This is a genomic window from Desulfosporosinus cupriresistens, from assembly GCF_001707885.1.
GTDB lineage: Bacteria > Bacillota > Desulfitobacteriia > Desulfitobacteriales > Desulfitobacteriaceae > Desulfosporosinus.
This window is the reverse complement of the sequence record NZ_MASS01000004.1, coordinates 1-115,343: the sequence shown is the minus strand read 5'-3', so window position 1 is coordinate 115,343 and position 115,343 is coordinate 1. Positions and strand designations below refer to the sequence as shown.

Here is a 115,343-nt window from a genome sequence, read left to right as displayed (position 1 = left end):
CCAACAACTTCAAAACCAATAGATCCTACTCCAACTACACCACCGGCTATCCCTGAGCCCGAAACTCCAAAACCGACAGTACCGGTGACAACCGTTCCCGAAAATATCCCCGATGAGTCTATTCTACAAACACCAATAGATGAAAAGAGTAAGACTGCCGTGACTACATCCACTAAACCTAAGCCTAGTAACGCAAGTGAGCGTTATGCGACTAGCCAAGCTGGAATCCAGAAGGGAAACCAAGTGAAAGGAACTATGAAAGATAATTCTCTGCTGAACATACCGACAAAAACTACGGAAATCGGGGTAGTCAAAGGTTATGTCAAAGACCGCCAAGGCAATCCTATTGCAGATGCCAGGATTGAGCTACACTCTACCCCTAGGGTCACCTACACTGATAAGAAAGGCTTCTTTCAGTTTGCTAATGTAGAAATGGGAGCCCACAGGATTTACCTTGCCGATGAGAGCATATCTAAAGATCTGGTTCTCTTGAATTCCATTACAGTTAGAGAAGGTGGCCAAGTCAAATCCATGACTGGAGATCAAGTAGCAAATGCTTTAGGGGAAAAAGGTATTGTCGAAACAGCCCAAGTTCAACTCTCGGCGAACGATTCACTCAAAGAGTTAGAGATTATTGTTGATATGAACTCAAAAGTCAAAGGGAAATGGTTCGGATTGGCAAGTCTATTTCCAGAAAACTTCTTTAGCACAGAAAATCTGTTAGCTGGAATTGGACTATCTGGGAGCTTGCTCATGGTCTTTGTACTTTTCCGATTCAGTCGAAATACATTGATCTATGTAAGATTAAAATGTATCCAGAAAAGAAGAGCAAAGCTTACTCAAGGCGAATTAACTCTAGACCTACAAAAAGAATTTTTAAAGGCCAACGGCGACAACTTAAAGATTGTTTTTTCAAAATCCCTATCTCGTAAACTCGCTGAAAAATCTATTACTATCACCGAAGCAAGCAATGTTGTAACCCGATTGATATCGCCAGAATTCGCTGGCAAACCCCTTGAAATCGAAGTCGAACCCCTTGGCGAATAAAAAATTAACACAAAGCGGCAAGTCTTAGTCTTGCCGCTTTGTGCTGATCGAAAGGAGCTCTAAATGGCAAAACGAACAGAGTCTATACCTGTTAATAATGCACTTTTGAACGTCATCACCCCTATGGGGCTTAACTTCACCCGGAACACGCTCACCATTGGAGAAAACAAAGGCAAAGCTTATGGCCTAATCAAATACCATCAAGATCCTGATTATGGGTGGTTATCCAAAATCACCAACATCCCATCCACCATCGTATCTATTACCTTTACCCCTACAGATACAGGGGCATTTATTGATACCCTGTCTTCAACCATCCGTCTCAATCGGGGCACCGCAGAAAGCACAAAAGATCCTTTAACCCGCCAAAGGGCAGTGAGAACAGCGGATAACGCAGAAAAGATACTAGCCCAAATAGACCAAGACGGAGAATCAGTAGGCCTCATGAGCGTCATTGTCATGCCTATTGCGAGAGATGACCAAACTTTCGTAAAGGTATGCCGTAGGGTGGAAAGCACTGTAGCCGGACTAAAATGCAAAGTTCGAGTTCTCGCTAATCTGCAAAGAGAAGGTTTAAAAATGCTTTCTCCTTTTTATGGCACAAATGAAAAAGTAGAAAACATTACCCAACGCCCAGTACCCCTTTCTAGCTTTATTGGAGGCTTTCCATTCGCTTCGTCAGGTTATAACGATGGAACGGGTTACTACTTCGCAAAGGATGCAGCAGGTGGGCTTATTATTCTGGACCCGTGGATCAGGGGAGGTGATAGAACAAATTCGAATTTTGTTATAACAGGAACCATAGGAGTGGGTAAATCTACAGATATAAAACACATTGGATTATCAGAATATATGAGGGGAACTAAGATCATCTTTATTGACCCCCATCGGGAATACAGAGACTTTACACTTAACCTGAATGGCGATTGGATTAATGCCGGTGGTGGATCTAAAGGCAAAGTTAACCCTCTACAAATTAGAACGGCGGCCAAAGATGATGAAAGTGAAGCTGATAACCTCTACGCTGATGATGGCCATGGAATGGGAGATATGGCTTTATATATCAAAAGCTTAGAAATCTTTTTTAGCCTGTATATTCCTTCGTTAAGTGATAGGCAAAAAGCAATTTTAAAAAGCGAAATCATTGAGATTTATAACAAGTTTAATATCTTTTGGGATACAGAAATTAAAAAGCTAAAGAATACCGATTTTCCTATTATGGAAGATCTTCATGTCCAAATTACTGAGAAAGCTAAGGAACAGAATAATCCTTATCAAAAAGACTACGATGATTTAGGTTTATTACTTAGGGATATCGCTATAGGCTCAGATAGTTTTCTTTGGAATGGGCATACAACGATTCAATCAGATTCCCAGTGTGTTTGTTTAGATACCAAGGATTTGCAAGCAACTTCAAATAATATTAAGTCCGCTCAATATTTTAATCTCTTGCAATGGGCATGGGACGAAATGGTCAAAGACCCAACCCAAAGAGTTATGCTTATTTGTGATGAAGCTTACTATATGATTGACCCAAATGTCCCCCAAAGTCTTATGTTCTTAAGAAATGTTTCAAAAGGTGTTCGGAAATATGAGGGGGCCCTTGGAGTTATATCTCACAGCGTAGTAGATTTTCTTGATCCTAAAATTAAGATGTATGGACAACCTTTACTCGAAATGGCCTGCTTCAAGATCCTCATGGGTACCGATGGAAGCAATTTAAAGGAAACTAAAGAACTCTACAATCTAACAGATGCAGAGGAGGAGCTGTTGGCCAGCAAACAACGTGGGCAAGCGCTTCTTATGGTTGGATCAAAACGTCTGAGAGCTAACTTTGAAATACCCGATTACAAATTTGAATACATGGGTAAAGCCGGAGGAAGATAGTGAGGTGAGCGCATGGCCGACCCCGTAACCAGTAAAGTCCTTTTTCGCCTGGTTGCTTTGGCCGCCGACGAAGATGGAAGAAGGAACCTTTTAATTCTTTTTTCAGTACCTATAGCCCTAGTTCTTCTAATCCTCATGATCTTTGCCTATATCCTTGCAAGCCCGCTATCTTTCATAGCGGGCTTTTTCACGAACCCAAACGAAATGGCAGCCCTCCAAGCCTTCCGTGCGGAGCATGGTGATAAAGTCCGCCTCCAAACGGGAGCCACTATCTTAAACGGAAAATATCCTATGCCAGTAGTAGGTGTAATCACCTCACCCTACGGTCAACGAGTCCATCCTGTAACGGGCAAATCGAGCTTCCACACGGGTATTGATATTGCTCCGGAATGGCATAGCGAAATCAAGAGTATTGCCGATGGTCAAGTTGTCAAAGTAGGGATCGACAAAAATTACGGAAATTACATCTTGATCAAACACGATGATCCGGATGAAACTTTCTACTCTTTTTATGCCCATCTATCCAAAATCTTCGCCCTTCCCGATCAAGAGATCTTCACCGGTGACATCATCGGTTTAGAAGGAGGAGATCCGGAGCTTGACCCAAATCCAGGTACCAGCACTGGCCACCATCTCCATTTTGAGATCAGAACCTCCAGATTGTCCTGGAGCCATACGGACCCGGTACCTTACCTATACGCCCCAAAAGGAAGCGAAGAGGAGGAAAATTCTAGTGAAGGGACGTAAAACAATCTTTGAATTATTTATCTATACTTTTATCCTAATTGTCGCCGTCATCCTGCTCATTCAGGATAAACGAGAACCCATGCCCATAGAAATTCATCCCGATTTCACCCTGCAAGGAGTTGATTATGATGTTACTTTACCTAACGAGTAATTTAAATCTTGGTCTATTCGACTTTATCCAAGATGAAACTATCCCGATAAAAAAACTTTCCGGGGAATTTAACCTTAAGAAGTTTGTCATCCGAGATATGCGTAGCTTCAGTCATATCAAGTATGTTGCAATTGATCATCAAGCCCTTAACGACACTGATGAAGAGTTAATTGAAGGTATTCTCGGCTTTCGGGCTATGTATGACGCAAGAATAGTCTATCTAGCCGAAGGAATGAAACCAGGTGATGAGTTGCTATCCAAACTCTATGATGCCGGAGTAAGAAACTTTGTCACGGCCGAAGATCCGGAGGAGATCAAGAAGGAAATCCTGGAGTGTATCAGTCCCGAAGGAATGAGCTATGAGAAAGCAGAACGATTCAAAATCCAACCGATCGAAGAGCCAGGGCCTAAAGTGAAACGGGCTAAGTCCCAAACTGAGTCTGTGAAAGCCAAAAAAGAGAAGGGGTCGGAACAGGAGCCAGTAGACTATGTGGTGGTCAATAAGACAACGAAATTAGGATTGGATACTGAAAAAGAAAGAAAAGGGATAGCCGTAGGAGTTGCAGGGATCACTGGAAAGACGGGAACAACCACAACTGCTTTGAATCTGGCCTATTTCCTATCAAGCCTGGGAGCAAAAGTAGCTTATGTAGAGTGCGATCCAACCAAGCAGCTTAATTGGCTGCCATATTACGATATCGCGGTTAATGACGAAAGTGCTGAGCATAAAGGGGTGCATTTTCACACCATGAAAGTCAACTTCAGTCTAGCAGACTATGACTTTAACATCTTCGATCTTGGTAAAATGCTTGACTATGAGCAAAACCTAAACGCTTTTATGGTGAGTCATATTCGGATAATTACAGCCGCATCAAAACCTTATGAACTAAGCGATTTGAATAAAACGCTTGAAGTGGTCAAAGATGCCTCTGTAAATCTTCTCTTTTCATTTACTCCAGATAATGACCGCCAAACTCTCCGGCAGATCGTAAGTAAACATCCAGAGCGACAAGTATACTTTACTGCTTACTCACCAGATCTATTTGACCCGAGTCCTAACCGCATGATCTGGACAAACATCATGAGCGATTACCTAATTGCCATACCACCGGAAGAAATTAAAAAGAAACGACTGAGAGTATCTTAATCATTCCTTTTCAATACCCCATAAAAAGAAAGATTCCCGGCACATGACCGGGAACAATACTAAAGATAATTAAATTCTTAACCTAATTATATCATGCCATGACTAATAAACCTAAGTAATTGCCTAAATCCCGAGCTTTCTTGCTCGGGATTTTGATTTGAAAGGTTGGTTCAATGCTATCTGAAGTTTATGCTTACGTACTGCCTGAAACCAGCCCATATAAACTCAACAACCTAAAGAAAGATCACGGTCTGGTTTTCGGCTCCAATATAAAATCCGACTCCCGTTTACTGTGGACGTTACCCGATCTCGAATCCAAAGATTACACCTATATCACTGCATCCACTTTCTTTGCCCGTCGCCGCCAACGCCGCTATGTAAGACACGTCCTGGCTTTTGTCTGCGATTTCGATACCCCCCAAGGCACTACCCCGGAAGAAATCCTCGATCTCTATCACGCTGCCGGTCTTCCCACGCCGGAGCTGATTATCACCACGGCTACCCCTGGCCACTATCAAGCCTGGAATATCTTATCTGAACCCCTCAGAATCCGCCATGATATCCTTCTGGCCAAAGTCTCGAAAATCCATGAAGCCATGGTAGAAGCCCTGGAAGCTGACCCCTGCGCCGTCGGTGTAGAACGTTGGGTACGCTGTCCAACCATGTCCAATATTGTTTACACAGACACCTATAGCAGAACTACCTGGGAAGAACTCTCTAAGTGGTATGAAGCTCGCCGACCGATTAAAGCATCCAAGGAAAAGAAGCATAAGGTTGTCTACATCGGCACTTTGTTGGCCACTCCTGCCGGGAAACGAATTCAAGAGTCGGCCGCTGAAAAAGGTGAAAGAAACCGCTGGGCTTATGGTCTTGGCCTGTGCCTATGGGATGCAGGTATCCCTACACAGGAAATCCACACTAAGCTGCATGCTTGGAATAAAGACCTCAAAGAACCCCTACCTATGGCTGAGATTGAGAAAATCTATCGCTCTGTCATTACCGGCCGCCACCATGCCTCCCCCCGTGTCCTTTCATCCATAACTGGCCTATCTGCACAGATAAAAGGCTGGTACAAATGGGCTAAGCCCCGCGATCGGAGAAGGGACCATATCCAGGAAGTCGAAGCTGATATCATTGCCGATCTCCAGCAACATAAAACCGTCACTGAAACTCAAAAAGCCTGGTCAGAACGTTTAGGTGTTGCCTACAGAAGCCTAAAAGAAGCCTTATCTCAACTCCGTCAAAAGGGCATCCTTGAAGCCCAAACTTCAAGGGGGAAGTATGCCCAATCCTCTTACAGCCTTTCTGAAGGATATTTGAACTCCCTAACCGATACTAATCTCCCAGCTGCAGCCGGAGCAGAAACCTTATTTTCTAATGGGATTTCAAAAGGGCATACTGCCATATCACCCTTAAAGGGTAGTTTGTCTTTCTCCGAAGAGCATTCTACAAGAAGTGATACTGAATATGGGTAATCGGAGAAAACCTGCTTAAAGAAGAAAGCTCAGGTTGTGGATAACCTTTAAAATGAAATAAGAATCATGAAACAGAGATACAGTTAAATAAATTCACACTATTAAAGGATTTTTTGCGAATATGTAGAAATATTGACAAAATATATGAATTGGAGTTTGTTGAAGCCAGAAATTGGATGAAGGTTAACAAGCTGTGGAATACCTTCAGATAGTAAAAAGGAACCAAGAGGTCTGCATTTAAGCTAACTACTTTAATTATTGTTAGATGAGGAGAGGCGTAAATATGAGTGAACTTACAAAAGTCGTTTCTGTAGAAATTGTAGACCCTCAGGCACAGCTGATTGTTGATTTTCTTCAACAAATTGGCTTGCCATTCGACAATATAATTGCTAATCAATCAGAACGCAATATTATTGCAAAGAACTTGCCCACATATATTGAATCGTTACCTTCTGCAATAAAAAGAGACGCAAGGTATCTATCTAAATTTGTTGTAGGTGCTGGCTTTGGTTTGTTCGATTACTCACTTAATGCTATCTGGAACGAAGTTGTTCTAGACCTTTGGAAAAAAGCAATCGCCTATGGAATAGACATCTTTTTTGATTCAGCCGTGGGAGGCAAAGCAAGAGATTTTTACCAGACTGAGGAAGACCTTGCATCTTTGAAAGATGCTGTTCTTCTTGACACATGCCGAAAGCTTGAACTTATATCCGACACCACATATAAAAAACTCAAACATATACTTGAAATGCGGAATGATATCGGCATTTCACATCCAACCAATTATACAATTAATGCCTTTGAACTTTTAGGATGGTTACAGACATGTATACAAGATGTTCTAAATGACCACCCTTCAGAAGCAGCACTTCAAGTACAAGCATTCATTCGGAATCTTAGAACTTACACCTCACCACTTGACCCAGCCAACCAAAAAACAATAGAGTCTAAAATTGCAGAGCTTGCCAGTCATCATTTAGCCAGCATTATCCGTACCACCTTTGGAATATATGTGTCTACTGATACTGACCCTCTGGTCAGGAAAAATATATCACTGATTGCTCCGGCTATCTGGGCTAATTGTCTGGATGATCCAAAATACAAAATCGGGATAATTCTTGAAGGATACAACACAAATTTACACAAAGAAAAGTATGAATTAGGTGAACAATTCTTACAGGTTGTTGGTGGTAATCCGTACAGAACTCCAAACGAGAGAGTAATAATAGTTGATACCTTGCTTGATGAACTTCTGGATAAACATAATAGCTGGGATAATTTCCACCACGAAGCTCCTGTTGCGGACCTTATTGCGTCATATGTTCAAGAACAAAAAGACATTTTACCAAACAATGCTGAGAAGTTAGTGACAGTTATATTAATGTGTTGTATTGGTCGTGATGTCTCTTATTGTAATGGTGTATCTCCAAGAGGAAAGGTTTATTATGAACATATCTTATCAATGATCGGAGATAAATACACTCCTCACGCAATGTCTGCATTAGCTAATTACGAAATCCAGCGAAAGTTAGAAGCTTCTTCATGTCGTACCAAAGCTAAATCTGCTTTGGAGATCATAAAGCAAAGTGTAGTTAACGCTAGGCTCATCGAGTGTCTGGATTTTTTGATCAGCAACATCGAAAGTACGGGAAAGTGTGTCCTTGATAGTCGTTTCAAGAAGCTTTCTGCAAATTATATTAACTGGTAGTCATATAACAATGTACTCCACCTGCCGCGACAATTTATTTTTCGAGGCAGGTGGAATAACGTCCTTGGGCGGCGAATGTTAATCCCAAAAGTTCTTATAGGTGTCTGGGTGAAAAACTTTAGCTAAAAAGGGCACTCGTTATCAATAAGCACGTTGGTGTTATAATTATTATCTAGAAAATCTATGTGTTATGTAACGTTTTGGGCCCCAGATGTTTACATCAATAGACTCTTTAGGATTGTTGTACCATAAACCTGTTGAATTATATCCTCAGGACACATGTCGTTAAAATAGTCCCAACATGCTTTATCATATAGAACAATATGAGGTAAACTCAGCTCGAACTCTATGTCTCCAGGAACTCTCCACTCCCTTTCATGAGTCCAGTCAATTATTTTGGAATTACCTGTTAAGACTTGATAATTTACAACTCTCCAATACTCATTTTCTGGTAGAATCTTTTTAGCCTTCTCTGTCTGTTCATAGAACACAGGCCTTCCACCCTTCCCAAATATGTAAAACTTCGAAAATACTAGCCCAACGCCACAATAACGTATTTTATGCGACTTGTCCGTCATTCTTAACTCTTTTTCATATTCAACATTCTGTATCAATCCATAAAATGGAACGTCTTGAAAGCAAACAGCAGGAGTATTACCTATGATAAAACCTGACTGGGTTGTACTCCCATAAATCTTTCTTTCTTTCAATATGTTAATTAAAGAATCAACTGCTCTAAAGTTAATCTCGTTTTCGTCCTTTGTAGTTAATGTAATATCTTTTGGCTTTGTAAGATGTGTAACCATACCAGTAATATCCGTACGGTTAGCAATTCGGTCTTTCCAGGCTTCATAATCAAATTGCGCCACATTTTTTACCTCCATATCGAGAAATATCACATTGCGTTTTAAACGAACTTCGTTATTATCTGTCAAAGAAATTTATGCGAACATGTTCGCATAAATTTCCGTTATTAACACCTTGAAATCATTTCGCCGCTTATGGTAAGTTTACCTTTATTTTACTCCTTCATCATACTAAGCAACACTATCTTACTTTGCTAAAAATATTATTTGGTTCGTTAAACTCCCATTTAGGGTATGGTTTAGAAACCCATTGGGGTACATTGGGGTTTACATTATCGTGTACAAAACTGAGCGAAAAACGTATATAATGGTAATTATGACAATATATCTTAGCAAGAAAGTATATATAGGAGGTAGATCATGTATATTGACGATAAAACAATAATGAGATATTTAAATGCCTTACATGAGCACAAAATGGCTAAAGATATATTTGTTCCTATTTTAAAAAAGATGGGTTCAAAAGGAGTTAAATTTACAGGGGGAACGGGTGAACAAGGAATTGATATAGAATATTATGAACTTTCTCACCCAGAAAAATTTAAACAATACGTTGGAATACAATTTAAAAAAGGTGACATTACCTATAGTGCTAAGGGAACAAATAATTCAATAAAAGAAATAAAAAATCAAGCAGAAGAAGCATTTCAGAAGGAAATTTGTTCAGTCGATTCAGGTGAGGTTAATTATATTAGCCGTTTGATTGTTGCAACTACAGGGGAAATTAATGAAAATGCAAGGAAATTAATTAATAAAGCAAAGGTTAAGGGCGAAAATACTAGAATCTCTTATTGGGATGAGCAACGTCTGGCGGAGTATATTAATGAATATTGGATTGATGAATTCATTGACTACTTTGAGATTAATTCAGAGAAAATTCTGTACGAAGAAAACAATGAGAACGAAGATGGATATATTGTCAATGAAAATTATCTCAATGAGAATTATGAAAAAGAAATAATAAAGTGCAGAAAAGTTAAAAAGACAATGAATACTTGGCAATGGGAGATAATAAAAGTTATGATACATAATTTGTTCGACAATGATTCTTCATCAATTAACATGTCAAATTTGTTAATGGAATTAGAGTCAACAGAAGATAATATTAGTAATGAATTGCGAAGCCTCATTCAGTTAAGCTATATTAATATAGATGAAGGTGAAATCTGCTTTTCGGGAAATGCTAGTGTTTTAAGCAAACTTGCTAAGATTCTTATTGAAGATATGATTGAAGCAGAAGAATTTATAGGGAATGAAGAGTACGCTAAAGACTTGTTTTTCGAGATAATTCAATGACAGCATAATAAGGGATTTATTACTGCATTAGTTAAAGGCTGATGGAGATATAATTGGATGCCACTTTAAATAACTGGGACGTGGTCTTGAAAGAGATGCGCGTCTGACATCTATCATTACCCCCACAGGGTAGGAAAATTAAATTTTGTAATCGTGATGTTGACGGTAAAGAGGTTCAATTGGATATTAGTTTTGCCTGAGAAAAAGGATCGTTGAAGATGCCGGATTTTAAATCCAGTTTAAACACGATTAGGCCAGTGATTAAGGGGGTAGTCAATAGGAGGAACCAAGGGTACTCCATCTGACGAAGAAGTCGTGGTACTTATTGATTCATTGGGCAAAGTTAGTTCAGGGTTAAGAAGTTTTAGCTAATCTTGGCGGAATATGACACGCTTGGTTTAATAGCGACTAATAGAGAATTGAGATTTTTTTTGGAATAAGCCGATGACTCCATATGACTCGGAATTCCGTAAGGTTGCAGTTAGGCGAGGTAAGCTTAATGGATAATTTATATGTTCAACAGTTTTATTCTCGCTTCGCATACTAAACGTTATTATAATAATGCGAATATGATTTGAGGCGTATTTATGGAATCAAGTATTAAATTAGAAATACCAAAGAAACAGTTATACGAAAAGAAAAATTACGAGCCTTTATTGTTGGAATGTCTAAATCGCATTCCCTTTTTCATTAAAAAGAGCGGTGGGGGCTTTTCTGCTCCAAAATCTGAGTCTAATGGTCAATGTGATGCAATTGGAAATAATGGTTGTTACAGCGTAGATTTTAAGCTCTTACTGAGCCAAGAAGGCGCACAAAATGTGAATGAAACGAGTCTCACTAAGGTAACTCTATGTAAAGGAGTGACGATGAGTGCTCCTTCAAAAGCATCCATGCGCAGGGAATCATCTTTGCCATTTCCAAATATTTGGGGATTTTTAGTCAGTCATAGTTTTTCTCTAAACGAAAATAGCGAGATCATATTAACAGATAAAGCAGATAAATATATGAAAGATACTATAAAAAGCCTCAATAAAATGGTTTGCACTAAAAAGAATTTGCTTTTTTTTCATCCGAGTAGACTAGTCATTCAAGACTCTCATGACAATCCAATAGAGGTTCTTCGTAATAGTGCTAAAGAAGCTTTACTAATTGTATCAAAAGCACGTAGAAAACTTTCACCTGGATATGAAACTTATTATGCTTTATTGATAAATAATGAGATGGTTTTACTTTCCGAGGACTTTACACATACAGGGTGTATTGAGCTCACTTCCCTAGACACTTGGCATAATTTGTACATTAAATTATAGCGATTGCCAATCAGTGACAATTAGGAAGTTTTTCGAAAGGGTGAGCCGTTTGTCAAAGCTGTACGCTGTTTATACAATAGCTAAAAAAGTTGAGCAGTTTTTGGGTCAAGCATATTTAACTGAAAAGGACCTACAGGTCATCGAACAAAGTTTTGAGGGTCAGCTTCTATCGGAATATCTTATTACGCTTACGGACGGAGACGTTGTTAACATCAATATTATTGATTCAATTGAAGAGCTTAAGGCAGACGAGGACTAAACAGAAAAATCTTTTTCGAAAATCTCTAACTTCCAGTTACCCATGCAACTAAATACTAGTTCTACTAAACCCCACGCAATTAAACGCTTTCCATTAACCGATTAAAACGAAGGCAGGCGTTGTGTCTATTAGGGGAAGCTGAGCTGAACATGCTACATGGCTATAATAATAAACTCCAACTTTAAATTAAGAGTAAAGGTGGCGGTTTTTGTGGAATTTAAGGCTACACAAATGAGTATTGATGATTGTTTAAGACTCAAAAGGAAGTATATAATTCCAAGATTCCAACGTGAATATTCTTGGGAAACAGAAGAATTATCAACAATTTGGGAAGATTTAATGGAGAATCTTTTGTTTAATGGAAAAACTCTAGTTGCTCAAGAGTATTTTCTCGGTTCACTTGTTTTAGTCGGCGACGAGGATGATTCCGTAAATATGAATCGATATATTGTCGATGGACAACAGCGATTGATGACATTTACTATAGGATTTTCGGCCTTGACGCAAACTTTTGCTAAAGATGGACAAAATAAACTTAGTAACGCAACTTTTGCGTATATCCTTGCTGAAGATAGTGATGGTAATGAATATTCAAAAGTTGTAGCAGAAAATCCTAAACCATTCTTCCAATACAGAATCCAACAAAAACAGCTAGATTACACACGTGTTCCCCAAAATCAGGAGGAAAAAAGAATTTTGAATGCATATACATTCTTTGAAAGGCATTTAGAAAAAACTGCTTTAATGAAAGATATTGGAAGCAAATTTCCGCAATCCTTAGAAAATATTTCTTATGCTGATGCATTAAAGGCAGTACGTGATCAAATACTTATTTGCAAAGTAGTATATGTTACCGTTAAGTCTTTTGAAGATGCATATACTATTTTTGAAGTATTAAATGCCAAAGGCAAGGATTTAACTGCAATTGATATAATCAAAAACTCTATTTTTAGTATTCTCACTAATGAAGAACCTATAGACTTTGCTGCACAAAAGTGGAAAGCTATAAGTAATAATATTTCAAAGTGCAATGAAGATATAATGACGTTTTATCGCCACTTTTGGTTATCGAAATATGGGTTCACTACTACTAAAAAACTAGTAAAAGATTTTCAAAAAATAATTTCGAAGGATATAGCGTCTTATACAAATTTTATCAATTATCTAGAAAAAGAATCAATTGAATATAATCGTATTGTAAATCCAAATGAAAATGAATGGACACAACCTGAGAATCTTGCAGTGTTTACTTCATTGGAAGCTTTAAGTGTTTTTAACACTTCTCAAGTGAGAACGTTTTTATTAGCGCTTTTTGCTTCAAAAGAATCTAACAAAATAAGTCACAAAAACTATATAAAAGTATTAAGATTTTTAGAACATTTTCATTTTGTTTTTACTGCAGTCTGCTCCTCACGAGCTTCTGGATTAGAAAGAAGATACTCTAGTTATGCCAGAAGGATGAGACAGTGCGCAAATAAACAAGAAACTGCTACTTGTGTTATCGAATTAATAAACGCATTAAAAGAAACATTACCCCCATACGAAATATTTGAAAGTAAATTTATGGAAATTGAGTATACATCTGATAAACAAAGAAGCAAAAAATTAGTTCAGTATATACTAAAGAAATTAGACAATCATTTTGCACAATCAGACGAATATAGACCACAATCATTTACTATCGAACACATTGTACCTGAATCCACAAAAGCACCTTTTGTGGGATTAATCGGTAATCTCCTTCCTTTGGGCGAAAAGTTGAATGGTGAATTAGCAGATAGACTTTTTAAATTTAAAATTAAAAGATATCCTGAGTCCAGATATGCAATGGTAAATGACTTTGTCGAGCATTATTCTAAAAATGAACGGTTTTCAGAAAAAGATGTTAATAATAGGACTAGGTTTTTATCAAAAGTAGTATATGAAGATATATGGCTAGATTAAAGAAATAATAATATTAAAGATAAGTTTATTTCAGTATGTGGTTTTTAGTTAATTTCCCATTATCCATTGCAAATTATACGAAGTTAGGCTTAAAAAAGCTCAAGCCTGAATAAAAGCTTGAGTGTCATATAGGCAGATAACTTGCCTAACTTTGGATATTACTATAGCACGAAACCGTGGGGATAAGGTAGATGTTATGGGGATTGAATAGTTCTGTACCTAGCTAATTTAACTGATCAGTAAGGAGTACATTTGAAGGAGTACATTTGAAGGAGTAGTAACAATTATCCTGAAATATCGTTAAATATGATAATTTAGATATAACTTCCCCCTCCCTATAAAAGAGCACATCGCAAATACTATGCAGCTTTGATCGTTGCAGGAGGAGATTTACCATAGGCCATAAATCGACTGAGTTTGTCGGAACCGCAGTAAGAGCATCTGGAGAAACCTTCACCTATGATTTTTTCGAGAAGCTGGAGAGTGGATACCTTTTCTTTAAGTGAAACAGTCATATCGGTAAGCTGTTTGCAAATTTTTAGTATGGTAGAGTTGTTACGGGTACCAGGTAAAGTGTCCGGATGCCTCCGGTTTCACTGTCCGGATACTCCGGAATACACATAAGGTTTCCTTAATACACGGAACCTATGGTTCATCGGATCAGAGATGCTATTATACCAGCCATAAATTTAATGACCTATAAAAGCAGCGAGCTTCGGCAGTCTATGTCGCGCCGAGCAAACTGTTGAAACAACGCTCTACAGGAAAGCCTGTTTTGGGCATATGAAGGACGCGATTGCTGTTGGAGGATGCGCGAAACACATGTGCAGATCTCCAACGTTATCGAAGACTAGGTAGACTTACTATAACGACGAGCGTTACCAGTGGGATTTGGCGTGACTTTCACCTAACGAATACTACGAGTACTTGAAAACGGGCGTTTATCCGCTGGCTGTTAAACCACCCTGAAAAGCCGACAGTTCATTATTGGGGGCTCTGCCCCAAAACCCCTGGAGTTAATCGCTTTAGATTTCAGAAAGGGGCAAAAAAACGGCGTATACACGCGCCGCCTTTCACAAAACCCAAGCGGTGCTCGGGTCGTTCTCCACGGTCGCCCTATCCTCTACATGGGTAAAGTATACCAACCTATAGCAAATCGAACGAGAAAAACAATTGCCCATTTTAAGTTGTGCTCGTCATAAGGTATACATCAAAGTTTATTGTCGTCGTCCGTTTTGTCTTTCTCCACTCTTGTTATTGTTTCTAATCGCGTTTCAGCTTATAGTACTCAAGAACTTCAAGAATTGCCAGGTCGTCGGTATTACAATCCTCCTCCGTGAAACGGTTTTTTGCAACTATTACTTTTAGCGTTGCGCTTTGTTCATCAGTGAGAGAATTAAATTTTTGCCACCATTCGTTGGTCTGGTCACACTCGTCTTCATAGTGTACCTCTTTTCCTTTGAGTTTGTAATACTGTTCTCTTTTGATTTTGTCATACTTATATCTATAAATTATCATTGACTCCGGCATCCATAGTATTTTCCTGAATTCGTCAACGTCACACCCAAATGCTTCATCAAAGAAAGTCTTTCCTCGACCAATCTTACCTTTAGTTGCATTTAAAACCGCTTGTATGGCACGAATGAATTTTCTATTCCATTGAACACCAATGTAATCGCGGTTGTTAAAGTAATCAGGGTCATCAATGGGGTGATATTTCATCGGGAAAGAATAAATTGTCACACTAAGTTCTTCACACAACTCAATGTTGAGTTTCATTCTTTCGTACAAATCCTCTGGTTTATCCTCATAATTATAGAGCAAATAATTTGATAAATTCTTGATGCTGTATTTTGCTGCTAATTTGACAGCATTAATATATGTGTCTTTCATTGAATAGTGGTCAAACGCTATTCTCAAGGGGCGAATGTTAATTTCAGATAATTTTCTCATCTTTTCATCTGTCACAAGTCGTGCGTCCACGCCTTGGTTGAAATCAATATACCTTGCCCGAGTACCCCGCTTGAAGTACTTTTCGTAGAGCGGTCGAGCGATTGCGTCAAACTCAAGGATTGATTCTCGCTTTGCGTAAATAGCGTATAATAAATTCGCATTTTCTCTTGCCAAGTAAAATTCAGCTTGCTCTTTCTCTGGAAGACGCTCTGAAATTCTGTCGTATAGTTCAATCATCTTTTTCGTATACGCTCGATCATTACGGCGTTCCTTTTTTTTGGCGCGTAGATTATTGATAGCAATTTCGTATTCGCTTGGTGGTGTGTAAGTTGCCTCCCGTCCAAAACCGCAGGCCTTGATCTCATCAATGATTTCGTCGAAACGCTCAGACGCAAACACGTTATTGTCCATAAGTAGCAAATCCTTCTGCGCTCCAAACATAGCGTCCGCTTTCTCAAGTTGAGGCTTGAGACTGATATAATTGCAATAGTGTGGTTCTAAGCGCGGGACAGCACAAAAAGCACAACGGTTTGTGCAGCCGCGAGTCATATAGGCAAAATAAGCATTGCTTGCGGGATACTTGTAGTCTATCTCTTCTAAAATAGAGTAGTCTAACGGCAACTCATCTATGATAACTTCACTATCACTGTCAAGGACACCCTGCTCGTTTAGCAACCCTATATTAGGCTTAACTCCCGTTTCTTCATAAATCTTATCCGGTATTAGGCTCGCAGCTATACCGCCAACCAATATTTTCCCTCTCTTCTTGAGGAACTTCTTTGCGTAATTTATCGTGTTAACAGTTTCTCCCCAATAAAACGTAAATAAAGTTGTAACGCATATTACATCAAATTGAGGGAATTGTTCGTCTGTGAACTTTTTCCTATACAGTTTTAGCAGGGATTCATTATCACTTTCTCTGAATCCTGGAATTGCATCGATAGGCGCATACTTCCCGGTTTTAATAAACTGAAACAATTGTGAAGAGTACTTCGCCTGTGTCGAATCACAAACTTCCAGAAGGTATTCTTCGCACAGAAGCGAAGCGGCAAACTCCTTAAGGTTTCCCTTGAAAAAGCGGACATCATTGCCCCGATCGCGATAGTAGGTTGCAAGTTTCATCAAACCCATCGGCGGGTATTTGTTTTTGTATTTTGGTTCAAGTAATAGAATTCTTCCCATTATGAAAGACCATCCTCAATTTTACTTATTATCATTTCGGCTGTTTTGCTGTCGGTTGTCAAAACGATTATATCGAATATTTTTGAAATGAGTTTGCGCTCATTTTTACTATAGGTTGAAAGCTTATCCGTTCTGCGTACCCGGCGAGCTGGTTTCGGTGGGTCTGCAGATGGCGTTGTTGAAACTGGTTCTTGAGGATGTTCTTTTTCAATGCGCTCAATAACTTTAGCAAAGATGCCGTCGGCATTTTCTTTTGTTTTAACAATTTTACTTTGTGCGTCTACTGCCTGCTTTTTAGCGTCTTGAACTTTTCCATATTCAGTAGTACGATGCTCTTCACTAACGAAGCTGCCTTTTTTGTCTTTTTCAAAAAACTCAGCTTCCTTTGCTTTAAAAGCATCGATTTTCTTATAGGCACTGTTGACTGATGAACCATCATAATAAATTTTGTGCAATTCTTCATTAAAGAAACGTCCAAGTAATTTCTCAAAATAGGCACGATAAGGATTCTCGTTAAAATAGTCTCGCTGAGAATTAGGTATCAAATCTTTGGCTACCGCGAAAACTTCACCAACAAAATAGCTGTTTCCTCTATCTTCTTTAAACAGCCTCTGCAACGCGTCCTCACTGCCGATTTGAATGTTATCTTTGCGTAGCCTAAGACCACGCATTTGATTCATCTTCGGGATAGCCTGCTTGAATTGGGTAAGACCTACCCACATCCACGCAAATATATTGCCATCTTCGGCACGGAAATCTTTAAAAACTACATCGAATATATCATCTATCTTACTGTTATCAGCCTTCTTTAAGATGGTAAAATACTTCTTGAATACTGGTTCACCATCAAGAGTGATAGAATACTCATCAATGTGATAGGCTATCTCCTTTGCATGCTTTTTTATTTTCTCCCGATAATGAAAAGTGTTTTGATAGGGGACAGGAGCAACAAATGACAGATACTCTCTTATTTTTTTTGTGTCGAGTAAATCCTCGTTTTCTTTGTTTATGCCGATCAGCTCTACTTTAAAGAAATGTGCATTAATATCTTTCGTTTTCTTACTTTCGAATTTGTTTATAGCGCGAAGAACCTCGCTCGCGGTACGCTTTTTGCCACGCGAATTATCGTCGATCAGTTTGCGCATCGTCTCTGCGTCGCAACGCATCATCGAAATAGTGCCTTCGCCCTTTACCGAGGACGTAAACACAAGTTCCTTGCAATAGGCAAGTCCACAAAGCCTACCTATTCCTCGAAATCCCTTGTCTTTACCGATTTGCTTGTCAGAATCTGCAATGTTACTGAGTGTTCGCTCAAACTCGGACGCAGGAATACCAGTGGCGTTATCTTCGATGCTTATGGTGCGCTGACCGAAATCAAGCCATATTTCGATTTTGCCTTCCCCTTCATGGAGAAGACCTTCGGCGACCGCTTTATCGATTTGGTCGCATGAATTCTGTATGTACTCTCGATAGATAACCTTAGAATCTTGGTACATACCGGTAGTCAGATTTTCAATGATGTTAGCGCCGAAGACATATTCTTCCATGACTTTTCTCCTCACTTAAACTGCTTGTAAATTGGTTTCGGGAAACGGATTTTCAATAACGAACGGAACACAGGGTTCTGAATTAGATAATCGCCTTGCTCGAGGCGGGTAAGCATATTTTTGTAGGTGTTGGGCAGGCTTCCGTAATTCTTTGTAGAAATTTCAATCGAGTTTGTCCGTCCGTAAGCATGTGTCGCACAGTTTCCTGTAACACGGTCATGGATTGCGGAGCGGAACTGCTCGGCTCCAAACAAAACAACACCCAAGGAACGACCGCGCTCTGTGACGTTCAACAACTCACTTAGAATGGGGGACGTCTTTGGGACGTCTTTCGAAGCATACTTATTTAACTCATCTATAAAAACAATTATCCTTGAAGGAGGTGCGACATCAGTTTCCGCATCATATTCGCCAAGTTTCAGATTGTATATCGTACGTACTGCATCGCCAAAAACAAAAGCTTGTTTATCTTCCGGCAATTTTGCAATATCAATAACAACTACGTTGTTTTTTCTAATCTTTTTAAGCTCGTCGGCTAAGCGGCACTCATTCTTTTCAGGGACAACCCTGTTGGCAAACATTTCATCTTGAATGGCTTTGCGAACAATGCGCTTAAACTTACGCCAGCTTAACACAGAAATATCGTTGCTACCTTTTTGACCAGATCCCTTTAGTGAATTCTCGGAGACTTTGTCAATAAAATCTGCCCATGTTGATAGTCCTTTGAAGTCCGGGTCGTCTTCATCAATGATTTTACTAATTATGGATTCCATTGTTTGCGCAGGGTCGTCAATATTTGAAAACATCATTTCGATGCTCTCTTTATCGCTTGAATATACATACTTGTATTTTTTTAACTGACCATCTTCCATATAACGGTCAACATCGCTTTTGGGGAGATATGTGCTTTTCTTAGCTGAGTTGCTGTCGTAATACGGAATGAAATATTTCACATTTTTAAACGGTTCGGGGGACAAACCTAAATTCTTATACTCAAGAAGGGTTTCTTCTTTAGCATTTGGCATATCTTGAGCAAAATCATTTTCTCTGTCAATGGCCATAAGGTCGCAGCCTTTGACGTTGAAAATGACGAAGGCAACACTGTCGCTAGAATCCGTCATACTGAGGTACTGGTCTTGAATCGCCTTCATCAAAAACATTGCGTATGATGTTTTTGATGCAAGGCCAGAAATTCCTGAAATGTTAAGGTGTGCTCCATCGGGACCCAGTATGAACTTTGAATTCAGCTTTACCGGTAATGTAACCTCGTCTTTTGTACCCTCATACATTTTCAGTGAACCGCATACAAGAGGGTTTTGAATCTTATCCAGTCCCAGAGCCATAGTGATTTCTTCGGCGGAGGCTAAGTAAACTTTAGCGTTGTTATGAACGGGAGTATAGAGATTCTTACTGTTGAACGAAACTTTGGCTTCAGCATAATTCATCCCTACGCGGAATGTCGGTTCGTCTAGCTCAACATCGCCGAAATCGCTGGAAATGAAATTGGTCAGGAAACTTTGCGCATCCGTAATGTGAGAGATGTTTTCAACAACGCCAAAAGTGAACGATTTGTCAATGTGTTCCACTTTAACGATGTCGAAAGCATGAAGTTGAAGATTCGTATCTGTCCAGAAATTGAACTTGTCCATGGTTGTTGGCGTTTTTTCAGTAGCCAAAACGCGTCCGATAAGCCTATTCATTTTTTGTCCTCCTCAGAATAGTTGTAAAAAGCTGTCTGCACTAAGATGTTTCGATTTGACAAACGACTCCGTCAAGTATATCGGGTAGATATGGTTTGCCCATCTTAAATCTGAGCCATAGCACACAGGATTTCGTTCATTGATTAGGTAAGCGCTCAAGGTATCAACCAATTCGCTGTTGATACCTTCGCTCACTTCCTCGTCTGTAACGAGTATTTTTTCAATTTTAAGGATACCATCAAAAGGCGACCGTGTTCTCTTTTGGTCACGTAGTCTTATATACCAAACGGCAAACTGTACGTCACCTAAGTAATCTGGGTTTTCATAACAAGCCACAGGTGTTCTGTGATAAAGAGGCAAATCAGCTATAAAGCCCGGATTCGGTTTTCCATTGACGTCTAGGCAGACCTCGGGGTTGAAATTCTTCGAAGCCCCTAAAACCCAGCTGTAATTATTTTTAAAAGTTTGGTATCTTTTCTTGTCCACTTTATCTTTCTGAGTAGGTCTATATTCCAATGAACCATCTTTAATAAGATAGTTATCTTGATTCAACTTGCCTTCTCGGACAAGTTCGGCGACAAGTTCTTTTTCACGTTCAATCATCTTATCCTGGACGCAAGCTGTCGCCCTATCTTCAAATTTCTTTTCCTCATTTTTCAAGGTTTTATAGGGAAGTATGGCAGTGAACTCTATACCAAGCTTCTTTAGTTCCTCGCACTCATTTAACTTTTTAGTGGTTGCTTGGAAAAATCCCGGTTTTCCTCCGGCGTTAGCAATATCCGGTATTGAGAGAACAATTTCTCGTTTAAACTTTTCAGGCACCATTCTTCTGTCTACACGGCGGCAACACCCAACGCCAATTTGGCCTGCGATTATTGGAAAGATTATGCTTCTACTTCCATCATAATAAGCTCTGTCATCTACTTTAAACACACGACGTGAACCGTCAAGGAAATAACTCAGAATCTGGTCGTTTTGCTGAGTGATTATCTTGCACAAGCGACTAAGGTCAATATATTTCGTATGCTTTGTGGTCTCGGCAGTCTTTTTCCATACAATTTGATTGTTTCCATAATCAATAGTCGGCCGCTCGGTCGCATCTAAACTGTATTTATGAGCCTTATAGCTCTTGCCGCCAGTTTCCTCTGTAAGGATGTCACGTATTTTTACATGAGGTTTGCTGCCGTCGTTTCGGCTTGCCATCTGTTTACCCCCTAAGATTTACTCAATGTACTTAGATTTGGTAATCGCTAGAGTTCTTTTAATAATTCATTAAAAAGTTAAAAACCTATTCATTCTCTGAATTGCCCTTCTCAGACGCACCACCGGAGCGAATCCATTCATCCACTTCGGAAATCTTGAATTTCCAAAGCCGACCGACTTTGTGAGCAGGCATTGTACGATTATTGATCCATTGCAACACTGTTTCGCGGCTTACATCGAGATAGTCGGTTATAGTATCCATTGACGACCACTTTTCAATCGTCTGATCTTTGTCCATTTGAAAGGCCTCCATATCGTATTAGCGTACGTCGTTTATGAATCTATATCGTCCCTGTGTTGTACCCTTTGTAGGGGATTACCGTTGCTTTACTGTAATCCACCTCCGGGTTATTGTTCTCAATTATAATAACTTGACCGTTGCTTCGATTATCCAGAAAATACTGGAACAAGCAACTTTCAGAATATTTTAAAATTTCTCGTCGCCACGTTCTTTTAACGAATGAATCGGGGAATCAATAATCAGGATTCCGGTGTACTTACCTTGAGCGCCTTTTGGAGCTTTAGTGTATGCACAAAAACAAACCTACCCACGAGGATCGCCCCCTTCTATACCAATCTAAGGACAAAAATAGGTCAAGAACGGGTCAAAGCGAGGGGAAATGCTTTTAGGGGGACGACTGCTAACCTTTTCTTGTAAGTATTACAGGAAAGGGATATTGTTTTGGCTTATTACTAACGGCTTTTTCCTGCAATGGATGTTTCGAAATGACTGGCGGATTTCACCAACCCAATTTGATAATCATTATAGCATTTTTTGACATAAAAACCGATGTTTTTGCTTGTAAAGCCATCTAAATAATCATAAATATCTATAAATAGGCATAAACATACGAAACACACGTGCCTGAACAATACGAAGAAAGGAGGGCGCGATAGACATGAACGAAGTCAGAAACCTTGATGACAAAACTTGTCTGCAGAATCTAGAAAGATACTGGAGTTGTAGAAATCGTCAAAAGGAACTGGTGCCTGCAGTGTGGATGTGCTAGGTCGTAAAATATAGTGGGTGGGAATCCCTCGAGTAAGGTAGACCAACCGCCCGTAGTTAGCCTTGGAGGAAGTGGGTAACTCACTTCTTTAAGCGTAGGCAGACTAGGTAATAGGCTGAAAGTCGAAAGGTTGAAGTGATTCAGCTTCGAAATACCGGAAACGGGAAGGCTGATGTAGTTGCATATGGGGAATAGAAGACACTATCTGCGTAACGAACCATGTAGGCGTCGCCACTGCAAAACGCCCAATAGTATCACTTACTATACATAGGCGTTCTCATTTGCACTGTACGGGGTGTATGCGCAGGTGTATTGTGAAGTGGTAGGCAAATGGGAATGTTGGACTAAATCGGAATGACGAGAATAATCCGAAGCAGGAAGAGATTCAAGAGAGCGAGATAATTGACCCGGGATAAGAATAATTAACATAACGAAATACCTCACACCAAATGGTGGGAGGTATTTTTGTCGTTTTATAAGGAATTTCATATTCACGAAGCTATCCCCTAGCCTCAATCCATGGCATTTCATCATGGGTAATAGCTCTCTCGTGACTCTCATCTGAATCGATGGGAGTATTTATTATATTTGTCGGACATGATTCTCCTAATTTAGCATGAAAGTTGCGAGATGATATAAACTGTCAAATGCCAGTGTTAGGATAGTTGACGTAGAGACCAACGGAAAGTTCCCTTGAAAGGGAACACGGGGGGACCACCCCGCAGGCCAGATACTCATGCACACGAAATCCACTACCTCATTAAAATATAACTGCAGCCGTTGCAACCGTCGTTGCAACCCGATCCAAAAAATGCAGTACGATTAAGTACATGGCTAAATCTAAAGACCACAGAGTCCGCCATATGACTGTATTCTGAGATTCGTCAGTATAGCTCAGGATATCTTTTAACTCACTCGTAATGAGCAAGTCGTCGGTTCGATTCCGACCATCGGTTCCATAGGAAACTTAGGCCCCGCAAGCAATTGTGAAGTTTTTCGTTTTATGGAATTGGCTCATTTTTACTTATCGTTGCAACTCAGGTTTTTTTTCGTTGTTGCAACGCCATTTTTCTTTGGTCTCAAGTTACTATCTATTTTCAAGGCCGCTTTTTCTTTTTGGTTTTCGAACCATAGAATTTAGTTATTCGAATGTCAGTGTGACTTAGTAGCTATTAAATGACTCTTAGATCCTCGCCTTCTTCCATGAGAATCGTAGCAAAAGTATGGCTAAAAAGTACAAAGTTTTAGATGAGGGATCCGGCATTTAATTAAGCATGCCTGATATGAGTGATAGAAGTTTCTGTACTCCAAGCTTCGTTTGTTGGAAGTTTAGCGAACCGGAAAAAGCAGAATTTACTGACCGAATACGTCTGCTATTTCCGGTCACGTCGCAAACCCTTTTGTTAGACGCTGTCCCCCTCTACTCTACCTGTACAATAAACAGTTCTGGCCTTTTCAAAAAAATTATTGTCTTTTTCATACTCGTCAATAATCCTATTTACAAATCTCTCACTGTATGTAGGAGTAGAAAACTTGGATTTATAAAAATACGCAGGGTTCGAGTCCACGTTGTGGGAAAATCTTACGCAAAGTAGATCGTAATTATTTATTGACCTTTCACGACGTATTTTATCATTGAGAATCTCTAGCACCTCTTTTAACCGGTATGGATGTGTTTCATCGGGATTCATCTTACGATAAGCTGGTGCATTAGGGTCGTCAACAATTCGGATTGGTGTTGCAGTAGGAAGAGCCGATTCGATTACTTCAGGTGGGAGAATTCTTACATTATGCCCTGCAGGCGCTTCAACCACCTTCCTAATGTTACCTAACCAGCTTTTTCGTACAGCGCAAAGTTCCCTCTCAATGACGTTTCTAAGATCATTTGAATTTCCAGGTTCACTCTTTGCGCCATGTCTAAAATAAATGACGCCTTTTCCAAATGCATTCTTTTGTTTTCCGTCAGGCAACGAATAACTTCCATGTTTCGAGAATACCATTGGAACCGGCGTCCCCCGGATAACCAATACCGCAACTTGTTTACCTTCACGGGTAACTTCTACCATTTCAAAATCGGAAAACTGTTCTCCAGTGTATTTGGCAATCTTATCTGTTATCGAAGCTGGGTCCACGCTCAAAATAGGCATAACGTCAATTTCAGAGTTGGAGCCATTGTCCTTTACACCAAATAAAATTAATCCACCACCACAATTCGCTATAGCTACTACATCTTTGAGAATCTCCAACCACTCAGCTGGGGAATTTACGTCAAACGATTGTTTGAACTCAATGCCTTTTGATTCACGTTTAGCGGTCCCTGCACTTTTAAGCAATTTACTTAATGCTTTCATGCTTATCACCCCAAAACAAAATCTTTAATGACCCCAGATAGGGATATTGCGTCTAACGTCCCGCGTATTCCCGAAGTCTGGTTACTACTTTTATATGCTCTCAGATTTTGGAAATGCGTTGTTTAGGTGAAGTCAGCACCTACTTATGAGGAAAGACCCTGTGAATGAATTGTGCTTTATAGAAAAAATCATGTTCATCAGGTTTTTTCACCGTTTTCCACAAAATTGGATTTTCTCCATTTTCATATATAATTAACAAAATTATTAATGAAGGAACATCTAATACTATTTCACTATATACAACATATTCATGATAGATATGAGCAGAAAAATAGCTTTTTGCATCGGGCAACCACTTCTCAATAAAAAGAGTCAAATCCTTAACAGTAACTATATTAACTACATTGCAATATAATAATAACACGGACAAAGAAGCATCCTCATAATCCTTAATAGTAAATCCTGCAGAGAGGGCACTATTATGAAGATTTGAAATTAATTCGTTTTCTACAAAAAATTTCTTGACAGTAATTATATTGAGGTCCTGTAAAAGTAAATCCTCTGGAGTCTTGATGTTAATTAACGACTCTAATTGTTCATGATCATACCTTAATGATACAAACTCTTCATCTGCTAATTCTACTAAGCTTGCCAATCTAAATAGTTTACGTTTCAAATTTTGAGGAATATCGTTTTCTCGTTTGTATTGTAGAGAATGTGATATCAAAGCCCAGGAATGTTGTAAAATAGTTCTAATTTGAATTTCGGCCTTAATATTAATATATTTTTTCCATTCGGTAAGCTCTTTCCTACTGTGAAGTAATGAAACAACATAGTGAACAGACCTATAACCAAATTCATTAGGATTTAATAATGCTCCTTTATCTACAGAATTATCTCTGTCTACTTCGAACTCTTTCTCAATTATTTCAACAACTTTATCTACCTCATCTTGGTAGCTTAGAATAATTCTTACACCACAAAAATCAGTTATTTCGTTTAACGGATCCAAGTAGTTCTTTCGTTGGAGTTTACTGGCAAAGCTTTCAACGTCCTTTGTTCTAGACTCAATTATCTTTGCTTTAAGATTATTGGATTTCATTAAATCTTGAATAAGCCTCTCCGTCTTATTTGTAAACTGTTCATACACATGAAAAAGATTCGAATATTCAGCAATAGCCGCTTCATGGCTTTTCAATTGCGCTCCCCCTATTCTTAGGTTACATACTCCGAAATGCTGATTTCACCTAACGATGGATTACCGACAGGTGTCGCAGATACCTCCAAATCCTTAGGGTGTATACGACACATGTCGGGAATACTCCCTTATCCGTGAATCTTGTTTGAAACACTAACTAGTGTAATTACTAATTACTGGCAACTGTACAATATTAATTCAACAAAATAACAAGTATTCCTTCATTTAGGACAAACAAAAGTGATCCAAATATTCGGATCACTTAAAATATGGAAGGGAATAAATGTAAAAATTACCTTCGCTAAAGACCCATTTAAAGAACCTCTTCTTTATAAACTGAACCAAGTAATATGGATAGTGAAAAAAAGCCCCATAATTGCAGAGTATATTTCCGATCAAATGATACGGAAGCAATCTATCCTCTATACTTGGAAGATTTCTAGGTGTAGGGATATTTTCTCATTGATATTCTAACAGAATGTGGATATAATAAGAACATAAGTTCTACTTAACCAAATGAATGTACTGAGAGGCGAGCGAGATGAACGATGTATGCGCTGATTGCAATCGAAAGACTTATTGCATGGAGCCATGTGAACAGTGGCTAATTGAGCACGACAAATGCCCAGTGTGCCAAAACAAACTCATCCGTGCTGGAGGATGTACCGAGTGCATCACTGGAGATTGGGCGAAGTGTGGTTAGTATGAAAGTACTAATGAAACCAATTGAGACCATTACGACACACTCGAAAGAAGGAGTCATACGCCCGGAGAAGTATAGGATTATCGAAGACGGGGAGACAATCGTCGTTCTAATAGATAAAATACTAACCCGGAGTGAGATAAAGTCCGCTGGTTGCCGCGAGCTTATCTTTGGTTGTCAGGGAGTAATTAATGGCTATTTAAAGAAATTTGAGTTGATATATAGAGTTCCAGTATGTCAGTGGTTTTTGTATAGAATGTAAAAGGAATTCCCCTTTTTTTAGAGAAGAAGTATACAATGCTTCTGGGGGGATGTAACATGATTGACGTAGGCAAAGAGCTTGCTCGTCTACGCAAAGAAAAGGGTTTTACACTAAAGACCTTGGCCATACGTGCTGGAACAAAACCGAATTATATCGGGATCTCGAGCATGGGAAACTAGCGGGTATTGAAGTTGCCAGTAAATTGGCCAGAGCACTCGATGTACCGCTTGATGTATTCTTTATAAAACCGGATAAACAAAAACAATACAACGATTTAAAAGCGACAGAAGAATGCGATGAAAATTGTCGTTGGTTCGCCGACTCCCCAGGACTTGAGATACTGAACCTTAGCCGAAGAACTTTTAATGCGCTGTATGGTGCCAAGATTGAAATGGTGGGTGAATTGTTGCTGCTCTCTAAAAAAGATTTGTCTAAAATTAGAGGATTAGGACCGGCGAGCCAGCGTGAGATAAAAGCAAAATTGGAACAATACAGTCCACCTTCGACGGACACGGATCTTAATATCGGTAATATTGAAGATTCGAACAGCATAAAGAATTGAAGGAATAACGAGTATTCGGCAGATGATAGTTTTTTTAACAAACACGCGAAACACTAAATATGAAAACGCCAAAATAGGCCCTCAAGCCTGATTTTGGCGTTTTTTGAGGTGTGGGTGTTCAGTTAAATTGTCATAGTTCTCGTTATAGGACTCAGGCCGTTTTTCGGCAAGTTTCGATTTCGTATTTTATAGGGGTTACTTTAAAAAAGCTAGACTTGCTAAATGGGAGTTAATCGAACTTGAATAAACTCAAAATTTATTGTACCTATCACAAAAAAGTGAATCGATGCGTCCCAACCGCTTGTATCTCGGGAGAATGTTGGGAACTTGAATTATGCGTAGTGGGGTGTTACTAATAATACTTGTGACATTCTTCTGGTTCAATTTTGAATGTAATAGCATTATACTGAGCAAACTTCACAAATCTTCTCATATCGGGGATGATATTAAACAAAGCCATTTTGTGCATTTCATCAATGGACACTATTTTAACTATATCGCACTGAACCTCTACGATAATTGCATAGCCTACGTCGTATCCTATATCCAAAATTCTTATTAGATCAGAACCGTTCGAGCTTTGATTAAGTTTTAGTATGTTTATTGCATTGTTAAAGTAATAACTACTTTTATCCATATTACCAACCCTTGCGTATAGTAATCCAAGGCTAAAGCAAGCATTTTCTTCCCCGGGTTTTAATTCCAATACATGTTGGTAATACTGAATAGATCTTTCATTATATCCTAAGTCCTTTAAAAGATAAGCACAATTTAAATATGCATAAGGATTAAACTTGTCTATTTGAATTGCTTGTTGAAAATAGTCTAATGCTTCATCTAATCGCCATAATATCTTCAAAAGAAGGGCCTTATTATTATATGCGTCATAAAAAAATGGATTAACTTTAATACATTCATTGTAATATTTTAAAGTGTCCGAATAGCTATAAATTGCTGAATAACAAAGAGCCAAATTAAATTTTGTAATTTCCGAATTATGGTCATAGGCTTCAGCTACTTGGAGTTCCTCTATTGCTTTTTTATACAAGCCGTTATGATAATTAAATAACCCCATATTATTCCAAGCGATTGAAGAAAATGGATCTGCCTTAAGTGCCTGCTTGAAGCTCTGTTCCGCCTCTGAATGCATCTTCTTATCAGCATAATATCCACCAAGTAGTGTATAAGTTTCTGCTTTTTCAGGAAACTCTCTTGACAAGTGACTAATTATTCTTTGTATATCGAATTGTTGATGGCCTTTTGTCTGGAGTAAAATTATTCCCCAATTATACCAGAGTAGATGATTTCTTTCGTATATTTGAGCTAGGGATCTATAGATTTCCATGGCCTCATTATAATTCTGAGATTGAAGAAGTTCCTCAGCTTGAATAAGCTTCTTTTCTATCGGATCTAATACGTCAGCAACTGTTGTCCCAAATCCATTTAATACTTGTGAGACATCCTTAGTTTTAATTTGCCGTATTATATTCGAATAATAATTAATAATAATTTGCTCTATCTCTTCATTACAAGATTCATTAAACCTTTGATTTATAGTGATTTTAATTGTCCTGGAATCCGAAGTATCTACTCTTGTCCAAAATACTTCTTCCCCATTAGTCTTATATGCCATTAGAAGAACTGGACGTCCGTAAGATTTCCAGTAATTCAAATTTTCTTCTGTGACAGTAATCGATATTTCCCCAGTGGATAATACTTTAAATTCTGATCTCGACTTAACTTGTAAACCAATGATTGGGCTTTGAACGTTTAAAGATTTAGTTAGTTCAATTTCAGCGTCTATCCCTTTATCATGCTCTTTTATTTGACGGAAAAGAAATCCTAACTTTGCGGCTAAGTAACCAATGTAATAAACCCCTTCTTGCTCAACCAGTCTGTTATGATCTTTTTCCTTCATTATATTCTTCCCCCATTCATTACCCACATCGCATTTTGCTGCATAACGTTGGATTACCGGATTTGTCGCAGGTCTTTTTTAATCCATGGTATATGCATCTTTCTTCGCTAATAATTAACAAGATGAATTATCTACGGGGCTTATGGTTAACACATTATTATTTCAACAAAATAACAATGATTCCTTCATTTGACACTGAATTAATCTGAACTACGGGACCTGTGGAGTAACATCTGCGGGTCTCACTTTTTTTGCAAAGGAGTGAGCACTATGACCTTATTTCAAAAGGACCAGGTACGACGTTTACGTAGTGAAGGTAAAAGCTACTTGAAAATTGCCGTGCCTTGGCATATCAGAAAATACCATAAAATCTTACTGCCAAAGAAATAACATCGGTGGTATGAACGCTACTTTAAAAGCGGAACAAGCAGATATCGGAAATAAGACCTTTAATTTTTGTAAAAACTGTGGCAAGTCTATCGAGCAGCAACCCGGTAGGAAGCCGCGAAAATTCTGCTCAGATGAATGCCGTATAGCTTGGTGGAATAGTCATATGAACTTGGTCTCTCAAAAGTCTATCTACCATTTAGAATGTGCGGGATGCAGAAAGCCATTTGACAGCTATGGAAACAAGAACCGGAAATACTGCACTCATGCATGTTATATAGAAGATCGGTTCATGAAACAGGCACAGTTGGAAGCGAGGAATCAATGATGACAACGGAGCAATTCGACCGTGAAAAAGTATATCGTGTTACATTGGCTATTGCTAAAACTATGCTTAAAAAAGGATTGATTACTGAACAAGAATATAAAAAAATAGATGGAATGATGCTCGAAAAATACCGCCCATTATTAGGTGTAGTATGGCGCTGATATAACTTGCTATAGATAGGTAGTAGAGGTAACATGTGACACTGAAAGGAGGGTTCTTATGGAACGAATCATCAAGAAAATGTCGCCGACAAAACCGATGCTGCCAAAGAAAAAGCGTGTGGCAGCATACGCCAGAGTATCCTGCGGCAATGAAGCCATGCTCCATTCGCTCTCGGCTCAGGTCAGCTATTACTGCGACTATATTCAGAAGCGTCGAGACTGGCAATATGTTGGCGTCTATGCCGATGAAGCATCGACCGGAACAAAAGACGACCGAGAACAATTCCAAAAACTTCTTGCGGATTGCCGTGTAGGTCTTATCAATATGGTTATTACAAAATCTATATCGCGATTTGCTCGAAACACTGTGACTTTGCTCGAAGTGATAAGAGAATTGAAAGGGATCAATGTGGATGTGTATTTCGAACGGGAGAATGTACATTCTATTAGCGGGGATGGCGAGTTGATGCTCACCATCCTCGCTTCTTTTGCTCAGGAGGAAAGCCGATCGGTCAGTGAAAACTGTAAATGGCGGATACGAAAGCAATTTGAGGATGGAGAGATTGTCAATTGGAGATTTATGTTCGGATACCGCAGTGCGAATGGGAAAATGGAAATTGACCCGAAGGAAGCGGAGGTTGTCCGCACGGTCTTCAGTGACTACATTAACGGCATAAGTACAGCATCGATCGCCCGCAGGCTTCAAGGTGAATGCATACCCACAAGGTTCGGAGGCCAATGGTCAGTCAGACGTATCATCGATATGATTCGGAATGAGAAATACATTGGGAACGCCCTCCTGCAAAAGAAATATGTATCGGATCACCTGACTAAACTTCTTAAACGGAATCAGGGTCAGCTCCCCATATTTTACGTCGAAGGAACCCATGAAGCTATTGTTAATGAAGAGATCTTTCGACAGGCACAGGTTATCTATGAAAGTAACAAGGAAAAAGCTGCTACCAAACGTCCGACAACTCAGCGCTACCCATTTTCGAGCGTACTTTATTGTCCGCACTGTGGCAAGAACTACAAACGCAAGATTTCTCAGGGCAGGGTGTCGTGGAACTGTGCGACCTTTCTTAAAGAGGGAAAAGCCGTCTGTCACACAAAGCAAATCCCCGAAGAAACCTTGTTCGAAATAACCACCGAGGTCTTAGGGCTTTTGCAGTTTGATGATACGGTTTTCAAAAAGGTCATACGAGAAATCATCGTTCCAGAGTTTAACACTCTGGTTTTCGTTTTTAATGACGGACAGCAAATAAAACGCGTTTGGCAAGACCGCCCTCGAAGCGAAAGGTGGACTGAAGATTTAAGACAGCAAGCACGGGAACGAGAATTTCAAAGAAGGAGGGAAAGCAAATGAGAGCAGTAAGAGCAGTAAGAGCAGTAAGAGCAGTTACTATCATTCCAGCAACAGTCTCCACATTTTCCTTTCTTCATGTTGGGGTACCGGCCAAGAAACGAGTTGCCGCTTATGCCCGAGTTTCGACGGATACCGAAGAACAGTTATCAAGCTATGAAGCCCAAGTTGACTATTATACACGCTTTATCAAGGAAAACGAAAACTGGGAGTTTATTGATGTTTATACTGATGAGGGTATTTCTGCCACCAACACCAAGAGACGGGGTGGCTTCAATCGGATGATTGCCGATGCTTTAAACGGCAAACTCGATATGATTATCACCAAGTCGGTTTCACGGTTTGCTCGCAATACCGTTGATACGCTAACAAACGTCCGACAGCTTAAGGAAAGAGGTGTTGAGGTCTATTTTGAAAAAGAAAACATCTATACTATGGACAGCAAGGGCGAACTGTTGATTACCATCATGTCGAGCCTTGCACAGGAGGAAAGCCGAAGCATCTCTGAAAATGTTACCTGGGGTCAAAGAAAACGTTTTGCTGACGGGAAGGTCAGCCTGCCATATGGGCAGTTCCTTGGTTACGAAAAGGGCAAGGATGGTTTGCCGAGTATTATTGAATCAGAAGCCGTCACCGTTCGGTTGATTTATCGGCTTTTCCTTGAAGGAAAGACACCATCAGGTATTGCAAAGCACCTCACTCAAAGTGGAGTGCCAACACCTTCCGGTAAACTAAAATGGCAGGTCAGCACGGTAGAGAGTATTCTGACTAACGAAAAATATAAGGGCGATGCGATGCTACAAAAGACATTCACGGTAGATTTTCTAACCAAAAAGAAAAAAGTTAATGAGGGCGAGATTCCTCAGTATTATGTGGAAAACAGTCATCCGGCTATTATTGAGCCGGATGTATTAGATATAGTTCAGTTTGAGATGAAAGGCCGAAAAGAAAAAGGTGGGCACCACAGTGGGGCGGGCTGCTTCTCCAGTAAAATTGTTTGCGGAGAGTGCGGTAATTTCTATGGTTCAAAGGTGTGGCATTCCACCAGCAAATACCGCCGTACGATTTGGCAATGCAATCACAAGTTCAAAGGCTCCGAAAAATGTGGAACACCACACTTCAACGAAGCCACCTTAAAGCAGTTATTTTTGAATACCTCTAACCAACTGATTACAAACAAAGATGAGATCATGGAAAACTGTGAAATGATCAAGCAGGTATTGACAGACACTGGCGACTTGAATTCCGAAGCGGTAAAACTGCAAGACGAAATTGTTATGGTTACAGAATTGATTCGTAAGTGTGTAGATGAAAATGCATGCTCGATCATCGATCAGGTTGAATACCAACAACGCTATAATGGGCTTGTTGCACGATATGAGAAAGCCAAGGGCATGCTTGGAAAAATCGAGGAACGGAGCCAAGCCCGTCGGGTAAAGCGAGAGCAGCTGGATGCCTTTATATCAACTTTGTTACGGCAGGATTCTGTTCTGACAGAGTTTGACGAGACTCTTTGGTTTGCAATTGCGGATAAAGTCACGGTTTACGCTTCCGATAATATAAAGTTTACATTTAGGGATGGTACGGTGATTGAAGCATAAGACTAACGAACCCGCAGGGATGGCTGGGATGCCGACCTTGCGGCTTTTTTTGATTTGTGGTTAGAAAGATATAATTGTATAATAATGGAAAATACTGTGAGATAATTTATTTAGGTCTGACATTCTGGACGTGGCAATTATTAGAAATGGTCAGGTAAATTGAGAAAAAGGCTTAACCGATGGAGGTGAAGATATGGCAAAATATACGGATGAACAAATAAGAAACTTCCCTAAAATAACCTGTAAAATCGCAGCGGATTATCTTGGAATTGCACCTATGGCCATAAGCATCGGTATGAGAAATGACTTGCTGCCAATAGGATTCGCAATCCACACTGAAGACAAGTACACCGATAGCTGGAGGTACCAGATTATTGATGAGCGGCTGATTGCATATAAGCATGGGAAGATGACTAATATTCAAATCCAAAATATTGAAAAAAACCTTAACACTATTATTTCACAGTTTGAAGAAATGAAAAAAGATCTGCTTTTTATATTAAGCGAAAGCGCAGAACAAGGGATATAAAATTATTTGAGTACGCGTTTTCGCTGGATGCAGATAATGCGCTGGAGAAAAATTAAACCTAATATAGTTCCAATCACCAGTGAAATAAGAAGAGAAAGGAGGAATGACTTTGAAGGAAGGGCAAACCACTAAGTTATCCAGAAAGCAACTGTATAATGAAATATGGGAGATCTCAGTGTCCGGTGTGGCAAAGAAATATAATGTCCCTTACCCTGAATTGATAAAACTATGTAGAGAAACTGAGATTCCGTACCCGCCTTCGGGATACTGGACCAAGCTCAATTATGGTAAAGCCGTAACAAAAACGCCGTTGCCGGAGTTTCCACTCATTGAAGTTACCCTGCCATCCAACGCAACTCCCAAACGATCCAAACTCACTAGTGGAGCTACTGTTGTTACAGAGATGAGCAAAGATGCCAAAGTTGTGGAAAACTCAGATTCAAAACTTAAAGCCGTGGAGGAAAACGAAGTACTTGAAAAGCCTCCAGTATCAGAAGTGAGTGATACACCTAGAGCGAATCAGCTTACTTATCGTACAGCGAAAGGAAGGTATAACACCTATAATCGAGAAAAACTATATGAAGAGGTATGGGCAAAACCAGTCGTTGATGTTGCAGTTCAATATGGTGTGTCCGACGTAGCAATACATAAAATCTGTAATTCACTCGATGTACCTGTCCCACCACGTGGCTACTGGTCAAAGATTCGAGCTGGGGGAAACCCGAAAAAGACCCCAATGCTAAAAACAAAGGGAATCACTGAGATTGCTGGAATAAGGACCTTCGAAGGGGCGAAACTAAGAAACTCAGCTTCACAACCGCTTGTATTTTTATCAGAAGACGAGCGACAAAAAGTTCTGCTTGCCGCGCAGCAAATCCAAATACCGATCGAAAATATGCCACTAAACAAAAAAATCAAAACCTATATGTCTGTGGTCAAAAAATGGAATAGTAACAATCCAAAATCCGAAGGTGCGCAGAGAAGCATGAAGAACTATTCCAAACGTCCCCCGTTCCTCGCTGGTGTTATATCAGATGAAACTCTCCCCCGTGTATATCAGATACTTGATGCGCTTTTTCACCAAGTCGGAAGTTTAGGCGGTTCCGTGAATGATGATCTTTCCCTCAAGGTTAGAAATGAACGTGTCTATCTTGAAGTGTTTGAGTCCCAAGATGAGGTCAAACATGTAATCACAAGGCAGGAAGCACAGGAAATGATAGTGTATGAAGACGCAAATCGCCGCAATCGTTGGGCTTCAAAACCCAATATTCGTAAATATGACTATGTTTTCAATGGACGGTTGAGAATTAACATTCGTAAAAGCAGATATTTCAGGGACACAGACAGCGTCAATATCGAATCCAGGCTCAGTGAAATGCTAATAGAACTGTATGAAGAATCTGAAGTAGTTCGCCTTGAGCGCGAAGCGAGTGAGGAAGCCGTACGAAGACAAGAAGAAGAGAAAAGATTGCGCGAAGAACGACGCATTCTTTATAACGACGAAGTTGAACGGACGCTTGCACTGACAAACTTAGCCCAGGACTATGAAGTAGCCGGTAAGATCAGAGCCTATATTTTAGCTTTGGAGTCAAACGGAAATATGAATGAGAAAACTGCTTCGTGGATCGATTGGGCGAAGAAAAAGGCTGACTGGTTTGACCCCACAATAGCAAGAACTGACGAATTTCTTGGGAAACGTGAGCACAAGAAAAACGAGGATCAGAAAGCTCTTAAAAGATCCGGAAACTTTTGGTGATGATTGGCTATGTCAGGCTTGCCTGAACTGTTGGTTCACTCTCCAATTGTAATTGAATTAATAATGCCGCCCAAAGCCCCCCTAATTAAGTGCACTTCCTAAAGGAAATACCCCCTTAAAATAGGGATTTACAAAATAATGCTCAAAACACTCAATAATGCAGAAGTAGAACGGGATGGCCTGGCTGAGGTGATTTTCCTAGCCGGGACAAGGGTTAAGTTTAATTGTATTTTATGGTTGATTCCGCTGCTTTAACCCTGAAATCATAAAAATGTATTTTGAACTATTAAAAATAGTTGTGCAGCTCTATACTCTGCAAAACGACATAAACCTTGAAACCGGCATGCAATAAGTACTCTAAAAATAATTTAAATATTCAATATATTAGCAATTATTTACAAAGTGTATTGAAGAGAATATAATAAGTCAGAGGATAAGCTATATTTTAGGAGCTGGACAAGAAATGGACGAATTAGAAAAAAGAAAAATAGAATTGCGAAATCATAAAGGAAAGATAGTCAGACACTTTAAAGGTAAAGACTATTTAATATTAGATTTTGCAATATACACTGAGACAGAAGAGGAATTAGTTATTTATAAAGCACTTTACAGTAATTGTGGTGTATTTGCTAGGCCAATAGATATGTTTGTTAGTGAAGTGGATCATAGAAAATATCCTCAAATAAATCAAAAATTGAGATTTGAATTAGTTGAGTCAATTTCATAACATTGGGTATAAGCCAAGAGGGAAAACCTTAAAGTCGACTTTAATTCCAATAACTGATCGACTATTTATCATATTAAGTGAAGGTGGGGATAAAATTGACATTATTAAGATTGTTAAAGTTATTAAAATTAACGGTTGTAAGAAAAAATTCTATTTTTGAAGTATATAAAATGAATAATAAAAATTCAATTAAGGATAAGAATAAAGAGAATATTCATTATTTTGAAGTATATAAATTAAATATCAAGGGAGCTAATGAATAAATTGAATGTTTTAAAAGAAAAATTAATTAGTATACATAAATGGAATCAAGAGAGGTGGTTGATAGTATCTGTAATAACATCAACTGTAAGTATATGGTTTTCTCTAATACTTACCTTTTGGGGAGAACCTTTAAACTTAATTTCAGTCTTTAACAATAAAAGAATATTTACTTGGTTAGGATTAATTTTAACTTGTATTGCTGTATTCTTTTCGTTATTATTTGCAGTAGCACAAAAATGTTATGAATATCAAGAATTAAATAATAATAAAGATAAAATGAAATTAAAAGTATTACAAACAATTGATAATACTACTAATGAAATATATGATAGAAAATATATAACACTATTAGAACAAATAGCTAGTATAACGAATAATATAATTAAAGCTCCAAAGATTATTACTAAACCTAAAGAACAATTAAAGCAAATTATAAAATGTTTAAATGAGTCTTTATGCAAGATATTAACTTATAATGATTACAAGATAAATAATAATGAAATGTATGTATGTTTGCATTATAATTTTCCAAGACAAAGTGAAGAGTGGTATCTTTCTGAGAGTTTATTTTCAGAAAGAAATATTTCAACTGATGAATTATTAAGTAATAGTTCAACATTTAAACAAATTATAAATTCTAGAGAAGACTTAATATTTTTTAATTCAAAAGAAGACGCAAGAAAACAGAATAAATATATTCAAGATGAAGAAGATCAATATGATGAAAATCACAATTTAAAAGGTTCTATAGCTTGCTATAAAATACAAATTATTTTCCATAGTATAGTGTATATAAATGCTATTATTTCATTCGTAACATATTCAAAAAAATTCGTGAATACAGATGATAGAAAATCTATAGATATAGTAAAATATAATATTAAAGAAAATATTCTTTCCGTATTTAAAAAGAGATTTAATATTGAATTATGTTTATTATATATAATGAAGCTAAATGAAATTGAGAATCAAAATTTGGAGATTAAAGGGCAAGCTTCAGCCTAGTAAAAATAAAATGGATAGAAATTTAATTGAACATATTGGAACGACATGTCGATGACCAAAAATAGTGTTAGGATGTTTCGGAAAGTATGGTCTAGGAAAATGGCGGAACATTAAAATAAGGTGTAGGGTGAAAACTGGTTGAAAAACACATGAACTAAACCTATCGTAATTACTATTTACTAATAGTTGTTAAAACATCAACATAATTATGGGCTTACCTGCTAAATCAATCCGCCAGGAGCGTTGGGGGAGTAATTATATAGAAACGCAAATTAAACATATATTCGCTAATACTTTTTGCATTTGTATTCGTATTTGGGCTCGTTCTAACGGGGGCTAACCATAAAGATTGTATAAGGGTTTTGTTCGTATAATTATTCGGATATCATTGTAAAATATCGAGAAAATTTATGTTGTGTGTGTATCCTTATATTTAATTGGATAAATGCGTTTTGTTTCAATTCGAGCTATCAAAAGCATTCAGGTTAATCTGAAATCAAAGGGAAAATGCACCCCCCAAAAAGCAAATGCACCCCCTAGAAAAACAAGGGAGTTTATAATTAAATTGTATCAATTATTGAGTTATTAGACAGTAGAGGCGAGGGGACTCGAACCCTTCGTCTAACCATTTTATTATGTTTTTTCTACCGAGTCCTACACAGCTAACGATGCACCTGGATATACTGATACTATAAGTGTTGCGGCCGTATTCTATTCCAGTGTACGGAGCTTATGGGTAGATATGGCTTGGGGTCAAGACCAGAAGAATGACCTATTGTTTACGACATTCTGAATGTATTCCCGTTATAGTTGACGACAATTTGACGACAACGAGCATGTAATTAGGCGAAAATAGAGAGGAAAGAAGGTTAATTAATTACTCGAATAATTAATTAGATAGGCTTAAACACTAATACCTAGGACTAGATAAGACTTACGACATCGAATTCCCAAGCCGAGGATCGCGAGTTCGAATCTCGTCGTCCGCTCCATATGAAATGTTAGGCGCTGCAAGGGATTGCGGTGCTTTTTGATTTACTGCAACAACGTCTTAACAATCCTTTTGCCTGCAATTTACTGCAACGGAGAAAAATACTGCAAAATAGAAAGATCGGATCTGGACCGATCTTTCTATTTTAGGCTTATGAACCTTGTTACATATCAGATATAATATTTCTATGTGCTACTTAAAAATGTCTCGCACACGTAAATACTCTAGAGGCTGTGGATTAGTTATTATCATATATGATAATACACGTAAAAATTCTAAGCGTTATTAAAAAATGTCCTCACGGATGTTAATAACCTATTATTACGAAATCGGTTATCATCGTACATCTTAATTCTGATAGTTATAGCAGGGTTTTCTCCATCGTCAAGGAGCAATTGTCGCCACCGTATGGCGCTTATGGAGAGATCCCCATAAGAGGCATACTTTTGCCACAAAGTTCTTACCTTCAGGCGTGGACATTGTGACGGTTGCTGATCTTTTAGGCCACTCTAGGATGATATACTACGGCTATCTATACACAGCCCTGTTGGAGGGACTCAGAAAGGGCAGTGAATGGACAAGAAGGAGAGAGTGAGGCATGACCGTACACCTGACCAAGATGGTCAGAATTTGGGGTGGTAGAATTGGATTTGTTCAAGACCGGATTAAGTCTTTAGGAGAAAAAGGGTTTAACGCAACCGGTGAAGATGTATAAGCAATTTTGAACATTCGACGGAGTAAAAGCGGTTTTAATTTCTATTGTAGATGGCTTGAAAGTTGAGTGAAATATGCTAAGGCTCTTATCTTTAAGGTAAGGGCTTTTTGTATTTGTGACAGGATTCACCTTACTTCGCAAGGGAATTATGCGATGATTAAACATATGTGCGGCCTAAAAAATATTATTTATATATCACGTATCACGAAATTCTGAGGGTTTTGTGCGAGAATATTAATTTTTAACAGCATAAATGTTTAAAAAGAGGAATATTATGAAAAATATATATATACTTTCGTGTATTCTGTTTATTGTTTTCCTGAAAATAGTAGTTAATTATAATAGTATATATTCAATTGGTAATAATAATATGGAATATAATATTAAAAAGTTTATAAATAGGCCGAAAGTAATTACGAATAATATCTATATTAAACAAACTATAGATATAGGGAACAGAAGGTATGTTTTATTCACATTTAATGATTATCTTGGGGATGCTGAATTAGTTATGGGCCTAAATGGTAAATATAAAATAGAATCGACAAACAGTGGAAGTAATCTTTTTCAGTATCGTGTTCGAGAAATCAATAAATCGAAATATTTTGTAGTAGCTGGTAAAAATTATGATTTAAAAATTGATTATGTAAAAGTAAATTTAGATAGCAATGAATATAAGATTATGATTCCTCGTCAGGAATACTTCATATCCTATTGTCCCGTTACAAACAATACACAAAGCATATTTCCTATAGATAGTGGTTTCAAATTATTTGATAAAAACAATATTGAAATCACCAACGATATATATATAAGATTTTCGCATTAGATATATGTTTTATGGTATGCAAGCCGAGGATTGCGAGTTCGAATCTCGTCGTTCGCTCCATATGAAATGTAGAGCCAGTAATGGCTTTAACGTAGGCTTTGAGGTATATTTACGAGTAATTCGTAGGTATACCTCTTTTATTTATCCCTACGCAAGCCGAGAGTTTCACTCAGGTTAACGGCTACTGCCTAATGGTCTAGATTAAGCTGAAAACACAATTTAGTGCTATACGATTCAACCTATTTACTCAATACAAATTACAAATTACAAAGTAGAGAATTCAGATGTATATTAATTTGAATAAAACGCCTCGTCCTTTTTTGATGTTGAAGGTTAGATACCTATAAATCAGAAGACAAGGGCCAACCATGTCTTCTCACACAGAACCCACAAGGGTTTACCTAAGGCTAGACATAATGCAGTTCCGAATCAAGAATATAACGGCTCGCGGATTTATCATTCAACGCTGTGAACATTGCGAACACTATGAGGCAGAATGACACAACACTAAAAAAATTCATATTCATCTACCGCCCTCTATACTCTTTCCTTGAAACTTTATATGCTAAACCCTGCAAAAATTTTAACAAATAATTATGGAAAATAAACCCATAAAAATTAAATTCCCAATGACTAATCGTTCCTAATTACTCTTTGGTGTCTATAAGTATTTCATCCTTTATCATGATTACTTTTATAAAGTTCGAGGAACCGATTTGTTTGTTCGATTCTTTGCTCATCTAGCGCAATCTTTTTTTTCATAAAACTTTTTACACTCCCAATAAAGGATACAATAAGGGCAATTACAACAAGAAAGAAAATTAATGGAATTAGTTGGTATAATATTAGTAAAAAGTTAAATTGTATGGGATTTCCTTTCATTTCAACACTCCTTCATATTAATATACTTAACCATTTCTATTAAGATTGCCGTAATCCTTCAATTCTTACTTTTCTATCCAAACAAACTCCAAACCGTACCTCGGAGTAGAAAAACACTAAATTGAGAAGTCCTCTCACTGAATGAGTGGGAAGTGAACCCTTAGCATTCGACTACTTTTTTAAAGGTAAATCATTTATTGTTGGCGAATGAGTCAGTCTTAGTAGGTATCTTAATTCAGTTCGATAAAAGGAGAGAAGTAGACATTGGTTAAATGGATAACAGTTTTGGTGGTGGAGCCAGGGAAAGCTCCTGATGTTCGTGAACTGCCTAATAACCTTAAGGCCTTTGAATTAACAATTCAGGGTTATATTGAAACGGCGGAAACCATCCGTCCTGGGTGCTTAATCGTCTGCGATGGAAACTATCCGCTAACCCAGAAACCAATCAAAAGGGCAGATATACAAGGAACATTTATTATTATTCGAGTAGACAATACGGAGCCTGTGTCACTCAACGAGGAGGATATTAATATTTTCTCAGAAGTCTTTAAATAGGGAGTAAATCTAACTTCTGACTAATAACTTTGCTATTGATGTCGAAATAGAACTTGATTTACGAATTAATAATTCGGATTAATCCAGAACCTTACAAACTCTATAAGTTGTTTCCCTTCGGCTGTAAGTATTTTTCCTTTTCCGTGACATTCTCTACAAATAAAGAATATGGGTTCAGTGGGTTGGCCTTGATCCGCATTTTCGACGCTGGTTTCTTGTGCTTGATCAGTTAGGGTTTGAAACCCGTCTTTAAGATCATTTTGCATGGTCCAGAACTGTAACCATGTGGGGTTCTCAATCCTGCCAAGTCCAAAACATTTTGGGCACTGTTTTTCAAGGGCATTAATGTTAATCATTAATACAACCTCCCGGATACTATAATATAGTTTATTTTCCATATTCATCCTTATAACTATTTATCCTGCTAATTTCAATCAGAGTGGGGACCTAAGGCCTACTATCTCACGACTAAAGTCCTATAAAAAAATACCGTCAATTCCTATAGTTTAGACCTGATGCTAAGAACATTCGTCGACGTATCGGAACACCCCTTGGATTTGGGGAATACATTTCCAAGCTCACTTCGCTCAATACTAACGATCTGATGGAAATTCGAGTCATAAGAGATAGCTAGCAAAAATGGTTATCTGTTATTTCATACCCGACTGGTCTAGAACCATAAACTAATGAGGACACTCAGTTACATTACTCTGAGCGTCCTCATTAGTTTTTATTTAACAATCATAACCGGACACGTTGCTTTGGTTAAAACACGTTGGCTAATACTTCCAAGCAAAGACCCGGTAATTGGTCCATACCCACGACTACCCATAATGACTAAGTCAAAGTCTCTGTTCTCGATTTCTTCTAGAATAGCAACAGCTGGATGCCCTGGTCTTTGTCTCATTTCAATGGACAGATTCCAGGTATCAATCCCATCCAGAGTTGCCGTTAGGGCCTCTTTCCCGTATATACTAATCTCTTCTTGAGGTACGGTAACCCCACTTGAAAGGGTATAGCCCAAAGCCTCCGGTGTAAAAACCACGTGCAGGAGAACAATTCGGGAGCCGTACGTCTTCGCCATTTCCAAGGCAATCATCAAAGCACGTTGTGCTGGTTCTGAAGCGTCGGTCGGAACCAAAATATTCTTAAACATTTGTTCTCACTCCCCTTATATTTAAGGTAGATCATATCTCTTGATATCAATTTAGTTATATTACTCGACTCTGGATCAAGAATCTAGATTTATAAGGTTCGATTCGATTGTTCTCTCAGTACCAATACCTAGGGTAGTGTCTATTTGGGGATAGGTTATTTACGAGAAGCCCGATTATTACAAGGATCACGGCACCCAAGGCAATCGGGGTCAAAATATAGCTAGGATGGGCCTTACTCAATACGGCAAATAGTGCAGTTGCTCCTCCCGGTGGATGTGTCGTCTTAGTGAGAATCATTATGATTAATGCTAGGGCAGTACCTAAGGCAGGTGACCACCAGGTCAACCCAAACATTATAAAGGTTGTGACGCCCGCAACGGCCGAAAGAGTATGACCCAGAATAACATTACGTGGTTGGGACAGAGGGGCATCGGGAACCCCATAAATTAATACCGCAGATGCGCCAAAGGAAGCCACAATCGGAAGGCTATAATTTTCAGCAAATAAGGCAATTGCGGTTATCCCTAAAAAAGCGCCCAGCCAGGTAATAATTATGTCTAGAGGTGGTGGAGTTACAAGGGGCGTTGTCCTTTTATAGCCTTTCATTTTAGACAGATACCTAATAAACAAGGTCGCCACCATCTGAATTAATGTTTTCGTATTTTCTGGCTTAGACGGACTTTCTACCCTCAATATCTCAACTTCCTGCATTTTGACTCACTCCTCCAGCTCAATTTTCATGACTGATTATAATCTGATTGGAGGCGGGGAAGTTGTGAATTGTGTCACACTTTTGGAGTTAGGGTCACTTTCATTGAGTGAACACATTTTGAGATTTACATTTAGTTTGAATAGTGTGACCTCTATCACACTATTCAATAACAAATCTAGATATAATTACCACAAAATTTCCAACTAATATAGACTCATATATCGTCTCAGCACATGCTCTAGGGTTGCTAAACTATTAAAGAGGAGGAGATCACATTTAGATGCCATCAATAACACGACGCATGATCGCCATCTTGGCGATCGGGACTATCTTTGTTGCCGGTTTATTGTTCTTGACCTACCATTTTCTCATTGGCCCCACAGGACTACAAACAAGTATGCCAACATTAAGTGTTGCGACCCTTGGAGAAAACAAGGCCTGCGTGGAGTGCCACCAAAAAGAGAACCCGGGAATTATTCAACAATATCATGACAGCAAGCATTCCGGCCACGGAGTTCAGTGTCTCGATTGTCATAAACCGGTCAAAGGTCAAGAAACCCTGACAAAGGATCATTATAATGTAGCTCTCATCGCCAAACCAACTCCCAACAACTGTGCCCAGTGTCACGCTACAGAAGTTCAGCAGTTTACGGACAGTAACCATGCCGCTAAATCGTGGTATGCAGTCCAAGGAGCAAAGAATTTTACGCCGGCGGAACTTGCTAAGTATCATTTGCTTGATGCTAATGGAAAACCTCTTAATGGCGGTAATGCTAATCCTGTTTTTAATTTGATTGGTCAAGATGCTAGCGCTCAATCCTGCGAAGTCTGTCACGCAATTGGTCAAAAGAACAGTGATGGAAGCTTTGGAGATTGCACAAAATGTCATTTACGACACACATTCGAAGTAGCACAAGCCCGCAAACCAGCAACTTGTGCCCAATGCCATTTAGGCCCTGATCATCCTCAAGCAGAAATCTATGACGAATCTGCACATGGCGCTTATTATCAAGCCAACGAATCAAAGTTTAACATGGATGCACCTACGGGAACCCTGACGGTCAAAGATTTCCCTGCCCCAACTTGCGCCACGTGTCATATGTCGGCTTTTGGCAGTGTTCAAGGAACCCACGATGTAGGCCAACGTCTTAAATGGACCCTGGCTCCCGAGATTGCTTCAGTACGCAAAAATGGAGATGTTCACCAGCAAACGATGAATGCTGTCTGTCTCAACTGTCACGCCCAACCGTTTATCGATGATGTGATGAGCAAGGCGGAGAAAAATATTGCCCTGACGAATCAAAACATTGCTAAGGGGAAATCAATTATCCAAGATCTTCGTGCTACAGGGTTGCTTGGAACCAAGCCGTTCGGAACTCCTATTGATTTCCTATATTTTGAATTATGGCACCACGAAGGCCGCAGGGCCCGGTTCGGAGCCGTGATGGGAGGGGCTGACTATGTGAACTGGAATGGAATTTACGAGCAAGAAAAAGCTCTCGTAGAACTGCAATCTCAAGCCGAGGCATTGAAAGTGAAGCACTAGGAGGATTCAGATATGATCGATCGGCTTAATCGACTAACCATCCCTTATAAGACTTCGCTTTTGTTAGGAATGATGGGTTTTAACTTCCTCCTGACCGGTGTTGACGTCGCAATGGCACACTCTCAGAATAATTTTTTCCGCTGGGAACTGATCCCCTTAATTTTTAGCCCGCTTGCGGTTTTAGCAATTCTTGCTCAAGTCATAATCCGATCTAATACCGTGATTAAGAGGACCTTTCAAACCGTGATGTGGTTAGGCGTTCTGGTTGGTGTGGTGGGGACATTTTTTCATTTGACAGGAAACGCCACCTCCAGTCAGCAAAGTTTTCACCGTCTCCTGATTGAGGGCTCTCCGGTTGCAGCTCCGATTGCCTTTGCGGGGATTTCCTCTTACGCCTTGGTCAGTGAGCACTATCGAGGAACAGCTCGACGTTCCAAATTATTGGTCTTAGTGGGCCTGGGTTTCTTGGGCGCGGTTGTGGCAGCATTTTTAGACCATGCCCGCCTCGCCTTTATACCCAGTTACACGCTAATACCTTTAGTTTCAGGCATACTTGCCGCGATAGCTTGTTTTTATATTGCTTATACTCAAGCTGACCCCCAGGAAATTTATATTTATCTATCCATATTAGCCCTTAATATGTTGGTAGGTTTACTGGGATTCGGATTTCATGTATGGGGAGATTTGGCCGGAACTCAGAGTATCATCTGGGCCAGATTTTTATATCGCAATCCATTACTGGGTCCACTCCTCTTCTGCAATCTCGCCCTCTTGGGAGGATTAAGCCTGCTGCCGGAATCGGCCGTTATGCTTGAGCTTGAAGAGAGCAAAAGAGAGGAGACCATGCGCCCCTAAAGGATATCAACGAACTTCCCATCTCCTATAACATTGCGTGGTATGAGCAAAAGGCTGTCATCGTTTTACTAGCCCCTCTCTACCTAGGTGTAAAGAATATTCACCTAGGACCGACATTGCCTGGTTTCTTGTCTCCTAATGTGATTAAGGTTTTGGTTGAAAACTTCGGGATTGGGGGCATTACTAATGTTGAAGACGATGTCAAAATGTTCTTGGCTTGATACAGAGAGACGGCTGACCGTAAAGATTTAGTACATTAGTCCGACACAATGTTTTATAGGCGTAAAGAAGCGAAATCCTAATCCTATTAGGGATGTTAGAGGATTTGGAATGATGGGTAAAGATTTAGTGTTAATTGTAGGCACTCTGGAGAAATCCCTGCTGAGTGCCTAAGTTTTATCTTTTTTGGTTATGGTGATAAAATCTCAAATTTAGCATCGACTCCTAGCCCATTCTTATGACCTGTGTCTCTATGGCAATTGTTGCACCCCACGCCATTTTTAATTATCTTAGCATGACTTTTGGGCATAAACGGTGCTTTACTCTCAGGTTTATAATTCCCTATGTGGCAGGCAATGCAGTTTGAATCATGATATATCGAGTTTGTGAAAAGTCCATAATCACCTTTTATTTTTATGGATACGTCTCTTATACCTCTAAGCATTGAATCCAGCCGATGGAAAGCCCCTCTTGTTTCGTGACAATCTCGACAGTCAGTATTCTTATGAGCTGATTTCTGCCATGAAATATAATAGGGTTCGATTTCATGGCATTTTTGACATGCTGATGGTGTCGTGTACCACGCATAAGTAAACCGAAAAACAGTATATGCTAATATGAAAATTAGTCCGAAGATTATTAAATTTTTTTGATAGGATTTCATTTGTCTAATATTCCACCTTCCCTGTTAGATTATAATATGTTTCTCATTTTTGCTTATAAAATACGATAATTAAATAAATTATGGAGAGTAAAGATCTTCCTTACTACGGTTCCTTCGTAATAGTTACTGTATAACTAATGTCCAACATAAAAGTATTTCGCTGTGCTGAAAGGAATAGGATAACCGTTTGTCAGCTTCAAATTTCAAGGATTTAAAAAAGAAAAGAACAGCCGCCTTTCGACAAAGAAGCTGCTCACCATTATAAATCTTTCGAATTGCCTAATAGTTTTTTTTAGTAATTTAATTTGATAAAAATGTAAAATTTTTAAGAAGGGGACCCAGAAATTGTGAAAATTGACTTATTCACGATGAAATAAATTAATAAAGAGGTATCTTGATTTCTTAGGTATAATATACTAAAATATTCCAAGTGAGGATGTGCTTGTGAACTTTATAAGTACTCTTCCAGAAACTATTGTGTCATGGGAAAGAGGTGTTGATTATGAAATTCTATCTTGATCTATTAATGAGCTTAATTGAAGATGCCCGAATGAATCTCAATGATTCTGCAAAATATATGAGCCTTACCGATCCGGAAATTATCGGTATGAGCCAAAAACTAGACAGTTTACTTAACGAATATTATTCGATCACAGAATCTTATCGTATAGCTTCATAAACTGAATGCTATATGATAAGAGGAGTGTAATAAATGGATTTTAAAAAAGGGGTTGTAAAAAACTTTTTTCAGTTCTGTTACAACCCTTATAAGGTTAAAGGACAACATACAAAGAAGGATTATTCACCACGTTGGTGAATAATCCTTCTTTGTACTAACTACCATGCCGTTAAAACGGAAGGTCCCATCTCGCCATCCATGCTACGTCATCGTCGTCATCGTCATCGGTCGTTTGCGTGCATATTGGACTCTATAGTCACAGCAAAGCAAGAACATTACTTATAAGCTCTGGAAACAACGTTGATACAAGCAAAAGCAGGGTAAGGAAAATTAAGATGAAGGTGAAGGTCCAGGAGATGACATTGAAAAATTTTGTATTAACATACTCCCCCATAATGCTTTTTTTACTGGCAATCAGAACCATAAAGATGAGAATGGGGGGCAATAGAACCCCGTTAACCACTTGAGTGGTCAACATGACGTGATATAAGGACAATTTGGGCCACAAGACAATGGCTGCCCCTAAAACGATGAGGACGGTATAAAGTCCAAAGAATACGGGCGCCTCTTTATGAGATTTGCTAATGCCATGTTCGAAACCAAACGCCTCGCAGACAGCATAAGCGGTACTTAAGGGAAGTACAAATGCGGCCAACATCGATGCACCGAGTAAACCGAAGGCAAAGAGGAAGGTGGCATATTGTCCAGCTAATGGTTTTAGTGCCAAGGCCACATCCTTTGCTGTTTCAATCGGGATTTTGTTGACAAAGAGTGTCGCTGCAGTGGCTACGATAATAAAGAAGGCAATGAATCCAGTGAAAAAGGTTCCAATCAAGACATCCCAGCGAGTGTAATGGTAATCTTTGGCAGTGATTCCTTTATCCACGACGGAAGATTGGACGTAGAACTGTCCCCAAGGTGTAATGGTCGTTCCGATCACCCCGATGGCCATCAGCAAAAAAGCAGGAGTTCCTGAGAACGTGGGGGTAACAGATTCGACGAAGACTTGAGGCCAGGGCGGATGGACCATAATTCCGGAAACAACATAACTAAAAAATGTCAAGCAGAGCAACAGGAGGATTTTCTCCATTTTTCCATAATCGGTCTTAATCACAAGCCACCAAATAATGAAGGCCATGGCAGGTACGGAGATATACTTACTTACTCCGAAGATTTCGAAGCTTGTAGCTATTCCGGAAAATTCAGAAGCTGTGGTTCCTAGATTGGCAATCAGGAGAACGCTCATAGCAAAGAACGTCCATTTCACCCCGTAATTTTCTCGGATTAAGTCGGACAGTCCTCGACCAGTTACGGCGCCTGTGCGCGCGGAGATTTCCTGAGCAATGGCGAGAAGGACTGTACTGATTAGCATGATGAAGATGAGTGAATAGCCATATTTAGCACCTGCTGAGGCATAAGTGGCAATTCCCCCGGCATCATTGTCGGCAAAGGCTGTAACGATTCCTGGTCCCATAACGGCAAAGAACAGGGCAAAACGTACTTTACGGTTCATTCGCTATACCCCCCTTTCGGCAGATGACGGAGGGCGATCAGGCTAGAGAAAATTTCTCCACGAGGGCGCTCGGGCATTAATAATTCTAAAACATCGTCCACCGTGATGATTCCCAATATATGATTTTGATCATTAACGACAGGAGCCGCAAGTAAACCATATTTGTGGATGATGTCAGCAACTTTTTCGTGATCGTCATACGGAGAGATTTTTACAATCTTCGTTTGCATTATATCTTTCAAAGGGGTCTCAGGGGAAGCGATGATCAACTGGCGGAGAGAGAGAACCCCCTCAAGAGTTTCTTGTTCATCAACCACATAGAGATAATAGATTGTTTCTGCATCAGGAGCTAACCGTCTTAATTCGTTAATAGCTTGTTCAGCAGTAAGCCAGAACGGTAAGCCGATATATTCAGTGGTCATTAGCGAACCAGCAGTGTCTTCCTGATATTGCATTAATTCCCGAACATCTTCAGCGTCGTCAGACTCCATTAAGCGGAGAATTTCTTCGGATTTCTCCACAGGCAACTCACCTAATATATCGGCGGCTTCATCTGGCGGCATTTCTTCAAGGATATCAGAAGCCCGAACCTCATCCATCTGATTAATCATTTCTACTTGGGCATCCAATTCCATCTCGGTTAGCGCATCAATCGCCTGTTGAGAATCGAGTGTTTCAAGAAAGGTAGCGCGTTGTCTATAGTCCATTGTTTCAATAATGTCAGCGATATCTGCAGGATGAAGTTGGCGCAGTTGTTCTTTTTCCCTAGTAAGTTGAAGGGCTGATGTCCTATTTTCTAAAGGTTTAATGTATTGGCAGCCTACAAAGTTATTGGCGACACGGCTCAATAAAAACTCGACACCTAAACGGCGGAATAAACCACGCACACCGATATCCACAGCAACCAAGACAAGATATTGATAATTCTCATGAGAAACCCAGGATAAGGCAATGTCATTCACACGGACAAGTTTAGAGCCTTCTAAGTCAATAATTTGTTTATCTAACAGCCATTTGCCAATAAGCGTTTCATCTTCATGCATTGGGCACGTTGATGAGGGATCAAAAGTAGTGTTGAGGCGCAGTCCGTCTGCATTCCAGGAACCTATCCACTCAATAGGAATTAGGGCATGAAGCCCTTTGGCATATTGAATGCCGGTAACATGGGGAGAGATACTGTCCCAGCGCATGGCCATGTCTAGTAAGCGACCAACTCTACGTCCCTTGGCATCCCAGATCGGCTTATGTGCCAACTGACTAAAATAAAATTCTCCTAAAACTTTTAATTCATTCATTTACTTCCCTCCTTTGAGTGATGGAGCCTGGCACCTAATGCCAACATGACTCCGAATATGAGTGATATTGGAATTGAACAAGTGATATGGGCCAGAATCCATAAAACCACCTCCTTTAAATTCCCCGCGAGGACAATAATAATAAGTAATAAAAATAAAAAGACCTCTATTACAAAAATAGAAGATCTTAAAACTCAAAGGTTTTGGACCTCCCTACTCGTTGAGCTTTAGCACTGCATAGCGTAGAGTTTTCTCAGCCACATTAAGTAAAACCTTATGTCGGTAGTACCTGTTCTACCCGTTGGCGTCTCTCGACATTTCTGGGCAGTGGCCTATGTTTATGCAGGAGCCTCACCTAACAGAGAATAGATTTTAAGTACACTTTATTATATGCGTCATTTGGCAAATGTGTCAAGATTTTTGCTTAAAATTCAATAATTGGCGTATTCTTTATTGTTATATCTATTTTTCTTTTAATTACTCGAGGTGGCACAATGTTGTTCAATGGGATGATGGTGGGGAACAGATGGAACACTAGAAAATTGAGTCGAAGTTGGTAAGATTTTGGATTTAAGAGGCTTAAGCGAAAGGGTGTTTTAGGAGGGGGATGTTTTGCCTTTTTCCACGTCCGTATGTTATAATCTAGAATGATAAAATGATGTAAGTTTCGAGAGGAGGGTGTTTGGATGGCAAAACACATTCAGACCATTGTGAAAGCAAACCTAAGTGCTACCGTGAAAACAGGAGGCTGTGGTAAGTGTCAGACCTCTTGCCAATCTGCCTGCAAGACTTCGTGCACGGTTGGTAATCAAGTGTGTGTTAAATAGACCCGAGCCTTCAGGCGCTCCTGCGTAAGGTATGCTTTTTGTGAAGGTTAGAACATAGGATTTCAGAACCCACCCCGTATATGGGCTGGGTTCTGTTCTATTTATTTGGTTAGGCAAGAAAGAGAGGTCCCATATTGGAATTATTAAATTTTGAGAGATATCGCCTTAAGAAAAATGTCCATAGTTATCTTCAAGGAGATTTATTTATAGCTTATGACGTTAATTCGGGTTCTTTGCATTTGCTAGATGAGAGGACATTTAATGTACTCAAGGCTATTGAGAATTTGCAAGAGGTGGAAGAAAAGGTTACATCGGCGGGAATTAACCAGATTCTTAGACAAGCGGGAAAATTAGCTCTTACAGAAGAAGAACTGGCGGAGATCATTGAGGAAATGGAAGAGCTTCGCCAAGAAGGAACTCTTTTTTCGGAGGAGGCAGAGGTAATAACCCCGAACTATCCAGAGAAGCCTATTGTTAAGGCCATTTGTCTACATGTAGCCCATGACTGTAATTTGCGTTGCGAATATTGTTTTGCCGGTACAGGGGCCTTTGGAGGCAGTAGAACGCTGATGGATTTGGAGACGGGTAAAAAGGGTATTGATTTTGTTTTAGAGTCATCAGGGCATAGGGATCATTGTGAAGTTGATTTCTTTGGAGGAGAACCACTGCTCAATTTCGGCGTAGTTAAGGCTCTGGTCGAATATGGCAAAAGAGCAGGCGCTGCTAAGCACAAAACTATTAAATTCACGCTAACTACGAACGGTGTGTTACTTAATGAGGAAATTCAAAATTATCTTGAAGAAGAGGAGATCAGTGTCGTCCTTAGTCTGGATGGTCGCCCGGAAGTACATGATCGGATGAGGCCTTACGCCAATGGACGAGGAAGCTACGCAAAAATTACCCCTCTAATCAAACAGTTCACAACCAAACGTCCGGAAAGCTCACCCTATGCGCTAGGGACCTATTACTATGTCCGGGGAACGTATACGCACTATAATTTAGATTTTGATCGTGATGTTTTACACATGGCGGATTTAGGCATTAAACAGATTTCAGTAGAACCCGTTGTAGCAGGTCCAGAGGACGCCTATGCCTTCCAAGAAGGAGATATAGACAAAATCCGAGAAGCATATGATCGACTTGGTGAGGAACTATTGAAACGCCGAGCACAAGATCGAAATTTTAACTTTTTTCATTTCAATGTCGCCTTAGATCAGGGACCCTGTTTGCTCAAACGGCTTTCGGGATGCGGAGCTGGTCACGAGTATGTGGCAATTTCTCCGGAAGGCGATCTTTATCCCTGCCATCAGTTTGTAGGGCAGGAAGCCTATAAACTGGGGTCACTCTATGACGAGAATCCTCTTCAACTTAAGCCCGAGGTGGTTAAAGACTTTCGCTCAGCAAATGTCTATGCAAAATCGACTTGCCGGGAGTGTTGGGCACGCTTTGCTTGTAGCGGAGGATGCCATGCAGCTAACGTAGCCTCTACCCAAAAACTGACAGAGGTATATGCCTTAGGGTGTGAACTTCAGAAGAAACGTTTAGAGGTGGCACTATATATTAAAATCAAGGAAAGTCTACAAAATAACGATCGTTTAGCTGTTGTATCATCTCCCGTTCCAGAAATCCGCTGTTAGGTTCTTAATATTGGATGGTCTGAAAAGGTGTGTTACAATAGTATCTGGAATTAAATGGTCAAGGAGGCGAGCCGTTTGAATAAAAAACAGCATCGTGGTTTTGCGGTGGTTCTTGTTATTCTGATTAGTATTGCTATGGTTGCGTCTGGATTCTCTCTTTTCTTTAGTGGTAGTGGTTTACCTTCTACTGACTCAAACACTCCGACCAATGCTGCCGCCGATTATCAGGCCAAAAAAGTTCGCTTAGCAGCGATCGCTGAGCAGGTCAAGGCAGATCCTAGCAATGTACAGCTACAGACAGACCTAGGCAATGAATATTATGACGCAGGGGTAGCAGCTGCGGAGGTCGCCCCCACAGAGGTTCAAGATAACTTTAAACATGCTGTTGAGGCTTACCAAAATGTTTTAAAGACCAATAAAGATCCGGGTGTTATGGTTGATATGGCAACCGCTGCCTTTAAAAGTGGGGATAATGATTTAGCAGACAAGAGTTTTAAAGAGGCATTGAGCATTAAACCTGAATTTTTAAACGGATTGGTCAATTATGGTATTTTTTTGGCTAATGCAAAGCAAGATCTTTCAGGGGCTATCACCCAGTGGCAGAAGGCTCAGAATTTGGCTACGGATAGTACAGAAAAAGCGCAAATAGGAGCATTGATAGGCCAGGCTCAGAACCAGCTTAAAGCTCCTACGAACAATGGAGTCACAAATCCTGCAACGAATGGCTTATCAAATCCTACCTTGAAAAATGGACAAGCAAATCCTGCAACGACTGGAAAGTAATATGGGGGGTCTACATATTGCATTTTACAACACTGGCGAGCGGAAGTTCCGGAAACGCAATTCTCGTAGGAGATGACGACAGGCATTTGCTTGTAGATTGTGGTATTAGTGGTAAGAGCCTATTGCATAACTTCGCGCGCTTAAGCATATCGGAATCGGAAATTGAAGGGATCGTAGTTACCCATGAACACGTGGATCATATCCGTGGTGTAGGTGTGCTCGCCCGTAAATTAAAGATACCGATCTATGCCACGACTGCGTTATGGGAGGTGATGGGTCCTTCCCTGGGCAAGATTGCTGAAAACCAGCGGATTGATGTACGAGATTCGTTTTCTTGTGCAGGTCTAGACGTTTTACTTTATCCTACGTCTCACGATAGCCGAGAAAGTTACGGCTTGAAAGTCTCGCGGTCAAAGAATAAAGACAAGGGAAACCTAGCGATTGGAATTGCCACGGATAGTGGAAGAATCACCGAAGAGATGCATCAGCATTTGAAGGGGTGTGACGCCTTTATCGTTGAAGCTAACTACGATGATGAACGATTATGGAACGGTTCCTATCCATGGTATCTTAAAAAAAGGATCAGCGGACACTACGGGCATCTAGAGAACAAGCAGCTGGCCGAAGGACTTGCTGAGTGGATTGAAGGAAATACCCAACGGGTTATGTTAGCTCATTTGAGTGAAGAAAACAATACTCCGGAAATCGCGTTGTCGACAGTTTTGCGTATTCTGAAAGAGTTGAATACCGCTAAAAGGTGCCCAGATGTGCAGGTGCAGGTTGCTCCACGGTATACTCCGCATGAACTGGTTGTATTAAGGGAATAATAGGTAGAGGAGGGTTAGGCTATGAGTTATTACAACGATAGAGATGATTATTCAAAGAGAAGACCCCATTTTTTCGCAATTATTGTAGTTACCTTAATTAGCGCTTTACTGGGTGGGGTCATAGCAGTGGCGTTGGTGCCTTCCATCTATGGGAATAAACAACCAGCCCCCACAAATCAAGTGGTCTTAAATGGCGGGACAACAACCCCTATCATTAAAACAGAGGGGGTTACCAATTTTCCTGTCGCTCAGATTGCCAAGGCAACGGGGCCAGCAGTAGTTGGAATAGCTAATTTTCAATCTAAAGGCACTTTGTTCGGTGGGGGCGGGCTTACCGAAATAGGGAGCGGCTCAGGTTTTATTGTTGATTCGCAACATGGCTACATTGTGACGAACAATCATGTGGTTGAAGGCGCAGAGAAGATCGTAGTGAGTCTGGCTGATGGCCGAAATATTAATGCGAAATTGGTAGGAGCCGACGATCGTACGGACTTAGCAGTGGTTCAGATTGCAGATACCCAAGGTCTAACCGCCACACAGCAGGGAGATTCGACAAAACTTCAGGTCGGTGAACCTGTCGTGGCGATTGGAAACCCAGGTGGGCAAGAATTTGCACGTTCCGTGACTACCGGTGTTGTTTCAGCAACAAACCGAATTCTAGACATCCCAGGGGAAGCGAGTTTTAACCTCATCCAGACCGATGCCGCCATTAATCCAGGAAATAGTGGTGGGCCACTAGTAAATTACCAGGGTCAAGTTATCGGGATTAATTCTGCTAAGAATCAGGAAGCAGGATTTGAGGGAATGGGTTTTGCCATCCCGATTTCAGACGCTTTACCTACGATTAAACAGCTAATAGAGAAAGGGTATGCCAGCCATCCGGGACTTAATGTTCAAATAGATCCTCGGTATACGGCTGAATATGCAAGTCAACGAGGATGGCCAGCTGGGGCGTATGTTTCCAAGGTAACACTCGGAGGTCCTGCTGATCGAGCTGGAATTATTGCTGGTGATGTTTTGACCAAGCTTAATAACAAGGAAATTAAGAGTTCTCTTGAGTTAACTCACGAGTTATTTAAATACAATCCGGGTGACAAGGTTACTGTTACGATTTATCGCAACAACAAGACACAAGATGTTTCTGTAACGCTTACAGAAATTAAGCCTCAATAAGAAATCGGGTCACGTCCAAGGATAGCATTGTATCCCAGCAGCCCAGACTCAAACCAGGATACTGGAGATTAGAATAGCGCTCTGAAGAGGTAGCCGCAGTGATGGCGAGAAGGTGCCCATCTGCAACTTATAATTTTTGACTTGGTATGTAAAGGGAGGCACAATGCCTCCCTTTTTGAAGAGGTAAGTTGAACTCTCTTCATGTATGCAGTATTATTTAGGTCAAGAGTGAAATTTGACAGGAGCATGAACACATTAGAGAGAAAGGTTGATATGGATGGAAAGCAAATCCACCTCTAATTTTCTTAAGAACATTGTTAATGAGGATTTGAAGTCAGGTAAAGTTCAACACATTATCACGCGGTTCCCACCGGAGCCTAATGGTTATTTACATATTGGCCATGCTAAATCAATTATTTTAAATTTTGAATTAGCGGACGAATTCAATGGCAAAACCCATTTACGTTTTGATGACACGAATCCAGCCAAAGAAGAAACAGAATATGTGGAATCCATCAAGGAAGATGTAATGTGGTTAGGGTATGAATGGGATAGTTTGTTTTTTGCGTCAGATTATTTTGAGGAAATGTACAACCGGGCAGTGTTGCTTATTAAAAAGGGTAAAGCGTATGCATGTGACTCCACAGCGGAGGAAATACGGAAAATGCGGGGATCTTTAACAGAAGCAGGCCAATCAAGCCCCTATCGCGATCGGACAGTCGAAGAAAATCTAGCGTTATTTGAACGCATGCGCAATGGAGAATTCGCAGACGGACAAAAGGTTTTGCGAGCCAAAATTGACATGTCCTCACCGAATATAAATATGCGAGATCCTGTCCTTTACCGGATTGCTCATGCTACCCATCATAACACTGGAGATAAATGGTGTATTTACCCTATGTACGATTTTGCCCATCCATTGGAAGATGCTATAGAAGGAGTCACACACTCAATTTGTACGTTAGAATTTGAAGATCATCGCCCCTTGTACGATTGGGTCATTCGAGAGTGTGAAATGGAGAACGTTCCCCACCAATATGAATTTGCCCGTTTAAATATTACAAATACCGTTATGAGTAAGCGAAAACTAAAGCAATTGGTTGATGAGCACGTAGTGGATGGTTGGGATGATCCGAGGATGCCTACCATCTCGGGGCTTAGACGTAAAGGGTATACACCAGAGGCAATGCGCAATTTCGCTCGAGAAATCGGGGTAGCCAAAGCGGATAGTGTCGTGGATAGCAAAATGTTGGAACATTTTATTAGGGAAGACTTAAAGCTTAAAGCACCAAGAACTATGGCTGTGCTCGAGCCACTTAAGGTGATCATAACCAATTATCCAGAGGGTCAGATAGAGATGTTGGAAGCCGAAGTTAACCCAGAAAACCCAGAGATGGGAATTAGACAAATTCCTTTTTCTCGAGAAATTTATATTGAACAAGAGGACTTTATGGAGAATCCTCCAGCTAAGTATCATCGGCTTTTCCCTGGAAATGAAGTCCGGTTGAAAAACGCTTATTTTATTAAATGCCATGATGTGCTCAAGGATGACTCGGGAAAAGTCATTGAGCTGTACTGTACGTACGATCCAGAAACCAAGAGCGGATCAGGCTTCACGGGAAGAAAGGTCAAAGGTACGATCCACTGGGTGGAGGCCTCCCAAGCTGTACCTGCAGAGTGCAGATTATATGAAGCTTTAATTTTAGATGAAGATCTGACAGACGAAGCGTCTTTTCTAGATCACATTAATCCCAAATCTCTGGAGATTGTCCAGGGATTTGTCGAGCCCAACATCAAAGATTCAAAGCCTCAGGACAAATTCCAATTTTTCAGACATGGATATTTCAATGTGGATCCTCCAAATTCCACGCCAGAACATTTGGTCTTTAATAGAATTGTGTCCCTAAAGAGTTCCTTTGAATTGCCAAAGATATAGATATTACTTTGCTTTGTATTACAAGAAGGAAAAGATCGACCGCATTTGCTGGTCGATCTTTTTTTACGAATCAGAACGTATAATTTTTGGTTGTTACTTTCTGGAAGGTCCAACCAAGTTTTCTATATCTGCTTTAAATTTTATTCTGAATTCTTGGAAATACTAAGCAGAACAAAAGAGTTATTGGAGGGTTTATAGTAATGGAAGACAAAGAGGTTAGCCAGGAATTTGGAGCACCTGCAGAGGACGACGTCAACGAAACTGGAAGTTTAACTAGTCAAATGAATGATTCTATTGGACTTACTGGAGAGAAATTTAGAAATTCGGAAGTTAAAGAGTTAACGCTTTCTTAGTAGTTAGATAATTCGAGATTTTAGAATGGTTAGAGACGTAGAGATCGGGAAATTTAATCCCAGCCTCTACGTTTTTTTATTAGATTAAAACAGCGCCCTTGCTAGGAGGAAGATACTAGTTTAGCATACCTTGCTAGATAGCCAGATTGGACCTTGAATTCTGGTTTTACCCAAGCTTGACGGGTTCGCTTGTGGAAACGTAACAGTACTATCATATGTAAAATATTTATTATATGTAATTATTTACATATGGATTTTTTGTCGTAATTTGACGATAATTGGTTTATGTGTTTTGTCCCGGAATTGCTGTAAGAATGTTTTAATTAACTAACTGAAAGGGTGGATGAAAAAAGAATGAATAAAAAACTATTTCTTATGCTCTTGTTATTAATTTTTTCACTTTCATTATTTTCAACACCTCCAGCCCAAGCAGCGTTGGGAAATGTTTCACTTAAGGTTGGATCCCAGGGCGCGGATGTCGTAGAGTTACAAACAAAACTCAATGATTTAGGGTTTAACGTCGGAAAAGCGGATGGCATCTTTGGGAATATGACTAAACAGGGCGTGATAACGTTTCAACTTTCCCATAGTTTAGTGGGTGATGGAATAGTAGGACCTATAACCGTAAAGTCGCTCAATGAGGCTTATTTAGCTAAGCAACGTCAGTCGAAAGTAGATTCCGTCATTGCTACCGCAAAGCAATATCTTGGCGTTAAGTATCAATGGGGTGGGTCTACACCAGATACAGGTTTTGATTGCTCTGGATTTGTTTCATATGTCTTTGCCAAAAATGGAATCACCTTGCCACGGGTTTCGGTTGATCAATATAATGTAGGAACTAAGGTTGCCTTCGAGGACCTTCAACCTGGAGATTTGGTCTTTTTCTCGTTTGCGAGCAATGGTGTTGTAAGTCACGTTGGGATTTATCTTGGCGATGGTCAATTTATTAATGCGTCGGAGTCTAAGGGGGTTACGGTTTATGTTATTGGACCGTATTGGAAATCCTGTTATGTAGGTGCTCGTCGGGTTCTGTAGGGAACAAATTGATTTAACTAGATAAAGTTTGATGAAGGGGCTACCGTGAATGTTTTTTTAGGTAGCCCCTTCAATAGTTTTAAACGAAACTTTGATTGTTCCCCGAGATCAGACAGAATCGCCAATCGCCCCTAATTGGGCTTTGGTCACTGCAATCAAATCTATAGGGCGTAAGAAAAGTTGTAAGCCGCGTAATCCGGCGCTGACAGCGATTTTATCAAGTTTTTCTATAGCAGAGTCGATAAAGATGGGATAGCTTTTTTTCATTCCGATGGGAGAAACGCCACCCCGGATATAACCAGTCAGCGGTTGGACCTCTTTAAGGGACACAACCTCAACCTTCTTATTTCCACTGAGTGCAGCTAATCGTTTGAGATGGAGTTCATGATCGCCTTGAATACAAGCGACGATTACCCCAGTTTTGTCGCCGCGAGCTACTAAGGTTTTATAGACTTGCTCGATGGGGAGACCTACCTTATTGGCAACAGCAACTGCAGATAAATCGGATTCATCAACAATATAGTCTTTTAATTCATAAGAAATTTTGGCCTGATCAAGAATGCGAGCTGCGTTTGTTTTATGCGACATGTTCTTATCCACCCTTCATGAATAAATACTTGAGTTATATTAGTTCGGTACAAATAATGCATCGAGCCATTATTAAATTTTGATATCGAAAAGGTAGTCTCAAAAACAGGTTGAAGCCTTCGAAACTTTTTGCTTGCTTACAATTATTCTAGCTCATAACGTAGAGTTAGCCAAACAAATTTACGAGGTTTCAGGGAAGTGAATATTACCTTTCTTTTTCCCAAAGATATCCCTATAATATAAGTAACTCTATGACACTTGCATGGAACCTGCGGGCGCTGAGTGGTATAAAAGATATAAATATTAAATTGTAAAAAGTTTGTTTTATTAGTCGATAGCTAGAATAAGGTTGTTGTAGATGAGAGGGAGGGCCAATCTTTGAAACCGTTAAAGGTTCTCGTATTCTCCGCAACGTTTGGAAATGGACATTTGCGGGCTGCTGAAGCTGTGATTGAAGGGATACTTATTAAGCATCCTGCGGCGAAAATCATCCACTTGGATTTTGGGGACTTTTTAAATCAACCGATTAACACTATGATCAAAAATATCTATAGCGAGATTATTAAATACATACCAAAACTTTGGGGGAAATTTTATTATAAAACAGCTAAGGTACAACCTCGATCTAAAAGTCAACATTTCTTGAGTCAATTGGGGCGAAGTAATTTCCTTCAATACATTCATGTATTTAAACCGGATTTCATCGTGTGTACTTATCCCACTGTTTCGTCGATTCTGGCTCAACTCAGGCTTGATCAACTCCTTCATGTTCCGGTGATCACTATAATCACCGATTATACAGTCCACAGTCACTGGGTTCATCAAGGTGTTGATGGCTACGTTGTGGCCTGTTCAGAGGTGAAGGCAAGTTTAGAGTCTTGGGGAATTAATGCGCAACGCATTCATGTGAGCGGGATTCCGGTAAGCCCTAAATTTGATGAAGAAATAGATCGAGGGCATATTATCACTAAGTTAGGTTTAAAGTCCGATGTTCCTATCTTTTTGTTGATGGGAGGATCTTATGGAGTTTTGAAAAGCGCGAAAAGAATCTGCAAAAAACTTGCAGATTCTCCAGTACCGGTCCAGACAATAATTGTTTGTGGAAAAAATAAGAAGTTGTATCTTTCTTTAGAAGAAGTAATTGCGCAGGGTCGAAACCCAATGATAAGGTTTGAATTTGTTGATAATGTAGAAGAATTAATGTCGGTTTCTGATTTGATAATCACAAAGGCGGGCGGGTTAACGGTTTCTGAAGCGTTAACGAAGCATTTACCATTGGTTATTTATAAGCCAATTCCTGGCCAAGAACAAGAAAATGCCCATTTCGTGCAGCATATAGGCGCGGGATGCTTAGCTAGTAACGAGGAAGAACTGGAAAAGCTTTTAAACCGCTTCTTAAAGCATCCGGAGGAGATTGAGAAAATGCGGAGAAAAGCGGCCATTGCTTTACCGGGTCACTCCACAGAACGGGCCGTGGAAAATATACTGGAATTAGTATTACATCTAAGGATGGAGCAGAAAATTGGTTGACCCAATTTTCTGCTCCGTTTTATTTGTACTAATCAGCAAGTATAACGTTCGTTGTATACTTTTCTTTATACTACAGGCCTCGCCAACCTTCAGGGCGAAGTTGGTCAATGGCATGATTCCTGATGACGTTGTCGAGGGTCTTCAACAATTCGTCCCGCTGATCGGGCAATGTTGCCCGGAGGGGCAAATAATTGGAGGCATGATTACTCCGAAAAACACAGTGAGTAACTCTAAGTTGTTCAAGCAAGATTTGAATTTCAGTTAGGCATTCGAAGGGTGTGAGAAGTTGAAAGGTTCCGCGTTCGATAGCTTTCGACAAAGGAGCAAGTGGTTCGACCATTAAGGTTAACGCCCCTAAAAAATGAGGGTCAATAGAACTAATAACTCGTGCGGTATCAACGGCATGTTCAGGCGAATGGGCTTTTCCCCCAAGGCCAATAATGACTGTACAGGAGAGAGTTAAACCGCTGGCTTTGACTCGTTGCCCGGCAGCGATCATCTGCTCAGATGTGACGCCTTTACAGACAGCGGTTAAAATCGCGTCATTGCCACTTTCAACGCCCAAATAAACCATCGTTAAACCATGGGCCTTTAAGTTTGCTAACTCTTTGGGGCTCTTGGCGAGTATATCTTTTGGGCCACCATAAATCCCAACTCGTTTAAGTCGAGGAAATTCTTCGTAAAGTTGATCAAGAATTTCGATGAGCAAAGAGGTATCGACCGCTATAGCATCTCCATCCGCTAAAAAAATTCGTTCCGCATCTAAATCCTGGGCAACGGCTGTAGCAATAATATCTTTGATTTCTGCGCCAGATTTAATCCTAAAGGATTTATCCTTATACATAGCGCAAAAGCTACAGGCATTGTGCTGGCATCCCACAGTGATCTGCAAGATAATACTTTTCGCCTCACTGGGCGGACGGTATATTTTTCCTTCGTAAAACACTGTACCATCTCCTAGTCCCTTTTTGAGTATCTTAAATCTCTTTTCTACAGAGAGAGGGTGAGTACCTGCATATTAAGCATATTAGACAAAATTAGAACTAAGCAGTGATCCTAAATGATGATAATAAAATATATATAAAGGTAGATTAAATATATTGACATATGATTATAATGATCATATAATGTCATTACCGTAACAACGAATAAATGTTAATAACATAAGCAGGTGAGAGTATGAATTCAAAGCATATACAGGCGATTCGCGATGTGTTAAATGATTTAGAACCCAAGCAGAAAGCACTTCCTTATCTAGAGCTAGACTCAATGATGCTGGCCCAGGTTGTTGAAGTGGCTAAGAGGGTTAGTCAGAATGATATCAATCCCACTCATGTTCAGAACTGGGTAAGGCGTAAGTATGTCCCCAATCCGCAGAAGAAAAAATATAACCGTGAACAAGTTGCTAATATCTTACTTATTAATGACTTGCGCGATATCCTATCGCTTGAAGAGGTCTCCAATTTGCTGGGGTATGTTAATGAAAGCCTCTTGGACACGTCGGATGACCGCATTAATCCCACCAAACTTTATCGATATTACAGTGAAATCTTTGACCGATCCCAGATGGATTGGCAGATATCCCTTCAGGGGCTAGAAAAAGAAGTCGAGGAAACGCTTAACGGAGAGAAAATGGAAGAGGAGGATAGGGAGAAGGTTGCCACGACGCTTGTTATTCTAAATTTATTGGCGAGAGCCAATTTATATAAACAAATTGCGAAGCGTTGGTTAAACACTTTGGACACCAAGGACTGAAGATAGAAAAGAGAGTACGCTTTAGCTTGAAGGGAGGAGAGGGTGGTGCCGCAAGGTATTATTGCTGCGCTGTTTGTGATCGGGATTGTTTTGTTGGCGGTTGAGATATTTATTATTCCAGGTTTCGGGGTTAGCGGGATGCTCGGAATTGCAGCCTTAATCACGGGTATTTTCTTAGTGACTGACTCGTTGCTAGAAGGGGTGCTTTTCACGGGTGGTGCTTTGGTTGTGTTAGGAATCATCACTTTCTTGAGTTTTCGTTCACCTCGCACTCGGCGCTTGTGGCAGAAGTTCTCTTTAAGTACACGCCAAACCTCTAAGGGAGGATATGTTGCCCCTAAAGTTCAATATGAAGTGTATCTTGGGAGAGTTGGGATATCCCTCACCCAGTTGCGTCCAGCCGGTACAGCAGATTTTGATGGGGAGCATTTAGATGTTGTAACTGAAGGGGGGTTTATTGGACCAGGAAAAGGGATCAGAGTAATCGCTGTTGAAGGGAATAGGATCATTGTCAGAGAAGAAAAAAAGTCATAAGGAGGTGAAGCTCGGTTACGACCGAGCATTGAATGACCACATTAATCGTGCCGTTACTTTTAATTTTTATTGCGTTTGTACTTGTGAGTGTGCTTCTTAGCTTTATCCCAGTAGGACTTTGGATTTCGGCATTAGCCGCAGGAGTTAATGTAGGGATTTTCAACTTAATCGGTATGCGATTACGACGTGTGGTACCGTCAAAGATCGTGAATCCTATGATTAAGGGGCATAAAGCAGGTTTAGCAATTGCAACAGACCAGCTTGAAGCTCACTATCTGGCAGGCGGAAACGTCGATAGGGTGGTTAATGCTCTGATTGCGGCTGAACGTGCTGCGATTCCGCTTCAGTTTGAACGGGCTGCAGCCATTGATCTAGCTGGTAGAGATGTTCTTCAAGCCGTTCAGATGTCGGTTAATCCGAAAGTAATAGAAACTCCGGTTGTCTCTGCCGTAGCACAAAATGGAATTGAGCTTAGAGTCAAAGCCAAGGTTACCGTACGAGCCAATATTGATCGACTTGTTGGTGGTGCCGGTGAAGAAACAGTTATCGCCCGTGTTGGGGAAGGAATTGTCACTAGTATTGGTTCTTCGGAATCCCATAAAGCTGTATTAGAAAAACCTGAGCTGATCTCGCAAACGGTGTTAGCAAAAGGATTGGATGCGGGGACAGCGTTTGAAATCTTATCGATTGATATGGCGGACGTCGATGTAGGTAAAAACATCGGTGCTCAGCTTCAGATGGACCAAGCAGAAGCGGATAAACGCATTGCCCAAGCAAAAGCTGAAGAGCGGCGTGCGATGGCCGTCGCGAAGGAACAAGAAATGAAGGCATCGGTTCAAGAGATGAGGGCCAAGGTGGTTGATGCAGAGGCGGAAGTTCCTAAAGCAATGGCTCAGGCCTTACGTGAAGGAAAACTTGGTGTTATGGACTATTACAACATGCAGAATATTCTGGCAGACACTCAGATGAGAAGCAACATTGCTCAGACGGGTAAAACGGAATCAAGCAGTGATAGCCTCACGAAGAAGTAGGTGAGATCATGTCGATCTTCACGGTTGTTATTATCATTTGGGCTATTTACCAGTTAATGGTCTCAGTTATGAAGAAGAGTGGCAGGCAACAAGTGCCAAGCAAGCCCTCTGACCCATTTAGACTGCCGGATGGTCGCTTTATAAGAGATGTAATTCAAGGAACATCCTTTGGGAATTGGAAAGAACAGCTAAAACAAGCCTTAGAAAATGTTCCTTACCAAACGGGATCTTTGAGATCGACTAAACCTAATGATTTTGAAGCACCCGAGGATTATTATGTTGAAACCGAAGGGACCCAAGGCATTGAAGGAACTCAGGGAACCGAGGGAACTCAAGGAATTGAAGGAACCAGTGATTACGTAGGAATACTTGGGCTTGAGGCGTATAAGAGTACTGAAGAGATTCCCAGAGAGGAAGTAGCCAAGGAACCCTTAGGTTTAAGGGGCATTGAGCTTTCGCTGACGGAAAGAGAACTTGTCCAAGGGGTTATATGGGCAGAAATTCTAGGGAAACCCCGAAGTTTGCGCCCTTTTAGAGGGCCGAGATCATAACAGATTAATAGGACAGTAAATTGGGTAACGAAGGGTAAGGGCGCGATGCATCGTGTCCCTACCCTTCGATTTTTATTTTTATGTTTTATGAGGATAATGTTGGATAATTTCTCTGAACTTTTGCCACACTAAGTAAGCATTAAACAAAGTGAGGTGAGGGTATGAAATTACGCGTTAGACCTTGGAGGGTCGTCTTAATCATTGGACTGATTCTCAGCATTACCCTGTCCGGGATTGCGTATGCAGCTTTAGGGGATCGTCTGCTTGGGCGGGGGAGCAAAGGTCCAGAAGTTAAAGAGTTGCAAGCTAAATTGGTACAACTTGGTTATGGACTGGGAAAGGTTGATGGTAAGTTCGGCTCGAAAACAGAGGCAGCAGTACGGAATTTTCAAAAGGACCACGGGTTAAGAGTTGATGGATTAGCCGGAACGAATACTATCAAGGAGTTAAAGCGCTTAACCAGTCAAAATACAAATGCCTCAGGAAAGGCTGTTGGGAATAAAGCTATTGACACGAATCTTTTAGCCCGCTGCGTGAATGCAGAGGCACGTGGAGAACCTTATACTGGACAAGTTGCGGTGGCTGCCGTGATCATTAATCGGATTTCAGATCCTGCGTTTCCGAAAACTGTTGCGGATATCATCTACCAACCTAAAGCCTTCTCCAGCGTGGATGATGGTCAAATTAATTTACCACCTTCGGCATCAGCTTTACGTGCCGCTCAAGAAGCTGTAAACGGATCAGACCCTTCAGGGGGGGCGTTATTCTTTTTTAATCCAGCCAAAACAAAAAATAAATATATTTGGTCACGACCACAGATTAAAAAAATTGGAAATCATATCTTTACAAAGTAGGGGGACAAGCATGCATAGAAAATTTTGGATCGGAGCTCTAGCGGTAGCTTTATTGATCTCATTAGGTTGGGGATATAATGAATATCGTCTGGCAGGAGAATATCGTCTGGCCGCAGAAAACAATAACCATCGGGCTTTAACTGATTTCGCTAGTCACCTCAACCAGTTAGAGACGGATATGGCCAAAGGAGATGTAGCTAGTAACCCCACCCAAAGGATTCTCTACTTGAGTCAAATCTCAAGTAAAAGTGATGCAGCGCTCAAAGATTTTGCTCAAATCCCATCCAATCAGGCTGGACTGAGCTATGTGGGCGAGTTTTTAACCCAATCTGGCGATTTTGCCAGGACATTGACCCAAAGAATCGCTGGTGGGGGAACGATTTCAGCGGAAGAGGAAAAGACTCTAAGAGATATGCATGAACGGCTCTTGCCGGTTAATCAAAAGGTTCAAGATATAATGAATAGAATGGACACGGAAAACCTGGTTTGGATAGACCCTAAGCCGTCGCTTAGGCAACGTTTAGGATTTAGCGGAACTCAAATTGCGGAAGCGGCCGCGGATGGCTCGGAGGCCCCTTCCAAATCTGTAAGGTCGGGTTTAGATCAGTTGGATGCCAGCTTGCAAAAGCTCCCCCCATTTTCATATACAGGGGAATTTGCAACGCGCGTCGTGTCAAAGCCGTTAGGGTTACCTTCCGGCAATGTAACCCGAGGTCAGGCCCAAGGTGTAGTGCGAGATTTCTTGAACAAGGTAGGATATACTAATACAACGCCAGAATTCGTAGGAGATTCTCAGGGACCATTAGGTGGGTATATGTGGAAGTATGAAAATGCTGATTTGGAAGTTAGTCGCCAGGGTGGCGTTGTAACCTACTATCGGGATCAGCGTTCAATTGACCCTAGGACAATGAGCATAGAAGATGCCACAAGCAGAGCTAAGTCGATTCTGAAAACATTAGGCTGGCAACTAGTATTGACTTCAAGTGAGGATTATGGTTCTTATGTTCAGTTCGATGCCGTTGTCGAAGAAAATGGGGTAAGGATTTATCCAGATAAAGTACGGTTGATGATCGCTTTAGATAATGGCCACCTTATTGGGCTGGATGCTGCACCGTATTACGCCTTCCATCATACGCGGACTTTCCCAGCTAAAATAACGCTGAATCAGGCGGTACGAAAGTTGCGTGCTAATTTCAAGATCCTAGAGAGCCGCTTGGCAGTCATTGCTAAAACCGGAAATCAAGAGATCTATTGTTATGAGTTTCGTGGTCAATATCAAGGAGAGGAATATCTTCTCTACCTAAATGCTTCAACCGGCGCCGAAGAGAAGATCCAGCGGATCATCAAGACACCCCGCGGAGAATACTTACAGTAAAAATAATTGGACAACAGCGAGAGGGATGTTTCCCTCTCGCTGTTAAATATCTGCAGTCATCTAATCATGACTACGACTAAGGGCAGTTAGTTATTGGGTAAAATTAATTTAGAGTAAAAAAGGGTTTTTTCAGAGTTACCGAGAATAGGCCATTTAAACACGTCATCTCGCAACCAGTTCGAAAAATAGAGACTTCCTCCCCTCCAGAAAGGAGCACACCATTGCAGAAAAAAGCGACCATTCAGGTCTACGGAAAACAGAAGTATCCGGAAGGGCATGAGGATCAGCAGGAATTGATCACTACAGGAACGTTTTATGAACGTAACAGTGCTTTCTATGTATTATATAAAGAGTCTGAATGTGAGAGCACAGGCCTTGAAGGTGTGACAACATATTTAAGCATTAGAGAAGGAGTAGTCACCTTAAATCGCAAGGGCTCAGTGGATCTAGCGCAAGAGTTTAAAAAGGGAGTGCTCAATCGGAGTATTTACACAACTTGTTATGGGAAAATCTGGCTAAGCGTTATGCCCCATCGAGTAGAGTGTGACTTGACAGTCCATGGGGGACGTATTAGTCTAGAATATGACCTTTTTATCGATGATAATTTGGTCAGTTATAATTTGCTGTTGCTAAACATAAAGGAGGATCTCCCCCAATGAGTCTCTATGAGAACATAAAAACACAAGTTACAAATCAGTTGGTAGAAGCCGTGAATTCTGCAAAAGCGGCAGGAGAATTAAAGTTTGAAGAATTGCCTAATTTCGTATTGGAAGAACCAAGAGAAAAGCAACATGGAGATTTGGCAACAAATCTAGCAATGGTGCTAGCCAAACAAGCGAAACGTTCGCCCCGGGAGATAGCCCCTATACTTATTAGACACTTAGACACAACCGGGACTTGGATAGAATCCTCTGAGATTGCGGGGGCAGGTTTTATTAACTTCCGCCTAAATCCGTTATGGCTGACGAATGTGATAGGTGAGGTTATTAGAGCTGGAGAACTCTATGGCCAAGTGGATATCGGAAAGGGTCAGAAGATTCAGGTTGAGTTCGTGAGCGCAAACCCTACTGGACTATTACACATGGGCAATGCTCGTGGAGCAGCACTTGGCGACAGCCTTGCTTCGTTACTCTCCACAGCAGGGTATGAAGTCTCCCGTGAATTTTATATTAATGACACGGGGAACCAGATTCATAATTTTGCAATGTCACTGGAAGCCAGGTATTTACAACAACTTGGTCAAGATGCCCCTTTCCCAGAAGGGGGATATCATGGCGAAGACTTGGTCGACACGGTAAAAGGCCTTATTGCCAAAGTAGGTGACAAATATCTTTCAGTCGAACAGGGCCTGCGACGTGAGTTTTTAGTGCGGTATGCTTTGGACGAGAAAATGCGAGATATTCGGGAAACCTTGCAGGATTTCGGGGTTGAATATGATGTTTGGTTTAGTGAACAAACCCTGCATGATTCAGGGGCCGTACGCTCAACAATGGAGGAACTCGAAAAAAAGGGATATATTTACGAAAAGGAAGGTGCGCTTTGGCTTAAATCCACTTTGCTTGGAGATGAAAAAGACGAAGTGGTGGTCCGAAGTAATGGAACACCAACCTATTTTGCGGCAGATATCGCCTATCATAGCAATAAGTTTGAACGTGGCTTCAATCGGGTAATCAATATTTGGGGTGCCGATCATCATGGACATGTAGCTCGGTTGAAAGGAGCGATGTCCGCTTTAGGGTATGAAGCGGATAACCTTCAAATTATTCTGATGCAACTCGTGCGACTCATCCAAAATGGCGAAGTGGTGAAAATGTCTAAACGTTCTGGTCAGTACATCACGTTGCGTGAACTGATGGATGAGGTTGGAAAAGATGCAGCGCGGTTTTTCTTTAACCTGCGAGATCCAGATTCTACAGTGGATTTTGACATGGATCTAGCAAAAGCTCAGTCGTCGGATAACCCTGTTTATTATGTGCAATATGCACATGCTCGTTTGTGCAGTATTTTGCGGCAAGCCGAGGAGCTTGGTAATGTCGACACACTTCCTCTGGAAAAAGACCTAAAACGACTTGACAGCTCCGAAGAACGAGATTTGCTCAAGAAAATGGCTGACTTGCCGAGCGAAATCACTGTGGCAGCACGTCTCATGGAACCTCACCGTTTAGCCCGTTATGTACTCGATTTAGCAGGTCTTTTTCATACCTTTTATAACAGTCAGCGCGTACTTGTTGACGATGAGGGGCTGCGACAGGCTCGTTTGAGTTTAGTGCGGGCCGTGAAACAAATTATTAGCAATGTGTTGGGCATACTAGGAGTGTCAGCTCCGGAAAAAATGTAGATAATGTGGAAATTTAAATTTTATGTTTAAACTAACGACAAGCAGGAAATATTTAGGGGTGGGCCGAATATATTGGTATTCAAAACGACGAAGGGCGGTGGAATTTTGACCCACTCTTTAAGCAAAAAAGACAAGCCAACGGAAGCAGATATAGCTTATGAGGTTTTGAAAGCTCAGGGTAACCCCATGCATTATCATAACTTAATCGAGGAAGTATTAAGGCGCTTAGGAATTTCTCAGGAGGCTATACGGATTGCAGCGGCGCTTACTCAGATCAATCTAGATACACGATTTACGTTTCTTGGACGAGGTGAATGGGGTCTGAAGGTTTGGGACTCGTCGAAAATCCCCAAGCGAATGACGTCTATAAGTTTAATGAATAAAGCATCTTCTGATGAAGACGACAAGTCAGATTTAGAAGAATTAGATGACGACGCCTTAGATGACGATGCTTCGGAAACAGACGAAGTTTTTGACGAAACGGATGAGGGTAGACGCGGAGAAAAATGGTAAAAGAATTCCTTTGGCTTGACATCTTTTAGAAGTGTGGCTAAAATAGATCAAGTGGGATTGAGAAACTTGGCTTGTGCCAAGCCGTCAGGCGGCGGTACAAGTCTTCATCGTACGTATACGCTGGTCATGACTCGGACAGGACGTGCGAGGCGAGGTTAGAACACCACCCAAAACATAGTCTTACTGATTGAGAAAATAAAGCTAGTGCGGCTCGCGGACTAGCTTTATTTACGTGTTTTTTTGCAGAGGGTAATCCTGATAACTATCTCCTGCTTGAGAATAGAAGAACTCGTTCGGTATACATTTAAGGTCTGAAAGGAAATGGTAAAGCGCATGACAAAATTTATTTTCGTAACGGGCGGCGTTGTGTCTTCCCTTGGAAAAGGAATTACAGCGGCATCCCTTGGTTGTCTTCTGAAAAATAGGGGTCTTAAAGTGGCGATACAAAAATTTGATCCCTATATCAATATTGACCCGGGGACGATGAGTCCATATCAACATGGTGAAGTGTTTGTTACCGATGACGGGGCAGAAACGGACTTGGATTTAGGCCACTATGAGCGCTTTATTGATGTACCAGTTTCGAAAAATAGTAATGTTACGACAGGTAAGATTTACTGGTCAGTCATTCGTAAGGAACGTAAAGGTGACTATCTGGGAGGGACCGTTCAAGTCATTCCTCATATTACGAATGAAATTAAAGAGCGGATCTATCGCGTGGCGAGAGAAAGTCATCCGGACTTCGTAATTACTGAGATTGGTGGAACCGTAGGGGACATTGAATCTCTGCCCTTTCTCGAAGCAATCCGGCAAATGAAAAATGACATAGGGCGTGAGAATGTCATCTACATTCACGTTACTTTAGTTCCATATTTAGCCATGTCCGGGGAATTGAAAACAAAGCCGACACAGCACTCTGTTAAAGAATTGCGGGGAATTGGGATTCAACCCACTATTATTGTTTGTCGTTCAGAGAAAGAGCTGGCTGGTGATATGAAGGAAAAGTTGGCCTTGCTCTGTGACGTTGAACTGGAAGCTGTCATTCAGTGCGTGGACGCACCAACTATTTATGAGGTTCCTTTGAAGCTCCAAGAAGAGGGGCTTGATGATATTGTCCTTCGTCGCTCAGGTATTGAGGCTCCTCCGGCCGATATGACTGAGTGGAAAGCTATGGTAGAGAAAATTAAATCTCCGACGTTGGAGACCGAGATTGCAATTGTTGGTAAATATGTAGAACTTCCAGATGCTTACTTGAGTGTCGCAGAGGCTTTACGGTCAGCTGGGACTGAGCATGGTGCAAAGGTAAACGTGCGTTGGGTGAATTCAGAGAGCATTGAAGAAGAAGGCGTTGAAAAGTACCTAAAAGGTGTTGATGGAATCCTTGTCCCTGGAGGGTTTGGCAACCGAGGGATTGAGGGTAAGATCGAAGCGATCCGTTATGCTCGAGAACAGAAAATACCATTTCTTGGGATTTGCTTGGGAATGCAAACAGCTATCATCGAATTTGCGCGTAATGTCTGTGGTATGGAACGAGCCAATAGCACAGAATTTGATGCAGACACAACCTACCCGGTCATCGACATACTCCCGGAACAAAAAGACATCGAAGAAAAAGGTGGCACCATGCGTTTAGGAATTTCCCCAGCGAAGTTGGTCGAGGGAAGCCTGGCGTATCAGGCTTATCAGGATCAGGTTGTTTATGAACGTCATCGCCATCGCTATGAAGTTAATAACCAGTTCCGGGGTGAGCTCGAAGCTGCAGGCTTGAGGTTTTCCGGGGCATCATTGGATGGCCGTCTAGTAGAAATTACTGAATATCCTGATCATCCATGGTTTGTGGCTTCTCAGTTCCATCCGGAATTTAAGTCTCGCCCAAATCGGGCGCATCCACTTTTCAGAGAGTTTATTCGGGCTGCGTTGAAGTAGGGGACTTGTATGTTACAGCGCTTGGTCTTACGACGCAGAGCAAACTAACCGTTCAAGCTCCTGGCTTTGGGGAGCGGGGTTCATCCTTCGGCGATAGTATTCTTTTAAAGAACCGCCTACGGCGATAATCTCCACTGGAGACTATCGTGCCAAAAGCGCCATCCGCTGGCTCGAAGACACTGTCTTCGCACGTATTAGCCTTCTTGCAGGATGGCGAGAAGGGACCTTGGCGCATTGGCGGCAGCGCACGTCCATGTGCGCTGCCCCGTGTCTGGGGTTGGTCGCTTGAACGGAAGTTTGCTAGGCTGCTTACGTAAACCTAGCGCTCATGTTATGCAACGTCTTGAGCTTGGGACGGGGAATGTTTAGTCTTGCTTTGAAGATTGTTGACGATTCGTTTTGGGTGACCAGTGTTTAGGAGACGGCACATTTCATGTGCACCGTCTTGCCTTTGGGTTCGTTTTCAATGGTGTTGTTATTCTGCTTACATAAAGGCGTCGCACTCATGTCACAAATGCGACTCAGGGGCTTGGAACGGGGGAATGTTCGATGGCACGATCCTCGACGTATAGGTTGACTTAGGAGAGTTCTGCTAAACCTAGGATTAAGGGTTATAGCACGAACTCTTATGTTATATCATTAGTTATTGATTAGACGAGTGTAACCATGGAAAGAATGGCAAGGGGAAAGGGGATTGAACCGGATGGCCTATGTAGCCAGGTGGATCGATAAAGGTGAACATGAACGCTATAATGCTTTTTTGGCTAAGGATTCAAAAGGGCATGTGCTCCAGTCTTGGGAGTGGGGAGAGATTAAGAGCCGGACTGGATGGGCGCCTTGGCGGTTGATTGTTGAAGAAAACGGTGAAATTGTAGCGGTGGCTTCTATTCTGGAACGTAAAATTCCGGTTGTGGGGATACCTATTTTCTATGCTTCTCGCGGGCCGATTGTGGATTGGAAGAATGTTGAGCTGGCAGATTTGGTGTTGGCGGAGATTCGCAAGTTGGCGAAAGCCCGAGGGGCCATTTTCCTAAAGATTGATCCGGATGTGCCGTCTTCGGAAAAAGAAGTGGAACGGTTTTTTGTTTCTAGAGGATTCAGCTCTGCTGAGAGTGGCAAGGGCTTTGAAGGGGTTCAGCCTAAGTATGTGTTTCGTTTAGATATTTCGCCGGATGAGTCGACCTTGCTGACCAATATGCAGCAGAAAACTCGTTACAATATTCGTCTTGCCCAGAAGAAAGGGGTTCAGATCCGGCGAGGAACGCGTGAAGATTTACCGGAATTTTACCGGGTTTTAAAAGAAACGACAGAACGCGATCGCTTCTTGGTGAGAGCTTATTCCTATTTTGAAGATCTTTATGATTCCTTGGTGCCGGTAGGTTTGGGAGAATTATTTATTGCTGAATATGAAGGGAAAATCATATCTGGAACCTTAGCATTTGTCATTGGAGATAAAGCCTGGTATATCTATGGTGCTTCATCGAACGCTCATCGGAATGTTATGCCCAATTACTTAATTCAGTGGGAAATGATTCGTTGGGCAAAGTCGTTGGATTGTACTCTCTATGACTTCCGGGGGGTTCCTGGACATTTGACGGAGGATAACCCGCTTTATGGGCTTTATCGGTTTAAGAAAGGGTTTAACGGAGATTATACAGAATTTATTGGAGAGTGGGACCTAGTGTATCGCCCAATAATCTATTTTCTTTGGAACCACTTGGAACCAATCTATTCAGAGGCTGTAAAGGGGATTATTGGTAAGTTGCGGCGAGCTCGGAGGGGATAAGCCTATGACTGGAACGTGGATTGAAGTCGACCTGGATGCGGTCGTTAGAAATTACGAAGAAGTTGTAAAGCTCCTTCGTCCTGGGGCCCGATGTATGGCGGTGGTGAAAGCAGATGCCTATGGATTGGGTGCAATTGAGGTTGCACGTGCTTTGGAGAGAGCTGGGTGTGAGGCGTTTGCAGTTACAAGGCTCGAAGAAGGTCTGATTTTACGAGAGCATGGAATCGAGGGTATTATTTTAGTTTTAGGGCCTACTTCGCAAGAAGAATGGCTTAGGGCTATCAATGCGCAGTTACAGCTGACACTTTCAGAACTGTCCTCAATTGAGAAATTGAATGTGGTTTGTTCGGAGATTGAACAGGAAGCTTTTCAGCAGGTTCAGGTGCATCTCAAATTAGAAACTGGCATGGGACGAACCGGGTTCCAACTTCCCGAGGCGGAGGAACTTTCTACGGCTTTGCTAAAAGCTCCCCATATCCATGTGGCGGGAGTTTATACTCATTTTGCTCGTGCGGCTCAAAGAGATAGGCAGTATTCTCTAGGGCAATATGAACGTTTCCAGACTTTTACGGCCCGTCTTGAAGAGCTAAGGATTTATCCGACTTGGAAACATGTCTGCAATAGTGCTACTTTTCTCGATTATCCCGAATGGCATCATGATTTTGTGCGTATTGGGACATTACTGATTGGGCATTATCCAGGGCCTGGTTTTAGTTCGAAATTAACGTTAAGCGACCCTTGGGTTGCTAAAAGTCAGATTGTTCACCTGCGCAAAGTCCCGAAAGGGACCCATGTAGGTTATCAAAGTATTTATCGCACGAAGGCTGCAACTCAACTAGCAGTGATTCCTGTGGGGTATGCGGATGGGTTTGGCATAACCCCGCATTTCATCCCTCAAGGATGGTTTGATTTTTTAAAAATTGTGGTTAAAAACTTTTTAGCTTTGTTTGGTTTTTTCCTTGGGCAAGAACAGGTAGAACTGAAAGGGCGGAGAGTTCATGTCGCTGGAAAAATTGGTATGCAGCTTACAGTAATTGAGGTGGGAATGCAGGATTGTGCGTTAGGGGATGAGGTTCAGATTCCTTTGCGGCGGACTGTGGCAAATCCTCGGATTCCAAGGAGATATAGACAAGGTGGACAAATGTTGTCAGATCGGGTTATGAAAGAAGGAGTTTTACCAGCTTATACAGAATATTCACTGCAATAAAGAAAACTTAGCTGGCGCCAAGCCTTGGCGAGGCGGCCGCCTTAGTTGCACTTATGCTTAGACGAAGGCACTGTCTTCGCACGGATTAGTCCTACTTGCAGTATATAACCTAAGTTTATACTTTCTGATAGTAGGACAAGGAGAAACTTGAGGGAAAGGGATGTAGGGAATGGCTAAAATACTTGTAGTAGATGATCAACTTGGAGTGCGTCGCCTGCTCTTCGAGACCTTCAGGGAGGATCACCATGAGGTTGAAATGGCTGCGAATGGGGCAGAAGCTCTTCAGTTACTGGAAACGTTTGAGCCAGATCTTATATTGATGGACATGAAAATGCCTGGAATGAATGGTTTAGAAACATTAGGGCAAATTCGTGCCTTAGATCGGCGAGTCGGCGTGATTATGATGACCGCCTACGGTGATACTCAGAATATGGAGCAAGCCAAAGATCTTGGGATTCTCCATTACATGGGTAAACCTTTTGATTTATTTGAGTTGAGAGAACGGGTGAAGGAGATATTAACGACTACATAAGTTTTTTAATAGTTTAGAAAATACATTTGTTTTCAAGTTAGACGACCAGTACATAAATGCCAGCTTTTTTTGACGTTTTCCATGGACAAGAACGGACTGTTAGATGTTACTGCAGTTATCAGCCGCCGAACACGATATTCTTTTTGTTGGTCGAAAGGCAGGAAAATCTTCTTGTATGACGAAGTATATGCTGTAGGAAGAGGTGGGAATTATGATTCTAACGACAAACACAACGATTGCCATTCAGTGTTCTCAATGCGGAGAACTAGAATTTCATGCCCTCTCTCTCTTTGCATTTTCTCAGCGAGAACGCAAGAAACTGCTTTGTGGTTGCGGCCTTGAACTTATGTCAGTAACTAGTCGAAACCGTCAGCAGTTTAACATCACTTATGCATGCGCTTACTGTGGGGATACCCATTATTTAAGATTAAATCGCCATGCCATTTGGGGCAAAGAGGCTTTGCCACTTGTTTGTCCGGCGGTGGAAGCTTCGGTTGGATATATTGGGCCTAAACAGAAAGTCACTCAGGCTTGTCATGAACGTGAAAAATCCATTGGGGAATTGGCGGTAGAATTGGGTTACGAGGAAGAGTTCGAAAACCCTGAGGTCATGCTTCGGATTTTAGATCATCTTCATTGTCTGGCTAAGCAAGGAGATTTAGGGTGTGCTTGTGGAAACCATCAGTTATCCTTTGAGTTATTGCCGGATCGCATCGAACTGTATTGTGAATGCTGTGAAGCTATGGGAGTTATTTATGCGGACAGTTCGGATAATGTTTGTCAAATTGAAGGGATAAATTCGATGTATCTGGAAGAGAATAAGACTTGGCTCATCAATAGTCCGTTGCGGGGCCAGCACCTTTCAAAGACGAACGAGGAGGAAAAAAAATGGCGTTAGTTTCGATGAATGAGTTATTAGCAAAAGCGCAAAAAGAACATTATGCAGTAGGAGCCTTTAATTGTAATAATATGGAGATCGTCCAAGCGATTGTAGCCGCGGCAGAGGCCGAAAATGCTCCAGTTATTATTCAGGCCAGTCAAGGTGCGATAAAATATGCAGGAATTGAGTACATAACAACCTTGACGAAGATAGCTGCCGAAAAATCAAGCGTTCCTATTGCCTTGCATCTCGATCATGGAACAAGTTTTGCTCAAGTCATGCAGTGTGTGCGTAACGGATTCTCTTCCGTGATGATAGACGGTTCCAAACACCCGTTGGAAGACAATATTGCGTTAACCAACAAAGTGATTGAAGCGGTACGCCCTCTAGGTGTTTCAGTTGAAGCGGAATTGGGTAAAATCGGTGGGACTGAGGATGATATCACCGTTAGCGAACGAGAGGCACTGTTTACAGATCCTGCTGAGGCGGAGCACTTTGTTCAAGCGACACAGGTGGATGCGTTAGCGATTGCCATTGGGACTGCTCATGGTCAATATAAGGGGGTTCCCAAACTTGATTTTGAACGATTAACACAAATTCGCGAACGCGTTTCAACGCCGATCGTTTTGCATGGATCTTCCGGAGTGCCGGATGAAGCACTTCGAGAGGCGATTTCAAGAGGTGTATGTAAAGTTAACATTGACACGAATATTCGTGAAGCCTTTGTAAAGGCTGCACGCCTTGTGCTCGAGGAGAATCTCAAAGAAATTGACCCTCGCAAAATGCTGGGTCCTGCTCGCGAAGCTGCAACTGCAATAATCCGCGAGAAAATCCGAGTCTTCGGCAGCAACGGGAAGGCGTAAACTTTTAGAAAGAAGGTAACGTCATGCGGTTTTTTTTGGACTCTGCAAATATTGAGGAAATTAAACAAGCTTGGGATATGGGGGTTATTGCTGGTCTAACGACAAATCCTAGTTTGGTAGCTAAGGAAGGAAAGGACTTCCACGAACTCCTTAAGACGGTGGCAGGGATTGTTGACGGTCCTATAAGCGCAGAGGTTATTGCGCTTGACTATGAAGGAATGTTGCAGGAAGCGCATGTTTTAGCGGCAATCCATCCGAATATAGTGATTAAGATTCCGATGACAGAAGCTGGCCTCAAAACTGCAAAGACCTTAAGTGCAGAAAAAATTAAGACAAATGTTACTCTCGTGTTTACCGCGAATCAAGCCTTGCTTGCAGCACGGGCGGGAGCAACTTATGTAAGTCCATTTTTGGGGCGACTGGATGATATCGGTGAAAATGGGCTCAATTCGTTGGCAGATATGTGTGAAATCTTCCAAGTAAATGACATCGAAACAAAAATCATCGCTGCCAGTATTAGAAACCCGGTTCACGTCACAGAATCTGCCAAATTAGGAGCAGATTATGCAACAGTTCCCTTTGGAGTTTTAAGGCAACTTTTTCGGCACCCACTGACAGATGCTGGAATTGAGAAGTTTCTGGCAGATTGGAAAAAACTTTAATTCACTGGTTTAGGTTATTAAGTCGTTGAATTTTTAGAAGAAACTCGCTAAGGCTGAAATTTTATCTTATATACCTACAGTAATTATGAACGGCCTCGGATTTCGAAATATAAATATCAAATATGAAATTGGCATCTGCCTATCTGGACATTAGATAAGCTGATGCCAACCTTTTTGTGAGTTTAATGATTTTACGTGGTTGAAAACCCTTGAAAAGTATGTCACAATGAAACTATTGAGAATAAATGTTATGACATAATTTGTGATAAACATTAGCGAAGATGCATTTATTTTGTCTAAATAATTGCTGCGAAGACAAGGTTGGCAATAACGGGTGAAAGAATTAAGGAGGGGTTAAAATTGGAAAGAGAACTCACGATGGAATTTGCCAGAGTGACAGAAGCTGCGGCTCTAGCTTCTGCACGTTGGGTAGGATTAGGAGATAAGATAGCCGCTGATAATGCTGCCGTTGAAGCGATGCGGGCAGTTTTTAACACGATTCACATGGATGGCACAGTGGTGATCGGAGAAGGGGAAATGGACGAAGCCCCGATGCTCTATATTGGGGAACGTGTTGGAAATGGAGAAAGTCCAGAATTAGATGTTGCTGTTGATCCCTTGGAAGGTACCAACAGTTGTGCAAAAGGAGTTGCAGGGGCGATTGCCGTTGTGGCGATTGCCAAGAAGGGGTGCTTACTTCATGCTCCAGATATGTATATGGACAAGATTGCGGTAGGACCTGCTGCTGTTGGGAAGATAAATTTAGATGCAACTGTGCACGAAAACATCTCAAATGTGGCTGAAGCGTTAGGCAAAAATATGAAAGACATAACGGTTGTCATTTTGGATCGTCCACGTCATAAGAAACTGATTGAAGATGTGCGCGCTTGCGGGGCGAGAGTTCGTCTCATTACCGATGGAGATGTTTCACCGGCTGTGGCTTGTGCATTTGAAGATACAGGGGTCGATATGATGATGGGAATTGGTGGAGCGCCTGAAGGTGTTCTAGCCGCAGCGGCTCTTCGTTGTATGGGTGGAGAAATGCAAGGCCGTCTTTGGCCGGAAAATGATGAAGATGTGGCTCGGGCTAAAGTCCTTGGAATTGAGAACGTCCAAAAATTATTAACGATGGAAGACCTAGTGAATACCGACGACGTTTTTTTTGCAGCGACTGGGATTACTGAAGGCCCTTTATTGCGTGGTGTGACCTACACCTCGAAAGGTGCATTGACCCACACCGTTGTCATCCGAGGAAAAACCGGAACAGTTCGTTTTATCGAAGCACGTCACCGCTTTGACAAGAAGCCAGATTATGCTATGAAGGGCTGTTAAGCCTTTCCTTGTATAATTTATTTAGAGTTTGGGTAAAATGCTCAAGTATGATATATCCGGTAGATATATTTTGAATAGGAATAAGCCATTTATTAGAAAATGAAATATTGACCAGTATATAATATCTGTGCTAAAATAGTAAGAGTTGACTGAAATTGTTTCTTAAGCAGGTGCGGCAAAAGAGCGCCTCGATCCAAATGGGAAAGAAGGTGAAGACATGAAAGAAAAAATTCACCCTAAATACGAACAAACCACAGTGACATGTGCTTGCGGAGAGGTCATTCCAACAGCAAGTACAAAAAAAGACATCAAAGTAGAAATTTGTTCGAAATGCCATCCCTTCTATACCGGGGTACAGCGGTTTGTCGATGCAGGCGGACGGGTTGATCGGTTTAAAAAGAAATATGGGATGTAAACAACGGCCTGCGGTCGTTGCTGGTGGAAAAGCAGAGCGCAAGCTCTGCTTTTTGCGTAAAGGATAACATAAACTATTATTTTGCACTTATGCCATACATTAGTCATAGTTATAAATGATAGGATCTGAAGATAAGGAGGAAGTTCGATGGGTAGACCAGTCCAATATGGCGGGCAAGCGGTCATAGAAGGGGTCATGATGCGTGGACCTCGGGAAAGTGCTATTGCGGTCAGGCTACCAGATGGCAAGATTGAGGTTACTCATCTAGCACTTAATTCATGGTCGAACAAACCTGTTTTAAAGTTACCGTTGATTCGAGGGTTTGTAGCGCTGGTAGATTCTTTGATTGTCGGAACGCGCGCGTTGACCTTTTCGGCCAATCGTTCAATGGGGGAGGAAGATGGCGAAGAGGAAGAACTCGGTTTTTGGGAGTTAGCGTTAACCATAGGATTTGCTTTTGGCTTGGGTCTTTTGCTTTTTGTCGGATTGCCAACTGGGGTAGCTCACTTGCTGCAGGGAAAGGTCACTGGAGTCGTGTGGCAGAATTTATTGGAGGGAGCAATTCGGCTTGTTGTTTTTTTTCTTTATATCTTAGGTATTTCCAGGCTCAAAGACATTCAACGAGTCTTTCAATATCATGGTGCAGAGCATAAAGCAATTTTTACCTATGAAGCAAAAGCAGAGCTCACGGTAGAAAACGCGCGCCCCTTTCCAAGGTTGCATCCTCGCTGCGGGACAAGTTTCCTCCTGATTGTGGTCGTTGTAAGCATCTTTGTGTTTGCTTTTGTGGGTTTACATCCCTTGTGGTGGCGATTACTTTCTCGAATGTTGCTCATGCCTTTTGTAGCTGGAGCTGCTTATGAAATTCTTAAATTCTCTTCACGGCATTTGGAATCGCCGTGGCTGCGTTGGCTTATTGTTCCCGGCTTGTTATTACAGAAGTTAACCACGCGGGAACCGGACGATGCCCAGTTAGAGGTCGCATTGGCAGCATTAAAAGGTGTTTTGGATTCTGGTCAGGAACTAACGTAATTTTGAGGTGTGAAAAATGTTAGAGAAACTTTATGAGATAGAACGAAAATATGATGAATTAACGGAACTTCTTAGTGACCCGGAAATCCTTGCCAATCAGAGCGAGTGGCAAAAATATGCCAAAGCTCAAGCGGGTATGACAAACCTGATCACTGCGTTTAGAGAGTATCAGTCCGTACTCCGAGGCATAGAGGATACAGAAAACTTACTCAAGGAAAAACTTGACTCAGATATGCAGGAGATGGCGGAGCAGGAGCTCGATGAGTTACGAAGCCAAGCTCTGGAGTTGGAAGAAAAGATGCGAGTCTTTCTTCTGCCGAAGGATCCGAATGACGAAAAAAATGTCATTATGGAAATTCGGGCGGGGGCAGGTGGCGATGAAGCGGCTTTGTTTGCTGGAGATCTTTATAAGATGTATATTCGATACTCTGAAGGGCAGGGGTGGAAAACGGAAGTCCTCAGTGCCAGCTATACAGATATTGGCGGTTATAAAGAAATTATTTTTTTAGTGGAAGGGTATGGGGCTTTTAGTAAACTGAAATTTGAAAGTGGAGTACACCGGGTTCAAAGAATCCCATCAACAGAATCTGGGGGGAGGATTCATACCTCGACAGCGACTGTTGCGGTGCTTCCTGAAGCAGAAGAGGTAGAAGTCTCGATTAATCCTAACGACTTGCGTATTGATATCTATTGTTCTAGTGGGCCCGGTGGGCAGTGTGTAAACACAACCCAATCAGCAGTACGAATTACCCATCTGCCAACTGGAATCATAGCATCTTGTCAGGATGAGAAATCACAGCTCAAGAACAAAGAAAAGGCCTTGCGTGTTTTACGGGCCCGCATCCTGGAGAAAGCTCAAGACGAGGCGAGCGGGGAGCAGGCATCGGAACGCCGAAGCCAAGTGGGTACAGGTGATCGAAGCGAACGGATTAGAACATTCAATTTCCCTCAGGGAAGGGTAACAGACCATCGTATCGGTCTAACGTTGCACCGCCTAGAGACGATCCTAACGGGAGATTTAGAAGAAATCATCCAAGCTCTGATAACTTCTGATCAGGCAGAGCGACTAAAGGCTGAGATCAAATAAAGGTATTCAATATTCGAACCACGAACATCGAACCTCGAATATCGTGGTAGGGGGCTAAACAGTTTTGAAGGTGCTAGAAGGAATGCATTACGGCGAGGCACAGCTCTTGGAAAAAGGTATCGAAAATGCTCGCTTAGATGCAGACTTATTATTGGCCGAAGTTCTAGGTGTGTCGCGTCGTGACCGCCTCTATTTCGATCTTGACCGTAATTTGTCAAAGGAGGAAGAGGCGGGCTTTCGAGAGGTAATTATTCGTCGAGCTGAGCATGAGCCGCTTCAATATATTTTAAAGCGACAGGATTTTATGGGTCTTTGTTTCAGTGTTGATAAAAGGGTACTTATCCCTCGCTCGGACAGCGAGATTTTGGTTGAGAAATGGCTGGAAATAGTAAAACAAGAAGAGCGATTGAGGCAAGAGCAATTGATCAAAGTTGCGGATCTTTGTACCGGAAGTGGTGCTCTTGCGATTTCGATGGCCTATTATTATCCTAAGGCGGAGGTGGTCGGAACAGACCTTTCACCAGACGCCTTAGACGTAGCACGACAGAATGCTGTACGTTTAGGGGTTACTGTGCAATGGCGTCAAGGGGACTTTGTGACACCTATTCAGGGTGAACTTTGGGATTTTATTATTACGAACCCTCCTTATGTTTCTCCGGAGGATTATAGTCAGTGCGCTCCTGAGATTTTCCGCGAGCCCTCTATGGCTTTTCTAGGGGGACAAGATGGTTTGACCTTCTATCGCCGTCTGTCAGAAGAGATACGTCAGTTATTGACCCCTCAGGGCAAGCTGCTCATGGAAATAGGTTGGAATCAAGCGGAGGCAGTTTGCCGGATTTTCCAAATGAAAGGTTTTGAAACACAGGTTTTCCCCGACTTGGCGGGGCGAGACCGGGTGATCTTAGCGAGGTGAGCATAGATGCAGACTAAAAGAAGTTATATTGATGGAGTCCATCCGGAAGCTGAATTATTAAAAGAAGGTGCAGAGTGGCTACAAGCAGGGGAACTCGTCGCCTTTCCGACGGAGACTGTCTATGGGTTAGGGGCAAACGCTTTAGACGTTGCAGCCTGTGCCAAAATTTTTGAAGTTAAAGGTCGGCCCCAGGATAACCCCTTAATTGTACATGTTTGCAACCGTGCTATGGCAAACATCTTAGTTGATAGTTGGACGCCGGCGGCAGAGCTTTGTGTTCGACACTTTTGGCCAGGTCCATTGACTCTGGTCTTGCCGAAAACAGCCAACGTTTCGGATTTAGTTACAGCCGGGCTAGCTAATGTGGCAATTCGTATGCCAAACCATCCGGTTGCCCTCCGCCTTATCGAAGAAACGGGACTTCCGATTGCTGCTCCAAGCGCGAACCTCTCAGGGAAACCCAGTCCGACAAGTGGAAGCCACGTCTGGCGAGATCTGAAAGGCAAAATTCCGCTGATTCTCGACGCTGGGGCTTGTATGGTTGGAGTGGAATCAACCGTGCTTGATGTGAGCGGGGAAGTTCCAACCATCCTACGTCCAGGCGGAGTTTCAAAGGAACAACTAGAAAAAGTATTGGGCGAGGTTAGGGTGGACAAGCCGTCGAAGAATCAAGTACCTAGAGCACCCGGCATGAAATACAGGCACTATGCCCCACATGGCGAGATGATTTTAATGGTTGGTTCATCCGAGCGCGTCGTGCAGCGGATGGGACATGAAATTCACAAAGGACATGCTAAGCTTAAAAAGGTCGGAGTTCTTTGTACTCTTGAGAGTGCACCTTTTTTGCATAATCGGCTTCCTGATCTTTTGTTTGTTTTAGGATCAAAAGATCGTCCTGAAGAAGTTGCAAGTAGCTTATTCGAGGGATTAAGACTATGTGATGAGAGAGGAATGGATATAATCTTGGCTGAAGGGGTTGAAGAAGGTGGCCTTGGGACCGCTATAATGAACCGTTTACAGAAAGCCGCAGGCCAGAGGATTCAATACATCTAGTAGCAATAGGTTATAGTGCAGGTGTACTTGGCATTAGTACTGGTACTAATATAGGCTCTTCCCTGTGCATATACTATAACGAGAACGGAGGGAAGGTATTGAATTTAGCATGGGTTGTGGCAGTAGCAATTGCCTTAGGGGCAGACGCTTTTTCTTTGTCCTTGGCAATTGGTTTGTCAGGAATCAGAAATCGCATGATGTTGCGATTGTCGTTGGTGGTGGCGGTCTTTCATGTAGTTATGCCGCTTTGTGGGATAATATTGGGTCAAGCACTGGGGTCAATTCTCGGCCGTTATGCAAGTGTAATAGGGGCATTAATTCTTATCGTGTTGGGGGGACGGATGCTTTACAAGGTTTTTCGGCCAACCACGGAACATTTTCCTTTAGGGGAGGCTAGAGATGCCCTTAAGCTCAAAAATGTTGCTAATGACATTTCGCTGAGGGGATTTGGTATTTATGTATTTGCCGCCAGTGTAAGCTTAGATGCTTTAAGCGTCGGATTTTCACTAGGAACGATCAAAACCGATGTCTTTATAACGGTTATGATCATTGGTGCGATCGCGGGGTTAATGACTGGGATGGGTTTAGTTTTAGGACGGATACTAGGAACGTGGTTGGGAGACAAAGCCGAACTGCTTGGTGGGCTGGCATTATTGCTTATCGGTGTTAAATTGTTGTTCTAACGGATCGAGGTGAGATATAAAGTGAGCTTAAAACTTTTGTTCATTTGTACGGGAAACACATGTCGGAGTCCTATGGCGGAGGGATTGGCTCGAGAAATGTTTGGTGATGCTGTTCAAGTTAGCTCGGCGGGAATAGAAGCATGGGAAGGAACAGAAGCTAGTTCCTATGCGCTAGAGGTTCTTAAAGAGCGAAACGTGGACCTATCCCGGCATCGTTCCAGAAAGATTAGGGCCGAACTATTAGCAGAGGCGGATTGGATTATCCCAATGACTCAAGCACAAGAAAAAGTATTAAGACATAGTTTCCCTCAATATGAACAGAAAACTAAGTATTTAGGAAGCTGGGGAGAAAAAAAACAAGATATCCGCGATCCATGGAGCGGTTCTCTTGAAGTTTACCGTGAGACAGCTTGGGAGATTAGTGAGCTGCTAAATGCTTTAAAAGGTCACCTAGCTTTAATGGATGACTAAGCACACTCAGACCTTTATTTCTTATCCAAAGTGGCGCTTAGTTAGGCATGCATGACAGAACATTTTGAAACTCGGGACTTTATAAGAAATATTATTCCTAATATAGTCAGATGGCTAAGTAATAGTATAAGATAAGCGAAAGATGTCTACACTAGCGGCGTAAAACGTCGCTTTATTTTGTATTATTGCAGGGATTTTGTAACTAACTGTAGAACTGAAAGTATAGAAAGATGGAGGGATGAACGTGAGAGTTGTGCTGGGGTCCGATCATGGTGGCTATGAACTTAAGGAAGCCATTCGTAAACATTTAGAAGCACAGGGGTTAGAAGTCCAAGATTTAGGGACTCATTCGACCGACTCAGTGGATTATCCCGAGTATGGTTTTGCAGTAGGTAACGCGATCATGAAGGGTGAGGCAGACTTGGGGATTGCAATCTGTGGAACAGGGCAGGGAATTTCCATGGCTGCGAATAAAATTAGAGGAATTCGTGCTGCACTTTGTACAGAGACATTTTCCGCCCGAATGGCTAGAGAACATAACAATGCCAACGTTTTAACCCTGGGTGGCCGGGTAACTGGCGTTGGTCTTGCTCTGGACATTGTGGATATCTTTTTAAAAACAGACTTTGCTGGAGGCCGGCATGCCCGCCGTGTAAATTTGATCACTGACATCGAGTGCGGTTAAATTTGAGTCATGACGATTCTAACTACAAACATCCCTGCTTGAGTCCAAAATCAAGGGGAGGGGGTAACTTTCTCGTGGATAAAATGTTTGCAGAAAAATTAGCTGATATGGCCAAAGTTTGGGATGAAGTACTTGATGCCTTTTTTATAAAGGCTAATTTGCGTTCGGGGCAGATCCTCGTTGTAGGATGTAGCACTAGTGAAGTTATCGGTCAAAGGATTGGTCAGGGAAGCAGCTTAGATGTCGCCGAGGTGTTATTGCCATCTTTGTTGGAACGGGTTCATCAGCAGGGAATCTTTTTAGCAGTACAAGGATGTGAGCATATCAACCGGGCCTTGGTAGTGGAAGAAGCCTGTGTAGATCATTATGGATTAGAGGCAGTTACAGTGCTTCCGGCGCTCCATGCCGGAGGCGCAATGACGGTGAAGGCGTGGGAGAAATTCTCATCTCCGATTATGGTAGAGAGAATTCAAGGGCATGCGGGAATCGATATCGGAGACACATTTATCGGTATGCACCTGCGGCCCGTAGCAATACCTATACGCTTACACGTGAAGGAGATAGGAGAAGCTCATCTAACCCTTGCTCACACCCGCCCACGCCTGATAGGTGGCCCACGGGCTATGTATGATGAACAGAAATGAAATTAGAGGAAGTTTCTTAGCTTAGAGAGCACTTTAGTGGAATTGCGTCAAGCGAATAGCAATGGAACGTGTGCGAATGGGCTAAGACACTTCCTCCCCCAATGAGTAGGAGTGAAATAAATGGATTATATTGATCAGTGGGTGAAACCCCAAGACCCTGAAGTTGCGAAAGCCATTGAACAAGAAGAAAATCGTCAAAGAAATACCATTGAGCTGATTGCTTCTGAGAACTTTGTCAGTCGGGCAGTGATGACAACACAAGGGTCTGTTTTAACAAATAAGTATGCCGAAGGGTATCCTGGAAAACGCTACTATGGCGGATGCGAATTCGTTGATGTGGTTGAAGACTTAGCTCGCGATCGTATTAAGAAAATTTTTGGCGCTGAACATGCCAATGTCCAGCCCCATTCTGGGTCTCAGGCCAATACAGCAGTCTATTTTGCAATGCTAAAACCCGGTGACACCGTATTGGGGATGAATTTATCACACGGTGGTCATCTGACGCATGGGAGTCCGGTAAATATCTCTGGGGTATATTTTAACTTTGTTTCTTACGGGGTTGATTCGAAGACAGAGCGGATAGACTATGAGCAGGTCCGCCAGTTAGCGCTCCAACATAAACCGAAAATGCTCGTTGCTGGAGCGAGTGCCTATCCCAGAATAATTGATTTCGCCAAGTTACGTGAAATTGCGGATGAAGTGGAAGCATTTTTCATGGTGGATATGGCACATATTGCTGGTTTAGTAGCTGCTGGATTGCATCCATCACCTGTTCCCTATGCCCATTTTGTGACCACGACTACTCATAAGACCTTAAGAGGGCCTCGTGGCGGCTTAATTCTTTGTAAGGCTGAACACGCACAAGCAATTGATAAGGCCATTTTCCCGGGAATTCAGGGGGGGCCACTGATGCATGTTATTGCCGCGAAAGCAGTTGCTTTTGGCGAAGCCCTTCAGCCAGACTTTAAAGCGTACCAGACTCGTATTGTTGAAAATGCTAAAGCTCTGGCTAAAGCGTTAGTGGATCGAGGATTCCGTCTTGTCTCGGAAGGAACGGATAACCACCTTATTCTTGTGGATGTACGAAGCAAATCGGTAACAGGAAAAGAAGCGGAAACAATCTTGGATCAAGTAGGGATTACTGTCAATAAGAACACAATTCCGTTTGATACAGCAAGTCCTTATATCACTAGCGGAATTCGGGTAGGGACGCCTGCAGTTACAACGCGTGGCATGAATCCTGAAGCGATGCAGCAGATTGCGGAGGCGATGGACCTTGCCTTGACCTCGCAACATGAAACTGATAAACTGGCGAAAGCACGGGAAATTGTTCGTGCGTTGTGTGCACAATATCCCTTATATGCAAATTTAGATTAGGAGTTGAGTCCTAAACCATGACAAAGCTTCAAGTTCTTGATCATCCTCTAATTCAACACAAGTTATCCCTTATTCGAGATGAGAAGACAGGTTCAAAGGAATTTAGGGAACTTGTGGAGGAAGTCGCGATGTTGATGGCCTATGAGGTTACCCGTGATTTTCCCCTTCAGGAAATTGAGGTTAAAACACCGGTCGCATTAGCAAAAGCCAATGTGATTGCCGGTCGGAAAGTTGGTTTGGTACCAATCCTGCGCGCTGGGTTAGGAATGGTTGATGGAATGCTTCGCTTGATTCCGGCGGCTAAGGTTGGACATGTCGGCCTTTATCGGGATCCAGAGACCCTATTACCAGTAGAATATTATTGCAAGTTGCCCAATGATATTGCAGAACGCGATCTTATTGTCATTGACCCTATGTTGGCAACCGGTGGTTCTGCGTCCGCTGCCATTACGTTCTTGAAAGATCGTGGCGCTAAAAACATTAAATTGATGTGCCTGATTGCCGCCCCAGAAGGAATTAAAACCGTGCAAAACGCGCACCCTGACGTTGATATATTTGTCGCGGCAGTGGATGAGCGATTAAATGAACACGGTTATATTGTACCGGGCCTTGGTGATGCAGGTGATCGGTTGTTTGGGACGAAATGATGAACCAGGGTAAGCGGCCGAGTTGGGACAGTTATTTTATGCAGATGGCAGAAGTAGTTGCTGGGCGATCGACTTGTCTGCGCCGCCAGGTTGGGGCGGTAATAGTCAAGGATAAGCAAATTCTGAGTACAGGGTATAACGGGAGTCCTGCGGGACTCCTGCACTGTGATGAAGTTGGTTGTTTACGGCAGACCTTAAACGTTCCCTCCGGGGAACGCGTTGAGATCTGCCGTGCTGTGCATGCAGAACAAAATGCATTGGTACAAGCGGCGAAGCACGGGGTCGCGATTGCAGGGGCTGACCTTTATACGACCCATCAACCTTGCGTATTATGTACAAAGTTATTAATTAATGTTGAGATAAGGCGAGTTGTCTATACTCATTCCTATCCAGATCAGCTTGCAGCGGCAATGGCAAAAGAAGCAGGATTAGAGTTAGTGCAGTTTGCGGAGGAGAAGCCATAAATTGTGAAGCAAGTGATTGGCATTTAATCGAAGGGAGTAAAGCCGTGCAAAACCGAAAAAAAGTGATGGTAGTGTTTGGTACACGCCCGGAGGCTATAAAAATGGCTCCAGTGATCAGAGCACTTGGGCAGCAAGAGTCAATTCTCTGTCAAGTTACTGTGACAGCTCAGCATCGTGAGATGTTAGATCAAGTTTTGAAGTTATTTCACATGGTTCCAGATTTTGATCTAGACCTCATGAAGCAGGGGCAAACGTTAACTGAAATTACTACTCAGGCACTTGCGGGGCTTAAAGAGATTTTTCAAAGTGAACTTCCTGACCTTGTGCTGGTACATGGGGACACAACAACGACATTTGTAGCCGCACTTGCTGCATTTTATGCACAAATTCCTGTTGGGCATGTCGAAGCCGGACTACGTACGGGAAATAAGTTTTCGCCTTTTCCTGAAGAGATGAATCGTAAGCTAACTGGTGCGCTGACAGATTTGCATTTCGCCCCTACTGAAACGGCGAAGAGGAACCTCTTGCTTGAAGGCGTTGCACCAGAAAAGATTTTTGTAACAGGCAATACTGTGATTGATGCTTTGTTAGATACAGTGAAACCAGAGTATGTTTTTTTGGACCCTCACATTCAAACGATCCTCAAACAGGGTGAAAAATCACGAATGATTCTGGTCACAACGCATCGCAGAGAAAATCTTGGTGAACCGATGCGTCAAATTTATCAAGCATTGAAGAGTACGCTAGAGTTATTCCCGGACACATACATTATCTTTCCAGTTCATAAAAATCCCGAGGTTCGGAAAGTGGTCACTGAAGTTTTAGGATCTCATCCGAGAGTTAATCTGATAGAACCAATGGACTACGAGCCATTTGTAAATATTATGGCACGATCGTATATAATCTTGACCGACTCAGGAGGAATTCAGGAGGAAGCACCTTCACTTGGTATACCAGTTCTTGTTGTGAGAGATACTACAGAACGCCCGGAAGCAGTAGCGGCGGGGACAGTTTTACTTGTGGGGACTGAGTATGAGAAAGTATTTTCGGAATTAAAGCACCTTATTGGGGACCAAAGATCCTACCATAAAATGGCAATGTCGACTAATCCATACGGCGATGGACATGCTGCGAAACGTATTGCTAAGATTATCGAAGGAAAGTGAGCGTGGTGATAAAATTAAACAATGCTGTACATAATAGTACAAAGTTGTGGTATAGTAAGTTAGAATTAAATAAATAAGAGAAAATTGTAAAAAGTTATTGGAAATATAAATACTGAATTGTCAGTTTTAATTGTAGAATGAGCAGGAATTTAGATTTGCTTCGCGAATACATTTACCTTAGTACATATAGAAAAGGAAAGAATGAAAATGGCAAGGAACCAAAAAGGCTGGCAGAAAGGATTTGAAATCGGTTCCAGTATTGCGACATCGTTAGCGGGGTTAGTCGGGGGAGGATTCCTATTAGGGCGTTACTTAGATGACCGCATGGGAACACAACCATGGTTGACCATAATCTTAATGTTAAGTGGTTTGGTACTCGGGGGGAGCTACCTAGTGATCACTTTAAAGAAATTTGGAGTATCCGATGATTAGAAGTAGCTTTATTGCCTTATTGAGTGGAACGTCCTGTATATTGATTGCGGTAGCATTGACGGGTCGACAGGCTTTTCTTGGTGGTTTAATTGGTTACTGGGTAGGTTTTGGCTATACAGTGTGGATTTATAACGAGACACAGCGAAGTTCTGAGCTTGATATTCATTCAGCACTTAAGCGGATGCGTCGAAGCCTTGTGGCTCGATTGGGCATGGTGACCCTCGTGGTTGCTGCAGTGGCCCGCTTCCAGTCAAAATGGCTACTTAGTTTAGCTTTAGGGATTGCTACAGGGGTGATAATATCATTCATCACCGTTGCAATACACAAACTTCATGGAGAAAGGGGTGATAAAAGAAGTGCATGAAGAATTAGTTTTATGGCATTTGGGAAACATGACCTTTCATGCGAGAACCTTGATGATGACGTGGATTACGATGTTTTTAATTATTGTGTTCGTTTTTTCAGGGGTCCGTAATTTAACGAGTGGTAAACCTGGTAAAATGCAGAACGTTTTGGAATGGATTGTCGATTTTGTTAGTAACCTTGTTGGTGACAATATGGGACACGAAAAGGGACGTCCAATTCTGGGGTATTTGCTAACGTTGATTACGTTTGTGTTCTTTTCCAATATGCTTGGCCTTATCCCAAACTTTTCGCTTAATTTATTTGAACATTTCCACATAGAATTTGCCCAGTTGAACAAGATTTTCGAGGGACCGGTTTTGTCGTCACCTACAGCGGATATTAACGTTACAATGGCCCTAGCATTATTAACTATTAGTATGGTTATTGGCTTAGGGGTTAAGCACAAAGGACTCCATTATTTCCATCATTTTATTGAGCCCTTTAAGGTGTTCTCAATCATTCACATCATTGACATGCTTTCGAAGCCAATGACACTGGCCTTTCGTCTATTTGGTAATATCTTTGCCGGTGAAATTCTAATTAAGGTTATCCTTATGCTTCCTGGGAAATCGGTTCTGGGAGGAATTCCTCCAATGGTAGTATGGTTGGCCTTTAGTATTTTTATCGGAGCCATTCAATCCTATGTGTTCACGGTGTTGACCACGGCTTATATATCTCAAGCCGTCTCAACGGACCATTAATACATCAGTTAGTTTTCAGTGTGCTTAAAGCTCGCTGAGGGAATAATACTTACAATCTATTGCAAATAAGAAAGGAGGAAATCCTATGGACGTGTCTGCTGCAGCTGCGTTAGGTGCAGGACTTGCTGCTGGATTAGCAGCCCTTGGAGCTTCGCTTGGTAATGGTAGTGTTGTTACTAAAACTCTGGAGGGTATCGCCCGCCAACCTGAGGCCAAAGCATCCTTACAATCCACCATGTTTATCGGTGTCGGCTTGATCGAGGCCTTACCACTGTTAACTTGGGTACTTGCCCTTCTTCTCATGTTCACAAAGTAAGTTTGCGTGATGGGCAAAGACTAGACCCATCTTAAATTCAAGGGGGAACGAAAGTTCCCCCTTGAAAAAAATCATTCCAACGTTTTATCATACTCGAGGGGGGGGTAGACCATTGGGTGGGAATCCTATTCAATTTGATTATACGCTTGTGGTAATGATAATTTCGTTCCTTTTGCTCGTTTGGCTGCTCAGTGCAAAAGCTTGGGGTCCGTTAATGAAAATGATGGAAGAACGGCGGAGTCGCATTGAATCGATGCTTGCTCAGGCGGAAAATGAACGCAAACAGGCAGATCAAATTAAACGCGAATACCAAGAAGAAATGCGTAAAGCACGTCAGGAAGCTCAAGAAGTGATTGCCAAGGCTACAAAGGTTAGCGAAGCTCGGGCGAATGAAATTTTAGCAGCTTCTCATGAAGAGGCAGAAAAAATCAAGAAATCCGCTTTAGCAGATATTGAACGCGAACGCGATCGAGCAATTTCTGAAGTCAAAGCACAAGTTGCAGATTTGTCAGTTTTAGTAGCTGAAAAAATCATTCGCCAAAAGCTTGACATGAAAGGTCAAGGAAAACTCATTGAGCAATTCATTCAAGAGGTAGGGGAAATGCAATGATAAATGGGGCACTGGCTCGTAGGTATTCTCAGGCCTTGTTTAGTATTGCCTCGGAGACGTCTCTTGATCCAATTGACAATGACTTGCGTGAACTTACAAAATTGGTGGAGGAAAATGAAGAGGTTAAAGGAATCCTGCTTCATCCGCATATTTCCTTGAAGGAGAAAAAATCCGTCATGGATAAGTTGCTGGGAGAAGACTTTGGTGCCACGACACGTCATTTCCTCTATCTATTGATTGATAGGAAACGGGAAAACCTATTACCGTTCATTCAACGTGAGTTTACTCGGTTAGCGGATGAGGCACGGAAAGTTGTGGAAGCTAAAGTGGCCAGTGCCGTTGCTCTGAGCCCTTCTCAACTTGACGATCTAAAACAGGCCATAGGACGTAAGACGGGGAAAGACGTCCGTATTATTAGCGAAGTTCGAGCTGAACTCATTGGTGGAATTCTTATACAGGTGGGAGACAGCGTGATTGATGGGAGCATCGCTCACGCTTTGAACAGAATGCGTGGGGATTTGCGTAGAACCTCAGATAAACCTCAGGAAGTAGGGGTGAAATAACAGGATGAACTTGCGTCCAGAAGAAATTAGTTCCATTATCAAACAACAAATTGAACGCTATGATACAGCTGTTGATATCGTAGATGTCGGAACAGTTATCCAGGTTGGAGACGGAATTGCCCGTGTATACGGTTTAGAGAAGGCCATGGCCGGAGAGCTCCTAGAATTTCCAGGTGACGTATATGGCATGGCAATGAATCTTGAAGAAGACAATATTGGTTGCGTTATTCTAGGACCTTTTACAGGGATTAAAGAGGGAGATCAAGTCAAGAGAACAGGACGGATTGTGGAAGTTCCTGTCGGCGAGCCTTTGATTGGCCGCGTTGTTAATGCTCTTGGTCAACCCATTGATGGCAAAGGGGAGATCGTAACGGATAAGTTCCGTCCGATTGAATCCCCAGCATCAGGTGTTATTGCACGTAAATCCGTGAGTGAACCGATGCTAACTGGTCTTAAATCGATTGATGCTATGGTTCCAATTGGTCGTGGTCAGCGGGAATTAATTATTGGTGACCGCCAAACTGGTAAAACTGCTGTAGCGATCGATACGATTATTAACCAAAAAGGTCAAGACATGATTTGTATTTACGTAGCTGTAGGACAAAAATCGTCGACAGTTGCCAGCGTGGTTCAGAAATTAGAAGAAAACGATGCTATGAAATACACAATTGTCGTATGCGCTACTGCTTCTGAGCCTTCACCAATGGTCTTTATTGCTCCTTATGCCGGGGCTGCTATGGGTGAAGAGTTTATGTATAATGGCAGGCATGTATTGATCATTTATGATGACCTTTCCAAACAAGCGGTTGCTTACCGTGAACTTTCACTGCTCCTTAAACGCCCACCAGGACGTGAAGCATACCCTGGAGACGTTTTCTATCTCCACTCTCGTTTGTTGGAACGTGCAGCGAAGTTGTCTGATGACCTTGGTGGAGGTTCAATGACGGCACTTCCGATTATTGAGACTCAAGCAGGTGACGTTTCGGCCTATATTCCTACGAACGTTATTTCCATTACGGATGGTCAGATCTTTTTGGAGTCAGACCTCTTTAACGCCGGCTTCCGGCCAGCAATCAACGTTGGTCTTTCCGTTTCTCGGGTAGGTGGTAGCGCCCAAATCAAAGCTATGAAACAGGTTGCTGGACAGCTTCGTTTGGACCTCGCCAGCTATCGTGAATTAGCAGCATTTGCTCAATTTGGATCTGACTTGGATAAAGTTACTCAAATGCGTCTGGCCCGTGGAAAACGGACTATGGAAATTCTCAAACAAAATCAGTATGCAACAATGCCCGTTGAAGAAGAAGTTGTCGTTATTTATGCGGCGGTTAAAGGGTTCACTGATGACATTGATGCTGAAAAAATTGGGAAATTCGAACAAGAATACCTGCGCTTCATGCGCTCCGTGAAGGCCGACCTGTTGGCTAAAATTCGCACCGAGAAGGCGCTCTCTAATGATATGATCGTCGCTCTGGAAAAGGCAATTAACGAATTCAAACAGGGGTTTGTGGCCTAGATTAAAAAGGAGTAGGTGAATGAGGTGGCAGGAGTACGCGATATTCGTCGCCGGATCCGCAGCGTTCGCAACATGCAGCAGATCACTAAGGCGATGAAAATGGTTTCCGCGGCCAAACTCAGGAAAGCCCAACAAAAACTTAACGCTGCCCGCCCCTATGCCCACCAATTGCAAGGGGTCTTGGAACGCCTATCACAGGTTCCTGGGGATACGGTTCATCCGCTTTTGATCAAGCGGCCTGTGCAAAAGGTGGTTTATGTGGTGATAACATCAGATCGTGGTCTTTGCGGAGGTTATAATTCGAACCTGATTCGGAAGACCGCCGGTTTGATTGCCGAAACGCCGCAAGAAGTTAAGTTGGTGACGGTAGGCCGCAAAGGTCGAGATTTCTTCCGACGCGGTAAAATTGAGTTTTTGGCTGAGTTTGTAGCACTTGGAGATGAACCAAGTTATAATCAAGCGAAAGAAATAGCCCAGGAAGTGGTGCGACTTTACGAGCAGGGAGAAGCGGATGAGGTTTATCTGATGTATACTGAATTCGTAAGCGCAATTAACGCGAAACCTACGCAAGTCAAACTACTTCCGATCGAAAAGCCTGAAGGCAAACAAAGTAAACAATATATTTTTGAACCGTCTCCTGATGAGATCCTTGCAAGTCTGCTGCCGAAGTATGTAGAAACACAGATCTTTCGGTCAATCCTTGAAGGAAAAGCAAGCGAGCAAGGTGCTAGGATGACGGCCATGAGTTCGGCAACAGATAACGCCAAGGATATGATTGACCGATTGTCGCTGATTATGAACAGAGCACGACAGGCGGCGATTACTAAGGAAATATCTGAAATTGTCGGCGGAGCAGCTGCTTTAGATTAAGCTGCCGGAAAAACCCAATAAGGAGGTTTCGCGCCTGTGAAGAACGGCAAGGTTTTGCAAGTTTTGGGACCGGTAGTTGACGTTGCGTTTGCGCCCGATGAACTGCCGGCGATATATACTGCCATTAAGGTAATTGTTCCTGAACAGAAACTTAATATCACCTTAGAAGTAGCTCAACATCTCGGGAACAACACTGTACGTTGTGTTGCCATGTCCTCGACTGATGGTCTGCAAAGGGGCATAGATGCAATTAACACTGGTGCACCAATTACAGTTCCTGTCGGACCCGCGACTTTGGGTCGGATGGTAAGTGTTTTGGGAGAGCCAATTGATAACGCTGGAGATATTAAGTCCGATACCAATTATTCAATTCATCGTCCAGCTCCGGCCTTTGAAGATCAAGAGCCATCTACCCGTATTTTGGAGACCGGTATTAAAGTTATCGACTTATTATGTCCGTATTCTAAGGGCGGAAAGATCGGACTCTTCGGCGGTGCTGGTGTTGGTAAAACTGTATTAATTATGGAACTTATTAACAATATTGCTAAACAACACGGTGGTCTTTCTGTATTTGCCGGTGTTGGTGAGCGGACTCGTGAAGGAAATGACCTTTACCACGAAATGAAAGAGTCTGGCGTTATCGATAAGACCGCTATGGTGTTCGGTCAAATGAACGAACCACCTGGAGCTCGTCTTCGTGTAGGTCTAACGGGCTTGACAATGGCTGAGTACTTCCGTGATGAACAAGGACAAGACGTGTTGCTCTTTATCGACAACATTTTCCGCTTCACGCAAGCCGGGTCTGAGGTTTCGGCTCTGCTCGGTCGGATGCCTTCAGCCGTAGGTTATCAGCCCACGTTGGCAACAGAGATGGGTCAATTGCAAGAGCGGATTACCTCCACTCGTAAAGGATCTATTACATCTGTACAAGCTATCTACGTGCCTGCTGACGACTTGACAGACCCCGCTCCGGCAACAGCATTTGCCCACTTAGATGCTACAACGGTTTTGTCTCGTGCCATTACAGAAATCGGGATCTACCCTGCTGTGGACCCCTTGGACTCAACATCACGGATTCTTTCACCATTAGTGCTTGGTGAAGAGCATTATACTGTTGCGCGTCAAGTTCAGCAACTTCTCCAAAAGTACAAAGAATTGCAGGATATCATTGCTATTCTAGGTATGGATGAGCTTTCTGAAGAAGAAAAAATTATTGTTGCACGTGCTCGTAAGATCCAACGTTTCTTGTCACAACCGTTCCATGTTGCTGAAGTATTTACGGGCTCGCCTGGAAAGTATGTGCCCTTGAAAGAGACAATTCGTAGCTTTAAAGAAATTGCGGATGGGAAATACGACCACATTTCAGAGGCAGCTTTTCTAATGGTCGGCGCAATTGAAGAGGTTGTCGAAAAAGCTAAGAAACTGGGGGAGTAAGCTATGGCAGGAACATTCTCGCTACGCATAGTCTCTCCTGAAGGAAACGTATTAAAAGAAGATGTTGAGTTTGCAGTTATTCCTGGCGAATTAGGTGAATTAGGGATTTTGCCGAACCACGCACCCTTAATTGCAGGCATGGATATCGGTGTCTTACGGTACAACCTGAATGGTGCTGTTAAACGAGTGGCGGTTGCGGGGGGGTTCGTTGAAGTTATCGAAAACTCCGCGATAGTTCTTGCGGATACTGCTGAGTTGAGCGAGGATATCGATGTTGCTCGTGCCCAAGAGGCCAGAGAACGGGCGAAGAAACGCTTGTCTACACGTACGAACGAGATTGATGTACGACGAGCGGAGTATGCATTGCGAAGAGCAGCTGCACGTATTGAGGCATCAATGGGAAAAAAATAAGCTTGGTTTTTTAAGTATTGTTTTCAACTATATAAGAAAAAGAGCCCGTTGGGCCCTTTTTCTTTTTTAATTTATTGCTTAATTTATAATATATTTAAATTTTTTAGTACAAAGTATGTTAGCTTTCTCACTATTTGGTAAAGCTATGGCTAAACCTATAGATAGAATGAGAAAGAGGCCTTCTATATGCTCGATAGACGAACGAAGTCAAAACAGAATCTACTTAGAATAATCATTATCTCCCTAATTGCTTGTATCTTATGTATCGGATTTGGCATTCACAACGTTTATATGGGGATGCCTTCAAAAGACACGCTTAAGACCTCTCAGATAGAGGTACCCTTACTTTTAAACTCAGAGATTGTGCTGGCAGAAGAAGCTGAGGTTAACGTGATATTGTGGTTTGAAAATGGAGAGATACCACTTGGAATTTGGACAAAAAAGCCAATGCCTAATTGGAACTGGGACTATAAAGAGCTAAAGACTGGAAATGGAAACATAGCCGTAACTATTTCTGGGCATTGCCTTATCGATAAAAACGAGGAAAGTAATCTTTATTCGTGGTATACTATTATGGCTCAACAAATGGCTAAAACCGACGGGCACATCTATTTGGATGAACGTGTCCCTCAATTAGTCGATATTGCTGCTTACTTAAGCAAGACAAATGCCTTGCCTTCTCAATGGGCCCTTCAGGGTGACATGGTTTCCATCGCTGGATACCAGAGCAATTTTAATAATAGTGTGATAGCAGGTCAAGATCTTGTTAACATACAATTGCTTAGTCGGGGGAAAAACACTGAAGGACAAACTGTCTTGGCCATGCCAGTCTTGCTGGAAGAATTTTAAAGTACTTCTTGAGGAAAATAGTCGAATTTAAGCAGGAATAAAGACTGAACAAAGAGAATTAATACAAGTCAAGGTATAATGAAAACAGAGACAGGGGGTGTCTTTAGGATTTGAGTATGCTTACTATCACAGGCGGCAAACCGCTTGAAGGGACAATCACAGTAAGTGGGGCGAAAAACGCTGTACTTCCTATTATAGCGGCAAGTTTGCTATGTGCTGAACCCATTCAATTAGATGATGCTCCGGATTTGTTAGATGTTAATGTCATGAATCAGGTTATATCGGCTTTGGGTTCAAAGGTTGAGCGAAAGGGCTCGACTCTGAAAATCCATGCCCGTGAGATAGATTGTATAGAGGCTCCATATGACCTTGTTTCTCAAATGAGAGCGTCTATTGTCACCATGGGTCCACTGTTGGCCCGCAAAGGGCACGTGCGTATCTCCCATCCAGGTGGGTGTGCCATTGGGTCTCGTCCAATAAACTGGCATTTAAAGGGATTAGAAGCTCTAGGAGCAGAAGTCAAAATGGACCATGGGTTCTTGGATGTTACGTCTAACGGGCTTAAAGGAGCTCGGATTTACTTAGATTATCCCAGTGTTGGGGCTACGGAAAATATCATGATGGCTGCCGCAATGGCCCAAGGGACGACTCTAATAGAAAATGCTGCGCAAGAGCCAGAAATCGTGGATTTGGCAACATTTTTGAATGAAATGGGTGGCAAGGTGCGTGGGGCAGGTACGAGTATCATTCATATTGAAGGCGTTCGAGAGTTTCACGGTACCACACACACGGTTATTCCTGATCGGATTGAGGCGGGCAGCTATCTTCTCATGGCAGCAGCAACTGGCGGAGATGTGTTAGTTCAAAATGTTATTGCAGATCATCTTAAGCCTTTGATCGCCAAAATGGAAGAGGCAGGAATTCGCATGTCTGAAGAAGACGACGGAATTCGTATTAGCGGAAATGGCATCTATAATGCAGTGGATATTAAAACTCAGGTTCATCCAGGATTTCCGACGGATCTTCAAGCTCCCTTTATGGCATTTCTAACACGGGCAAATGGTACGGGTTTATTCACTGAAACAGTCTTCGAAAACCGTTTCATGCATGTGGATGAACTTAAGCGAATGGGAGCAGATATCAAGATCGAAGGGCGTAGTGCCATTGTTCATGGGATACAACGTCTGAATGCGGCACCGGTGACGGCAACTGATTTGCGGGCCGGAGCCGCATTGATACTGGCTGCATTGACCGCGGAAGGGACGACCGGTATTCGCGGAATTCACCATATTGATCGAGGTTACGAGAAGGTAGAGGAAAAACTATCTCGTTTGGGTGCTGAAATTATTCGTGAGAAATAGAGAGTGGGCGAAGTGGGGTGAATCCTTAGAAATTACTTAATTATGTATGAGAAAATATAGAGCAATAAAAAGGACAAGGAATAGATTAAACTATTCCTTGTTCTTTTTGTACCCTTTGCCTGCCATATTCTTTATCTTTTCTGCATAGATTTAAGCAAAATGCTTGTACCGCAGGAGGATCAAATGAAAAAAGAATGGGTATGGCTCATTGCATTATCGCTTTGTATTGTATTAGTAATTCCGTGGAGTATCTTACGTTGGCAGAAAGAGAAGGTCATAACCGATGATGTGCAAATTCGTATATTAATGCCTAGCGGGGAAGTAGTAAAAATAGCAATGGAGGACTATCTCTTAGGGGTTGTTGCTGCAGAAATGCCTGCAGAATTCGAGATTGAAGCCTTAAAAGCTCAGGCTGTCGCGGCTCGAACCTATGCAGCAAAGCGACTAGGCCAAAAAAATAGTTCAGATATTGGATATGATGTTGATACAACGGTTCAAACCCAAGCTTGGTTGTCGGACACACAAATGAAGGCCAAATGGGGATGGTTTAATTACTGGCGGTATCGAGGCAGATTGCAAAAAGCAGTGAGTGAAACGCGCAGCCAGGTTCTCGTTGCCAATGGAGAGTATATCGATGCTTTTTATCATAGCAGTAGTGGAAGAAAGCCAACCGAACGATCTGAGGAGGTGTGGAGTTCGCCTCGTCCATATCTGCAAAATGTTAGTTCAGGTGAAGAAAATTTGCAACGTTATATAAAAAGCTTTAGTTTTACGCCGACAGAATTGTATAAGAAATTAGGAATCAAGGGATCCCCAAAGGCAATTGATTCTGAGGATATTCAAGTATTAAGCCGAACGACGGTCGGAAGAGTCAAGAGCGTACGCTTGCTAGGCAAAGTATATCTCGCAACTCAGCTGAGATCGTTACTTGGACTCCCCTCAACAGATATCGAATGGGTTGTTCAGCCTGAGCGCTTAATTATAACTGCGTATGGGAATGGGCACGCAGTAGGGATGTCGCAATGGGGAGCCAATGATTTGGCTAAAAAAAATAAGAAAGTTGAAGAGATTCTGGCTCATTATTATCCAGGTACAAAGCTTATGGCGTTAGGATATAAGCGTTAGAGATTTATGAATTGGTTTATTAAGAAAACGCGTCTAAAAGTTGCATCATTCGGCAAGGCTAGATTTGAGGTGAGTCGAGTGAACCATTGGAAAAGGTCTAAAAGTTGGATCTTGGTCTGGAGCGCAACTCTTTTAGTGGGTGGTCTAATAATATTTAAAGGGTATCTAAGTTCCTCATCAATCTCTATCCAAGAGAGAGCAACAACGTTACCAAGTCAGACAGCCCAATCCGTCTCAGAAGATAAGCAAACTCAAACGATAGAAAGAACGACTGTGGATACTCAGGCAGGCGTTTCTCCAGGCTCTGTAAAAGCTCAAGAATCCTCGGAAGGATTAAGGCTTGTGCAAGAACCGACAGACATGGGTGAAAAAACCTGGAGTATTAATGATTTCCCCAGTCCAGTGCAGGGGAAAATTTTGCGCGATGTAGGGAGCTATTATTCAGAAACTCTTGAGAGTTACATCTTTCATGCCGGTGTGGACTACGCAGAACCAGAAGGGACAGTAATCCGAGCAACACATGGTGGGAAAGTTGTTTCTATAGGATTAGACCCAATCCTAGGTCAGCAAGTGACTTTAGACTGTGGCGAAGGTTGGTTGGTCACTTATGGGGGGGTGGATAATCTTCGTGTGCATGAGGGTGAGATAGTAGTGAATCAAGAGGCGCTTGGACAGGTTGGATTCTTCCCTGGTGCAGAAGGACAAAATGATCGTACGCAACTGCATTATGAAGTATGGCATGATAATGAAGTGCAAAGGCCCAAGTAAGCTATTATTTATAAATTGTGGGCTTAAGATAAACAACACAGTATTTACCAAACGAGGACATCCTTTTATGGATGTCTTTTTTTATCGAGTATGCATATAAATGTAGTACGCTTGTGGACGAAGGAGGGCTCTGTGTGCAAGAATATATACGCAAACGGGTGCTCGATATTGGGACTTACATATTGGAATCGAGTGCAACGGTGAGGCAAACGGCTGATGTTTTCGGTGTTTCGAAATCGACGGTGCATAAAGATGTGACTGAACGACTACCCCTAGTAAATGAAAAGCTGTCCATGGAAGTAAAGCATATTCTTGAGACCAATAAGGCCGAACGACATATTCGAGGAGGCGAGGCGACCCGGAAAAAATACCAGGAAAATTAGAAACGAAATTGAGAATGTGATCAGCATAAGAAATTTGTAGAAGAATGCCAAAAAAGTTGAAAAGCAAAAAGGGATTAGAGATTTTATCACGAATGATTTTAGTACTAACAAATAATAGCGAATCTCCCGCGAGGGAGATTGTGCTATTTGTTTATATAAACATATATGATTGGACAAGCTATGATGACGAAAGGGGTATCTCCATCAATGTTTGGAATAGATTTAGGAATAGATCTGGGAACAGCTAGTGTCTTGGTTTATGCTAAAGGAAAAGGAATTGTGTTACATGAGCCTTCTGTAATCGCCATTGACCGTAATACCAATAAACGAATTGCTGTAGGAGAAGAAGCACGGTTAATGATCGGGCGAACACCGGGGAATATTGTCGCCGTACGTCCGATGCGTGATGGTGTGATCGCTGATTATCAGACCACAGAGCTAATGTTAAAATATTTTCTGGAGAAAGCGGGTGCCAAGCGCTGGCCTTTTTTCAAAACTCGCGTTGTAGTTTGTATTCCTTCAGGAGTAACAGAAGTAGAACAACGAGCAGTTAAGCAGGCAGCATATCAGGCTGGAGCCAAAGATGTAAAAGTGGTAGAAGAACCATATGCGGCAGCCTTGGGTGCGGGGTTGGATATTTTTGGTCCAACCGGAAGTATGGTCGTAGATATCGGTGGGGGCACAACAGATATTGCGGTGCTCTCTCTTAATGGCATAGTAGCTAAACGTAGTCTTCGCGTTGGTGGAGATAAATTTGATGAGGCTATTACTCGGTATATACGCCGTGAACATAATCTCATGATCGGAGAACGTACTGCTGAAGAAATTAAAATGGCGGTGGGCTCAGCAATACCTGAGGGCCGTCCAGCGGCGATCATTGATGTTCGCGGTAGGGATTTGATTACAGGTTTACCTAAAACAGTCAAAGTCAATTCTCAAGAGTGTTTTGTTGCCCTTGAGGAATCCATAGAGGCGATTGTCGCTGGAGTAAAAGAAGTTTTAGAACGTACCCCTCCAGAGTTAGCCTCTGATATTCTTGACAAAGGAATTATAATGACTGGGGGAGGATCCTTAATGTATGGCTTTGACCAGCGTATTTCCCGAGAAACTGGATTGCCGGTAAGCATAGCCGAGGATCCAATATCCAGTGTAGCTTTAGGCACAGGCAAAGTATTAAACGGATGTTTTAAATAAAAGGATGGCGCTAGAATCCTAAATATAAACTTGAAATGTCCGAGGATAGTGTTCTAAACCGAATATTAAATTGTTCGGGTAAGACTTCTTTTCTTGGATTTTCTCACTCCCGCCCAAAGACAGTGACTCAGAAAGGGAAGGTCAATTTATGAGAGTCAATATTCTGGGGATAACCGTAGATACCTATTCCATGCAAGAGACAGTAGAGCAGATCGGTCAAGCGATAGCGAGTCAGATTCCGATACGAGTGGTTACTGCTAATCCTGAAATGATCTATGCTTCAATCCGAGATCTTCGGCTAAAGGAACTAATTAACTCCGCAGAAATTGTAACAGCCGATGGAATTGGGGTGGTTTGGGCTGCCCGGAGGTTAAGAACTCCTGTTTATGAACGAGTAACTGGGATTGATTTAGTTCAAGCTTTATTTCCGGTCTCTAATGCGGGGAAATGGCGACTCTTCTTTCTAGGAGGAAAACCAGGAGTAGCCGAACAGGCAGTATATCGAGTTTCCAGTGAATACCCTGAGATTGTATGTAAAGCTTGGCATGGTTACTTTAACTCTGAAGAAGAGCCTCATGTGTTAGAAGAAATACGCCGCTTTCGACCTAATCTCTTGCTCGTCGGATTAGGCGCTCCCCGTCAAGAATATTGGATTTCTGAACATCCACGATTGGCAAGTGTGAGTATTGGAGTTGGAGGAAGCTTCGATGCGTTAGCTGAAACAGTGGTCCGTGCGCCAAAACGCATCCAAGATCTTCATGTTGAATGGCTCTATCGCTTGTGGAAAGAGCCTTGGCGTTGGAAACGGCAAACGGTTTTACCACGCTTTGTATTTAAGGTGCTTTGGCAGAGATTCTTTCAGAAGACCCCCTAAAAAAGAGAATCTGCCTCGTAATGGAGAGTAGGGGGAAGTAAGCATGCCAGTATGGGAAGAACAATGGACGTGGCAGCGCTTGAAAGAGGACCAGGAAGCCCGAGAAGGGTTTTTGGCTGAATCTCAGGCGTTTATTCGTCATGTGGCGAGCCAGGCGTGTTATCGTTCTCTAGAATGGGGTAAAGATGACGAATTATCAGAAGCGCTGATCGTTTTCAATGAAGCGATCGATCTATTCGAATTGGATAAAGGTGTGCCATTTTTAGCCTTTGCACGGGTTTTGATGAAACGACGGTTGATTGATTATTATCGCAGGCAGCGCTTGAGGCAGGCAATCTCTCTGGATCAAGAGGACGTCGGACGTGGAATTGATGTTCATCTTGGTTTAGATGAATTTCGGGAGAAAGAGCAGAACAGCGAACGGGCAGCAGAAATTGAACAATTTTCTAAAGCCTTGGCAAAGTTACAGCTTACCTTTCAGGACCTGGTTGCGGCTTCCCCAAAACATCGGGATTCTCGAGAAACGCTACTCACTGCGGCTCGAGAATTAGCCAGTGACCCTGAGTTGTGGCTTCAGGTTGAACGAAAGGGGAAAGTCCCCATGCAAGCATTGGCTTTGAAAACTAAAATTCACCCGAAGGTACTAGAACGGGGGAGAAAGTATATTTTAGCGGTTGCTTTACTTATTGCTAATCAATATGACTATGTTTATTTACGTGAATATGTACTCCCTCAGGAAAGGAGGGCAAAGGGATGAGTAAAATGAAAGCTGTAGTGATAGAAAAGTCCGATTCACATTACACTGTGTTGGGAATGGACGGAAGCTTTCGCAAAATTCGCAGTCGGCTCCTTGCTGAGGTGGGTGAAGAAATAGAAATCCAACATAACGGGAGAGATTTTTTTAGCGGGTTACGCCTATGGGCTGGAGTTGCAGCAATGTTTCTTTTGACTTTAGTTGCTCTCTTGGGGTGGAACCTATATCAAACGCCAACCGCTGTAGCTATGCTCTCAGTTGATATTAATCCTAGTGTGCAATTTACTCTGGATGCCCAAGGTCACTTATTAAAGTTTAACACGCAGAATGAGGATGCAAAGCGTATGCTAAGTCGTGTTGACCTAACGGGTAAACCAATTAATGAGGTTTTAGAACAAATAGTTACCGAGGCCTTTGATCAAAAATATCTTAACTCTGAACAGCGGTGGGTTATGGTCGGATATTCGCCGATGAGTGATAAAACCTTAGATCAAATGCCTAAGGAACTCAACGAAACTCAAATTACTGCATGGGTTACAGAAGCAGTCGAAAAAAAAGGGTTGACACCCCAAGTTGCGGTCTTCCCTCTTACTCCTCAGGATCGAGAGTTGGCGCAAAAGGGAGATTTGTCCTTAGGGGAATATGGACTATGGGAGACGGCTCAAAAGGCAGGGGTCGTAACACAATCGGATAAACTAAAACTAAAAGATACTTCACAACGGGTTAGGTTACTAGAAAACCTACAGGTTCAAGAGCAGATCAAGGTAGAGAAGAAAGGGTCCCAAACTGGTTCACCGCGCAGGTCAGGGACTTCGAAGCAAGATTCAGGATTGACCAATAAACCATCCTCTCCGCTCACGATTCCTAATGGAGGGAGAGATAACGGTAAAGAGCAGGAGCAAGTGGAAACTAAGAATTGGCAGAAGGACCAGGAAAATAATAAGGGAATAGGAAATGGTCAAGCGCAGAGTAAAGAATCCGATGCAACTAAGAACAGTGTGAATAAAGGGATAAAGCGAACAAAAGACCAGGACAACGGCAATGTTCCAGTCCTAGCACCGATACCTGATCCCTGGAATACTAGGCATCAGGTAATTCCTGTCTATAAAATTCCTGAGCGTCAAGATAAGGTGAAAACGAATGACAAGAGTGCTAGAGACGAACACAACGACGATAACAAGAAGGGTTGAGCGATTTCGCTCAACCCTTCTTGTTATCGTCGTTTGAAGCATTCTGTTCTTTTGATGGGGCGAGTGAACTTATCAAGCAAGCGGGTGTAAACTTGTTCGGTTTCTCGAACCATAGTTTCAATAGAAAACTTGGGCCAGCGGTCATGGCCGGAGAGAACAAGGGACTTTTTTAGATCAGGGTTTTCAATTATAGAAGCGCATGCTTTAGTGAAACCAGCCACATCCCCTGGAGGAACGAGCAGTCCATCTTTTCCAGCGCGAACGACTTCCGGAATTCCTCCAACAGAACTAGCCACAATAGGAACTCCGGCTTTCATTGCTTCAAGAAGGACTAATCCCATGCCTTCGCTGACCGAGGGCAAGACAAAAAGGTCCATGGCTGGAAGTGCTTCGTAGGCGCGGGGGAGGTAGCCAGTCAAAGTATAGGGAATCAGGTTATGGCTAAGTTCAGATTCCAGAGCTTGGCGAAAGGGACCGTCACCAATGAGCAAAAGGTGAAGGTTTGGATACTTTAAGCGCAGTTGAGTCGCAGCTTTAATCAAATAAGTATGTCCCTTTGTAGGATGGAGTCGGCCAATAGACCCAACGACAAGTGCATCAGATGGGATTTTCCATTCTTTGCGGAACTGGTGGCGAGAATTTGCTGGATCATTAAAGGCCAGGGGCGATTGGCCATTATAAATTGTCTCTATGTTCTGACCGCCTCTTAAAGCGACTTCTTGTGCTAAATGTTCAGATACAGTGATAATCCCAGACGTCAGGGGCAGGGTAAGGCGGTCCAGTCCTAAAGCTAGGCGAGCAGACCAGGGTGAAAGATAATCATGGGCAAGAGAGCTATGCACCGTAGTCAAACAGGGGAGTCCCAACCATTTTGCGCCAAGGCGGCCTAGAAGATTTGCTCTGGAACCATGAGTATGAATAAGATTTATCCCTTTATGCTGAGCCCAACGCAGGAGACTGGGCATTGGGGATAGATCTATAGGGAAGTGCATGGGAAAGGTTCGAGTTGAGATATTGCTTTCACGGGCAAGGGCTGCAAAAGGTCCGGGTGTAAGGCAGGCCAGATGAGGGGAAAAACGAGACCCATTTAAACCATTAAGCAAAGATAATACATGCTGTTCAGCCCCACCAATTTCTCCCCCACCTATAATATGTAAAATTTTGTAGTTCTTCACGATTTTCTTATCTTCCCTTCAGCCTTAAACTTGGTTATACTAGTTAGCGAGTAGGAAAAATGAATTACTCTAATCATAGACAGACTGATTCATATCTGCAAGTAAATAGTGGAGCGCGATGCGCAGGGCGAGAAACGTAATATTTGACTTTCGAGCATCGTGCATCAAGCTTCGAGTATCGAATTATAAGGAGGAGTACTAGTGCTACAAAGCCAAGAGATCCAGGAGATTATCCCGCATCGTTATCCCTTTCTTCTGGTAGATCGTATCATAGAATTGGAGGAAGGGAAAAGAGCGGTCGGAATAAAGAATGTGTCAGTTAATGAACCGTTTTTTCAGGGCCACTTTCCAGGGCATCCGATTATGCCGGGAGTTCTGATCATGGAGGCACTGGCCCAAGTCGGCTGTGTGGTCATCTTTAAGATGCCAGAGTATGCTGGACACTTGGGATTGTTTGCCGGGTTAGATGAAGTTAAGTTTAAGCGGCAAGTGATTCCTGGAGATCAGCTGCGCTTGGAAGTGGAACTTCTGAAGCTGCGAAAAACGTTTGGTGTTGCCCAAGGTAAAGCGTATGTCGGAGAAACGCTGGTTGCGGAAGGCACCCTTAAATTCTTCCTGGAGAGGAAGACACCTACCCTGTGATCGGGACAACTTTACAGCAAGTCAGCAGAGCTAGGAGCAACACAGCACGCATCCTAGCTCTTTTTTTAACCCTAAGCCTTATGGCCCACGGTCTTTTCTTTTCACAGGAATGGGTTATGTTTGCCTTTGCCTTATCAATGTATGCTTTGCTGTCAACTTTGTCGAAGTCTAATCACGTAACAGAGATGGCTTCTGCCTTTGGTTTGACGGATGTTTTGTTTTTGGGAATGCTCTTTTTTTCTGTGGTAGGAATAGTTCATCCTGTGAAAGTTAAGGATGGATTTATTGAAACTCTACGCTGGGGAATCCTATGGTTTGTCTATAGGCTAGGGGTGGGGATTTCTGCGGATGAAATTGCCAAAAAACATCTGGTACAATATATTGAATGGCTGGCGATTGTTGTGGCTATTATTGGCTGGCTGCCTTGGGTGAGCAAAGTGGCGGGGAGATTAAGTTCAGTCTTTGGTTACCCAAATGCCACAGCAGCTTTTTTGGGAGCAGTTCTTTTGTTTTGTCCGTGTAGGAAGCCAGTTCAAACGATCTTCCTAGGAATTTCGCTCTTAGGCACGGGATCGCGCGCTGGAGTGGGAATATTTTTGGCAGTTCTTATAGGGCAATTTTTATTAAAGGTTAGAAACCGTCAAACGGTAGACAAGGTTAAAGTGCAGGGATTCAGCCGAATTTTAAACTCGGTTACTAGGAAAATAAAGAGTATGGAAATGAGAGGACTATGGGTAATTTTGCTGGGGGTAGTTGGAACAGCACTCATGCTACGTACTAATAGACTCGCCTGGGGGAACCTAACGTCCTGGAGCTTTTCATCAGCAAGTTGGCAAGAACGGCTCGTCTACTTTAAGGATGGGTTACGCTTAGCTTGGGACTCAGGGGGGATTCCACGAGCCGGAGGGTGGATGGCTTTTCCCACGGTTCAACGTTTTCCATATTGGACGGCAGATCCTCATTCGAGTTTTATTCATATTTTATTAAACCAAGGTTTTATCGGAGCATTAAGCATGGTTATGTGGAGTGCTTTTACCTTAGGTCAGGTATGGCAGACTTGGGCTAAGGAATCTGTGCCGTCCATATCGTCACAGGGAGTCGACGGATATAGAGCTGAAATTCGAGCAGGGGGAGCATTACTCTTTCTGGGATTACATAGTTTGGTGGATGCTGATTTTTCCTTCGGGACGTTAGGTGTTGTATTTTGGCTTATTTTTGGGAGCATTCAAAATAGGGAGAAATCGCCTCATTCTCTTGTTCCAAAGTGGAAAAAATTAGTTCCAAAACTGAGGGGCAGGGGATTATTCTTCATAAGTCTAATTTTGTGTCTGGTTACTGGGAGTGGACTTTTGAATCCAATACTGCTAGAGAAAGAGAAGACTTGGAATACACAGGCACGTCTTGGTCGTGAACAGGACCCTGCTCGAAGCATTGCCCTGTGGAATATGAGCTTGAACTGGGATCAAACACAAACCAGTACGCGACGCGAGCAGGCAGAGTCCCTATTAAAGAGTGGAAACACTGATACCGGGGTGCAAGCGGTAGAGGAGGTACTTCGTTGGCAACCATTTAACTTAGAAGCGTATGAATGGGCCCAGTCAGTAGTTTGGAATGCAGCTGAGGTACAGCGTCGTACGCACCCTGAAAAGGCAGTTCCGCTCTATCTCTGGGTCGAAGGTATACCCCAGAAAATTGAGGGAAGAGCAGCTATACTTTCGGGAGAGGATCGATTCCTCTGGAAGGGATATGAGGATTTTCAACCTTCTCAACATATCAAACTTCTGGTTGAATATGCTCGGCAGAGACAACTCACGCAACTCTTACCCGGAACATAGGTTGTGGGTGAGGGGGAGTGGCTGATGTTTTTACTAGGTGTAGTGCTGTGCTTAGGAGTTCTTTTGTGGAGAACTAATTCAAGTTTGGAATGGAATATCCCACTTAAATGGCAGATGTTTATTGGGGCATGGCAGAGAGAGTGCGGCAAGAAGACAAATAGTCTAAACTATGTTTGTTACTTAGGCTCAGAAAGCGGCGAGTTGGAAAAAGACTTTTGGCATCTCCGAATGGCCTTGCCTAGGATGCAGAAGAAATTCAAGGTACCTTTATGGATTAGAGTTCGCATCCATCATGGCGTAGCCACGAAGCAGAAAGAGTTATATCTAGCCTGTCTTCAGAGACGGTTTCCAGAAATCGAGATTGACGAGTGCCCCCTTTCCAGCGTTAGTTGTGAAGTAGAAATGTAACTGCTATGGGGATTAAAATGAAGAGAGGGATACTTATGCAATTCTTCTTGACGTTAAAAGAAGACGGTAACATTAGTTTTTGTCCGTTTCAGGCAATGGACAAGCTGAATTCTGATGTTCTTAGTTATCTCAGTAAACCCCTCTCTTTAGAGACTATCCAGATCGTTCAGGAGCGTTTGTATCGGAGAAAACTCGTTAATTTTCTGCACAAAGGGCCAAAGCGAAGGGATAGAAAACTTGAGATCCTTAAAATAATCAAAGCTTTAGGCTGGGACACCCAGGACTTCACCTGGCAGGAACTTAGTCCAGCTTCAGCTACTGGTTGTTCAGACCGATTGGATGAGAAACGATATTATGAAGTCAGGAATATTTTTAATCGATTAGTACTAGGAAGGCAACTTTCGTTCAGTGACCTGAGTAGCCTAGCCAGAGAGCTCAAGCTAGAAGAAAGAGAAATCATCAGCCTAGCCCATTCCAGTGTTGAACAAGGCATTGCGCAGTGGGTTCCTGCGGTGAAGTCGCACGGCAGAGGCTGGCAGTGTCAACGATGTGGAGAGACAAACGTGGAAGAGTGGCCCAGTCTTCAAGGAATGGCCGCAACGTGTCGAAGTTGTGAGAGCATCGGGCCGAGCACTTCACTAGACGTACTTTTTCGAGATCAACGTCCACTCTTAGACGGCCCTTCTGAGGTTCCATTTCGGCCACACTGGACCTTAACAGAGGCACAACGTTTAGCGAGTGAACAAGTGCTTGAATTCATTAAAGATGCTTCGGAAGAGACGGCACTTCTTTGGGCAGCGTGTGGAGCAGGGAAAACTGAAGTGTGTTTCCCATCTGCAGCTTGGGCTCTAGAGAGGGGAAAATCGGTGCTTTTTGCTGCGCCCCGCCAAGATGTCGTTAAGGACATTGAACCGAGGCTGAGACGGGATTTTCCAGACTACCCGTTACAAGTGTTGACAGGGACAACCCTGGTTAAATTTCAAGGCGGAGGAATGGTCCTGGCGACCACTCATCAAGTATTAAGATTTTGGCGAGCTTTTGATGTGGTTTTCATGGATGAGATGGATGCCTTTCCCTATCATGGGAGCCGCGCTTTGGAATGGGGGCTGAAGCATGCCTTGCGTCCAAACGGCAAGATAGTTTACATGACGGCAACGCCCTCCCCTGAAGGATTAGTGGGGGTTCAACAAGGTAAGATACGACTCATTCGACTACCAGCACGACACCATCGAACCCCCTTGCCAGTTCCAAGTTGGGAAAGATCCCGTCATCCTCTAGAGTCTTACAGCTGCACTGATTTATGGGCATCGCAAATTGATACCTTGAGGGCAGCGGGACCTGTTTTGGTATTTGTCCCCAAGATCTCTTGGATCAAACCGTGGATCAAATGCTTTCAAAGACGTTTTCCAGATTGGTGTGTTGACGGTAGCTACGGTTCAGACTTAGGGCGTTCCACGAAACTTGAGCGCTTGCGTCAGGGAGAGTTTGATCTTTTTGTAAGTACCACGATCTTGGAGCGAGGCATCACGTTATCAAGGATACAAGTCGTGGTTCTTGCGGCAGACCATCCTGTATTTGATGAGTGTGCCTTGGTACAAATGGCTGGAAGGGTGGGGCGAACTCGAGAAAGTCCTGAGGGAAAGGTCGTTTTTGTTTCTCAGCGAAGGACGCCGGCCATGAAAACTGCAGTTTTGTGGATTAAGGAGCAAAATAGACATGCCATGGAATTAGGGCTTATTAACGCAGGTTCAGCGGGAGGGTAAAAGTATTGAGAGAGCTCGGGATAGAAGCGGCAAAGATCACGCGGGCTTTATGGTATGCAGACAAACAAGCTTGTATATTTTGTGGCGAGGAGCAGGGTGCGATTTGTCCAGCCTGTACAACAGAGTATCTTCATCCAGAGCTGGGGCGTTGCAGGGGATGTGGAAAGTTGATTCTCTCAGAGAAGATACACTGCCTGGATTGTGAGAAGGGAAAGGGTCCTAAACATCTTGATCAGATTACAGCTTGGGGTCATTATGCCGGAGGATTAAAGGAATTTATTCAAGAAATAAAGTTCAAAGCACACCCTCGGCGCTTAATAGAAATTGCTCGCCCTTTTTCTGATTGGGCGATTAGTCAGCTTCCTGTCGTCGATGGTGTAGTGGCGGTCCCTATGCATGCATCGCGTATGGCAGAAAGAGGTTTTAATCAGGCAGAGGTCATTTCCTCCGTGTTACACTGGCAATTAGGATTACCAATTCTCTGCGGAGTTGAACGGATCATATCAACATCGTCTCAAGTTTCCCTTTCTCGTCAAGAACGTTTGCATAATCTGAAAGGTGCATTTGCAGTGCAACAACCAGAGAAGATTAAAGGGCGCAGCATATGGCTGGTGGATGATGTAACCACAACAGGAGCTACGTTAGAAGCCGTGGCAGAAACTCTGCGCGAAAGTGGAGTTCAAGCAATTTATGGCCTGTGTCTGGCAGCGGGACTCGAAAAAAAACTTGTGCCTTTGTGTGATTAGCGTTATAATTACTAGTGGATGGGCAGAGCCTATTACATTTTTTTACGTAAGGGGAATATCTTTCATGGCCTTTGAAGACAAAGATCTAGTATGTAAAGACTGCGGAGCAACTTTTATTTTCACAATCGGAGAACAAGAATTCTACGCTGAAAAAGGATTCGAAAATGAACCACAACGTTGCCGCGAATGCCGCAACATCCGCAAAGCAAACCGTAATTCCCAAGAAGGAAGATCACGTGAAATGTTTACGGTTGTTTGTGCGGACTGCGGAGTGGAAACACAAGTTCCTTTCCAACCGACATCCGATCGTCCAGTATACTGCCGTGAGTGCTATCAACACCATCGTCCAGCTCGCGAGCAATATTAATTCAGGTATTGAATTAAATTATTTGACATGACAAGCATTGGTTGACTCGAAGTCGGCCAATGCTTTTTTCTGTATTTGATAATAACTACCGGTAAAACATTCTTTCAACAACGTTATCCACAGCCTTATTGTGAAAAGTAGTAGATTTTTAAGACTTATCCACATTATCCACAGGCTCCTGTGCGTAACTTTGGGGGATAAATGATACTATTTTGTGCACACTTTTGGAGAGAATTGTTTTACTCTGGTATTGCGATAATCCTGACTGAAGTGGGATTGAAAATTGCTCTGAAGGTGGTTTAAGCGATGTTTTTTGACCTGCGCTTGAAAAATAAGCATGAAATAGAATGAAAAATAGAGAATAATGGCTTCCATAAATATTTACAAGTATGTATAATTAGAAAAATAGATGGATGAGCTAAATCATACACTAAAGCTTGTATAAAGAGTATGCTTCGTTCATCCAATGAAAAAAGGGGGATAAACATGTTTAAACCGAAGTTTCGTCTTGTTTTAAGCGGATTACTTAGCTTAAGTCTCTTGGCACTTGCTGGCTGCGGAAATGCCAGTGCACCAACTCCTACTCCTACTCCTGCACCCGCGGAAAAGATTCTGAAAGTAGGGTCAGATATTGCGTATGCACCATTCGAGTTCATGGATGAGAAGCAGCAAGCGACAGGGTTTGATATTGAGCTCATTAATGCCCTTGGAGCAGATATGGGATATTCTAAGGTGAATATCGAGACATCAGCTTTTGACGGCTTAATTGCGGCTTTGCAAGCAGGGAAATATGATGCGGTAATTTCAGCCATGACGATTACAGATGATCGTGCCAAGAATGTTCAATTTAGTGACAAGTATTTTAAAAGTACTCAGTATATAGCTATGAAAAAAGGCGCCAGCTTTAAAACCTTAGCAGACTTGAAAGGTAAAAAGATCGGGGTCCAACTTAATACAACGGGACAATTTGCAGTTGAGAAACTAGGAATGGCAACAAAAAAATATGATACGACACCGGACGCTCTCAACGATCTTCTGAATGGTGGAGTGGATGCTGTTGTGGCCGATGCGCCAGTTGTGCTTTGGTTTCAAGCCCAAAATCCAAGCGCTCAAATTGAATCAGTCGATGCAGACACTGGTGAAGAATTTTATGGAATAGCCATGAAATTAGGAGACAAGGAAATAGGCGAGAAAATGAATGCTTCTTTGAAAAAATTAATTGATAGCGGAAAATACAATGAGATCTACAAAAAGTGGTTTAAAGTGGATGCACCTAAATTTTAAGAAGCCTTTTCAATCACTGTTAATCCTTGAAAGAAATAATAAAAGGAAGGCACTTGATCAAGTGCCTTCCTTTTATATGATGATATGCAGCGTTAGTGCTGGCTTGAAAGAATAGATCGTCTGAAATTTGCAATTGGGCCAAGTTCTTCCTGAAATGCATTTTTGCTTGTATAAATTTGTCTCAAAATGTATAATTTCAGGCAGTGGCAAAAAAAATATGCGAATAGCCACGATTGATTGATTCCTATTAGATTTTATAGAATTATAATTAAGGAGGATTTTCTGTGGAAATGAACTGGAAGGCAGCCCTAGACAGCATTCCTATACTGAATAAGGCAGCGTTACTTACATTGGAGCTGACAGCCGGTGCAGTCGCCATTGGAGTGGTTATTGGGCTTATTATGGCTTTGGCCCGCTTGTCAAAATTTAAAATTTTACGGGCCTTGGCAATCGCCTATATTGATTTTTTTAGAGGTACTCCATTGTTGGTGCAAATCTTTTTAGTCTATTTTTTAGTCCCTAGAATCCTTCATTGGGAGACTCTGCCGGAAGACTATCAGTATTTTGCAGGGGTTTTGGCGATGGGTCTCAATTCGGGGGCGTATATCGCCGAAATATTTAGAGCAGGGATTCAATCCATTGACCGTGGGCAATCGGAAGCAGCGCGGTCGTTGGGGATGAACCATAGTCAGGCCATGCGTTACGTCATCCTGCCGCAAGCTTTCAAGCGAGTGATTCCGCCTTTGGGCAACGAGTTTATTGCCTTACTTAAAGATTCGTCGCTATTATCGATCATCGCGATTCAAGAACTTTTCTATAGCGGCAAGATTATTGCCGGACGAACGTTCCAACCGATCCCCATGTATATCACAGTTGCCTTGTATTATCTCTTAATGACTCAGTTGATTTCCCAATGGGTTGCCTATACGGAGAGGAGGTTGGGGAAAAATGATTTACGTTAAGAATTTGCATAAATCCTATGGTAAGCTCGAAGTGCTTAAAGGGATTGATTGCCATATTCGAGAAAAAGAAGTTGTCGTTGTCATTGGCCCAAGTGGTTCGGGCAAGAGCACCTTCTTGCGTTGTCTAAATAAACTGGAAGAGCCGACAAGTGGAGAAATTATCGTTGATGGAATTCCACTTAACTCCGAGATTAATGTTAATGCAATTCGCCGAGAAGTAGGCATGGTGTTCCAGCGTTTTAATCTTTTTCCGCATATGACAGCAATTCAAAATATTGTACTTGCCCCAGAAATTGTTCGAAAAATGAATAAAGCGGAAGCCGAAAAGATTGGCTTAGATCTTTTGGGAAAAGTTGGTCTATCCGACAAAGCGGGCGAATACCCGGATCGTCTTTCTGGTGGGCAACAACAACGGGTCGCGATTGCCCGGGCATTGGCGATGAAACCGAAGATTATGCTTTTTGACGAGACCACTTCCGCTTTGGACCCGGAAATGGTTGGAGAGGTTCTTGCCGTAATGAAGGATTTAGCTCGTGAAGGGATGACCATGGTTGCCGTTACTCATGAAATGGGATTTGCCCGTGAAGTTGGTGATCGAGTAATCTTCATGGATGAGGGTGTAATTATGGAGGAGGGAGAGCCCAACGAGGTTTTTGCTCATCCTAAGAATTCCCGTACACAGGCGTTCTTAAGTAAAATACTGTAGGTAGGAGCCTACGGGGGA

General features: G+C 42.0%; 115 protein-coding genes, 1 pseudogene and 1 riboswitch (1 of these 117 running past the window's edge). Of the genes and pseudogenes, 97 read left to right on the top strand and 19 right to left on the bottom strand.

Features of this window, described 5'->3' with window-relative positions; genetic code table 11:
• From DSBG_RS02825 to DSBG_RS02795, 7 genes are all read left to right on the top strand, one after another.
• Positions 1–1,047: the 3' portion of an Ig-like domain-containing protein gene (locus DSBG_RS02825; RefSeq protein ID WP_068962705.1), read on the top strand. The gene continues 3,090 nt to the left of window position 1, outside the view; the window shows 1,047 of its 4,137 coding nt (coding positions 3,091–4,137); its start codon lies beyond the left edge, outside the window; its stop codon occupies positions 1,045–1,047.
• A 63-nt stretch (positions 1,048–1,110) separates the two neighbouring features.
• Positions 1,111–2,934, top strand: coding sequence for a VirB4 family type IV secretion system protein (locus tag DSBG_RS02820; RefSeq protein WP_068962704.1), 1,824 nt, complete (start codon positions 1,111–1,113; stop codon positions 2,932–2,934).
• Between the two features lie 12 nt (positions 2,935–2,946).
• On the top strand, positions 2,947–3,681 hold the full coding sequence (locus tag DSBG_RS02815) for a M23 family metallopeptidase (protein WP_068962703.1): 735 nt from the start codon (positions 2,947–2,949) through the stop codon (positions 3,679–3,681).
• Positions 3,668–3,832 carry a hypothetical protein gene (locus tag DSBG_RS22815; RefSeq protein ID WP_176716139.1) on the top strand — a complete coding sequence of 55 codons (165 nt, stop codon included), beginning with the start codon at positions 3,668–3,670 and terminating at the stop codon, positions 3,830–3,832. The genes DSBG_RS02815 and DSBG_RS22815 overlap by 14 nt, the downstream gene beginning before the upstream one ends.
• The gene (locus DSBG_RS02805) at positions 3,807–4,979 is read left to right on the top strand and encodes an HAD family hydrolase (protein ID WP_141694222.1); all 1,173 of its coding nucleotides are present in this window, start codon (positions 3,807–3,809) and stop codon (positions 4,977–4,979) included. The genes DSBG_RS22815 and DSBG_RS02805 overlap by 26 nt, the downstream gene beginning before the upstream one ends.
• A 173-nt stretch (positions 4,980–5,152) precedes the next feature.
• Positions 5,153–6,454 (top strand): primase C-terminal domain-containing protein, encoded by a 1,302-nt coding sequence (locus DSBG_RS02800; protein WP_068962700.1) that lies wholly within the window; start codon positions 5,153–5,155, stop codon positions 6,452–6,454.
• A gap of 283 nt (positions 6,455–6,737) precedes the next feature.
• Positions 6,738–8,162, top strand: a complete 1,425-nt coding sequence (locus tag DSBG_RS02795; RefSeq protein WP_141694221.1) for a hypothetical protein — start codon at positions 6,738–6,740, stop codon at positions 8,160–8,162.
• A 215-nt stretch (positions 8,163–8,377) separates the two neighbouring features.
• Here the strand turns inward: DSBG_RS02795 and DSBG_RS02790 are convergent, their stop codons facing one another.
• Positions 8,378–9,031: a DUF2971 domain-containing protein gene (locus tag DSBG_RS02790; protein ID WP_083236695.1), complete on the bottom strand. Its 654-nt coding sequence runs from the start codon at positions 9,029–9,031 to the stop codon at positions 8,378–8,380.
• A gap of 357 nt (positions 9,032–9,388) precedes the next feature.
• On the opposite strand from DSBG_RS02790, the gene DSBG_RS02785 reads away from it, so the two are divergent.
• From DSBG_RS02785 to DSBG_RS02770, 4 genes are all read left to right on the top strand, one after another.
• Entirely contained in the window at positions 9,389–10,324 is a 936-nt protein-coding gene (locus DSBG_RS02785) for a restriction endonuclease (protein ID WP_242877385.1), read from the top strand.
• Between the two features lie 587 nt (positions 10,325–10,911).
• The gene (locus DSBG_RS02780; protein WP_068962697.1) at positions 10,912–11,634 is read left to right on the top strand and encodes a hypothetical protein; all 723 of its coding nucleotides are present in this window, start codon (positions 10,912–10,914) and stop codon (positions 11,632–11,634) included.
• 40 nt (positions 11,635–11,674) lie between these two features.
• A complete protein-coding gene (locus tag DSBG_RS02775) occupies positions 11,675–11,893 on the top strand; it encodes a hypothetical protein (RefSeq protein WP_242877388.1) in 219 nt (72 codons plus the stop codon).
• 210 nt (positions 11,894–12,103) lie between these two features.
• Complete coding sequence (locus DSBG_RS02770) at positions 12,104–13,837, top strand: DUF262 domain-containing protein (RefSeq protein WP_176716146.1); 1,734 nt, start codon at positions 12,104–12,106, stop codon at positions 13,835–13,837.
• A 1,263-nt stretch (positions 13,838–15,100) separates the two neighbouring features.
• Here the strand turns inward: DSBG_RS02770 and DSBG_RS02765 are convergent.
• The 8 genes from DSBG_RS02765 to DSBG_RS02735 all read right to left on the bottom strand — a co-directional run bounded on the left by DSBG_RS02765 (position 15,101) and on the right by DSBG_RS02735 (position 26,041).
• Entirely contained in the window at positions 15,101–16,972 is a 1,872-nt protein-coding gene (locus tag DSBG_RS02765; RefSeq protein ID WP_068962695.1) for a radical SAM protein, read from the bottom strand.
• Entirely contained in the window at positions 16,972–18,519 is a 1,548-nt protein-coding gene (locus tag DSBG_RS02760) for an ATP-binding protein (protein WP_068962694.1), read from the bottom strand. The genes DSBG_RS02765 and DSBG_RS02760 overlap by 1 nt, the downstream gene beginning before the upstream one ends.
• A gap of 11 nt (positions 18,520–18,530) precedes the next feature.
• The gene (locus tag DSBG_RS02755; RefSeq protein ID WP_068962693.1) at positions 18,531–20,219 is read right to left on the bottom strand and encodes an ATP-binding protein; all 1,689 of its coding nucleotides are present in this window, start codon (positions 20,217–20,219) and stop codon (positions 18,531–18,533) included.
• Between the two features lie 12 nt (positions 20,220–20,231).
• Entirely contained in the window at positions 20,232–21,422 is a 1,191-nt protein-coding gene (locus DSBG_RS02750) for a hypothetical protein (RefSeq protein ID WP_068962692.1), read from the bottom strand.
• A gap of 85 nt (positions 21,423–21,507) precedes the next feature.
• The gene (locus DSBG_RS02745; RefSeq protein ID WP_348980957.1) at positions 21,508–21,735 is read right to left on the bottom strand and encodes an excisionase family DNA-binding protein; all 228 of its coding nucleotides are present in this window, start codon (positions 21,733–21,735) and stop codon (positions 21,508–21,510) included.
• A gap of 1,517 nt (positions 21,736–23,252) precedes the next feature.
• Positions 23,253–23,420, bottom strand: coding sequence for a hypothetical protein (locus tag DSBG_RS22810; RefSeq protein ID WP_176716145.1), 168 nt, complete (start codon positions 23,418–23,420; stop codon positions 23,253–23,255).
• Between the two features lie 475 nt (positions 23,421–23,895).
• Complete coding sequence (locus DSBG_RS02740; RefSeq protein ID WP_068962690.1) at positions 23,896–24,843, bottom strand: RNA-binding domain-containing protein; 948 nt, start codon at positions 24,841–24,843, stop codon at positions 23,896–23,898.
• A 139-nt stretch (positions 24,844–24,982) separates the two neighbouring features.
• Positions 24,983–26,041: a GTP pyrophosphokinase gene (locus tag DSBG_RS02735; RefSeq protein WP_068962689.1), complete on the bottom strand. Its 1,059-nt coding sequence runs from the start codon at positions 26,039–26,041 to the stop codon at positions 24,983–24,985.
• Between the two features lie 608 nt (positions 26,042–26,649).
• On the opposite strand from DSBG_RS02735, the gene DSBG_RS02725 reads away from it, so the two are divergent.
• Genes DSBG_RS02725 through DSBG_RS02720 form a run of 3 tightly spaced genes read left to right on the top strand, consistent with a single transcriptional unit; the run spans position 26,650 to position 27,568 of the window.
• Positions 26,650–27,006 (top strand): hypothetical protein, encoded by a 357-nt coding sequence (locus tag DSBG_RS02725; RefSeq protein WP_242877384.1) that lies wholly within the window; start codon positions 26,650–26,652, stop codon positions 27,004–27,006.
• A gap of 56 nt (positions 27,007–27,062) precedes the next feature.
• Entirely contained in the window at positions 27,063–27,185 is a 123-nt protein-coding gene (locus DSBG_RS22805) for a helix-turn-helix domain-containing protein (protein ID WP_176716144.1), read from the top strand.
• Between the two features lie 23 nt (positions 27,186–27,208).
• Positions 27,209–27,568 (top strand): DNA-directed RNA polymerase subunit alpha C-terminal domain-containing protein, encoded by a 360-nt coding sequence (locus DSBG_RS02720; RefSeq protein ID WP_068962687.1) that lies wholly within the window; start codon positions 27,209–27,211, stop codon positions 27,566–27,568.
• 352 nt (positions 27,569–27,920) lie between these two features.
• On the opposite strand, the gene DSBG_RS02715 is transcribed toward DSBG_RS02720, so the two are convergent.
• Entirely contained in the window at positions 27,921–29,486 is a 1,566-nt protein-coding gene (locus DSBG_RS02715; RefSeq protein ID WP_068962686.1) for a DUF4365 domain-containing protein, read from the bottom strand.
• Positions 29,487–30,143: 657 nt separating this feature from the next.
• On the opposite strand from DSBG_RS02715, the gene DSBG_RS22800 reads away from it, so the two are divergent.
• The 10 genes from DSBG_RS22800 (at position 30,144) to DSBG_RS02665 (ending at position 41,579) form a co-directional block, all read left to right on the top strand.
• Positions 30,144–30,362: an SHOCT domain-containing protein gene (locus tag DSBG_RS22800; protein WP_207647210.1), complete on the top strand. Its 219-nt coding sequence runs from the start codon at positions 30,144–30,146 to the stop codon at positions 30,360–30,362.
• Positions 30,363–30,420: 58 nt separating this feature from the next.
• Positions 30,421–31,728: a recombinase family protein gene (locus DSBG_RS02705; protein WP_068962685.1), complete on the top strand. Its 1,308-nt coding sequence runs from the start codon at positions 30,421–30,423 to the stop codon at positions 31,726–31,728.
• Positions 31,725–33,326, top strand: a complete 1,602-nt coding sequence (locus tag DSBG_RS02700; protein WP_068962684.1) for a recombinase family protein — start codon at positions 31,725–31,727, stop codon at positions 33,324–33,326. Before DSBG_RS02705 ends, DSBG_RS02700 begins: the two co-directional genes overlap by 4 nt.
• Positions 33,327–33,519: 193 nt before the next feature.
• Positions 33,520–33,855 (top strand): hypothetical protein, encoded by a 336-nt coding sequence (locus DSBG_RS02695; protein WP_068962683.1) that lies wholly within the window; start codon positions 33,520–33,522, stop codon positions 33,853–33,855.
• A gap of 103 nt (positions 33,856–33,958) precedes the next feature.
• Positions 33,959–35,611 (top strand): hypothetical protein, encoded by a 1,653-nt coding sequence (locus tag DSBG_RS02690; protein WP_068962682.1) that lies wholly within the window; start codon positions 33,959–33,961, stop codon positions 35,609–35,611.
• A gap of 463 nt (positions 35,612–36,074) precedes the next feature.
• Positions 36,075–36,338, top strand: a complete 264-nt coding sequence (locus DSBG_RS02685) for a DUF1653 domain-containing protein (protein WP_068962681.1) — start codon at positions 36,075–36,077, stop codon at positions 36,336–36,338.
• Between the two features lie 95 nt (positions 36,339–36,433).
• On the top strand, positions 36,434–36,601 hold the full coding sequence (locus DSBG_RS22795; RefSeq protein WP_176716143.1) for a hypothetical protein: 168 nt from the start codon (positions 36,434–36,436) through the stop codon (positions 36,599–36,601).
• Position 36,602: 1 nt separating this feature from the next.
• Positions 36,603–37,607: a hypothetical protein gene (locus tag DSBG_RS02680; RefSeq protein ID WP_141694220.1), complete on the top strand. Its 1,005-nt coding sequence runs from the start codon at positions 36,603–36,605 to the stop codon at positions 37,605–37,607.
• 1,980 nt (positions 37,608–39,587) lie between these two features.
• On the top strand, positions 39,588–40,142 hold the full coding sequence (locus tag DSBG_RS02675; protein WP_068962679.1) for a hypothetical protein: 555 nt from the start codon (positions 39,588–39,590) through the stop codon (positions 40,140–40,142).
• Between the two features lie 1,146 nt (positions 40,143–41,288).
• Positions 41,289–41,579, top strand: coding sequence for a DUF3846 domain-containing protein (locus DSBG_RS02665; RefSeq protein ID WP_068962677.1), 291 nt, complete (start codon positions 41,289–41,291; stop codon positions 41,577–41,579).
• A gap of 65 nt (positions 41,580–41,644) precedes the next feature.
• Here DSBG_RS02665 and DSBG_RS02660 read toward each other — a convergent pair whose 3' ends face one another.
• From DSBG_RS02660 to DSBG_RS02650, 3 genes are all read right to left on the bottom strand, one after another.
• Entirely contained in the window at positions 41,645–41,935 is a 291-nt protein-coding gene (locus tag DSBG_RS02660) for a hypothetical protein (protein ID WP_068962676.1), read from the bottom strand.
• Positions 41,936–42,309: 374 nt separating this feature from the next.
• Positions 42,310–42,735, bottom strand: a complete 426-nt coding sequence (locus tag DSBG_RS02655) for a universal stress protein (RefSeq protein ID WP_068962675.1) — start codon at positions 42,733–42,735, stop codon at positions 42,310–42,312.
• Between the two features lie 115 nt (positions 42,736–42,850).
• Positions 42,851–43,447: an HPP family protein gene (locus DSBG_RS02650; RefSeq protein ID WP_176716142.1), complete on the bottom strand. Its 597-nt coding sequence runs from the start codon at positions 43,445–43,447 to the stop codon at positions 42,851–42,853.
• A gap of 281 nt (positions 43,448–43,728) precedes the next feature.
• Between DSBG_RS02650 and DSBG_RS02645 the strand changes: the two genes are divergently transcribed.
• From DSBG_RS02645 to DSBG_RS21580, 3 genes and pseudogenes are all read left to right on the top strand, one after another.
• Positions 43,729–44,994, top strand: coding sequence for a multiheme c-type cytochrome (locus DSBG_RS02645; protein ID WP_068962674.1), 1,266 nt, complete (start codon positions 43,729–43,731; stop codon positions 44,992–44,994).
• A gap of 12 nt (positions 44,995–45,006) precedes the next feature.
• A complete protein-coding gene (locus DSBG_RS02640; RefSeq protein WP_068962673.1) occupies positions 45,007–45,849 on the top strand; it encodes a hypothetical protein in 843 nt (280 codons plus the stop codon).
• Positions 45,846–46,070 (top strand): annotated as a pseudogene (locus tag DSBG_RS21580) (hydroxylamine reductase); the annotation flags it as partial. The gene DSBG_RS02640 and the pseudogene DSBG_RS21580, both read left to right, overlap by 4 nt.
• Before the next feature lie 188 nt (positions 46,071–46,258).
• On the opposite strand, the gene DSBG_RS02635 reads toward DSBG_RS21580, so the two are convergent.
• On the bottom strand, positions 46,259–46,732 hold the full coding sequence (locus DSBG_RS02635; RefSeq protein ID WP_068962672.1) for a NapC/NirT family cytochrome c: 474 nt from the start codon (positions 46,730–46,732) through the stop codon (positions 46,259–46,261).
• A 502-nt stretch (positions 46,733–47,234) separates the two neighbouring features.
• Here DSBG_RS02635 and DSBG_RS02630 point away from each other — a divergent pair.
• Positions 47,235–47,411 (top strand): aspartyl-phosphate phosphatase Spo0E family protein, encoded by a 177-nt coding sequence (locus DSBG_RS02630; protein WP_068962671.1) that lies wholly within the window; start codon positions 47,235–47,237, stop codon positions 47,409–47,411.
• Between the two features lie 256 nt (positions 47,412–47,667).
• Here the strand turns inward: DSBG_RS02630 and DSBG_RS02625 are convergent, their stop codons facing one another.
• The gene (locus tag DSBG_RS02625; RefSeq protein WP_068962670.1) at positions 47,668–48,924 is read right to left on the bottom strand and encodes an Nramp family divalent metal transporter; all 1,257 of its coding nucleotides are present in this window, start codon (positions 48,922–48,924) and stop codon (positions 47,668–47,670) included.
• Complete coding sequence (locus tag DSBG_RS02620) at positions 48,921–50,219, bottom strand: magnesium transporter (RefSeq protein WP_068962669.1); 1,299 nt, start codon at positions 50,217–50,219, stop codon at positions 48,921–48,923. The genes DSBG_RS02625 and DSBG_RS02620 overlap by 4 nt, the downstream gene beginning before the upstream one ends.
• Before the next feature lie 205 nt (positions 50,220–50,424).
• A riboswitch (M-box (ykoK) riboswitch) is annotated at positions 50,425–50,589 on the bottom strand.
• A 316-nt stretch (positions 50,590–50,905) separates the two neighbouring features.
• On the opposite strand from DSBG_RS02620, the gene scfA reads away from it, so the two are divergent.
• The 8 genes from scfA (at position 50,906) to DSBG_RS02580 (ending at position 58,790) form a co-directional block, all read left to right on the top strand.
• Positions 50,906–51,046 carry a six-cysteine ranthipeptide SCIFF gene (gene scfA / locus DSBG_RS02610; protein WP_007787631.1) on the top strand — a complete coding sequence of 47 codons (141 nt, stop codon included), beginning with the start codon at positions 50,906–50,908 and terminating at the stop codon, positions 51,044–51,046.
• A gap of 134 nt (positions 51,047–51,180) precedes the next feature.
• Complete coding sequence (gene scfB, locus DSBG_RS02605; protein ID WP_083236692.1) at positions 51,181–52,683, top strand: thioether cross-link-forming SCIFF peptide maturase; 1,503 nt, start codon at positions 51,181–51,183, stop codon at positions 52,681–52,683.
• A 75-nt stretch (positions 52,684–52,758) separates the two neighbouring features.
• Complete coding sequence (locus DSBG_RS02600) at positions 52,759–53,466, top strand: tetratricopeptide repeat protein (protein ID WP_068962666.1); 708 nt, start codon at positions 52,759–52,761, stop codon at positions 53,464–53,466.
• Between the two features lie 17 nt (positions 53,467–53,483).
• The gene (locus DSBG_RS02595; RefSeq protein WP_068962665.1) at positions 53,484–54,293 is read left to right on the top strand and encodes an MBL fold metallo-hydrolase; all 810 of its coding nucleotides are present in this window, start codon (positions 53,484–53,486) and stop codon (positions 54,291–54,293) included.
• 21 nt (positions 54,294–54,314) lie between these two features.
• Entirely contained in the window at positions 54,315–55,466 is a 1,152-nt protein-coding gene (locus DSBG_RS02590) for a S1C family serine protease (RefSeq protein WP_068962664.1), read from the top strand.
• 277 nt (positions 55,467–55,743) lie between these two features.
• A complete protein-coding gene (locus tag DSBG_RS02585; protein WP_068962663.1) occupies positions 55,744–57,402 on the top strand; it encodes a glutamine--tRNA ligase/YqeY domain fusion protein in 1,659 nt (552 codons plus the stop codon).
• Between the two features lie 200 nt (positions 57,403–57,602).
• Positions 57,603–57,755, top strand: a complete 153-nt coding sequence (locus tag DSBG_RS22790) for a hypothetical protein (RefSeq protein ID WP_176716141.1) — start codon at positions 57,603–57,605, stop codon at positions 57,753–57,755.
• Between the two features lie 354 nt (positions 57,756–58,109).
• Positions 58,110–58,790, top strand: a complete 681-nt coding sequence (locus DSBG_RS02580) for a C40 family peptidase (RefSeq protein WP_068962662.1) — start codon at positions 58,110–58,112, stop codon at positions 58,788–58,790.
• A gap of 108 nt (positions 58,791–58,898) precedes the next feature.
• On the opposite strand, the gene ybaK is transcribed toward DSBG_RS02580, so the two are convergent.
• Positions 58,899–59,378: a Cys-tRNA(Pro) deacylase gene (gene ybaK, locus DSBG_RS02575; protein WP_068962661.1), complete on the bottom strand. Its 480-nt coding sequence runs from the start codon at positions 59,376–59,378 to the stop codon at positions 58,899–58,901.
• A gap of 378 nt (positions 59,379–59,756) precedes the next feature.
• On the opposite strand from ybaK, the gene DSBG_RS02570 reads away from it, so the two are divergent.
• Complete coding sequence (locus tag DSBG_RS02570; RefSeq protein WP_068962660.1) at positions 59,757–60,908, top strand: MGDG synthase family glycosyltransferase; 1,152 nt, start codon at positions 59,757–59,759, stop codon at positions 60,906–60,908.
• A 70-nt stretch (positions 60,909–60,978) separates the two neighbouring features.
• Here DSBG_RS02570 and DSBG_RS02565 read toward each other — a convergent pair whose 3' ends face one another.
• On the bottom strand, positions 60,979–61,854 hold the full coding sequence (locus DSBG_RS02565) for a radical SAM protein (RefSeq protein ID WP_068962659.1): 876 nt from the start codon (positions 61,852–61,854) through the stop codon (positions 60,979–60,981).
• Positions 61,855–62,087: 233 nt separating this feature from the next.
• On the opposite strand from DSBG_RS02565, the gene DSBG_RS02560 reads away from it, so the two are divergent.
• The 51 genes from DSBG_RS02560 to DSBG_RS02320 all read left to right on the top strand — a co-directional run bounded on the left by DSBG_RS02560 (position 62,088) and on the right by DSBG_RS02320 (position 105,437).
• Positions 62,088–62,663: a DUF1836 domain-containing protein gene (locus DSBG_RS02560; protein WP_068962658.1), complete on the top strand. Its 576-nt coding sequence runs from the start codon at positions 62,088–62,090 to the stop codon at positions 62,661–62,663.
• Positions 62,664–62,708: 45 nt separating this feature from the next.
• Positions 62,709–63,197 (top strand): NfeD family protein, encoded by a 489-nt coding sequence (locus DSBG_RS02555; RefSeq protein WP_068962657.1) that lies wholly within the window; start codon positions 62,709–62,711, stop codon positions 63,195–63,197.
• 32 nt (positions 63,198–63,229) lie between these two features.
• A complete protein-coding gene (gene floA, locus DSBG_RS02550; RefSeq protein WP_068962656.1) occupies positions 63,230–64,228 on the top strand; it encodes a flotillin-like protein FloA in 999 nt (332 codons plus the stop codon).
• An 8-nt stretch (positions 64,229–64,236) separates the two neighbouring features.
• The gene (locus tag DSBG_RS02545) at positions 64,237–64,779 is read left to right on the top strand and encodes a hypothetical protein (RefSeq protein WP_068962655.1); all 543 of its coding nucleotides are present in this window, start codon (positions 64,237–64,239) and stop codon (positions 64,777–64,779) included.
• Positions 64,780–64,940: 161 nt separating this feature from the next.
• Positions 64,941–65,633 (top strand): spore cortex-lytic enzyme, encoded by a 693-nt coding sequence (gene sleB, locus DSBG_RS02540; protein WP_009619555.1) that lies wholly within the window; start codon positions 64,941–64,943, stop codon positions 65,631–65,633.
• 10 nt (positions 65,634–65,643) lie between these two features.
• Positions 65,644–67,008, top strand: coding sequence for a PepSY1/2 domain-containing protein (locus DSBG_RS02535; protein WP_068962654.1), 1,365 nt, complete (start codon positions 65,644–65,646; stop codon positions 67,006–67,008).
• Positions 67,009–67,229: 221 nt separating this feature from the next.
• A complete protein-coding gene (locus DSBG_RS02530; RefSeq protein ID WP_068962653.1) occupies positions 67,230–67,667 on the top strand; it encodes a YwiB family protein in 438 nt (145 codons plus the stop codon).
• Positions 67,664–69,346, top strand: a complete 1,683-nt coding sequence (gene argS, locus DSBG_RS02525) for an arginine--tRNA ligase (RefSeq protein ID WP_068962652.1) — start codon at positions 67,664–67,666, stop codon at positions 69,344–69,346. The genes DSBG_RS02530 and argS overlap by 4 nt, the downstream gene beginning before the upstream one ends.
• Positions 69,347–69,418: 72 nt before the next feature.
• A complete protein-coding gene (gene rpoE, locus DSBG_RS02520; RefSeq protein ID WP_068962651.1) occupies positions 69,419–69,859 on the top strand; it encodes a DNA-directed RNA polymerase subunit delta in 441 nt (146 codons plus the stop codon).
• A 33-nt stretch (positions 69,860–69,892) separates the two neighbouring features.
• Positions 69,893–70,018 carry a hypothetical protein gene (locus DSBG_RS23940; RefSeq protein ID WP_282434190.1) on the top strand — a complete coding sequence of 42 codons (126 nt, stop codon included), beginning with the start codon at positions 69,893–69,895 and terminating at the stop codon, positions 70,016–70,018.
• Between the two features lie 174 nt (positions 70,019–70,192).
• Positions 70,193–71,785, top strand: a complete 1,593-nt coding sequence (pyrG, locus tag DSBG_RS02515; protein ID WP_068962650.1) for a CTP synthase — start codon at positions 70,193–70,195, stop codon at positions 71,783–71,785.
• Between the two features lie 210 nt (positions 71,786–71,995).
• Positions 71,996–72,154, top strand: coding sequence for a hypothetical protein (locus DSBG_RS22785; protein WP_176716140.1), 159 nt, complete (start codon positions 71,996–71,998; stop codon positions 72,152–72,154).
• A 334-nt stretch (positions 72,155–72,488) separates the two neighbouring features.
• Positions 72,489–73,571, top strand: coding sequence for a lipid II:glycine glycyltransferase FemX (locus DSBG_RS02510; protein WP_068962649.1), 1,083 nt, complete (start codon positions 72,489–72,491; stop codon positions 73,569–73,571).
• A gap of 4 nt (positions 73,572–73,575) precedes the next feature.
• The gene (gene alr, locus DSBG_RS02505) at positions 73,576–74,778 is read left to right on the top strand and encodes an alanine racemase (protein ID WP_068962648.1); all 1,203 of its coding nucleotides are present in this window, start codon (positions 73,576–73,578) and stop codon (positions 74,776–74,778) included.
• Positions 74,779–74,947: 169 nt separating this feature from the next.
• Positions 74,948–75,310 (top strand): response regulator, encoded by a 363-nt coding sequence (locus tag DSBG_RS02500; protein ID WP_009619540.1) that lies wholly within the window; start codon positions 74,948–74,950, stop codon positions 75,308–75,310.
• Positions 75,311–75,521: 211 nt separating this feature from the next.
• Entirely contained in the window at positions 75,522–76,208 is a 687-nt protein-coding gene (locus DSBG_RS02495) for a hypothetical protein (RefSeq protein ID WP_068962647.1), read from the top strand.
• Complete coding sequence (locus DSBG_RS02490) at positions 76,199–77,053, top strand: class II fructose-1,6-bisphosphate aldolase (protein ID WP_068962646.1); 855 nt, start codon at positions 76,199–76,201, stop codon at positions 77,051–77,053. Before DSBG_RS02495 ends, DSBG_RS02490 begins: the two co-directional genes overlap by 10 nt.
• 23 nt (positions 77,054–77,076) lie before the next feature.
• Entirely contained in the window at positions 77,077–77,715 is a 639-nt protein-coding gene (fsa, locus tag DSBG_RS02485; protein ID WP_009619535.1) for a fructose-6-phosphate aldolase, read from the top strand.
• A 360-nt stretch (positions 77,716–78,075) separates the two neighbouring features.
• Positions 78,076–79,047 carry a class II fructose-bisphosphatase gene (gene glpX / locus DSBG_RS02480; protein WP_068962645.1) on the top strand — a complete coding sequence of 324 codons (972 nt, stop codon included), beginning with the start codon at positions 78,076–78,078 and terminating at the stop codon, positions 79,045–79,047.
• Positions 79,048–79,264: 217 nt separating this feature from the next.
• Positions 79,265–79,462 carry a 50S ribosomal protein L31 gene (gene rpmE / locus DSBG_RS02475; RefSeq protein ID WP_009619533.1) on the top strand — a complete coding sequence of 66 codons (198 nt, stop codon included), beginning with the start codon at positions 79,265–79,267 and terminating at the stop codon, positions 79,460–79,462.
• A gap of 147 nt (positions 79,463–79,609) precedes the next feature.
• Positions 79,610–80,494, top strand: a complete 885-nt coding sequence (locus DSBG_RS02470; RefSeq protein ID WP_068962644.1) for a DUF1385 domain-containing protein — start codon at positions 79,610–79,612, stop codon at positions 80,492–80,494.
• A 16-nt stretch (positions 80,495–80,510) separates the two neighbouring features.
• A complete protein-coding gene (prfA, locus tag DSBG_RS02465) occupies positions 80,511–81,581 on the top strand; it encodes a peptide chain release factor 1 (RefSeq protein ID WP_068962643.1) in 1,071 nt (356 codons plus the stop codon).
• A 64-nt stretch (positions 81,582–81,645) separates the two neighbouring features.
• Entirely contained in the window at positions 81,646–82,494 is an 849-nt protein-coding gene (gene prmC / locus DSBG_RS02460) for a peptide chain release factor N(5)-glutamine methyltransferase (protein ID WP_068962642.1), read from the top strand.
• Positions 82,495–82,500: 6 nt separating this feature from the next.
• Positions 82,501–83,547, top strand: a complete 1,047-nt coding sequence (locus DSBG_RS02455) for an L-threonylcarbamoyladenylate synthase (RefSeq protein ID WP_068962641.1) — start codon at positions 82,501–82,503, stop codon at positions 83,545–83,547.
• A 98-nt stretch (positions 83,548–83,645) separates the two neighbouring features.
• The gene (locus tag DSBG_RS02450) at positions 83,646–84,230 is read left to right on the top strand and encodes a manganese efflux pump MntP (protein ID WP_068962640.1); all 585 of its coding nucleotides are present in this window, start codon (positions 83,646–83,648) and stop codon (positions 84,228–84,230) included.
• A gap of 21 nt (positions 84,231–84,251) precedes the next feature.
• The gene (locus DSBG_RS02445; protein ID WP_083236690.1) at positions 84,252–84,701 is read left to right on the top strand and encodes a low molecular weight protein arginine phosphatase; all 450 of its coding nucleotides are present in this window, start codon (positions 84,252–84,254) and stop codon (positions 84,699–84,701) included.
• A gap of 244 nt (positions 84,702–84,945) precedes the next feature.
• Positions 84,946–85,386: a ribose 5-phosphate isomerase B gene (rpiB, locus tag DSBG_RS02440; RefSeq protein ID WP_009619525.1), complete on the top strand. Its 441-nt coding sequence runs from the start codon at positions 84,946–84,948 to the stop codon at positions 85,384–85,386.
• An 83-nt stretch (positions 85,387–85,469) separates the two neighbouring features.
• Positions 85,470–86,030 (top strand): TIGR01440 family protein, encoded by a 561-nt coding sequence (locus DSBG_RS02435; RefSeq protein ID WP_068962723.1) that lies wholly within the window; start codon positions 85,470–85,472, stop codon positions 86,028–86,030.
• Positions 86,031–86,150: 120 nt separating this feature from the next.
• A complete protein-coding gene (gene glyA / locus DSBG_RS02430; RefSeq protein ID WP_068962639.1) occupies positions 86,151–87,407 on the top strand; it encodes a serine hydroxymethyltransferase in 1,257 nt (418 codons plus the stop codon).
• 17 nt (positions 87,408–87,424) lie between these two features.
• Entirely contained in the window at positions 87,425–88,054 is a 630-nt protein-coding gene (gene upp / locus DSBG_RS02425) for a uracil phosphoribosyltransferase (RefSeq protein WP_068962638.1), read from the top strand.
• On the top strand, positions 88,054–88,518 hold the full coding sequence (locus tag DSBG_RS02420; protein ID WP_068962722.1) for a deoxycytidylate deaminase: 465 nt from the start codon (positions 88,054–88,056) through the stop codon (positions 88,516–88,518). The genes upp and DSBG_RS02420 overlap by 1 nt, the downstream gene beginning before the upstream one ends.
• 65 nt (positions 88,519–88,583) lie before the next feature.
• Positions 88,584–89,684: a non-hydrolyzing UDP-N-acetylglucosamine 2-epimerase gene (wecB, locus tag DSBG_RS02415; RefSeq protein ID WP_207647208.1), complete on the top strand. Its 1,101-nt coding sequence runs from the start codon at positions 88,584–88,586 to the stop codon at positions 89,682–89,684.
• Between the two features lie 207 nt (positions 89,685–89,891).
• A complete protein-coding gene (locus DSBG_RS02410; RefSeq protein ID WP_068962636.1) occupies positions 89,892–90,116 on the top strand; it encodes an AtpZ/AtpI family protein in 225 nt (74 codons plus the stop codon).
• Positions 90,109–90,480 carry a hypothetical protein gene (locus DSBG_RS02405; RefSeq protein WP_068962635.1) on the top strand — a complete coding sequence of 124 codons (372 nt, stop codon included), beginning with the start codon at positions 90,109–90,111 and terminating at the stop codon, positions 90,478–90,480. The genes DSBG_RS02410 and DSBG_RS02405 overlap by 8 nt, the downstream gene beginning before the upstream one ends.
• A 28-nt stretch (positions 90,481–90,508) precedes the next feature.
• Entirely contained in the window at positions 90,509–91,222 is a 714-nt protein-coding gene (gene atpB / locus DSBG_RS02400; RefSeq protein WP_242877387.1) for a F0F1 ATP synthase subunit A, read from the top strand.
• A gap of 85 nt (positions 91,223–91,307) precedes the next feature.
• A complete protein-coding gene (gene atpE / locus DSBG_RS02395) occupies positions 91,308–91,538 on the top strand; it encodes a F0F1 ATP synthase subunit C (protein ID WP_009619510.1) in 231 nt (76 codons plus the stop codon).
• Positions 91,539–91,650: 112 nt separating this feature from the next.
• Complete coding sequence (gene atpF / locus DSBG_RS02390; protein WP_068962634.1) at positions 91,651–92,148, top strand: F0F1 ATP synthase subunit B; 498 nt, start codon at positions 91,651–91,653, stop codon at positions 92,146–92,148.
• A complete protein-coding gene (atpH, locus tag DSBG_RS02385) occupies positions 92,145–92,711 on the top strand; it encodes an ATP synthase F1 subunit delta (protein WP_068962633.1) in 567 nt (188 codons plus the stop codon). Before atpF ends, atpH begins: the two co-directional genes overlap by 4 nt.
• Before the next feature lie 4 nt (positions 92,712–92,715).
• Complete coding sequence (atpA, locus tag DSBG_RS02380; RefSeq protein WP_068962632.1) at positions 92,716–94,224, top strand: F0F1 ATP synthase subunit alpha; 1,509 nt, start codon at positions 92,716–92,718, stop codon at positions 94,222–94,224.
• 24 nt (positions 94,225–94,248) lie between these two features.
• Positions 94,249–95,094 (top strand): ATP synthase F1 subunit gamma, encoded by an 846-nt coding sequence (atpG, locus tag DSBG_RS02375; RefSeq protein WP_068962631.1) that lies wholly within the window; start codon positions 94,249–94,251, stop codon positions 95,092–95,094.
• Between the two features lie 36 nt (positions 95,095–95,130).
• Positions 95,131–96,528, top strand: coding sequence for a F0F1 ATP synthase subunit beta (gene atpD / locus DSBG_RS02370; RefSeq protein ID WP_068962630.1), 1,398 nt, complete (start codon positions 95,131–95,133; stop codon positions 96,526–96,528).
• A 3-nt stretch (positions 96,529–96,531) separates the two neighbouring features.
• Entirely contained in the window at positions 96,532–96,939 is a 408-nt protein-coding gene (locus DSBG_RS02365) for a F0F1 ATP synthase subunit epsilon (protein ID WP_068962629.1), read from the top strand.
• A 186-nt stretch (positions 96,940–97,125) separates the two neighbouring features.
• Entirely contained in the window at positions 97,126–97,788 is a 663-nt protein-coding gene (locus DSBG_RS02360) for a hypothetical protein (RefSeq protein ID WP_068962628.1), read from the top strand.
• A gap of 110 nt (positions 97,789–97,898) precedes the next feature.
• A complete protein-coding gene (murA, locus tag DSBG_RS02355) occupies positions 97,899–99,149 on the top strand; it encodes a UDP-N-acetylglucosamine 1-carboxyvinyltransferase (RefSeq protein WP_068962627.1) in 1,251 nt (416 codons plus the stop codon).
• 183 nt (positions 99,150–99,332) lie between these two features.
• Positions 99,333–100,274: a stage II sporulation protein D gene (gene spoIID, locus DSBG_RS02350; protein WP_068962626.1), complete on the top strand. Its 942-nt coding sequence runs from the start codon at positions 99,333–99,335 to the stop codon at positions 100,272–100,274.
• Between the two features lie 6 nt (positions 100,275–100,280).
• The gene (locus tag DSBG_RS02345) at positions 100,281–101,042 is read left to right on the top strand and encodes a M23 family metallopeptidase (RefSeq protein ID WP_083236689.1); all 762 of its coding nucleotides are present in this window, start codon (positions 100,281–100,283) and stop codon (positions 101,040–101,042) included.
• Positions 101,043–101,176: 134 nt separating this feature from the next.
• Positions 101,177–101,425 (top strand): sporulation transcriptional regulator SpoIIID, encoded by a 249-nt coding sequence (spoIIID, locus tag DSBG_RS02340; protein ID WP_009619498.1) that lies wholly within the window; start codon positions 101,177–101,179, stop codon positions 101,423–101,425.
• A 207-nt stretch (positions 101,426–101,632) separates the two neighbouring features.
• A complete protein-coding gene (gene mreB, locus DSBG_RS02335; RefSeq protein ID WP_068962624.1) occupies positions 101,633–102,619 on the top strand; it encodes a rod shape-determining protein MreB in 987 nt (328 codons plus the stop codon).
• A gap of 148 nt (positions 102,620–102,767) precedes the next feature.
• Positions 102,768–103,493 carry a WecB/TagA/CpsF family glycosyltransferase gene (locus tag DSBG_RS02330; RefSeq protein WP_068962623.1) on the top strand — a complete coding sequence of 242 codons (726 nt, stop codon included), beginning with the start codon at positions 102,768–102,770 and terminating at the stop codon, positions 103,491–103,493.
• 43 nt (positions 103,494–103,536) lie between these two features.
• On the top strand, positions 103,537–104,250 hold the full coding sequence (sigI, locus tag DSBG_RS02325) for an RNA polymerase sigma-I factor (RefSeq protein ID WP_068962622.1): 714 nt from the start codon (positions 103,537–103,539) through the stop codon (positions 104,248–104,250).
• Positions 104,247–105,437 carry an anti-sigma factor domain-containing protein gene (locus DSBG_RS02320; RefSeq protein ID WP_068962621.1) on the top strand — a complete coding sequence of 397 codons (1,191 nt, stop codon included), beginning with the start codon at positions 104,247–104,249 and terminating at the stop codon, positions 105,435–105,437. Before sigI ends, DSBG_RS02320 begins: the two co-directional genes overlap by 4 nt.
• A gap of 23 nt (positions 105,438–105,460) precedes the next feature.
• Here the strand turns inward: DSBG_RS02320 and DSBG_RS02315 are convergent, their stop codons facing one another.
• Entirely contained in the window at positions 105,461–106,612 is a 1,152-nt protein-coding gene (locus DSBG_RS02315; RefSeq protein ID WP_068962620.1) for a glycosyltransferase, read from the bottom strand.
• 201 nt (positions 106,613–106,813) lie between these two features.
• Between DSBG_RS02315 and fabZ the strand changes: the two genes are divergently transcribed.
• The 9 genes from fabZ (at position 106,814) to DSBG_RS02270 (ending at position 115,325) form a co-directional block, all read left to right on the top strand.
• Positions 106,814–107,254, top strand: a complete 441-nt coding sequence (gene fabZ, locus DSBG_RS02310) for a 3-hydroxyacyl-ACP dehydratase FabZ (RefSeq protein ID WP_068962619.1) — start codon at positions 106,814–106,816, stop codon at positions 107,252–107,254.
• Positions 107,251–109,089: an O-antigen ligase family protein gene (locus tag DSBG_RS02305; protein WP_068962618.1), complete on the top strand. Its 1,839-nt coding sequence runs from the start codon at positions 107,251–107,253 to the stop codon at positions 109,087–109,089. Before fabZ ends, DSBG_RS02305 begins: the two co-directional genes overlap by 4 nt.
• Before the next feature lie 24 nt (positions 109,090–109,113).
• The gene (locus DSBG_RS02300) at positions 109,114–109,497 is read left to right on the top strand and encodes a hypothetical protein (RefSeq protein ID WP_068962617.1); all 384 of its coding nucleotides are present in this window, start codon (positions 109,114–109,116) and stop codon (positions 109,495–109,497) included.
• Positions 109,498–109,514: 17 nt separating this feature from the next.
• Positions 109,515–111,260 (top strand): DEAD/DEAH box helicase family protein, encoded by a 1,746-nt coding sequence (locus tag DSBG_RS02295; protein WP_348980956.1) that lies wholly within the window; start codon positions 109,515–109,517, stop codon positions 111,258–111,260.
• A 5-nt stretch (positions 111,261–111,265) separates the two neighbouring features.
• Complete coding sequence (locus DSBG_RS02290) at positions 111,266–112,006, top strand: ComF family protein (protein WP_068962615.1); 741 nt, start codon at positions 111,266–111,268, stop codon at positions 112,004–112,006.
• A 64-nt stretch (positions 112,007–112,070) separates the two neighbouring features.
• Complete coding sequence (locus DSBG_RS02285) at positions 112,071–112,373, top strand: zinc-ribbon domain containing protein (RefSeq protein ID WP_009619469.1); 303 nt, start codon at positions 112,071–112,073, stop codon at positions 112,371–112,373.
• 486 nt (positions 112,374–112,859) lie between these two features.
• Positions 112,860–113,657, top strand: a complete 798-nt coding sequence (locus DSBG_RS02280) for a basic amino acid ABC transporter substrate-binding protein (RefSeq protein WP_068962614.1) — start codon at positions 112,860–112,862, stop codon at positions 113,655–113,657.
• Positions 113,658–113,947: 290 nt separating this feature from the next.
• Positions 113,948–114,619 (top strand): amino acid ABC transporter permease, encoded by a 672-nt coding sequence (locus DSBG_RS02275; RefSeq protein WP_491005695.1) that lies wholly within the window; start codon positions 113,948–113,950, stop codon positions 114,617–114,619.
• On the top strand, positions 114,606–115,325 hold the full coding sequence (locus tag DSBG_RS02270) for an amino acid ABC transporter ATP-binding protein (protein ID WP_068962612.1): 720 nt from the start codon (positions 114,606–114,608) through the stop codon (positions 115,323–115,325). The genes DSBG_RS02275 and DSBG_RS02270 overlap by 14 nt, the downstream gene beginning before the upstream one ends.
• Positions 115,326–115,343: the final 18 nt, after the last annotated feature.

Coding starts and splice junctions, on each gene's coding strand:
- DSBG_RS02820 (WP_068962704.1), top strand. CDS start 1,111: ATGGCAAAACGAACAGAGTCTATACCTGTTAATAATGCACTTTTGAAC.
- DSBG_RS02815 (WP_068962703.1), top strand. CDS start 2,947: ATGGCCGACCCCGTAACCAGTAAAGTCCTTTTTCGCCTGGTTGCTTTG.
- DSBG_RS02805 (WP_141694222.1), top strand. CDS start 3,807: ATGATGTTACTTTACCTAACGAGTAATTTAAATCTTGGTCTATTCGAC.
- DSBG_RS02800 (WP_068962700.1), top strand. CDS start 5,153: ATGCTATCTGAAGTTTATGCTTACGTACTGCCTGAAACCAGCCCATAT.
- DSBG_RS02795 (WP_141694221.1), top strand. CDS start 6,738: ATGAGTGAACTTACAAAAGTCGTTTCTGTAGAAATTGTAGACCCTCAG.
- DSBG_RS02785 (WP_242877385.1), top strand. CDS start 9,389: ATGTATATTGACGATAAAACAATAATGAGATATTTAAATGCCTTACAT.
- DSBG_RS02780 (WP_068962697.1), top strand. CDS start 10,912: ATGGAATCAAGTATTAAATTAGAAATACCAAAGAAACAGTTATACGAA.
- DSBG_RS02765 (WP_068962695.1), bottom strand. CDS start 16,972: ATGGGAAGAATTCTATTACTTGAACCAAAATACAAAAACAAATACCCG.
- DSBG_RS02760 (WP_068962694.1), bottom strand. CDS start 18,519: ATGGAAGAATATGTCTTCGGCGCTAACATCATTGAAAATCTGACTACC.
- DSBG_RS02755 (WP_068962693.1), bottom strand. CDS start 20,219: ATGAATAGGCTTATCGGACGCGTTTTGGCTACTGAAAAAACGCCAACA.
- DSBG_RS02750 (WP_068962692.1), bottom strand. CDS start 21,422: ATGGCAAGCCGAAACGACGGCAGCAAACCTCATGTAAAAATACGTGAC.
- DSBG_RS02745 (WP_348980957.1), bottom strand. CDS start 21,735: ATGGAGGCCTTTCAAATGGACAAAGATCAGACGATTGAAAAGTGGTCG.
- DSBG_RS02740 (WP_068962690.1), bottom strand. CDS start 24,843: ATGAAAGCATTAAGTAAATTGCTTAAAAGTGCAGGGACCGCTAAACGT.
- DSBG_RS22805 (WP_176716144.1), top strand. CDS start 27,063: ATGATTGACGTAGGCAAAGAGCTTGCTCGTCTACGCAAAGAAAAGGGT.
- DSBG_RS02715 (WP_068962686.1), bottom strand. CDS start 29,486: ATGAAGGAAAAAGATCATAACAGACTGGTTGAGCAAGAAGGGGTTTAT.
- DSBG_RS22800 (WP_207647210.1), top strand. CDS start 30,144: ATGTTATATAGAAGATCGGTTCATGAAACAGGCACAGTTGGAAGCGAG.
- DSBG_RS02705 (WP_068962685.1), top strand. CDS start 30,421: ATGGAACGAATCATCAAGAAAATGTCGCCGACAAAACCGATGCTGCCA.
- DSBG_RS02700 (WP_068962684.1), top strand. CDS start 31,725: ATGAGAGCAGTAAGAGCAGTAAGAGCAGTAAGAGCAGTTACTATCATT.
- DSBG_RS02695 (WP_068962683.1), top strand. CDS start 33,520: ATGGCAAAATATACGGATGAACAAATAAGAAACTTCCCTAAAATAACC.
- DSBG_RS02690 (WP_068962682.1), top strand. CDS start 33,959: ATGACTTTGAAGGAAGGGCAAACCACTAAGTTATCCAGAAAGCAACTG.
- DSBG_RS02685 (WP_068962681.1), top strand. CDS start 36,075: ATGGACGAATTAGAAAAAAGAAAAATAGAATTGCGAAATCATAAAGGA.
- DSBG_RS02675 (WP_068962679.1), top strand. CDS start 39,588: ATGAAAAATATATATATACTTTCGTGTATTCTGTTTATTGTTTTCCTG.
- DSBG_RS02660 (WP_068962676.1), bottom strand. CDS start 41,935: ATGATTAACATTAATGCCCTTGAAAAACAGTGCCCAAAATGTTTTGGA.
- DSBG_RS02655 (WP_068962675.1), bottom strand. CDS start 42,735: ATGTTTAAGAATATTTTGGTTCCGACCGACGCTTCAGAACCAGCACAA.
- DSBG_RS02650 (WP_176716142.1), bottom strand. CDS start 43,447: ATGCAGGAAGTTGAGATATTGAGGGTAGAAAGTCCGTCTAAGCCAGAA.
- DSBG_RS02645 (WP_068962674.1), top strand. CDS start 43,729: ATGCCATCAATAACACGACGCATGATCGCCATCTTGGCGATCGGGACT.
- DSBG_RS02640 (WP_068962673.1), top strand. CDS start 45,007: ATGATCGATCGGCTTAATCGACTAACCATCCCTTATAAGACTTCGCTT.
- DSBG_RS02635 (WP_068962672.1), bottom strand. CDS start 46,732: ATGAAATCCTATCAAAAAAATTTAATAATCTTCGGACTAATTTTCATA.
- DSBG_RS02630 (WP_068962671.1), top strand. CDS start 47,235: ATGAAATTCTATCTTGATCTATTAATGAGCTTAATTGAAGATGCCCGA.
- DSBG_RS02625 (WP_068962670.1), bottom strand. CDS start 48,924: ATGAACCGTAAAGTACGTTTTGCCCTGTTCTTTGCCGTTATGGGACCA.
- DSBG_RS02620 (WP_068962669.1), bottom strand. CDS start 50,219: ATGAATGAATTAAAAGTTTTAGGAGAATTTTATTTTAGTCAGTTGGCA.
- scfA (WP_007787631.1), top strand. CDS start 50,906: ATGGCAAAACACATTCAGACCATTGTGAAAGCAAACCTAAGTGCTACC.
- DSBG_RS02590 (WP_068962664.1), top strand. CDS start 54,315: ATGAGTTATTACAACGATAGAGATGATTATTCAAAGAGAAGACCCCAT.
- DSBG_RS02585 (WP_068962663.1), top strand. CDS start 55,744: ATGGAAAGCAAATCCACCTCTAATTTTCTTAAGAACATTGTTAATGAG.
- DSBG_RS22790 (WP_176716141.1), top strand. CDS start 57,603: ATGGAAGACAAAGAGGTTAGCCAGGAATTTGGAGCACCTGCAGAGGAC.
- DSBG_RS02580 (WP_068962662.1), top strand. CDS start 58,110: ATGAATAAAAAACTATTTCTTATGCTCTTGTTATTAATTTTTTCACTT.
- ybaK (WP_068962661.1), bottom strand. CDS start 59,378: ATGTCGCATAAAACAAACGCAGCTCGCATTCTTGATCAGGCCAAAATT.
- DSBG_RS02560 (WP_068962658.1), top strand. CDS start 62,088: ATGAATTCAAAGCATATACAGGCGATTCGCGATGTGTTAAATGATTTA.
- floA (WP_068962656.1), top strand. CDS start 63,230: ATGACCACATTAATCGTGCCGTTACTTTTAATTTTTATTGCGTTTGTA.
- DSBG_RS02545 (WP_068962655.1), top strand. CDS start 64,237: ATGTCGATCTTCACGGTTGTTATTATCATTTGGGCTATTTACCAGTTA.
- sleB (WP_009619555.1), top strand. CDS start 64,941: ATGAAATTACGCGTTAGACCTTGGAGGGTCGTCTTAATCATTGGACTG.
- DSBG_RS02535 (WP_068962654.1), top strand. CDS start 65,644: ATGCATAGAAAATTTTGGATCGGAGCTCTAGCGGTAGCTTTATTGATC.
- argS (WP_068962652.1), top strand. CDS start 67,664: ATGAGTCTCTATGAGAACATAAAAACACAAGTTACAAATCAGTTGGTA.
- pyrG (WP_068962650.1), top strand. CDS start 70,193: ATGACAAAATTTATTTTCGTAACGGGCGGCGTTGTGTCTTCCCTTGGA.
- DSBG_RS22785 (WP_176716140.1), top strand. CDS start 71,996: ATGGCGAGAAGGGACCTTGGCGCATTGGCGGCAGCGCACGTCCATGTG.
- DSBG_RS02510 (WP_068962649.1), top strand. CDS start 72,489: ATGGCCTATGTAGCCAGGTGGATCGATAAAGGTGAACATGAACGCTAT.
- alr (WP_068962648.1), top strand. CDS start 73,576: ATGACTGGAACGTGGATTGAAGTCGACCTGGATGCGGTCGTTAGAAAT.
- DSBG_RS02500 (WP_009619540.1), top strand. CDS start 74,948: ATGGCTAAAATACTTGTAGTAGATGATCAACTTGGAGTGCGTCGCCTG.
- DSBG_RS02495 (WP_068962647.1), top strand. CDS start 75,522: ATGATTCTAACGACAAACACAACGATTGCCATTCAGTGTTCTCAATGC.
- DSBG_RS02490 (WP_068962646.1), top strand. CDS start 76,199: ATGGCGTTAGTTTCGATGAATGAGTTATTAGCAAAAGCGCAAAAAGAA.
- fsa (WP_009619535.1), top strand. CDS start 77,077: ATGCGGTTTTTTTTGGACTCTGCAAATATTGAGGAAATTAAACAAGCT.
- rpmE (WP_009619533.1), top strand. CDS start 79,265: ATGAAAGAAAAAATTCACCCTAAATACGAACAAACCACAGTGACATGT.
- DSBG_RS02470 (WP_068962644.1), top strand. CDS start 79,610: ATGGGTAGACCAGTCCAATATGGCGGGCAAGCGGTCATAGAAGGGGTC.
- prfA (WP_068962643.1), top strand. CDS start 80,511: ATGTTAGAGAAACTTTATGAGATAGAACGAAAATATGATGAATTAACG.
- DSBG_RS02455 (WP_068962641.1), top strand. CDS start 82,501: ATGCAGACTAAAAGAAGTTATATTGATGGAGTCCATCCGGAAGCTGAA.
- DSBG_RS02435 (WP_068962723.1), top strand. CDS start 85,470: ATGTTTGCAGAAAAATTAGCTGATATGGCCAAAGTTTGGGATGAAGTA.
- glyA (WP_068962639.1), top strand. CDS start 86,151: ATGGATTATATTGATCAGTGGGTGAAACCCCAAGACCCTGAAGTTGCG.
- upp (WP_068962638.1), top strand. CDS start 87,425: ATGACAAAGCTTCAAGTTCTTGATCATCCTCTAATTCAACACAAGTTA.
- DSBG_RS02420 (WP_068962722.1), top strand. CDS start 88,054: ATGAACCAGGGTAAGCGGCCGAGTTGGGACAGTTATTTTATGCAGATG.
- wecB (WP_207647208.1), top strand. CDS start 88,584: ATGGTAGTGTTTGGTACACGCCCGGAGGCTATAAAAATGGCTCCAGTG.
- DSBG_RS02410 (WP_068962636.1), top strand. CDS start 89,892: ATGGCAAGGAACCAAAAAGGCTGGCAGAAAGGATTTGAAATCGGTTCC.
- DSBG_RS02405 (WP_068962635.1), top strand. CDS start 90,109: ATGATTAGAAGTAGCTTTATTGCCTTATTGAGTGGAACGTCCTGTATA.
- atpB (WP_242877387.1), top strand. CDS start 90,509: ATGACCTTTCATGCGAGAACCTTGATGATGACGTGGATTACGATGTTT.
- atpE (WP_009619510.1), top strand. CDS start 91,308: ATGGACGTGTCTGCTGCAGCTGCGTTAGGTGCAGGACTTGCTGCTGGA.
- atpH (WP_068962633.1), top strand. CDS start 92,145: ATGATAAATGGGGCACTGGCTCGTAGGTATTCTCAGGCCTTGTTTAGT.
- atpA (WP_068962632.1), top strand. CDS start 92,716: ATGAACTTGCGTCCAGAAGAAATTAGTTCCATTATCAAACAACAAATT.
- DSBG_RS02365 (WP_068962629.1), top strand. CDS start 96,532: ATGGCAGGAACATTCTCGCTACGCATAGTCTCTCCTGAAGGAAACGTA.
- DSBG_RS02360 (WP_068962628.1), top strand. CDS start 97,126: ATGCTCGATAGACGAACGAAGTCAAAACAGAATCTACTTAGAATAATC.
- spoIID (WP_068962626.1), top strand. CDS start 99,333: ATGAAAAAAGAATGGGTATGGCTCATTGCATTATCGCTTTGTATTGTA.
- DSBG_RS02345 (WP_083236689.1), top strand. CDS start 100,281: ATGAATTGGTTTATTAAGAAAACGCGTCTAAAAGTTGCATCATTCGGC.
- mreB (WP_068962624.1), top strand. CDS start 101,633: ATGTTTGGAATAGATTTAGGAATAGATCTGGGAACAGCTAGTGTCTTG.
- DSBG_RS02330 (WP_068962623.1), top strand. CDS start 102,768: ATGAGAGTCAATATTCTGGGGATAACCGTAGATACCTATTCCATGCAA.
- sigI (WP_068962622.1), top strand. CDS start 103,537: ATGCCAGTATGGGAAGAACAATGGACGTGGCAGCGCTTGAAAGAGGAC.
- DSBG_RS02320 (WP_068962621.1), top strand. CDS start 104,247: ATGAGTAAAATGAAAGCTGTAGTGATAGAAAAGTCCGATTCACATTAC.
- DSBG_RS02300 (WP_068962617.1), top strand. CDS start 109,114: ATGTTTTTACTAGGTGTAGTGCTGTGCTTAGGAGTTCTTTTGTGGAGA.
- DSBG_RS02295 (WP_348980956.1), top strand. CDS start 109,515: ATGAAGAGAGGGATACTTATGCAATTCTTCTTGACGTTAAAAGAAGAC.
- DSBG_RS02285 (WP_009619469.1), top strand. CDS start 112,071: ATGGCCTTTGAAGACAAAGATCTAGTATGTAAAGACTGCGGAGCAACT.
- DSBG_RS02280 (WP_068962614.1), top strand. CDS start 112,860: ATGTTTAAACCGAAGTTTCGTCTTGTTTTAAGCGGATTACTTAGCTTA.
- DSBG_RS02275 (WP_491005695.1), top strand. CDS start 113,948: ATGAACTGGAAGGCAGCCCTAGACAGCATTCCTATACTGAATAAGGCA.
- DSBG_RS02270 (WP_068962612.1), top strand. CDS start 114,606: ATGATTTACGTTAAGAATTTGCATAAATCCTATGGTAAGCTCGAAGTG.